The organism is Parasphingomonas halimpatiens (genome assembly GCF_036663795.1).
Classification (GTDB): Bacteria; Pseudomonadota; Alphaproteobacteria; order Sphingomonadales; family Sphingomonadaceae; genus Sphingomonas.
Genome location: NZ_JAXOJP010000021.1, coordinates 1 through 81227 on the forward strand (window position 1 = coordinate 1; position 81227 = coordinate 81227).

General features: G+C 65.9%; 79 protein-coding genes and 2 tRNA genes. 41 read left to right on the forward strand and 40 right to left on the reverse strand.

All coding sequences use genetic code 11. From position 1 onward, the window contains the following. From U1839_RS18120 to U1839_RS18140, 5 genes are all read left to right on the forward strand, one after another. Window positions 1-328: 4Fe-4S dicluster domain-containing protein (locus U1839_RS18120; RefSeq protein ID WP_332804987.1), on the forward strand; the 328-nt coding region annotated here is incomplete at its 5' end. Between the two features lie 21 nt (window positions 329-349). Continuing rightward, on the forward strand, window positions 350-751 hold the full coding sequence (sdhC, locus tag U1839_RS18125; RefSeq protein ID WP_332804988.1) for a succinate dehydrogenase, cytochrome b556 subunit: 402 nt from the start codon (window positions 350-352) through the stop codon (window positions 749-751). Between the two features lie 19 nt (window positions 752-770). Next, entirely contained in the window at window positions 771-1142 is a 372-nt protein-coding gene (gene sdhD / locus U1839_RS18130; RefSeq protein ID WP_332804989.1) for a succinate dehydrogenase, hydrophobic membrane anchor protein, read from the forward strand. A 93-nt stretch (window positions 1143-1235) separates the two neighbouring features. Beyond that, on the forward strand, window positions 1236-1703 hold the full coding sequence (locus U1839_RS18135; RefSeq protein WP_332804990.1) for a CBS domain-containing protein: 468 nt from the start codon (window positions 1236-1238) through the stop codon (window positions 1701-1703). 348 nt (window positions 1704-2051) lie between these two features. Beyond that, entirely contained in the window at window positions 2052-2567 is a 516-nt protein-coding gene (locus U1839_RS18140) for a hypothetical protein (RefSeq protein WP_332804991.1), read from the forward strand. A gap of 283 nt (window positions 2568-2850) precedes the next feature. On the opposite strand, the gene U1839_RS18145 is transcribed toward U1839_RS18140, so the two are convergent. The 6 genes from U1839_RS18145 to U1839_RS18170 all read right to left on the reverse strand — a co-directional run bounded on the left by U1839_RS18145 (window position 2851) and on the right by U1839_RS18170 (window position 8025). Then, entirely contained in the window at window positions 2851-4080 is a 1230-nt protein-coding gene (locus U1839_RS18145; RefSeq protein WP_332804992.1) for a tyrosine-type recombinase/integrase, read from the reverse strand. Window positions 4081-4243: 163 nt separating this feature from the next. Beyond that, a tRNA-Glu gene (locus U1839_RS18150) sits at window positions 4244-4318 on the reverse strand. A 78-nt stretch (window positions 4319-4396) separates the two neighbouring features. Continuing rightward, window positions 4397-5770 carry a class II 3-deoxy-7-phosphoheptulonate synthase gene (locus U1839_RS18155; RefSeq protein WP_332805057.1) on the reverse strand — a complete coding sequence of 458 codons (1374 nt, stop codon included), beginning with the start codon at window positions 5768-5770 and terminating at the stop codon, window positions 4397-4399. 94 nt (window positions 5771-5864) lie between these two features. Then, window positions 5865-6047, reverse strand: coding sequence for a hypothetical protein (locus tag U1839_RS18160; protein ID WP_332804993.1), 183 nt, complete (start codon window positions 6045-6047; stop codon window positions 5865-5867). A 49-nt stretch (window positions 6048-6096) separates the two neighbouring features. Further along, complete coding sequence (locus tag U1839_RS18165; protein WP_332804994.1) at window positions 6097-6435, reverse strand: hypothetical protein; 339 nt, start codon at window positions 6433-6435, stop codon at window positions 6097-6099. Window positions 6436-6597: 162 nt separating this feature from the next. Further along, complete coding sequence (locus tag U1839_RS18170; protein WP_332804995.1) at window positions 6598-8025, reverse strand: 8'-apo-carotenoid 13,14-cleaving dioxygenase; 1428 nt, start codon at window positions 8023-8025, stop codon at window positions 6598-6600. A gap of 45 nt (window positions 8026-8070) precedes the next feature. On the opposite strand from U1839_RS18170, the gene U1839_RS18175 reads away from it, so the two are divergent. Then, entirely contained in the window at window positions 8071-8661 is a 591-nt protein-coding gene (locus U1839_RS18175; RefSeq protein WP_332804996.1) for a TetR/AcrR family transcriptional regulator, read from the forward strand. Between the two features lie 326 nt (window positions 8662-8987). On the opposite strand, the gene U1839_RS18180 is transcribed toward U1839_RS18175, so the two are convergent. After that, entirely contained in the window at window positions 8988-9722 is a 735-nt protein-coding gene (locus tag U1839_RS18180) for an imm11 family protein (RefSeq protein WP_332804997.1), read from the reverse strand. Between the two features lie 335 nt (window positions 9723-10057). Then, the gene (locus U1839_RS18185; protein WP_332804998.1) at window positions 10058-11074 is read right to left on the reverse strand and encodes a HEAT repeat domain-containing protein; all 1017 of its coding nucleotides are present in this window, start codon (window positions 11072-11074) and stop codon (window positions 10058-10060) included. A 224-nt stretch (window positions 11075-11298) separates the two neighbouring features. Between U1839_RS18185 and U1839_RS18190 the strand changes: the two genes are divergently transcribed. Then, window positions 11299-12633 carry an amidohydrolase gene (locus tag U1839_RS18190; protein ID WP_332804999.1) on the forward strand — a complete coding sequence of 445 codons (1335 nt, stop codon included), beginning with the start codon at window positions 11299-11301 and terminating at the stop codon, window positions 12631-12633. Window positions 12634-12795: 162 nt separating this feature from the next. Here the strand turns inward: U1839_RS18190 and U1839_RS18195 are convergent, their stop codons facing one another. The 6 genes from U1839_RS18195 to U1839_RS18220 all read right to left on the reverse strand — a co-directional run bounded on the left by U1839_RS18195 (window position 12796) and on the right by U1839_RS18220 (window position 19126). Then, entirely contained in the window at window positions 12796-13734 is a 939-nt protein-coding gene (locus tag U1839_RS18195; protein ID WP_332805000.1) for a D-2-hydroxyacid dehydrogenase, read from the reverse strand. A 37-nt stretch (window positions 13735-13771) separates the two neighbouring features. After that, entirely contained in the window at window positions 13772-14218 is a 447-nt protein-coding gene (locus U1839_RS18200) for a TM2 domain-containing protein (protein ID WP_332805001.1), read from the reverse strand. Window positions 14219-14606: 388 nt separating this feature from the next. Then, window positions 14607-16037 (reverse strand): cysteine--tRNA ligase, encoded by a 1431-nt coding sequence (gene cysS / locus U1839_RS18205; protein WP_332805002.1) that lies wholly within the window; start codon window positions 16035-16037, stop codon window positions 14607-14609. Between the two features lie 93 nt (window positions 16038-16130). After that, window positions 16131-17033, reverse strand: a complete 903-nt coding sequence (locus U1839_RS18210; protein ID WP_332805003.1) for a dioxygenase family protein — start codon at window positions 17031-17033, stop codon at window positions 16131-16133. 78 nt (window positions 17034-17111) lie between these two features. Continuing rightward, a complete protein-coding gene (locus U1839_RS18215; RefSeq protein ID WP_332805004.1) occupies window positions 17112-18410 on the reverse strand; it encodes a sensor histidine kinase in 1299 nt (432 codons plus the stop codon). Further along, window positions 18410-19126: a response regulator gene (locus U1839_RS18220; RefSeq protein ID WP_332805005.1), complete on the reverse strand. Its 717-nt coding sequence runs from the start codon at window positions 19124-19126 to the stop codon at window positions 18410-18412. Before U1839_RS18220 ends, U1839_RS18215 begins: the two co-directional genes overlap by 1 nt. A gap of 222 nt (window positions 19127-19348) precedes the next feature. Here U1839_RS18220 and rpsU point away from each other — a divergent pair, with 222 nt between their 5' ends. The 10 genes from rpsU to rfbB all read left to right on the forward strand — a co-directional run bounded on the left by rpsU (window position 19349) and on the right by rfbB (window position 26811). After that, the gene (rpsU, locus tag U1839_RS18225; RefSeq protein WP_010162663.1) at window positions 19349-19555 is read left to right on the forward strand and encodes a 30S ribosomal protein S21; all 207 of its coding nucleotides are present in this window, start codon (window positions 19349-19351) and stop codon (window positions 19553-19555) included. Between the two features lie 68 nt (window positions 19556-19623). Continuing rightward, the gene (locus tag U1839_RS18230) at window positions 19624-20220 is read left to right on the forward strand and encodes an FKBP-type peptidyl-prolyl cis-trans isomerase (RefSeq protein WP_332805006.1); all 597 of its coding nucleotides are present in this window, start codon (window positions 19624-19626) and stop codon (window positions 20218-20220) included. Further along, window positions 20220-20846, forward strand: a complete 627-nt coding sequence (locus tag U1839_RS18235; RefSeq protein WP_332805007.1) for an FKBP-type peptidyl-prolyl cis-trans isomerase — start codon at window positions 20220-20222, stop codon at window positions 20844-20846. Before U1839_RS18230 ends, U1839_RS18235 begins: the two co-directional genes overlap by 1 nt. After that, entirely contained in the window at window positions 20843-21373 is a 531-nt protein-coding gene (locus U1839_RS18240) for an FKBP-type peptidyl-prolyl cis-trans isomerase (RefSeq protein ID WP_443030637.1), read from the forward strand. The genes U1839_RS18235 and U1839_RS18240 overlap by 4 nt, the downstream gene beginning before the upstream one ends. A 68-nt stretch (window positions 21374-21441) precedes the next feature. Next, complete coding sequence (locus tag U1839_RS18245) at window positions 21442-22833, forward strand: cytochrome ubiquinol oxidase subunit I (protein ID WP_332805008.1); 1392 nt, start codon at window positions 21442-21444, stop codon at window positions 22831-22833. Continuing rightward, a complete protein-coding gene (cydB, locus tag U1839_RS18250) occupies window positions 22830-23837 on the forward strand; it encodes a cytochrome d ubiquinol oxidase subunit II (protein WP_332805009.1) in 1008 nt (335 codons plus the stop codon). Before U1839_RS18245 ends, cydB begins: the two co-directional genes overlap by 4 nt. After that, complete coding sequence (locus U1839_RS18255) at window positions 23837-23956, forward strand: DUF2474 domain-containing protein (protein WP_281128557.1); 120 nt, start codon at window positions 23837-23839, stop codon at window positions 23954-23956. The genes cydB and U1839_RS18255 overlap by 1 nt, the downstream gene beginning before the upstream one ends. Before the next feature lie 40 nt (window positions 23957-23996). Then, window positions 23997-24866, forward strand: a complete 870-nt coding sequence (gene galU / locus U1839_RS18260) for a UTP--glucose-1-phosphate uridylyltransferase GalU (RefSeq protein ID WP_332805010.1) — start codon at window positions 23997-23999, stop codon at window positions 24864-24866. A gap of 47 nt (window positions 24867-24913) precedes the next feature. Then, the gene (rfbA, locus tag U1839_RS18265; protein ID WP_332805011.1) at window positions 24914-25789 is read left to right on the forward strand and encodes a glucose-1-phosphate thymidylyltransferase RfbA; all 876 of its coding nucleotides are present in this window, start codon (window positions 24914-24916) and stop codon (window positions 25787-25789) included. Continuing rightward, on the forward strand, window positions 25786-26811 hold the full coding sequence (gene rfbB, locus U1839_RS18270; RefSeq protein ID WP_332805012.1) for a dTDP-glucose 4,6-dehydratase: 1026 nt from the start codon (window positions 25786-25788) through the stop codon (window positions 26809-26811). Before rfbA ends, rfbB begins: the two co-directional genes overlap by 4 nt. A 94-nt stretch (window positions 26812-26905) precedes the next feature. Here the strand turns inward: rfbB and U1839_RS18275 are convergent, their stop codons facing one another. Both U1839_RS18275 and U1839_RS18280 read right to left on the reverse strand, forming a co-directional pair. Beyond that, complete coding sequence (locus U1839_RS18275; RefSeq protein ID WP_281128561.1) at window positions 26906-27346, reverse strand: FecR family protein; 441 nt, start codon at window positions 27344-27346, stop codon at window positions 26906-26908. A 147-nt stretch (window positions 27347-27493) separates the two neighbouring features. Further along, window positions 27494-28261: a metallophosphoesterase family protein gene (locus U1839_RS18280; RefSeq protein WP_332805013.1), complete on the reverse strand. Its 768-nt coding sequence runs from the start codon at window positions 28259-28261 to the stop codon at window positions 27494-27496. Window positions 28262-28444: 183 nt separating this feature from the next. Between U1839_RS18280 and U1839_RS18285 the strand changes: the two genes are divergently transcribed. Further along, window positions 28445-29455: a Gfo/Idh/MocA family protein gene (locus U1839_RS18285; protein WP_332805014.1), complete on the forward strand. Its 1011-nt coding sequence runs from the start codon at window positions 28445-28447 to the stop codon at window positions 29453-29455. Continuing rightward, window positions 29452-30642: an NAD-dependent epimerase/dehydratase family protein gene (locus U1839_RS18290; RefSeq protein ID WP_332805015.1), complete on the forward strand. Its 1191-nt coding sequence runs from the start codon at window positions 29452-29454 to the stop codon at window positions 30640-30642. Before U1839_RS18285 ends, U1839_RS18290 begins: the two co-directional genes overlap by 4 nt. Before the next feature lie 3 nt (window positions 30643-30645). On the opposite strand, the gene U1839_RS18295 is transcribed toward U1839_RS18290, so the two are convergent. Further along, window positions 30646-32133, reverse strand: a complete 1488-nt coding sequence (locus U1839_RS18295; RefSeq protein WP_332805016.1) for a lipopolysaccharide biosynthesis protein — start codon at window positions 32131-32133, stop codon at window positions 30646-30648. 215 nt (window positions 32134-32348) lie between these two features. Then, window positions 32349-33377, reverse strand: coding sequence for a glycosyltransferase family 4 protein (locus U1839_RS18300; RefSeq protein ID WP_332805017.1), 1029 nt, complete (start codon window positions 33375-33377; stop codon window positions 32349-32351). A 206-nt stretch (window positions 33378-33583) separates the two neighbouring features. Here U1839_RS18300 and U1839_RS18305 point away from each other — a divergent pair, with 206 nt between their 5' ends. The 14 genes from U1839_RS18305 to U1839_RS18370 all read left to right on the forward strand — a co-directional run bounded on the left by U1839_RS18305 (window position 33584) and on the right by U1839_RS18370 (window position 50325). After that, window positions 33584-34300, forward strand: coding sequence for a polysaccharide biosynthesis/export family protein (locus U1839_RS18305; RefSeq protein WP_332805018.1), 717 nt, complete (start codon window positions 33584-33586; stop codon window positions 34298-34300). A gap of 20 nt (window positions 34301-34320) precedes the next feature. Then, complete coding sequence (locus U1839_RS18310) at window positions 34321-36600, forward strand: GumC family protein (protein ID WP_332805019.1); 2280 nt, start codon at window positions 34321-34323, stop codon at window positions 36598-36600. A gap of 23 nt (window positions 36601-36623) precedes the next feature. Continuing rightward, window positions 36624-37811: a hypothetical protein gene (locus tag U1839_RS18315; protein ID WP_332805020.1), complete on the forward strand. Its 1188-nt coding sequence runs from the start codon at window positions 36624-36626 to the stop codon at window positions 37809-37811. A gap of 62 nt (window positions 37812-37873) precedes the next feature. After that, entirely contained in the window at window positions 37874-39253 is a 1380-nt protein-coding gene (locus tag U1839_RS18320) for an O-antigen ligase family protein (RefSeq protein WP_332805021.1), read from the forward strand. A gap of 92 nt (window positions 39254-39345) precedes the next feature. After that, a complete protein-coding gene (gene gmd / locus U1839_RS18325; RefSeq protein WP_332805022.1) occupies window positions 39346-40404 on the forward strand; it encodes a GDP-mannose 4,6-dehydratase in 1059 nt (352 codons plus the stop codon). After that, complete coding sequence (gene fcl / locus U1839_RS18330) at window positions 40401-41366, forward strand: GDP-L-fucose synthase (RefSeq protein WP_332805023.1); 966 nt, start codon at window positions 40401-40403, stop codon at window positions 41364-41366. Before gmd ends, fcl begins: the two co-directional genes overlap by 4 nt. A gap of 11 nt (window positions 41367-41377) precedes the next feature. After that, window positions 41378-42346, forward strand: coding sequence for a UDP-glucuronic acid decarboxylase family protein (locus U1839_RS18335; protein WP_332805024.1), 969 nt, complete (start codon window positions 41378-41380; stop codon window positions 42344-42346). A gap of 3 nt (window positions 42347-42349) precedes the next feature. Continuing rightward, window positions 42350-43315: a glycosyltransferase family 2 protein gene (locus U1839_RS18340; RefSeq protein ID WP_332805025.1), complete on the forward strand. Its 966-nt coding sequence runs from the start codon at window positions 42350-42352 to the stop codon at window positions 43313-43315. A gap of 83 nt (window positions 43316-43398) precedes the next feature. Further along, a complete protein-coding gene (locus U1839_RS18345; protein WP_332805026.1) occupies window positions 43399-44646 on the forward strand; it encodes a methyltransferase domain-containing protein in 1248 nt (415 codons plus the stop codon). An 8-nt stretch (window positions 44647-44654) separates the two neighbouring features. Continuing rightward, complete coding sequence (locus U1839_RS18350; protein WP_332805027.1) at window positions 44655-45602, forward strand: NAD-dependent epimerase/dehydratase family protein; 948 nt, start codon at window positions 44655-44657, stop codon at window positions 45600-45602. Next, window positions 45599-46717: an FkbM family methyltransferase gene (locus tag U1839_RS18355; RefSeq protein WP_332805028.1), complete on the forward strand. Its 1119-nt coding sequence runs from the start codon at window positions 45599-45601 to the stop codon at window positions 46715-46717. Before U1839_RS18350 ends, U1839_RS18355 begins: the two co-directional genes overlap by 4 nt. A 4-nt stretch (window positions 46718-46721) precedes the next feature. Next, a complete protein-coding gene (locus tag U1839_RS18360; protein WP_332805029.1) occupies window positions 46722-47948 on the forward strand; it encodes a glycosyltransferase in 1227 nt (408 codons plus the stop codon). Further along, on the forward strand, window positions 47948-49171 hold the full coding sequence (locus tag U1839_RS18365; RefSeq protein ID WP_332805030.1) for a glycosyltransferase family 4 protein: 1224 nt from the start codon (window positions 47948-47950) through the stop codon (window positions 49169-49171). Before U1839_RS18360 ends, U1839_RS18365 begins: the two co-directional genes overlap by 1 nt. Continuing rightward, window positions 49168-50325 carry a glycosyltransferase family 4 protein gene (locus tag U1839_RS18370; protein WP_332805031.1) on the forward strand — a complete coding sequence of 386 codons (1158 nt, stop codon included), beginning with the start codon at window positions 49168-49170 and terminating at the stop codon, window positions 50323-50325. The genes U1839_RS18365 and U1839_RS18370 overlap by 4 nt, the downstream gene beginning before the upstream one ends. Window positions 50326-50387: 62 nt before the next feature. Here U1839_RS18370 and U1839_RS18375 read toward each other — a convergent pair whose 3' ends face one another. The 4 genes from U1839_RS18375 to U1839_RS18390 all read right to left on the reverse strand — a co-directional run bounded on the left by U1839_RS18375 (window position 50388) and on the right by U1839_RS18390 (window position 52303). Next, on the reverse strand, window positions 50388-50855 hold the full coding sequence (locus U1839_RS18375; RefSeq protein WP_332805032.1) for a MarR family transcriptional regulator: 468 nt from the start codon (window positions 50853-50855) through the stop codon (window positions 50388-50390). Next, window positions 50843-51283, reverse strand: a complete 441-nt coding sequence (locus U1839_RS18380; protein ID WP_281127396.1) for a hypothetical protein — start codon at window positions 51281-51283, stop codon at window positions 50843-50845. The genes U1839_RS18375 and U1839_RS18380 overlap by 13 nt, the downstream gene beginning before the upstream one ends. 78 nt (window positions 51284-51361) lie before the next feature. Then, entirely contained in the window at window positions 51362-51754 is a 393-nt protein-coding gene (locus tag U1839_RS18385) for a hypothetical protein (protein WP_332805033.1), read from the reverse strand. Window positions 51755-51790: 36 nt separating this feature from the next. Then, complete coding sequence (locus U1839_RS18390) at window positions 51791-52303, reverse strand: helix-turn-helix domain-containing protein (RefSeq protein WP_332805034.1); 513 nt, start codon at window positions 52301-52303, stop codon at window positions 51791-51793. A gap of 217 nt (window positions 52304-52520) precedes the next feature. Between U1839_RS18390 and U1839_RS18395 the strand changes: the two genes are divergently transcribed. Both U1839_RS18395 and U1839_RS18400 read left to right on the forward strand, forming a co-directional pair. Continuing rightward, complete coding sequence (locus tag U1839_RS18395; RefSeq protein WP_332805035.1) at window positions 52521-52919, forward strand: hypothetical protein; 399 nt, start codon at window positions 52521-52523, stop codon at window positions 52917-52919. Window positions 52920-53019: 100 nt separating this feature from the next. Next, window positions 53020-53280: a DUF3297 family protein gene (locus U1839_RS18400; protein ID WP_332805059.1), complete on the forward strand. Its 261-nt coding sequence runs from the start codon at window positions 53020-53022 to the stop codon at window positions 53278-53280. Here the strand turns inward: U1839_RS18400 and U1839_RS18405 are convergent. The 6 genes from U1839_RS18405 to U1839_RS18430 form a co-directional block, all read right to left on the reverse strand. Next, entirely contained in the window at window positions 53216-54064 is an 849-nt protein-coding gene (locus U1839_RS18405; RefSeq protein WP_332805036.1) for an isocitrate lyase/PEP mutase family protein, read from the reverse strand. The genes U1839_RS18400 and U1839_RS18405 overlap by 65 nt on opposite strands. 120 nt (window positions 54065-54184) lie before the next feature. Continuing rightward, window positions 54185-54985, reverse strand: a complete 801-nt coding sequence (locus U1839_RS18410; RefSeq protein WP_281127391.1) for a LytR/AlgR family response regulator transcription factor — start codon at window positions 54983-54985, stop codon at window positions 54185-54187. Further along, window positions 54982-56088, reverse strand: coding sequence for a sensor histidine kinase (locus tag U1839_RS18415; RefSeq protein WP_332805037.1), 1107 nt, complete (start codon window positions 56086-56088; stop codon window positions 54982-54984). Before U1839_RS18415 ends, U1839_RS18410 begins: the two co-directional genes overlap by 4 nt. Window positions 56089-56223: 135 nt before the next feature. Continuing rightward, entirely contained in the window at window positions 56224-58974 is a 2751-nt protein-coding gene (locus U1839_RS18420; RefSeq protein WP_332805038.1) for a TonB-dependent receptor, read from the reverse strand. Window positions 58975-59144: 170 nt separating this feature from the next. Next, a complete protein-coding gene (gene ligA, locus U1839_RS18425; RefSeq protein ID WP_443030638.1) occupies window positions 59145-61208 on the reverse strand; it encodes an NAD-dependent DNA ligase LigA in 2064 nt (687 codons plus the stop codon). Window positions 61209-61257: 49 nt separating this feature from the next. After that, window positions 61258-61857: a hypothetical protein gene (locus U1839_RS18430; protein ID WP_332805040.1), complete on the reverse strand. Its 600-nt coding sequence runs from the start codon at window positions 61855-61857 to the stop codon at window positions 61258-61260. 162 nt (window positions 61858-62019) lie between these two features. On the opposite strand from U1839_RS18430, the gene U1839_RS18435 reads away from it, so the two are divergent. Then, the gene (locus U1839_RS18435) at window positions 62020-62352 is read left to right on the forward strand and encodes a hypothetical protein (protein ID WP_332805041.1); all 333 of its coding nucleotides are present in this window, start codon (window positions 62020-62022) and stop codon (window positions 62350-62352) included. Between the two features lie 234 nt (window positions 62353-62586). Here the strand turns inward: U1839_RS18435 and U1839_RS18440 are convergent, their stop codons facing one another. From U1839_RS18440 to U1839_RS18450, 3 genes are read right to left on the reverse strand one after another with little or no spacing between them, the layout of a single operon-like run. Continuing rightward, entirely contained in the window at window positions 62587-62736 is a 150-nt protein-coding gene (locus U1839_RS18440; protein ID WP_332805042.1) for a hypothetical protein, read from the reverse strand. A gap of 34 nt (window positions 62737-62770) precedes the next feature. After that, window positions 62771-64435: a DNA repair protein RecN gene (gene recN, locus U1839_RS18445; protein WP_332805043.1), complete on the reverse strand. Its 1665-nt coding sequence runs from the start codon at window positions 64433-64435 to the stop codon at window positions 62771-62773. Between the two features lie 57 nt (window positions 64436-64492). Further along, complete coding sequence (locus U1839_RS18450) at window positions 64493-65389, reverse strand: outer membrane protein assembly factor BamD (RefSeq protein WP_332805044.1); 897 nt, start codon at window positions 65387-65389, stop codon at window positions 64493-64495. A 384-nt stretch (window positions 65390-65773) separates the two neighbouring features. Between U1839_RS18450 and U1839_RS18455 the strand changes: the two genes are divergently transcribed. Both U1839_RS18455 and U1839_RS18460 read left to right on the forward strand, forming a co-directional pair. Continuing rightward, window positions 65774-66598, forward strand: a complete 825-nt coding sequence (locus tag U1839_RS18455; protein WP_332805045.1) for a class I mannose-6-phosphate isomerase — start codon at window positions 65774-65776, stop codon at window positions 66596-66598. Between the two features lie 76 nt (window positions 66599-66674). Further along, window positions 66675-67844, forward strand: coding sequence for a glycosyltransferase (locus U1839_RS18460; RefSeq protein WP_332805046.1), 1170 nt, complete (start codon window positions 66675-66677; stop codon window positions 67842-67844). Window positions 67845-67905: 61 nt separating this feature from the next. Here the strand turns inward: U1839_RS18460 and U1839_RS18465 are convergent, their stop codons facing one another. The 5 genes from U1839_RS18465 to U1839_RS18485 form a co-directional block, all read right to left on the reverse strand. After that, a complete protein-coding gene (locus U1839_RS18465; protein WP_332805047.1) occupies window positions 67906-71163 on the reverse strand; it encodes a S41 family peptidase in 3258 nt (1085 codons plus the stop codon). 93 nt (window positions 71164-71256) lie between these two features. Further along, complete coding sequence (locus U1839_RS18470) at window positions 71257-71679, reverse strand: hypothetical protein (RefSeq protein ID WP_332805048.1); 423 nt, start codon at window positions 71677-71679, stop codon at window positions 71257-71259. A 99-nt stretch (window positions 71680-71778) separates the two neighbouring features. After that, window positions 71779-71855 (reverse strand) — tRNA-His (locus tag U1839_RS18475). Window positions 71856-71985: 130 nt separating this feature from the next. Further along, window positions 71986-72822: a PhzF family phenazine biosynthesis protein gene (locus U1839_RS18480; protein ID WP_332805049.1), complete on the reverse strand. Its 837-nt coding sequence runs from the start codon at window positions 72820-72822 to the stop codon at window positions 71986-71988. Between the two features lie 34 nt (window positions 72823-72856). Further along, window positions 72857-73201: a UrcA family protein gene (locus U1839_RS18485; RefSeq protein ID WP_332805050.1), complete on the reverse strand. Its 345-nt coding sequence runs from the start codon at window positions 73199-73201 to the stop codon at window positions 72857-72859. A 100-nt stretch (window positions 73202-73301) separates the two neighbouring features. On the opposite strand from U1839_RS18485, the gene U1839_RS18490 reads away from it, so the two are divergent. After that, complete coding sequence (locus U1839_RS18490; protein WP_332805051.1) at window positions 73302-74696, forward strand: aminotransferase-like domain-containing protein; 1395 nt, start codon at window positions 73302-73304, stop codon at window positions 74694-74696. Between the two features lie 142 nt (window positions 74697-74838). Here U1839_RS18490 and U1839_RS18495 read toward each other — a convergent pair whose 3' ends face one another. Further along, the gene (locus U1839_RS18495; RefSeq protein WP_332805052.1) at window positions 74839-75093 is read right to left on the reverse strand and encodes a hypothetical protein; all 255 of its coding nucleotides are present in this window, start codon (window positions 75091-75093) and stop codon (window positions 74839-74841) included. Between the two features lie 122 nt (window positions 75094-75215). Between U1839_RS18495 and U1839_RS18500 the strand changes: the two genes are divergently transcribed. Further along, window positions 75216-76181: an oxidoreductase gene (locus tag U1839_RS18500; RefSeq protein ID WP_332805053.1), complete on the forward strand. Its 966-nt coding sequence runs from the start codon at window positions 75216-75218 to the stop codon at window positions 76179-76181. A 285-nt stretch (window positions 76182-76466) separates the two neighbouring features. Here the strand turns inward: U1839_RS18500 and U1839_RS18505 are convergent, their stop codons facing one another. Then, window positions 76467-77714 carry an MFS transporter gene (locus U1839_RS18505; RefSeq protein WP_332805054.1) on the reverse strand — a complete coding sequence of 416 codons (1248 nt, stop codon included), beginning with the start codon at window positions 77712-77714 and terminating at the stop codon, window positions 76467-76469. 267 nt (window positions 77715-77981) lie between these two features. On the opposite strand from U1839_RS18505, the gene U1839_RS18510 reads away from it, so the two are divergent. Then, window positions 77982-78767: a sulfite exporter TauE/SafE family protein gene (locus U1839_RS18510; protein ID WP_332805055.1), complete on the forward strand. Its 786-nt coding sequence runs from the start codon at window positions 77982-77984 to the stop codon at window positions 78765-78767. Between the two features lie 218 nt (window positions 78768-78985). Here U1839_RS18510 and U1839_RS18515 read toward each other — a convergent pair whose 3' ends face one another. Beyond that, on the reverse strand, window positions 78986-80353 hold the full coding sequence (locus U1839_RS18515) for an aminotransferase-like domain-containing protein (protein ID WP_332805056.1): 1368 nt from the start codon (window positions 80351-80353) through the stop codon (window positions 78986-78988). Then, window positions 80346-80786: a DUF983 domain-containing protein gene (locus U1839_RS18520; protein ID WP_332805060.1), complete on the reverse strand. Its 441-nt coding sequence runs from the start codon at window positions 80784-80786 to the stop codon at window positions 80346-80348. The genes U1839_RS18515 and U1839_RS18520 overlap by 8 nt, the downstream gene beginning before the upstream one ends. Between the last annotated feature and the right edge of the window lie 441 nt (window positions 80787-81227).

Here is an 81227-nt window from a genome sequence, read left to right on the forward strand (position 1 = left end):
AAAGGAACGACTGCAATCGCCGGAGGAACGGAGCAAGGTCGATGGCTATTATGAGTGCATCCTCTGTTTCTGCTGCACGTCAGGTTGCCCGAGCCATTGGTGGAACGGCGATCGTTTCCTGGGCCCCGCAGTGCTACTGCAGGCCTGGCGCTGGCTCGCCGACAGTCGCGACGAGGCGACCGGCGAACGACTGGACGCGCTGGAAGATCCATTCCGGCTCTATCGCTGCCATACCATCCTCAATTGCACCCGGACCTGTCCGAAGGGACTCAATCCGGGCAAAGCGATTGCGGAAACCAAGAAGCTCCTGATCGAACGCCGAAGCTGATTGCGAAGGAAGAAACCGACCATGTCCGGCCCCCTGGCAAAACGACCGAGACCGCTGTCTCCGAACGTGCAGATCTATCGGCCGCAGCTCACCTCAGTCCTTTCGGTCCTTAACCGGATCACGGGTATCATCTTGAGCCTCGGCGCGGTTGCGTTGGTGGTCTGGTTGCTGGCGGCGGCGGCGGGACCGCAGGCCTTCTCGGTTGTCCAGAGCGCTATCACATCCTGGGCCGGCAAGATCGTGCTGTTCGGCGTCACCTTCGCCTTTTTCCTGCACTTCTGCGGCGGCATTCGGCACTTGGTCTGGGATACCGTCCACGGGTTCGAGCTGCGATCGGTCTACATATCGGGATGGGTGGCCGTGGCCTCCAGCGTCGTCCTCACGCTGGCAGCCTGGGTTATCAGCCTGTTGATGGCGGGATAGAGTCATGAATTGTCACGATATGCGCTCGCCGCTGGCGCGTGCGATTGGCCTCGGCTCGGCCAAGGATGGCGTCAGTGCTTGGTGGGCCGAGCGTGTCTCAGCCGTCGCCCTAATACCTCTGACATTGTGGTTCGTTGTGTCGATTATCGTGCATACCGGCAGCGATCACGCCGTTTTTGTCAGCTGGCTGAGGACTCCGCTCGCCTCCATCCCGATGGTCCTGCTGCTGATCGCTCTCTTTTATCACGTCGCGCTTGGCCTTCAGGTCGTGATCGAGGACTATGTCCACTCCGGAATCAAGTTCACAGCGGTGATCACGATGCGTCTCGTATGCTTCGCCATGGCTACCGCGGGCATCATGGCTACCCTGCGAATTGTTTTCAGCGGTTGAGAGCGACGATGCGCTCTCAACCGAAATTGTCGAGAATCAGTGCAGCGAACCCGGCCCGATCGAAGGAAGCGGCTGCCAAGTAAGGGACGTAGCATGACGAATTGGCCAGCGAATAAGACCCTCGTCGTCGAAGGGCTGCTTCCCAAGGCACGCGAAAGGCTCGTGATTATCGCAGATAATGTGACATTGATTGAGGCAGCGGCGCTTCTGCGGCCGGGGATCGAGCTCGTGATCGTGTGCAATGCGGCGGGTCTTCTGGTCGGCGTCATCACGAAAACGGACATCGTCAATCAGATCAGCCGTTGTCAGGGGGCGAGTTGCGTAGCAGCCGCCGCTGTTGTGATGACCAGTAAAGTTCTGCTCTGCCAACCCGCGGACTCCCTCAGCGACGTTTGGGCGCGGATGAAAGAGCGGGGCCTCAAGAATGTTCCTGTCGTGGATGACGAGTCTAGGCCCCTTGGTTTGCTCCATGCGCGCGACATTCTCCAGATCCTGTTGACTGACGCAGAAGACACCGAAGCGTTGCTGCAGGATTACGTGATGGGCGTGGGCTATCGTTGAGCCTGAAGACGCAACGCCTATCCGTGCCGCAGCGGCGCTTTTAAATAAGGCAGCTAATTATTATAATACTGACTGGCCTGGGACATCGCCAGACATGGCTAGGGGTGAGACATTTGCTGAAAGTTTTGCGGCATATTACCATGACTTTTTGACTAACAGGGTCGGTACAGCGGACGCGTCAGGGCATTGGGTGACAAATGGCGACCCGACCCCTCGATTTCATAGCGCTACCGCAGGGAGTGCCGCCAGGTTCGATCTTGACTGGGCGATCCTCGCTGTCCAACTATTGGAAAAACTGGTCACCACCCGCCCCGCCCCATTCGGATTGGGCTAGCGGTAGGAAAACTGATGAGATCACAGTTATTTTTCGTATTTTTGACGCTTGGTGGATGTGTAGCACAATGCCACGCGAGCGTATTAATACAAACGGATGATCCGACGAGCGGCTATATTCAGATGAATGCAGATCGCCAAGTTTTTGTTTATGATGATACCACGCCCAGTGTGTCTACTGTCTATTTACGAAGTGATTCGAATTATTCTCTAATTGTAGAGCAAGCCGGAGGGCTGGAGCCAGGCGAGAGAAAGCGCCTACGGTCTTCCTTCGGAGTATACGAGATGGATAATGATGGATCGTATCATATTCCTATAGTTATTTTGTCTTCAAACGGTGCATCTGAGTCATCTACGCTCACCGTCAGCAGAAATAACTTAGAATATAAATGTTACAATAGGATGCTTTTTTATAAGGGCTTTGGCCATCACATTCTTCTTTTGAAAAAAAACACCAGATTGGTAAATGTATTGGTTTATGAATATTCTATTTTTTTGTTAGTTTATATTGAGCTACCGCCGTATCGGTGATTAGCGTAATTGTGGTAGACATTCTTTTGCTTAGATGCGGATTGTCTTTCTGTTCGGAACCCCTGTTCTGCTGATGATTAAGCCGGGTGGGATTACCTATTGTGTGGAAACGAAAATATAGTCGCATCGGCGCCGAACAACGCGCCCCAAAAAGAGATTCGCCCCTGTTGTCGCGCCGGATCAGGCGGCGATTACCCGTACAGCGAGAAAGCAACCGTTGAACTGCTGCACGTTTCGTGAGCACAAGGCTCGGTTATATCTAGAGGAGTGGATTTGCCGGCGCTCATCGCTTTCTGCTTTCCCCGAACGTGCCTTTGATGACAGTGGCGCCATCCCGCAGTAATTCAAGGTGGTCCGACCAGTACTCCATCATGCGCACGCGCTCGTCCCAATATTCGCCACGGGTATAGGCGCGGCGAACGACATTATTGTCGCAGTGCGCAAGCTGGCGTTCGATGGCGTCGGGATGCCACAGTCCCATCTCATTGAGCAGCGTCGCTGCCATGGCGCGAAAGCCGTGTCCGGTCATCTCGTCCTGAGCGTAGCCCATGCGGCGCAACGCCGCGTTGATGGTGTTTTCCGACATCGGCCGGTCGACCGACCGAAGCGACGGGAACAGGAAAGAGCTATAGGCCGCATCATGCTCGATCGAGGCGATGATATCGAGTGCCTGACGGGTGAGGGGGATTGCATGGGGGCGCCGCATCTTGGTCTTGTGCGGCGGGATCGTCCAGATCGCCTTGTCGAGGTCGAAATCCGCCCATTCAGCAAAGCGCAACTCACCCGGCCGCACGAACACATGCGGCAGCAGCCGGAGTGCCGCACGGGTGTTCGGATAGCCCTCGAAGCATTCGAGGGCGCGAAGCAGCGCACCGGCTTCCTTGGGTGTTATGATCGCGGCGCGGTGGACAGGTTTGGGTACGATCAACGCTCCGCGTAGATCAGCTGCGACATCGCGCTCCGCCCGTGCGGTGGCGATGGCATAGCGGAAGATCTGCGAACAGGTACTGCGTAGCCGCTTGGCCGTCTCGTAGCGGCCCTTGCTCTCCATCTTGCGCAGCATCACCAGCAGTTCCTGTGCCGAGATGGAAGCGACAGGGCGCTTGCCGATGGATGCGTTGATGAAGCCCAGCAGCCAGCGCAGCTTCTTCATCGTGACCGGTGACCGGCCTTCCTTCTCCAGCTTGGCCAACCACTCATCGGCGACAGCCTTGAAGCTGTTGGAGGCGGCTACGGTAGCGGCAATCCGATCGAGCTTGATCCGCTCGGCCGGGTCATCGCCGCGCGCCAGGACCTTGCGTGCCGCATCCCGCTCGGCGCGGGCTTCGGCGAGCCCTGTATCGGGCCAGACACCGAAAGACAGCGTCTTCTGTTTGCCCAAATGGCGATAGTTCATGCGCCAGTAGCGAGCGCCGGATGGCGTCACCAGCAGGTAGAGGCCGTCGTTATCGCTCAGTTTATAGGGCTTCTCGCGATTCTTGGCCGCTTTGATCGCAACGACGGACAATGCCATGATGGTATCTCCAACCGGGCGACCGGCGCGCTGCCATCAGAAATACCATCAGATCGTTGGTATGTGGTGGTATCGCGCCAGTCCGATTGAGACGAGCATACCACAAAAAACCCCAGAAAACAGCCATTTGCGGCACATTCTGGCACCCCTTGGGAGGGTGAATTGGTGACCCCTACGAGAATCGAACTCGTGTTTTCGCCGTGAGAGGGCGACGTCCTAACCGCTAGACGAAGGGGCCATGCGAAGGCGCGAAAAGGGCCTTTAGGTGGCGGGGGTGGGGGCGTCAAGAACGAACGCTACCACCCGCGGCCGCGCCTTACGCCGCGACCTTCTTGCGCTCCGCCATCTCGACATTGAGCATCTCGGCCAGCAGGAACGCCAGTTCGAGGCTCTGGCCTGCATTGAGCCGCGGGTCGCAATGCGTGTGGTAGCGGTCTGCGAGCGATTGCTCGGTTACGTCGACCGCGCCGCCGGTGCACTCGGTGACATTCTGCCCGGTCATCTCGGCATGGATGCCGCCAGCGTGCGTGCCTTCGGCGCGGTGCACCGCGAAGAAGCCGCGCACCTCGGCCAGGATGCGGTCGAACGGCCGCGTCTTGTAGCCATTGGCCGCCTTGATGACGTTGCCGTGCATCGGGTCGCAGCTCCACACCACATTATGACCCTCGCGCTGCACGGCGCGGACCAGCTTGGGCAGACCGGCCTCGATCTTGTCATGGCCATAACGCGTGATCAGCGTCATGCGCCCCGCCACGCGCCCCGGGTTGAGCGTGTCGAGCAGCCGCAACAGATCGTCGGGCTCGAGGCTCGGTCCGCACTTCACGCCGATCGGGTTGCCGATGCCGCGCAGATATTCGACATGCGCGCTGCCGGCGAAGCGCGTGCGGTCGCCGATCCACAGGAAATGCGCGCTGGTATCGTACCAGTCGCCGGTCAGGCTGTCCTGCCGCGTCAGCGCCTGCTCGTACGGCAGCAGCAGAGCCTCATGGCTGGTGTAGAACTGCGTCTGGCTCAGCTGCGGCACGGTGTCGGGGCTGATGCCGCACGCCGCCATGAACTCGAGCGCCTCGCCGATCCGGTCGGCGGTCTCGGCATATTTTTTCGCCCACGGGCTGCGGCCCATATAATCGTGCGTCCAGCGATGCACCTGGGTCAGATTGGCATAGCCGCCATTGGCGAAGGCGCGCAGCAGGTTGAGCGTTGCGGCGGATTGCAGATAGCCCTGCAGCATGCGCTGCGGGTCGGGCGCGCGGCCTTCGGCGGTGAAGGCGATGTCGTTGACATTGTCGCCGCGATAGCTCGGCAGCTCGACGCCATCGATTACCTCGGTATCGGCCGAGCGCGGCTTGGCGAACTGCCCCGCCATCCGCCCGACCTTCACCACCGGCAGCTTGGAGGCATAGGTCAGCACCACCGCCATCTGCAGGATGACGCGGAAGGTATCGCGGATATTATTGGGGTGGAACTCGGCGAAGCTCTCGGCGCAGTCGCCGCCCTGCAACAGAAAACCCTCGCCGGCCGCAACCTTGGCAAGGTCGGCGGTCAGGTGACGCGCCTCGCCGGCAAAGACCAGCGGCGGATAGGTGCCGAGCAGATCGGTCGCCGCCTTAAGCGCGGTCTTGTCGGGATAGGTCGGCAGCTGGCGGGCCTCGGCCTTCGTCCAGCTATCGGGGGCCCAATTGGCGGCCATCATGTCTTCCATTCGTTACGGGGCAATGCGCGCGCCCCAATGCGCCGAATCGGCCGGAGTCGCAACGAAGGAAAAATTGGGCGAGGGGCGGGGTTCAGCGCATCGCGTCGCCGCGCGGCAGGCGCTTCCCCTTGGTCCGGCTGGTCAGGTGAAACTGCCGACAACGGTCGCAGCGATAGGGCAGGAGCATCAGGCCGGTACGCTGGCCCGCCGCGGTCGCTTCCTCTTCGGAGGCGAACCGCAGCTTCCGGATGCAGACACTCAGCCGGGTACGCATCGGTGTGCCTCCGCCGGCGGCCGTTCCCGGCCATGGCGCGACGCCGCACTCACATCCCGTTGCCGGTCGCCCCGTCCGCAGCCTTGCCCGGCGCCGCCGTCTTGAGCACCTGGATCACGCCGTCATCGAACAGCACCAGGATCCAGTGCCGCCCGTCGCCACAGCGCGCTTCCCACGCCGGGTGGCCCTGCACCGGGTCCTGCGTCACCGACGCGGCGACGTTGTCGCAGGTGAAGCCGGCATCCTCGATCGCGCGGTAGAAGGTCGCGTTGCGCTGCTGCTCGGTCAGCTTGTTGATCGCCGCCAGATAGTCGGTCTTCGCCGCGGTCGCGCTGGGTTTCGGCTGCGGCGGCGATGCGTTGCAACCCGCCAGCAGGAGGGTGGTCAAGCTCAGCGTGAGGGGGAGACTTTTCCGCATCGCGAATCCCTTGCAGCAAGAGCAGCAGGTCCTGCTCAAGTCGGTGCAGTCTCGGCCACAAACGGGGTTGTAGGCAATGCGTGATTTCCGTGGTCGGGCCGCTACGCGGCGGCGCGACCACGGCGTCGGGGCCTAATTCCCCACCCAGTTCCCATGAAACCCCGGCGGCACGCGGTGCGGGATGCGGATGCTCGCCTGTGGCTCCCCGGCAAAATCGCGCGCGTTGAGGATGACGAGGTCGGTCGTCTCGGTCGGCAGGTCCACCACCAGCCCGATCAGCCAGCCCTCGTCCTCGCCGGCATCGTCATGCGCCGGCACGAAGACGAACTCGCCGGGGTGGCGGCCGGGGCCGAAATCATGCGTCTCGCGCGTGCCCGCTTCGAGGTCGTGCTTGTACAGCCGCGTGTCGGCAATGGCGAAACTGTCCGCCGGCAGCGCCATCGTATAGGCATAGCGATAGGGCAGGCCGAAAAGGCGCTCGTCGGGGCGGGGAAATTCCTGCTTGTCGCCATCGATCACGCGCCGCGCCACGCTTTTGGCCACCGGGTCGATCGTCCAGCGCTCGAACTGGCCCGACGCATCCGGGCCCTGCCGGCTCTCCGCGAACATGGTGGCATAGGCGACGACGTCCATCACCACCGTGCCGTCGGGCGCGTCAAAGGCATTGGCGACGTGGAACACGTAAGCCGGGTCGACCTCGCACCAGATCACATCGTCATTGCCGCCGTCGCGCGGCAACAGGCCGACGCGCGCCTGGTGCTGCGGGTTCCAGCTGTAGGGGAAGCGGTGCCCGGCGATCATCGCCTTCATCGAGAATGTCACCGGCAGGTCGAGGATCACGGCGTAACGCGCAGTAATCGCGCAATCATGGATCGAGGGGCCATGCGACACCGCGATCGGCACCTCGCGCACGACATGCCCCTCGGGCGACAGCACGACATGGCGGATCTCGTTAGGGTTGGTCGCCTCATAGGCGATGGCATGATGCTCGCCGGTCAGCGGGTCGCGGTGCGGATGCGCGGTGAAGCTGCCGGCCAGCGTGTCGTCGAACGGGTTGAAGGTCTGCTCGTCGAGCGTCTCGCTCAGCTCGACCGGATAACTCCCCGCCTCGACCAGCGCGAAGGTGCGACCGGCGATGCCCAGTACATTGGTGTTGACCGTATCGAACCCGCCATGGCGCGGCCCCGGCGCCGGCGGCACATCCAGCGCGGCGGCCACCGATCGCGACTTGATCCAGCGATTGCGATACCACAGCGCCTCGCCATGCTTCAGCGCGACGCCGTGCACCATGCCGTCGCCGGTGAACCAGTGATAGCTCGCCGGGTCGGCGGCGATCGGGTTGGGCCCGATGCGCAGATAACGGCCGTCGAGTTCGGTCGGGATCGTGCCGGTGACGTCAAGACGTTCGATCGTCTTCTCCTCGGTCATCGGGCGGTGGATGCCGGTCAAAAACGGGTGCGGCGTCGTTGGTTCGGGCAGGCGCTTGCGATTGAAATCGGCCAGCGCGCTCACGCCCAGCCCAACCGTCTTGCGGATGATGGTTTCGACGCTGCTTGCCACGACGACTCTCCGATGCCAGATGTTTACGGCATCAACATAGCATCAATGGTAACAGTGTCAACATCACCGAAGCGTTCCTATCATCATGGCGATCTGCACGCTGCGGCGATCGCCGCCGGGCTCGAGCTGCTCAAGAGTCGCACCGCCGACGATCTCGGCCTGCGCGAGGTCGCGCGCGCCGTCGGCGTCAGCGCCACCGCGCTTTATCGCCATTTCCCCGACAAGGGCGCGCTGCTCGTCGCGCTGGCGCGTGAGGGCATCCGCCTGCTCGGCGTGGCGCAGCGCGCGGCGAGCGAGGCGGCGGGCGGCGGAGCGCCCGGCTTCAACGCGACCGGCTCCGCCTATGTCCGCTTCGCGCTCGCCAATCCCGCGCTGTTCCGCCTGATCTTCGCCAATCCGATGCCGATCGATCTGCAAGCGCCGGGGCCAGCCGATCCGGCCCCCGACGACGCGATGGCGATGCTCCAGGCCAACGCCGCCGCGCTCGCCCCGCCGGGCATCGATCCGCGCATCTTCGCGCTGCAATCCTGGTCGATCGCCCACGGCCTGGCGATGTTGATCCTCGACCGCCAGGTCACGCTCGACGACGCGACGATCGATGCGGTGATCGACAGCCATATGGCTGGGGCAGGGTGAAGGTGCTCGTTGCCAGGCTGGCGAAGGCTGGCGTCCCGTTGGGATAGTCGTTGTAACGAAGCGGGATGGCCATTTCTGCAATGGGTCCACGACTGCTGCGACAAGCCGTTCCCCACAGCGGCTCAAGACGATCACCTCGCTTCGCGGCGCTTCGGGATCCGGCGAGACGGCAAGAACTCGTTCACGCGAAGGCGCGAAATTTGCGCCGCTCGCCCTTCAGGCGGCTTGAGTCGATCGGCCGGCCTGGAAATCGAAACGTGATTGATCGCAAAATCAATAGTTTAGGATTGAACCGGCTCCGGAGAAAGCCTTCTGTCGACAGTCTGCTAGACTTCGATCATCGGGTAATGCCTCGGTATGCGCAGACCCGCGTCCGCTATCTCTGCCTGCAACCTGTCAGAAAAGCAGAGGAGGAAGCTCCCAATTCGCCGCTCCTGCCACAGGTGCGCGTTGGACATGTCGGCTTTGCGGAAGGCGAGTCCGCGCACATGCGCCGGCCTATCCGAATGCCAAAATTGATCACTGCTCTTCCTGAATGAAGCCTTGTCGCTTCGCTCCTCCGAGAAGCTGTCGAGGCGTTGCTCGACTACGAGCAGATGTCGTGGATCCGGGAGGTGGGCGCCCCGGGATCTTCGAACCTCGATCGGGAAGAATTGGTGCACACCGGGTTCGAGCCACTCGATGAAAGATCTCATCGGTTCATCCACCGTCAGAACGGGGCCCGAAAATGTCGCGAGGGAGGCAAGATTCCCGCAGTTGCCCGTGGCCCGAAAGTATCGTGGTATTTCGTGGCTTTGGATGGGATCCGCGGATGGGTCCTTGATGCCGGCGAAGAATTCGCGGCGCAGCGAGAACTTGTTGACGGCGTGGCACGCATACCAGTGCGCGCCATTGCCCCTTTCATCTTCGAAGATCGCCTGCTGGGTCGGCGACATCTCATCGACGAAGTGACGCGCGAGGCGTTTGCGCCAGCCGTCGGAGGCGATGTCGGCCTGGCCCTCGAAATCACCTTCGAGATAGAAGCCATTACTTCCTGGCGGATGGACCATTCCCCAGACCATTTCGGCTTGCCTCGACTTGAATTTTCACCCGTCGCGCAGTGATGCGCTGCTCGCCCAGTATCGGGAACTCCCTAAATTTGGCTTGCTGCATGCCGAAACGGGCCGACGGCATTCCGCGGTGCGAAGCACGTGCGAGTAGAAATCAAACCAAAACCCTTGGACCAGCAAATCCTGGATCGCGCCGCAATGACGAACGGGATAACTGCCTTTGGGGCGGCTCCCGCCGGGCAACTTCCCGTCCCCATGCCTTGCGGCCGGCTTTCACGTGGAGCGCATCGATCGATGCTGCCGGAACGGGGAAAATTGGAGGGCTCCAGACAGTCCGGGTTTAGACCTCACAGTATCGTCCATAACCAACGGGCCGCGAAATAGATCAGCCACGATGCGGCAATGGCAGCCATAGTCACCAGAAACTGGATCTCCGCGGAAACCGGTTTATCGGGCGCACGGTCACGGGCGGCAAGCCGGCCACGATACTTGTCGCTGAAACCGCAGCGCACGTCGTAGGGGATGGCATAGTTTAGAGACAAACGTTCGCGCACTCTCTTCGAGGAATCCTTGCGGAGGATGTTCATCGATGTTGCATCGATCCCAATGTTCGACGCCAGTTCACACCGGACCTCGACGTCGCCATCCCTTGCGAGCGAAGCCATCGTGACCGGATCGAGCTTGCGATGTCCTGCGATCAACCGCCTCGCCCTCGCATCGTCGTGCGCCGCGTACAGGCGCGTCACCTCGGGCGAAATGTCGCTGGATTGAAAAAGACCAGCGAAGCGGCTGGCGCCGTGCTTCTCGATGGTCATCACGAGAACGTGCACGCTCGTCTCGTCTTCGGCTTCGCAGGCGCGTTCGATCAGCGACAGGATTTCGCCCTCCATCTGCTCGTAGAACATTCCCCGTTGCCGCCGCTCCAACATCTTTGCGAGAATGGGATCCTCGGCACCGGAGATCCCGGCAACAACCGATTCCGGCGTCTGGAGATTTCGCGCCACCGCGCGGCGAACTTCGACGGTGCGGTCACTGGCCAGCGCCATCAAGGTGGAGACCGGGGTTCTCGGCGACTTCGCGACGGCGGCTCGGATGCGCCAGTCCGCGTCCTTGGCCATGTCCTCCAGGATGGCCGGCAAGGCGCGTCCATGCCTGACGAGGCCGAACCTGGTCTCGTGGTCCGGATCTTTGGCAAGCCGGTTCAGGCCTTGCAAACTCAAGTGCGAATTGCGGACTATCGCCCTGCGAACCCGCGGATGCGGATGATCGAGCAACGCGTCCAATATCGCCATGCTGTCCGTCGTCTGCGCGAGAAGAACGGATTGCTTTAGGCTCAGGCCGTTGAAATCCCGCGATCGCGACATGGCGATCCCTTGGCATAAAGAATTTAACGAACGCAGAACTTGATTGTTTTCGGTGGTTAATCCCGATCCTCGGTCGTCAGACCACGCGCGACGATTCCACCCGCCAGCCAGTTGCACCCCACGCCGCCAAGCGCCTAGGCTCGCGCGCATGAAGATGGGGAGCACGGCGCAATCATGATCGAGGCAAGATTTTTCCCGCATGCCGTCATGCCGGCGCGCGCCGCATGAAGACGCTGTCGCTGTCGGTCGCCACGGCGCTGCTATGCGGTGCATCCTCGGCCTATGCCGCCGCCCCGGCCGCGCCCGCTACGCCCGCCGCTGCCGCGATCGAGGCGGCGATCCGCCATGACTGGCCGGCGCTCGATGCGCTGTACAAGGATCTGCACGCCAATCCTGAGCTCGGCTTCCAGGAACGCCGCACCGCCGCGCTGCTCGCCGCGAAGATGCGCGCGCTCGGCTTTACCGTCACCGAGGGTGTCGGTGGCACCGGCATCGTCGCGCTCTACCGCAACGGCGCCGGCCCCGTGGTCATGGTCCGCACAGAACTCGATGCCTTGCCGATGCAGGAAAAGACCGGGCTTCCTTATGCCAGCCAGGTGCAGGCAACGGGCGCGGACGGCAGCAAGAGCTTCGTCGCGCATAGCTGCGGGCATGACAATCACATGGCCTGGTGGCTCGGCACCGCCGAGGCGCTGCTGGCGATGAAGGATCGCTGGCACGGTACGCTGATGTTCATCGGCCAGCCCTCGGAAGAGACCGTCCAGGGCGCCAAGGCGATGATCGCCGACGGCCTGTTCACCCGCTTCCCCAAACCCGACTTCGCCTTTGCCGCACATGTCGGCAGCGCGCCGGTCGGCATCGTCTCAGTCAAGGACGGTGTGGTCAGCTCCAACTCGGATGCCGCCGAGGTGATCTTCCACGGCCGCGGCGCGCACGGCTCGATGCCTTCGGCGTCGATTGACCCGGTCGTGATGGGCGCACATTTCGTCAGCGATGTGCAGAGCGTGATCAGCCGGCAGAAGGAAGCCGGCACCTTCGGCGTGGTGACCGTCGGCAGTTTCCACGCCGGCACCGTCGGCAACATCATCCCGGACACCGCCATCCTCAAGCTCTCGCTGCGCTCCTTTTCGCCCGAGATCCGCGCGCTGCTGCGCGACGGCGTCACGCGCACCGCCAATGCCGTGGCGGCGATGGCGGCGGCGCCGGCGCCCGAGGTAAAATGGGGCGGGGGCACCAGCGCCGTGGTGAATGATCATGCGCTGGTCGAGAAAGTCGGTGCGGCATTACGCGCCGGCGATACCGCCGACAGCATCGAGCTGGTCCCGACGACGGTACCCGGCTGGTCGGCAAGCGAGGATTTCTCCGCCTTTGTCGAAGCCGGCGTGCCGGGGGTCTATTTCTCGATCGGTGGCTATGATCCCGCCGTCATCAAGGCATATGAGGCAAAGGGTGAGCCGGTACCCACCAACCACTCCCCCTATTTCGCGCCCGACCACGACAAGGCCATCCCGACCGGAATCAGGACGCTGACGCTCGCGGTGCTCGCCGTGGCGGGGTAGGGCGGGCTACCGACAACAGTTTTCCTTCCCCGGCGAAGGCCGGGGCCCAGTTGGATGGCGGATATTGTGAGCGGCAACGCCCGTCGCGGCGTCCCCCAACTGGGCCCCGGCCTTCGCCGGGGAAGCCAGTAAGGCAGGGCGGCTACGAATTAGCGAATCGCCCTAATACCCTGCGTCGAGGTCCACGACGTTGGTCAGCGGCGCCCCCGCCATGAATGCCGCGAGATTCTTCAGGAACAGCACCCCCGCGCGCTGGAACATCCTGGTCTGGCTGCGCCCCGACAGATGCATGGTGATCAGCGCATTGGGCGCCGACCATAACGGATGGTCGGCCGGCAACGGCTCGGGGTCGGTCGGGTCGAGAAAGGCGCCGGCGATCCGCCGCGCCTTCAGCGTCTCGATCAGCGCGTCCTGGTCGATCATGTCGCCGCGCGCGATGTTGATCAGCCACGCGCTCGGTTTCATCGCGCCGAGTTCGGCCGCGCCGAACATCGCCTTGGTCTCGCCGGTCGAGGGCGCGGCGAGGATCACCCAGTCGAAATCGCCCAGCCGGTCGCGCCACTGGTCGGGCGTCAGCGTGCCGTCGCGGCCCGACCGCGTCACCCCCGTAACGCGCACGCCGAAAGCGCGCAGCCGCTCGGCGATCAGCGTGCCGATCGCGCCCATTCCGATGACGATCGCGCTCGTCTCGAACAGTTCGACCTGCCCCGGCGCCGCCATCGTCCATTCGTGCCGATCGGCGAGGCGGACGACCTCGTCGTAACGCTTGGCCGCGACCAGCACGCCCATCACGGCATATTCGGCAACCGCGATCGCATTGATGCCGACGCCGTTGGTCAGCACCGCGCCGCGCGCCTTGATCAGGTCGAGCGGCATCGCGTCGAGCCCGGCATAGATGGTCGAGACCCATTTCAACTTCGGCCCCGCCGCACGGATCGCCGCCGCCGTCAGCTCCGTCGGCTGCATGTCGACCCAGGCGATATCGGCATCGGCAATCATCGCCTCGGCATCGCCGGGACTCGCAAACCACGCCACATCGAGCCCGGCGGGTAGATGCGGTTCGAGTAGCGGACGGGCGAGCGCGGGGAGAACGGCTTTCATGCGGTTCCCGTGCAGCACAATGCGCCGCGCGTCACGCTTAGAACCATGCGCGCTTCTCCTCGACATAGCTCCGTTCGAATTCGTCCTCCGGCGTCGCGATGTAGATGATGAACTCGATCAGCGCGACGGTCCAGGCGATGATCCCGGGCACGACCAGCAGCCACCCGATCGTCCCGCACAACAGCATGACGACGCCCGGCCCGATCTGGCCGAGATAGAATTTGTGCACCCCGAAGCCGCCGAGGAAAAAGGCCAGCAGCGCCGCGACGAGCTTGTTCTTGTCGCCCACCACCAGCCCGCCCCCGCCCAGGCTGTAGACGTCGACCGCACGGTCGCCGGCCACGGCGAAATCGACCGCCTGGCCCGGCCGTGGCGGCACGCGCTGCCGCCAGTCGCCCGCGCCGAACGCGTAGCGCTGCCCGTCATCGCCGGAGATCTGCCCCTCGCCGACCCGCGTATCGAACCCCAGAAGTTTGCCGCGCACGCTGTGCCCCCCAATTCGCCCCGTTCGGTGCAGCTTAGCCTTGTCGTCAGGCAAGGGAAGGGACCAAAAATCCTCCCCGGAACGGGGAGGGGGACCGCGCTTGCGCGGTGGAGGGGCTTGGAGCGCGGTGCGCGGGCCTCGCGCTCCAAGCCCCTCCACCACTTCGTGGTCCCCCTCCCCGTGCCGGGGAGGATTTTGGTCGGCTCCGCCGGCGCTGATTCAACTTTCCCGGCAAACGGCGCTTGGGAAACTCATGACCCCCACAACCCCCGCCCGAAAATCCCACAGCGCCCGCCGCCGCAATTCCCTGCCGGCGCGCCCGAAAAATACTAAAATTCCCTGCCAGACCGCCCCCGGCAGGGAATTCCCATCGACCCGCGTCGTCCGTTCAGACGGTCGGCTTCCAGTCCCAGCCGAGCGAATCGCCGTCCATCACCTCGACCCCGGCGGCGACCAGCGCATCGCGCAGGGCGTCGGAGCGGCCGAAATCCTTCGCCGCCCGCGCCGCACGGCGCTCGGCGAGCTGCGCCTCGATCTCCTCGACCGTGGCGGTCGCCGTCGCCGGCCGGACACGCAGCGTGGCGCGGCTCAGCGTCGCGAGGTCGAGCCCGAGCACGTCGTCGAAATCGGTCAGCGCTTTCAGCCGCATCGCCGGCGACAACCTCTTGTCGGCGAGCATATCGTCGAGCACCGGCAGCGCCCTGGGCGTGTTGAGATCGTCCGACACCGCTTCGTCGAGCGCGGTCAGGTAACGCGTCGGGTCGCCGCTCTCCGTGCCGTCGGCGCGGGCGCGCAGGCCATGGACCGCCATCACCAGCCGCTTCAGCCGCGTGAACGCCGCACCCAGGCTCTCCCACGAAAATTCCAGCTCGCCGCGATACTGCGCCTGCAGGCACATCAACCGATAGGCCAGCGGGTGATAGCCGGCATCGACCAAAGTCTGCAGCCGCGTGAAGGCGCCGCTCGACTTGCTCATCTTGCCGTCGCGTTCGACCAGGAAGTTGTTGTGCATCCAGAAGGTCGCGCCGGTGTCGGCGCAGCCGCAATGCGCCTGGTTCTGCGCGATCTCATTGGGGTGGTGGATCTCGCGATGGTCGATCCCGCCGGTATGGATGTCGAACGATGCGCCGAGATATTTCTGGCTCATCACCGAGCATTCGAGATGCCAGCCCGGCGCGCCGGGACCCCAGGGCGAATCCCACTCCATCTGCCGGTTCTCGCCCGGTGCGGATTTGCGCCAGATCGCAAAGTCCTGCGGATGGCGCTTGCCGGCGACCGGATCGATCCGGCCCTCGCGCTCGTCGTCGCTGACCCGCGCGAGCCGGCCGTAATCGGGCACCGTCGCCACGTCGAAATACAGCCCCGATTCGAGCTCGTAGCAATGCTTCGGCGCGATCGCCTGCGCAAAGGCGATCATCTCGGCGATGTGGTCGGTGGCGAGCGGAAAGCCGCTCGGTTCGCGGATGTTAAGGTCCTTCAGATTCTGCTTGAAGGTCGCGGTGTAATGTGTCGCGATGTCCCAGATGCTGGTCGATGCGGCGCGCGCCGCCGCCTCCATCTTGTCGTCGCCGGCATCGGCGTCGGAGGTCAGGTGCCCGACATCGGTGATGTTGATGATGTGGGTTAGTTTATAGCCCTTCCATGTCAGCACGCGGCTCAGCGTGTCGGTGAAGACATAGGCGCGCAGATTGCCGATATGGGCATAGTTGTAGACCGTCGGTCCGCACGAATAGACCCGGACATTGGCGGGATCGAGCGGGACGAACGGCTCCAGCGCGCGCGTCAGGCTGTTATAGAGTGTGAGGGTGGCAGCGGTCATGCCCGGTGCCATAGCGGGCCGCGCTGCGGAAACAAACGCCCCGAACGCGACCCGCCCCTTTCCGCGCCCCCCGGCGCGGCAGGCTCGTCGGCGTCAGAGCGCCAGGCCGACCACCGCGGTCGCGGTGTAGCCGGCCGTCGCGCTGCCGTTCATCGTGGGTGTCTGCTGGGCGATCTGCGCGGTCGTGTTGTCGCCGAAGACATTGTCACTCGCCAGGCTGATCGCGGCGAAATTGCTCTTGCTCGACGGGTAGGTAGTGGTGTCGGCATAGATCGTGCTGCTCACCGCCGCCGGCAGCGCGAGTTGCGAGACCAGCACGGCGTAGCGCCCGCTGGTCGCCGCGCTCAGGCTGGAAAAGACCTCGAAATGGATGTGCGGCCAGCGCCCCGAATAACAGCCCGGGAAGATCGTCGAGAAGGTCACCTGCCCGGCGGCGTTGGTCACCTGCACGCCGCGCAGATAACTCTCGGCCGGCGCGGTATAGAGCGAGTAATTGCCGCTGCGGTCGCAATGCCACAGATACACGGCATAGCCGAGCAGCGGGGCGCACGCCGCGTTGACGTTGACCAGCGTCAGCGTGATCGACACCTGGACGCCGCCTGCGACGGTCGTAGAACTGATGAAGCTGCCGCGAATGTCGGAGCGGACGATCCCGCTGCTGGCCAGCGCGTTGGAGGTCGTGCCGCTCGACGTGTTGGTGCCGTCGGCGGGGTAGGGGCCGCTGGTCTCGGTCGGGTCGACGATGCAGCTTGCCGCGGTCGTCGCGGTCGGGGTCGGCGTCGGGCTGGGCGTCGGGCTGGGCGTCGCGGTCGCTCCCGTCACGACGGTGCTGTCAGTGCTGCTCGCCCCGCAGCCCGAGCAGCCCGCGATGATCGCGGCGGTCCCGGCACCAGCGAACCATTTCAGCGCCCGGCGTCGTTCGAGCATCGCCGCCATCTGCCGCAAATCGTGCGTCAGGCCGAGATCGTGATCGTCGTGGCGATGGTCGTGCGGCATGCTGAACTCCCGGATGTTGTCGGGAAGCAACTAGGCACCGAACGACGCCGCGATATTTCGGCGACGTTGCGCAATGTTTCAGCCGTGATCGAGTGGCAATATCACGCAAACCCGGCCGCCGCCCGGGTGATTGTCGAGCGCGACGCTGCCACGATGCGCCTCGGCAATCGAACGGACGATGGCGAGGCCGAGTCCGGTGCCGCCGGTCTCGCGATTGCGCGACGGGTCGCCGCGCACGAACGGCTCGAACAGGCGGTCGTCGGCGCGCGGGTCGAATCCCGGCCCCTGGTCGTCGATCGTCACCACGACCTTGTCATCGACCACCTGCCAGGCGACCACCGCCGACTGGCCGTAGCGGATCGCATTCTCGACCAGGTTGGCGAACAGCCGGCGCAACGCCTGCGGATCGCCGCGCACGATCGCGCGGACGCCCGGCGTGATGGCCACCGGGGCGCCGGCGATGTGCATGTCCTCGCTCAGGCTGTCGAGCAGGCTGCCCAGCTCGATCCGCGCATCGGCCTCGGGCTTCGATTCGTCGCGCGCGAAGCGCAGCACCGCGCCGAGCATGCCGCGCATTTCGTCGAGATCGGCATTGGCGCGCAGCCGCGACTCCTCGGGCAGCTGTTCGACCCAGAAGGCGAGTCGCGACAGCGGCGTGCCGAGATCGTGCGCGATCGCGGCGAGCATCGTCGTGCGCCCCTCGGCATGGCGCGACAGCCGGTCGTGCATCCGCGAGATCGCGCGCGACAGGATGCGGACCTCGCCGACGCCGTTCAGCGGCATCGGGCCGAGCGGCACGCCGGCGCGCGCCTCGCCGGCGCTTTCGGCGATCCGTCGGATCGGCCGCGCGATCGCCCGCGACAGCGCCCATGCCGGCCAGGCCAAAGCGAGGATCGTCGCCAGCAGCGCCAGCAGCGTCACCCAGTACCAGCGCTTGATCAATGGGCTCGGCGCGTTGGAGACGACGCGCCACGACGTGCCGTGCTGCCAGGCCACCACGAAATCACCGAAGATGAACTCACCGGCAAAGGGGTCGTCGATGCCGATCGGCAGTTGGGTCGACCAGACGAGCACCTGGCTTGGCGGGACACCAAGCAATTGCGCGACCCGCAACGCACGGCCAGGCTGCGCGACCATCGCAGCGGACGGGGCGGGGCGGTTCGGCTTTTCCGCGATACGCAGGCCGGGGCCGAAATGGTGTCGCGGCTTCTCGCCGCGCATCGCCGCGACGATCGCCGTGACCAATTGCGGGGGATCGCCCGGTGGCGGACCGCGAAACGAGATCGCGACGAACACCGCCGTCGCGGTCAGCACCGAACCGAGCACCAACGCGAAGATCGACTTGGTGATCGACCCGATACGGGCGCGCGGCGCCATCACTTGGTGACGACCTCGGCGCTGAACATATATCCTTCGTTGCGCACCGTGCGGATCAGCTCCTCGCCATGATCGCGCTCCAGCTTCTTGCGCAGCCGGCTGATCTGTACGTCGATCGCGCGGTCGAAATGCTCGCTATTGGGGCCGCGCGACAGGTCGAGCAGCTGGTCGCGCGTCAGCACGCGGCGCGGATGGTCGACCATCGCGAGCAGCAGGCGAAACTCGCCGTCCGACAGGTTGATCAGCACATCGTCGGGGTCGATCAGCTCGCGCCCGACCGGATCGAGCCGCCAGCCAGCGAAACGCCGCCAGGTCCGCGTCGGCGCGGCCAGCGCCGCGCTGGGCGCGCTGTTGCGGCGCAGGACCGAGCGAATGCGCGCCAGCAGCTCGCGCGGATTGGCCGGCTTGGCGAGATAGTCGTCGGCGCCCATCTCGAGCCCGACGATGCGGTCGACCTCCTGACCGATCACCGACAGGATGATCACCGCCGGGCTGGTCGCGCGGTCGAGCGAGCGCAGGATGGTCAGCCCGTCCTCGCCCGGCATCATCACGTCGAGCACTATGAGCGCATAGGATTGCTGCGCCATCGCGGCGCGGATCTCTGCGCCGTTGCCGGCGGTATCGACGACATAGCCATGCTGGCCGAGGAATCCGGCGGTCAGTTCACGGATACCGGGATCGTCGTCGACGATCAGGAGGCGGGTTTCGAGGTCCATCGATGGCGCGCGCTGAAGCATCCGACGGGAATGGCCGTCCAGCGTATCCGCCGCATTGCAACGCTGCAACGAATCTCGCTTGGCCGCGCATGTGTTGCATCGCCGCCACAGTGCTGGGCGCGTGCTTGTCTTTTGCGGGACTCGCTGTTAGTGGCACGCCCATTCGGCGCGAGCAGGTGCTTGCGACGACCATATCCTATTGATTCGGAGTTGACGGGTTTTATGCAAATCATCGTGCGCGATAACAATGTCGATCAGGCGCTCCGGGCTCTCAAGAAGAAGCTTCAGCGCGAAGGCGTCTATCGCGAAATGAAGCTGCGCCGTCACTATGAGAAGCCCAGCGAGAAGCGCGCTCGTGAGCGTGCCGCCGCCGTGCGCCGCGCCCGCAAGCTCGAGCGCAAGCGGATGGAGCGCGACGGCGCCCGGTAAATCCGGGCTCCTACGCTTTCCTTCGTCTTCCCGGCGCTATTGCCGCTTCTCCCGCGTGGAGTGCTCCCATGTCGACCGTCACCGCCGTCCCGCTGCAACCCGTCCGGCGGAGCGTGCTGGTGTATCTGTGGCTGGGCATCGCGCTGGCGGTGATCGCGGCCGTGGCGCTGGCATGGCAGGCACCGCAGGACGAGGTCGCGGTCGCGCTGGCCAAGGTGCGCCGCGGCGACGCGACTGTCCAGACGACCGCCAGCGGCCTGCTCTACAAGGTGATCAAGCCTGGTGCCGGTGATGCGCACCCGACCGATGCGGATGTTACGCTGGTCAACTACGAGGGCAAGCTGATCAACGGCACCACCTTCGATGCGTCGCAGCAGCCGACGCCGATGCCCGTCAAGGGCATCGTCCCCGGCGTCGCCGAAGCGCTCAAACTGATGACCAAGGGCGCCAAGTACCGCTTCTGGGTCAAGCCTAGCCTTGCCTATGGCGACAAGGCAGCCGGGCCGATCCCGGCGCATTCGGTGCTGGTGTTCGATTTCGAGCTGCTCGACTGGAAGTCAGAGGCCGAAATTCGCCAGATTCAGGCGATGCAGCAGATGATGCAGCAGCAGGGCGGCGCTCCCGCCGGCGGTCCTCCTGGCGCCGCGCCGCAGGGCGACCGCTGATGGCCACGACCCCGCCGCCCGTCGCACGGCGCCCCGCCGACACCACGACCGGGCGTTATCAGCCGCTGCTCTACATCCTCCTCGGCATCGTGCTGGGTGTGCTCGGCACATTCGGCGCGACCTATGGCGCGAAGGCGTGGAAGGCCTACAACGATCCCGCCGCGGTATTCCTGCGCCACAATCGCGGCGCCGACAGCAGCATCGTCGAGACGGCTTCGGGCTTGCAGTACAAGGTGCTCAAGCCGGGTGCCGGCGCAGCGAAACCGACCGACGCCGATGTCGTGCTGGTCAACTATGAAGGCAAGCTGGAGAACGGCACGACCTTCGACGCCTCGCAGCAGCCGACGCCGATGTCGCTCAAGCGCGTCATCCCAGGCTTCTCCGAAGCGATCAAGCTGATGCCTAAGGGCGCCAAGTACCGCGTCTGGATGCCACCGGTGCTGGGCTATGGCGACAAGGTGACGGGCCCGATCCCGGCTAATTCGGTGCTGGTGTTCGATCTCGAGTTGCTCGACTGGAAGTCAGAGGCCGAGATCCGCCAGATGCAAATGTTGCAGCAGATGCAGGCGCAGGGCGCTGGTGCTGCTGGTGCTGCACCGCCCCCCGGAGCCGTGAAGAAGCCGTGATCCGTGCGCGTTCGTTGATGGTGCTCGCGATGGCGGTGGTATTGCCGTCGGCGCTCGCGGCGCAATCCGCGCCCGTCGCCGCCGATCCGGCCGCGCTGTTTATGGCGCAGAACCGGAGCGCCGATCATACGGTGGTCGAAACCCCTTCCGGCCTGCAGTACAAGGTCCTGACTCCAGGCAGCGAAGCGGTGCGCCCGACCACCGACGATGTCGTGCTGATCATGTACAAGGGCAGCCTGACCAACGGCACGGTGTTCGACCAGAGCGAGCGGCCGACGCCCATGGCGATTTCCGACGTCGTGCCGGGCTTTTCCGAAGCGCTGACGCTGATGGCGCGCGGCGCGAAGTATCGCGTGTGGATCAAGCCGAGCCTCGGTTATGGTGATCAGGCGAGCGGGCCGATCCCGGCCAACTCGGTGCTGGTGTTCGACATCGAGCTGATCGACTGGAAGACCCGCGCCGAGCTCATGCGGATGCAGCAACAAGCGCAACAGCCGGCGCCCGCCACGGCACCACCAGCGAAGTAGCGATTGCCGCAAGCGCGTATGCGCTGCGCGCACTTGCGCGGTTAATGTCGCGGGCGCAGAGCGCCGCCATGTTCGACTCGTTCGACCCGGTAAGCTTGGCGCGCGCGCAGTTCGCGTTCACGGTCAGTTTCCATTTCATCTTCCCGTCTTTCTCGATCGGGCTGGCGAGTTATCTCGCGGTGCTCGAAGGCTTGTGGTTGAAGACCGGCAAGCAGCGCTTCCTCGACATCTACCATTTCTGGCTCAAGATCTTCGCCGTTGCCTTCGCGATGGGCGTCGTGTCGGGCATCGTCATGTCCTATCAGTTCGGCACCAACTGGGCGGTGTTCTCGGACAAGACCGGGCCGATCCTCGGGCCGCTGATGGCCTATGAGGTGCTCACCGCCTTCTTCCTCGAAGCGGGTTTCCTCGGCGTGATGCTGTTCGGGATGAAGAAGGTCGGCCGCAAGCTGCACTTCGCCGCGACCTGCGTGGTCGCGGTCGGCACCTTCATCTCGGCCTTCTGGATCCTCTCGGCCAACAGCTGGATGCAGACGCCGACCGGCTATGCGATCAACGCGCAGGGCCAGTTCGTCATGGCGGGATCGTGGCTCAAGGTGATCTTCAACCCGAGCTTTCCCTATCGCCTCGTCCATACCGTCATCGGCGCTTACCTCACGACCTCGCTGGTCGTCGGCGCGACCGGGGCGTGGCATCTGCTCAAGAATCCGGCCGACCGGCACGCGCGGACGATCTTCTCGATGGCGATGTGGATGGCGGCGCTCGTCGCGCCGATCCAGATCGCGGCGGGCGACATGCAGGGCCTCAATACGCTCGAGCACCAGCCGGCCAAGGTGCTGGCAATGGAAGGCGATTACGACGCCAGCCCGAGCGGTGCGCCGCTGGTGCTGTTCGGGCTGCCGAGCGACGCCGAAGGGCGCGTGCGCTACAAGGTCGAGGTGCCGCATGTCGGCTCGCTGATCCTCAAGCATGATCCCAACGCGCCGCTCCCGGGACTCAAGGATTTCCCGCGCGACCAATGGGCGCCGGTGGCGATCGTGTTCTGGTCGTTTCGCATCATGGTCGGGCTCGGCCTGGCGATCTTCGGTCTGGGCCTGTGGAGCCTCGTGGCGCGCGCTCGCGGCAAGCTCTACGACTGGCGCTGGCTGCACCGTGCCGCGCTGGTGATGGGGCCGGCCGGCTTCGTCGCGGTGATCGCGGGCTGGGTGACGACCGAATCGGGGCGTCAGCCCTGGACGGTCTATGGCTTGCTGCGCACACAGGCGAGCGTGTCGCCGCTCGCCGCGCCCGCCGTCGGCGCCTCCTTGATCGCGTTCGTCTGCGTCTATTTCGCGGTGTTCGGCTTCGGCACCTGGTACATCCTCAAGCTGATCAACAAGGGCGTCGAGACCGGCGAGTCCGCGCTCGACGACTCGCCGATCCGCACCGCGGGCATCACCCCGGCGGGGCAGCAACTATGAGCGTCGACATGGATCTCGCCACGGTCTGGGCGTTCATCATCGCCTTTGCGGTGTTCGCCTATGTCGTGCTCGACGGTTTCGACCTCGGCATCGGCATCATTTTCCCGCACTTCGCGGTGGGCGACGAGCGCGACCAGGCAATGAACGCGATCGCGCCGGTATGGGACGGCAACGAGACCTGGCTGGTGCTCGGCGGCGGCGGGCTGATGGCGGCGTTTCCGCTGGCCTTCGCCATCGTCATGCCGGCGCTCTACCCGCCCATCATCGCGATGCTGCTCGGCCTCGTCTTTCGCGGCGTCGCGTTCGAGTTCCGCTGGCGCGACCCGCGCCATCGCAGCTTTTGGGATTTCGCCTTCACCGCCGGCTCGGTCGTCGCCGCGCTGGCGCAGGGCATCACGCTCGGCGCGCTGCTGCAGGGTATCAAGGTCGCCGGGCGCGGCTATGGCGGCGGCTGGCTCGACTGGCTGACCCCGTTCAGCCTGCTCACCGGCGGCAGCGTGGTCGCCGGCTATGCGCTGCTCGGCAGCTGCTGGCTGATCGCCAAGGCGGAAGGGGAGGCGCAGCGCCACGCTTACCGCATCGCGCGCCGCTTTGGCGCGGTGACGCTGGCAGCGATCGTTGCCGTCAGCGCGGCGACGCCGTTCCTGACGCACGATTATTATTCACGCTGGCTCGCCATGCCGGGCGTATTGTTGACCGCGCCGGTGCCCTTGCTGGTCGGCGTGCTGGGCCTGCTGTTCTGGCGCGCGCTGGGGCGCAAGGCGGAATATGCGCCGTTCCTGCTGGTCCTCGCGCTGTTCGCGCTGTGCTTTGTCGGGCTCGGAATCAGCATGTATCCGTACATCGTGCCCAATCAGGTGACGATCTGGGCGGCGGCGTCGCCGGCGAGTTCGCAGCTGTTCATGCTGGTCGGCGCCGGCATCATGATCCCGATCATCCTCGCCTATAGCGGATGGTCCTATTGGGTGTTCCGGGGCAAGGCCGGCGCGACGGGTTACCATTGATGGAGGCCGATGCCGCTCCGCTGTGGAAGCGTCTGGGCTGGATGGCGGCGATCTGGGCGATGAGCGTCGTCGCGCTCGGCGTGGTCGCCTGGGGCTTGCGCTTGTGGCTGCACGCCTGAGCGGCTAATCGCGGCGGACTTTCCGGAGGACTATTCCCGCATGACGATCAAGCCGCTGCGCAAAGCCGTGTTCCCGGTCGGTGGGCTCGGAACCCGCTTCCTGCCCGCGACCAAGGCGCTGCCCAAGGAAATGCTCCCGGTGGTCGATCGCCCGCTGATCCAGTACGCCGTGGATGAGGCGCTGGAAGCCGGGATCGAGCAGATGATCTTCGTCACCGGGCGCGGCAAGTCGGCGATCGAGGACCATTTCGACATCGCCTATGAGCTCGAGACGACGATGGCGCATCGCGGCAAGTCGATGGAGCTGCTCCACCAGACCCGCCTCAAGCCTGGCGCGGTGGCCTATGTCCGCCAGCAGGAGCCGATGGGGCTGGGGCATGCCGTGTGGTGCGCCCGCGACATTGTCGGCGACGAGCCCTTTGCCGTGCTGCTCGCCGACGATTTCATGGTCGGCAATCCGGGCTGTCTCAAGCAGATGGTCGACGCCTATATGCAGGTCGGCGGCAACATGATCTGCGCGCAGATCGTCGCCGACGACCAGACCGACAAGTACGGCGTCATCACGCCCGGCACGCGCAACGGTGCGCTGACCGAGGTGAAGGGTCTGGTCGAGAAGCCCAAGGCGGGAACGGCGCCGTCGAACCTCGCGGTGATCGGTCGTTACATTCTCCAGCCCGAGGTGATGCGCGTGCTCGAAACGCAGGAACTTGGTGCGGGCAACGAGATCCAGTTGACCGATGCGATGGCGCGGATGATCGGCGACCAACCCTTTCACGGCCTGACCTTCGATGGGCAGCGCTACGATTGCGGCGACAAGGCCGGCTATGTGCAGGCCAATCTCGCCGTGGCGGTGGGGCGCGACGACATCGGCCCCGCCGTGCGCGCCTTTGCGGTCGATCTGCTTCGTTAACCATTCGACGCTAGCCCGGACTCCGGGATAGCGACGGGCCGGGACACATGAAGGGTATCATTCTCGCGGGGGGCAGCGGCACGCGGCTCTATCCGGCGACGCTGGCGATCTCGAAGCAGCTGCTGCCGGTGTTCGACAAGCCGATGATCTACTATCCGTTGTCGGTATTGATGCTCGCTGGCATTCGCGACATCCTGGTCATCTCGACCCCGCGCGACCTGCCGATGTTCCGACTGCTGCTCGGCGACGGATCGGCCTTCGGCATCAACCTGTCCTACGCGGAACAGCCCGCGCCGGGCGGCTTGCCGCAGGCCTTTCTGGTCGGCGAGCAATTTCTCGATGGCGACGCCTGCGCGATGATCCTGGGCGACAACATCTTTCACGGCGATGGCCTGGCGCGCAAATGCCGCGCGGCGATGGCGCGGGCCGAAGCGGGGCGCGCCACGGCATTCGCCTATCGGATCGACGATCCCGAGCGCTACGGCGTCGTGACGTTCGACGATGACGGGCGCGCCCGGTCGATCGAGGAGAAGCCGGTAGCCCCGACATCCTCCTGGGCGGTGACCGGACTCTATTTCTGCGATTCGCGCGTCGTCGAGATCGCGCGTCGCCTTGGCCCGTCGCCTCGAGGGGAACTCGAGATCGTCGATTTGCTCGACGCCTATCTGGCGACCGATTCGCTTGACATCGACAAGCTCGGGCGCGGTTATGCGTGGCTCGACACCGGCACGCACGACAGCCTGCACGACGCCTCGTCGTTCGTGCGCGCGATCGAGCGGCGCCAGGGCATCAAGATCGCCTGCCCGGAGGAGATCGCGTTGGACCATGGCTATCTCGACCGCGCCGCCGTGCTCGCCCGCGCCGCAGCGATGGGGCGTACCGACTATGCCGCCTATCTCAACCGGTGCGCGGCTGCGGCGTGAACGCGAGGCCGGTCGAACGCACGGTCTTGGTAACCGGCGGTGCCGGCTTCATCGGCTCGGCGGTCTGTCGCCTGCTGGTGGCGGATGGCAGCACGCGCGTCGTCAATCTCGACAAGCTGACCTATGCCGCCTCGCCGACGGCACTGGTCGGCGTTGCCGCAGCGCCCAACTATCGTTTCGTTCAGGGTGATATTGACGATCGGCCGCTGGTGGCGAGCCTGCTGGCGGAGGAGCGAATCGATGCGGTGATGCACCTTGCCGCAGAGAGCCATGTCGATCGCTCGCTCGCCGATGCGGGCCAGTTCATCGCCACCAACATCACCGGGACCTACCATCTTCTCGAAGCGGTGCTCGATCATTGGCGTGGCCTGGACGGAGTGGGGCAGGAGCGTTTCCGGTTTCTGCATGTGTCGACCGACGAGGTGTTCGGCGACCTCCCTTATGATTCGGGTTCTTTCGACGAGGATTCGCCTTATCGGCCGTCCTCCCCTTATGCCGCGTCCAAGGCGGCGGCGGACCATCTCGTGCGCGCCTGGGCGCGAAGCTACGACCTGCCGGTCTTGCTGACCAACTGTTCGAACAATTACGGGCCGTTCCAGCATCCCGAAAAGCTCATTCCGCTGACGATCACACGGGCACTGCGCGGCGAGCCAGTGCCGGTTTATGGCGATGGTGAGAATGTGCGCGACTGGATGCATGTCGAGGATCATGCACGCGCGCTCGACCTCGTGCTGCGGCAAGGCGAGCCAGGGCGGACCTATGCGATCGGCGCGCGCGAGGAGCAGCGCAATATCGCCGTGGTGACGATGATCTGCGACCTGCTCGATGCGCGGGTGCCGCGTCCCGGGATGAGGCGGCGAGATTTGATTCGCTTCGTTGCCGACCGGCGCGGCCATGACCGGCGCTACGCGATCGATCCAGCGCGTATCGAGGCCGAACTGGAATGGCGCCCGGCGCGATCGTTCGAAGAAGGGCTGGCCGCGACCGTCGGCTGGTACGTCGCGCAGGAAGGCGCGGCGTAGCGACACGCGTGCGTCACTGTCCCATTGCGGGACGGCACATAAAAAAAGGGCCGAGCTTTCGCCCGGCCCCCTCTATCCGATAAACCGAAGAGCCTTACGGGCTGGCCGGCTTCGAGCTGCTGTTGCTGGTCGCAGCGATCACGCCGCCGGCAACGGCCAGCAGCGCAAGGCCGCCGATCACGTAACCCGAACCGCCCGAACCGCCTTCGCCAGCGCCGCTGCTGTCGTCATCGCCACCAGCCGCGAACGACTTGGCCGACGAGCCGCAACCAGCGACCGAAAGCATCGAGGTCGGCGCAACGGTGTAGCTGCAGCCCTGCGACTGAACCCGAGCGCTTGCCTTGCCGCGCGTCACGATACGATCGCCGACGAACAGCTGCTGACCGGCGAATGCCGGAACCAGCTTGCCGTCACGAGCGACGAACGTGCCCTGATCGGCCGAGGTCAGCTTGCCAATGGCCTGATCGGCACCTGCGAATGCCGGTGCAGAAAGGCTCGCCACTATAAGGGCGGCGGTTACCCGCGAAAATTTCATTATCAGTCTCCTCCTGAACCGCGTCGAAGTAGGCTCACAGGAGGGGAAATAGCTTGCCCCCTCCGCCTTGTCCACCCGAAAACGCTCGCGCTTGCACAACGGTTTCGCATGAGTGGCCTAAACACCACAAAGGGTAAAAAGTTTCTTTCAGACCTGCGCCTGAAGGTAATTTCGTGTCGTGCCTTCGATGCGGATCGCGGTCAAGACGCCGGAGGCATAGGCGCCGGTATCGATCCCGATTCGGTTGGGCTGTTCGTCGGGTGCGGATGTGATGGTGTGACCGTGCACCACGACGAACGGGTGCGCGACGGTGCTGTCGAGAAAGTCCTCGCGAATCCAGCGCAGGTCGCGGGTCGACTGAGCGTCGAGCGGTACGCCCGGGCGGATGCCCGCGTGAACGAAGACATAATCCCCAAAGCGGAAGCTGTCGGCAAAGCTGGCGATGAATGCGCGATGTTCCGACGGGATGGCCGCATTGACCAACGCCGCTGCATGCTCGACGTCCATCGCCGCCAGTCGGCCGACCTCGACGCCGTAACTCTGCGCGCACTCATAACCACCATAAGTGAGCCAGTCGCGAAACTTCTCGTCGGGCTTGTCGAGGACGCGCAGCATCATCTCTTCGTGATTGCCCATCAGGAACACCGGATGGGGCAGATATTTTTTGCTGCGAAGCAGCAAATCGATCACGCCGTGCGAATCGGGGCCGCGGTCGATCAGATCGCCGACGAAGACGATATATTCGCGTTCACAGGGGTTCGCCCGGCTGTCGGCCTCGATCTGTTCGAGCAGGTTGCGCAACAGGTCGAGCCGGCCATGAACGTCGCCGATCGCATAAGCGCGCGCGTCCGCCGGTCCGCTGGGTGCGGTGATGATGGCTGGCGCGACCGCCTTGCGGCGAAACTTCTCAAACACTTCGATCTCAATCTCTTGTCGAACCGAACTTCTGTCGCACCGACAAAATATCTGTGGCGGTCAAAGGACGGCAAACCCTCTGGCAAATTATCGGCGGCCCGTTAAGGGGCTTCGCGTGGAAAAACCTGTTTCCGCGCGCTGGTCGCGCGTCCCGACACTGTGGAACCCGATCGGAGCTGGTGCATGAGCCGCGTCCGGATGGCGATGGTCGGTTGCGGCGCGATTGCCGAGCTGGGCCATTTGCCCGGTGCTCGCCTGGCCGACAAGGTCGAGTTCACCGTCCTGATCGATCGCGACGAGGCGCGCGCGCGCGCGCTCGCGGCGCGTTTCGGCATCGCCCATGTCGCGACCGACATTGCGGCGGCTTCCGATCACGCCGACGCGGCCTGTGTTGCGCTGCCGCATCACATCCACCGCCAGGCGACCGAGCTCCTGCTCGAACGCGGTCTTCATATCCTGATCGAAAAGCCGCTCGCCACGACGCTGGCGGATTGCGACGCCATGCTGGCGACGGCGGCCAGGGTCGGCCGCAAGGTCGGCGTGGCGATGGTACGACGCTATGCGCCGTCCTCGCGCTATCTCAAGCAGCTGGTCGATTCGGGCATGCTCGGGCGAATCGAGCGCATTCACATCGTCAGCGGGGTCGGCGACGCCTGGGCGGGTCAGTCACTCTACATGTTGAGCGCGCGCGAGAGTGGCGGCGGCGTGCTGATGTGCAATGGCTGCCACGATCTCGACGCGCTGACCTGGCTGCTGGGGCCGGTCGATGCGCTGCAATGCCAGATCGATTCGGCTTTCGGTCTGGAGGGCAATTGCCGGATCGACTGCACGATGGCGTCGGGCGCGACCGGGATCATCGAACTGAGCCGAACAGTTACGATGAACAACATGATTCGCATCGAGGGCACCAACGGCACGGTGGTCGCGCCGCTGATCGGTGCCGGGCTTTCGGTCGGCCCGCGCGGCGGACCCCTTTCGCTGACCGGCGACGTCGATGGCGCGACATTCGATTTTCCGCAGTTGATGGCTGATCAGCTCGACGACTTCGCCGGCGCGATCCAGGACGACCGCGCGCCGCTGGCCGATGGCGCGGCAGGCCGCGACATCGTCGCGCTGATCGAGCGTTGCTATGCGGGGGCTACGCCCATGTCATTTCCCTGGGCGCGCCCCATCGCCATGCCGGTGGCGGCATGACCGACGCAATGCAGGGGCGGACCGCGCTGGTCACGGGCGGCACCGGCTTCATCGGCGGGCGGTTGATCGAGATCCTCGTCGGCCAGTACGGCATGAAGGTGCGGACCTTGGTGCGCGGCACCTCGACCGGCAGCGGCGCCTATCGCGCCGCGGCGGCCGGTGCGTCGTTCGTCACCGGCGCGCTGACCGATCAGGCAGCGATGCGCGCGGCGCTCGAGGGCGTCGACTATGTGTTCCACTGCGCGTTCGGCTCGCATGGCGACCTTGCCGAGCAACGTCGCGTCACGGTCGAGGGCACGCGCACGCTGGCCGCGGCCGCGGGTGAAGCCGGAGTGCGACATTTCGTCAATCTCGGGACGATCGTCTCGTTCGGCGCGGATACACCGGCCGAAGTCGATGAGAATTATGCCGTCCGGCGGATGTGGAAATGGCCCTATGCGATCGACAAGCGCGACGCCGAACAAGCTATCGCCGAGGAGCATGGCCGTTCCGGGCTGGCCGCGACGACGTTGCGGCTCGGGGTGATCTACGGACCCTATGGGCCGGCGTTTACGCTCTACCCGCTGGCCCTGCTCAAGACATCGCGGCTCGCGCTGATCGATGGCGGGCGCGGGGTTTGCGCGGCAGCCTATGTCGATGACGTGATCCAGGCGATCCTCCTCGCCGCGCAGCGCCCGGCAGGGCCGCCGGAAACCTTCATCATCAAGGGGCCGGACCGGGTCACCTGGCGGCAATTCTACGAATCCTATGAAGCGATGCTCGGCGTCGAGCGGCTCGTCGAGATGAGCCGTGCGGAGATGCGCGGCGCCAAGGGCAAGTTGATGCGCGCGGCGATGCGTGCCGTGGTCGGCGAAGGTCTCGCAGCGTTGAAGGCGAGCCCGGGCTTCAAGCGCGCGGCCGGCGCGCTGCCGCTCGTGCGCCCCGCCTATGGCATGATCAGCAAGCGACGCGCGGGAAGCGCGACCGATGCCGCGCCGGCAAGCGCGGCCGAAGCGCGTGCGCCGGATCTGCCGGTCGAGCTTATTCCGCCGATGATGATCGACTATTATGCCAGCACGACCGAATATCGCATCGACCGCGCGCGCACCGTGCTTGGCTATGCGCCGGTCTACGACCTGGCGTCGGGCATGGCGCTGACGGCGCAATGGGCGCGCTGGGCGAATCTCGTCCCGCCCGAAGGGGCATGAGCGTCAGGCGCCGCCGGCCTTGATGGTGCGCGTCGAGACGAAGGCGCGCACCATGGCCTGCTCGTCGCGGTCGAGAAGGAAATAGGCCGCGACGCAATAGCCGATCGCGAGGCTGAAGCCGGCGATGGCGAGCCCCAGCATGTCGTGAAACACGAAAAGCTTGCCGATCGCGATCGCGCCGACGCAGGAAATGCCGAACAACGCGGCGGCGACCAGCATCGGCGGATAGAAGGTCGCGCGCGGTTGCTCGATATTGCTCGCGGCATAGGGGATGAGGAAGACCAGTTCCTTGATCGCCAGGCTGAGGCCGACCGCGCCGGCCACGCCGAGAATGCCGAGCGCGCTGTGTGCGCCGATGAGCAGCGCGATGGCCACGCCGATCGCGCCGGTGACCAACTGGATCAGCCCCGACAGCATCACCCGGTCCGCCGCGAGCGAAATGGTATAGAGCGGCACCACCGTGGAGGTGATCGCGATCGGCGCGATCTGCACCACCATCAACGGCCAGTAGCTGACGAAATCGGGTCCGAGCCAGACATGCAGGATCTGATCCGACAGGCCGCACAGATAACCCGCCGGGAGCGCGACGCAGATCGCCATGAACTTCATCGCGGTACGGGTATAGCTGACCAGTTCGCGCGGTTGCGACCGCGCATAGAGCGTCAGGATGGTCGGCACGCACAGCACGGCGACCGATGTCGCGCCGTTGCGCAGGAACAGGGACCATTGGCTGACTGCGGCGTAATGACCGGCGAGATGCGCGCCGAACAGCTTGTTGGCGAGCACCAGTTCCGAGCTGCCGACGAGGATGGTACCGATCTGCATGATCAGCACCTTGGAGGCGATGCCCGAGATCGAGCGGAACTCCTTTGCCTCATAAGCGAAGGTAAAGAAGGCGAGATGCGGCGCTGCGCGCCGTGCGAACACCATGCTCAGCACGATGCCGATGACCGCGCTGGCGAGGATCGCGGTCGCGGCGTTGACGACGGTGGCGGTGAAGGCGACGAACAGGGCGATCGTCAGCGCAACGCGCGTGATCGTCTGGATGGCGGCCGAGATGTTGCTGAGATCGAGCCGGTTGCGGCTGAAGATGATGCCCTGGAACGGCGTCGAGAGGACCGACAGCACGAACGCCGCGGCGACGAAGGCGAACAACAGCCGCGTCGCCGTTTCCGCGCCGGGCGGTACGTCGAACAGGCTGGTCGAGAACCACGCCACGCCGGCGAGCGGGACGGCGAGGAGGAAGGCGAGGGCGCCGGCACCGGCCAGGGCCGAGCCGAAGGCGACGCTGGCACGTTCGGGATCGTTATGTTCGAGCGCGAAGGTCAGATTGCGGTTGAGCGAGGCACTCAACGTCTGGGTGATGATGCTGAAATAGGAGACGATCGTCGTCGCCAGCGGGATCAGGCCATAGGCGGCCGGGCCCAGCTGGTGGACGAGGAAGGGCGTGAACCAGATCCCGATCCCGATCGACAGGACGAAGCCGATCACGGTGGTGGCAAAATTACGCCGCGTTTGCCCGACAGACGTCATGGCAGCCTTTCTGGTTGATCACTGGGGCCCGATTTCATCGCTCTTCTGGCGGCTGGCTGTCCGGGGCGGACCCGACACGGTCCATGAAGATGTCGCCCGTATCCGTTGCGCGGAGGCGCGCCAACCCAGAAAGGCGTTTCGCCGCGAAGAGATCGCCATGGCAGGATTGGTGGCTAACGCGCGGCGAATTTGGCGATGGTCGCGCGCAACTGTGCGGCGATCGCCTCTGCGGTATGGCGGGCAAGATGTGCGACGCGATCGGGCTGCGCCGGGTCGACCGGGTCGGCGCGCGCCGCCGCGATGGCGGCGGCGGCGCTGGCCGGGTCGTTCGGCGTAAAGGTACGGCCGCACGCGCCGATCGCCTGCGGCAGCCCGCCGATATCCGAGACGACCATCGCGCAACCGCTCGCCAGCCCCTCCAGCGCGACGATGCCGAACGGCTCGGCCCAGACCGACGGGACGATCATCACGCGATGCGCGTTGAGCGTGCGACGCAGCGTTTCGCCCGTCTGCGCGCCGAGAAACTCGACCCGGTCGGCGATCCCAAGCGTCATGGCGAGCGCTTCAGACTGCCCGCGCGCCGGGCCGTCGCCCACCACCGACAGCCGCGCCGTGCCAAGCGGGCCGCCGGGTAACGCCATGGCGCGCAGCACGACATCGCAGCCCTTTTCGGGAACGAGCCGGCCGACCACGACGAGATCGCGATCGCGCGCCACCGTCGTGTCGATATGGAACAGGCTGGCGTCATAGGGATTGGGCAGGGTGAGCCGGGGTCGCCGGTCGGGCAGCCGATCGGTAATGAAATCGCTGCAGCCCAGATTGGCGCGCACGCGATATTCGATCAGCAGCCGCTTCACCTGTTGCGACGGTGTCAGCTTGCGCAGCGGCATGGCCGGGTCGCGATACTCATGCTGATGCCATACGAACAGCGGCGTACCGGCGGCGAGCACCGCCGGTGCGAGTTTCAGCCCGATATTGGGCATGATCGCGGCATCGGCGCCGCGACAGATCGCGAAGGCAGCCGCGAAGCTCGGCCGCCGGATCAGGCGATAGGCGCGATCGGGCATCGGCCCGCCGGGTTGCAGCGTCAGCACCGTCACGTCGTCACCGCCGCGGCCAAGCGCATCGGCGGTCATTTCCGACAGATTTTCGATGCCGCCAATATTGGGCACGAACGGTGTCGTGCAAATGGCGATCCGCATAGCTTCCCCGTATTGACCTTGCGGCCGACGAACCAAAGGCAACCCCCGATGCCCGCCGGTGCTATGCCGAGTTTGTCGAACGATAGGAAGGGGGCAGGGCCGGATCAGCGCCGACATTCGGTCGGCGATGCCGATAAAGGGGATCATCGCTTGATTCATGCGGTGCGGTCGTTAGGAGATGGCCGAGATGTTGGAGCTAGGGTGATATGCGTACCAGCGGGACGAATCAGGTGTGGCGGCGGTTGTCGGCATGGGTCGTGATGGCCGGTGTGGCGATGGCGCTGTCGGGCTGCGCGACGCGTGGCGGGCCGGTCGCCTATGCGACGGATCCGCTGGCGAAACCCGATATCCCGACCGATATCGCGCCGACCAACGACTACCACCTCGGCCCGGCGGACGTTCTCAACGTCTCGGTCTATGGCGTATCGGAGTTCAGCGGCGACTATACCGTCGACAGCGTCGGGCGGATCAAGTTGCCGCTGGTCGGTGACGTCGCGGTCCAGGGCCAGACCAGCGATCAGGTCGCGACGGTGCTGACCCAGAAGCTCCAGGCGACCTATCTGCGCGACCCGAAGGTCCAGGTCGTGCTCAAAACGGCACAGAGCCAGCGAATCACGGTCGATGGATCGGTCGCGCAGCCCGGCCTCTACGCCATCGGCGCGGACACCACGCTGATCCAGGCGATCGCGACCGCCAAGGGCGTGACCGACGACGGCAACCCGCGCCGCGTGGTCATTTTCCGCAAGATCGCCGGCGTGCGCCAAGCGGCCGCGTTCGACCTCACCGATATCCGGCGCGGCAAGGCGCCCGACCCGCAAGTCTACAGCAACGACATCATCGTCGTTGACGGCAATGGCGCGAGCAAGGCGTTCAAGAACGTTGTTCAGGCGTTGCCGATCGCCGCGCTGTTCCGGCCCTTCTAGAAAATCAGGTCTCAACTTCGATGAACGATTATAGCGGGACCGTACCCGATATCGCCGAGCGTGGCCGAGGCGGCGCGATTGCGCCGATCGGACAGAATCTCCAGCCGGCGCTCGGGCCGACGATGTTCGACGTCGATGCGCTCGAGGGTGATTCCGGCGGTTTCAACCTGCGCGATGTGTGGCGTGTCCTGTTCCGCTGGCGCTGGCTGATTCTCGCGGTGACGCTCGTTTCGGTGCTGGCGGCGTTCGGTCTCAGCCTGATGACGACGCCACTGTACCGCGCCAATTCCTCGCTCGAAATCACCCAGCCGCAGTCCGAGCTGATCCAGCGCGCCAACACCGAGCCCGTCGTGCAGCGCGACCCGGCGTTCCTCGCGACGCAATATGGTCTGCTCAAGAGCCGCTCGCTGACCGAGCGCGTCGTGCGACAGCTCAACCTCGCCAACGACCCGACGATCGCGCCGGCGCGCATGAGCCTCGAGCAGCGCGAGCGGGCAGCGACCGGCTTCGTCTCGGCCAATTATTCGGTCAACCCGGTGGTCGGCAGCCGTCTGATCAACCTGTCCTATGTCGATCGCGACCCGACACGCGCGGCGCGCATCGTCAATGCGTTTGGCGACGCGTTCATCGCCTCGCAGCTCGAACGCAAGTTCGGCCAGACCGCCTATGCGCGGCAGTTCCTCCAGAGCCGCCTCGAAGCGACCAAGAAGACGCTCGAGACGTCCGAAGCGGCGGTGGTGAACTATGCCCAGAGCCAGGGCATCGTGATGGTCGGGCAATCCGGCTCGGGCGGTGCGGGCGAAGGGGCCGGCGGCAATGGCGGCGGCGGCGGCACATCGCTCGAGGGCAGTTCGATGGTGTCGATCAACTCCGCCCTGTCGGCGGCGACGAGCGACCGGATCGCTGCGGCGGCCCGCTGCCATCAGGGCCAGTCGGGTAGCGAGATCCAGCGCGATTCGGCGATGCAGGCGATGCGCACCAAGCGGTCCGAGCTGCAGGCCGATTACGACCAGAAGTTGACGCTGTATAAGCCGGAGTTCCCGGCAATGGTGCAGTTGCGCGCGCAGATCGCGGCGATCGACACGCAGCTGCGACAGCAGGGCGGCGGCATCGCGAGCGGCGTATGTTCGGACTATACGGCCGCGCTGGCGCGCGAGAGCGCGCTCAAGGCGCGGGTCGGCCAGTTGAAGGGCGCCGTGCTCGACACGCAGGAGCGCAGCATCAAGCTCAACATCCTGCAGCGCGAAGTCGACACCAACCGGACGGTGTATGATGCGCTGCTGCAGAAACTGAAAGACATCAGCGTGGCCAGCGGGGTCGGCGCGACGACGGTGTCGGTTGTTGATCGTGCCGACGTGCCGGGTTTCCCGTTTCAGCCCAACCTGTTCAAGAACGTTTTTCTGGCGGTGTTCCTTGGCCTCGGCATCGGCATCGCACTCGCCTATCTGATCGAGTTCATCGACGACACGGTCAAGGCACCGGAAGACGTCAAGCAGAAGCTGAAGGTGCCCGTGCTCGGCGTGGTTCCGGTCGTCGCCAAGGGCGAGACGATCGCGGAGCAACTCGCCGATCCGCAATCGCCGGTGTCGGAAGCCTATTTCTCGATCAGCGCGGCGATCCAGTTCTCGACCAGCGGCGGTTCGCCCAAGTCGCTGCTCGTCAGCTCGTCGCAGCCGGCCGAGGGCAAGTCGAGCACCTGCTATGCGATCGCGCAGAACTTCGCGCGGCTCGACCGCACGGTGCTGCTGATCGACGCCGACATGCGCAAACCGAGCTTCTTCATCGAGGATAGCGAAAAGGCCAAGACCGTCGGCCTGTCGGCGTTGCTGACCAGCGATTCGAGTCTCGTCTCGCATGTCAGCGCGACGCGCAGCGCGAACCTGTTCCTGCTGTCGTCTGGGCGCGTGCCGCCCAACCCGGCCGAGCTGCTCGCCAGCCACCGCATGCGCGCGATCCTCGACGAAGCGATGTCGCGCTTCGACATGGTGATCATCGACGCCCCGCCGGTGCTCGGCCTGGCCGACGCGCCGCTGCTCGCGTCGATGTGTCAGGGCACGCTGCTCGTCGTTCAGTCGGGCGCGATTCGTCGCCCGGCGGTGAGCAACACGATCAACCGTCTGCGTTCGACCGGCGGGCATATCATCGGTGCGGTGCTGACCAAGTTCGATCCCAAGACCAGCGCCTATGGTTACGGCTATGGCTATGGCTATGGCTATGGTTACGGCTATGGTCGCGACGCTTATAAATATGGCCTGACCGCGGGCGACGATGGCGGTGCGCGTCGCATTCAGCTGTCCTGACGACATTGCCAGGACCCCGGGACATGGCAATGGTTGGTCGGACGACACGATTGATTGTTACGGGGGCGATATCGCTTGCCATTGCGGCGATGGCGCTGTCGTCGGCGATCCACGCCTTTCAAAAGGCTGCGCGGATCGAGACGGAGAAGCGCTATCTCGGCGCGATGACCGCCGCGATGCTCGATCCGCAACAGGCGCGTCCGACCGCGCCGACGTCGCTCGGCGCTCCGGCCGCGCGGTTGGCGCAACGCCCGCTCGATCGCAACGCGCTGTCGCAGAAGGCGCTCGAAGACACGCTGACCGGGCGCCGCGACGCGGCCCGACCGATCATGCAGGAAGTCGTCCGGCGTGATCCGCGCGCGACTTCGGCGCGTGTCTGGCTGATGGCGGACGCGCTGGGGCGCACCGATCTGGCGACCGCGGTCGGCCAGATCGAGCGGCTGATGTCGGTCGATGTCGGGCAACGCAACGCCTATTTTCCGGTGCTGGCGGAAATTGCGCGGCAGCCGCGCGCCGAGCAGCCGCTGGCCGCGGCGCTGGCGAGCGGCGTGTCGTGGCGGACCGAATTTCTCGGTTATCTGACGACCCGTGGCGTCGATCCCGCGCGGATCTTTCGTTTGAGCACGGGAACCGCCGGCAAGGTCGGCGCCGGTGCCGACAGCGCGCAGGGCGGGTTGATCCTGCAACTGATCGGGCGCGGCGATTATGACGGTGCGTATCTCGCCTGGATCAACTTCCTGCCGCAGGACGCCCTGACCAAGGTCGCGTCGGTCTATGACGGCACCTTCGTCGGCCTGCCCGGTCCGCAGCCCTTCAACTGGACGTTCAACGATGGCGATGTCGCCTCGGTCGGGATCGATCGCGGCAATGGCCTGCGCCTCGATTATCCCGGCGCGAAAAGCGCCAGGCTCGCGTCCCAGACGGTCTTGCTCAAGCCCGGCACCTATACGCTCGACTATGTCGCGAAAGGCTCGGGCGAAGTGGCCGATGGCGGAGCGCTGGGATGGCGACTGCTTTGCCTGCCCGCCAACAAGCCGATTCTCGACCTGCCGATCGCGGGGCTCAGCGACCGCGCAAGCGGACACGCGGTCCATTTCACCGTGCCGGAAGGTTGCAACGCCCAGCTATTGTCGATCGAAGCGACCCTTGGAACCTTTCCCCAGTCGCGATCGGTGACGATCGCGCGCGTTGCGATCAGGAAGGGCTCGTAATGGCAACATCAACGCGATCGCGCCGCTCGCATCGGTCAGGCCGGTCGCGCCGCGCTGCGCTGGTGCCGTCCTTCGAGCCGCGCGCGCTCATGCTGCCCGGGTTTCTCGTCGCGGCGATCATCCTGGGTGGCGCGACCGCCGCGGGGGTGATCCCCAATCTCCTGCTGCAACTTGGCGGCGCGGGACTGCTGTTCTTTGCGGCCATGCGGCCGCTGCAGCGCGCTTCGACCTTCGCCGAACGCATGCTCATCTGGCTTGGCGTGGCCTTCGTGCTCGTCGCGCTGGCACAAATGGTCCCGCTGCCGGCAGGCTTGTGGTCCAGCTTGCCCGGCCATGCGCCGCTGGTGCGCGGCTTTACCCTGATCGGCGCGCCGGTGCCGCCGCTGCCGCTGTCGATCGACCCGGCCGCAACGATGGCAAGCCTGCTGAGCGTGAGTGTCGCAGCCGGCATGTTCGTGCTTGTCGTGCGCGCCGACGATCGCAGCCTTGCCGGCTTCGCCCTTGCGCTGCCGGTGATGGCCGCGCTGTCGGTGCTGATCGGCCTGATCCAGCTCGTCAACGGCGACTCGTCGCCGCTCTATCTCTATACGAGCACCAATCGCGGTCAGCCGGTCGGCTTTTTCGCCAACAGCAACCACCTTGCGACCCTGGTGCTGACCGCAGTGCCGTTTCTTGCGGCGCTTGTCGCGACGGTGCGCGCGCGCGACGGCCGGGTCGAGGGTTGGGCGGCAGACACGGTCATACTCGGCGCGCTGGGCGTGCTGCTGTTGCTCGGCGCGATCGTCGATGGCTCGATCGCGGGGCTGGGGCTACTCGTGCCGACGTTGCTCGGTTCCTACTTTCTGGCGCGGCGCGGGCGTGACAGTCGAGTCCTGCTGATCGGCGCGCTGATCGCGCTGGTGCTGGTCGGCGTGTTCGTCGCGCTTTCGTTCAACAGTCCGATCCTGGCCGGCTATGCCAAGACCTCGCTCGATGCGGGGCCGACGTCACGGCTGGGCTTCTATCGGCACACGCTCGCCGCGATCGGCAGCTTCTTCCCGTTCGGCAGCGGTCTTGGCAGCTTCATCACGGTGTTCCCGGCGTTCGAGGATCCACACGCCGTCGATGCGATTTTCGTCAACCACGCCCATAACGATTATCTCGAATTCGTGCTCGAGCTCGGCCTTCCCGGGGCGATTCTGATCGTCACATTTCTCGGCTGGTGGGCGTGGCGGACGGTGGCGATCTGGCGCGATGGCGACAGTGGCTTGCTGCCACGCGCGGCGACGATCAGCTCGGCGGTGATTCTGGCGCACAGCCTGGTCGATTATCCGGCGCGGACCGCCGCGATCCTCGCGGTGATGGTGGCGTGCTGCGCGATCATGGCGCGGCCGGGAAGGATACCGCCACCACCGCCTTTGGCCGAGGAAGACGCGGCGCCCGCCCGGCATCTCGCGGCGTGACGCGCACCATCTGAATATTGTATCGCAATGCAGCATGCGCCGCTATGCAGCGGCCGCTCCCAGCGGTGCTGGCACATCTTTAAGGGGTTTCTGTGACCAAGACGGCGCTCATTACCGGCATTACGGGTCAGGACGGTGCCTATCTCGCCGAGTTGCTGCTCGCCAAAGGCTATATGGTGCACGGCATCAAGCGCCGCTCGTCGTCGTTCAACACCGGCCGAATCGATCATCTCTATGAGGATCCGCACGAAAAGGGCGTGAAGCTCAAGCTGCACCATGGCGACATGACGGATTCGACCAATTTGATCCGCATCGTCCAGGAGACGCAGCCCGACGAGATCTACAATCTCGCGGCGATGAGCCATGTCCAGGTCAGCTTCGACACGCCGGAATATACTGCCAATGCCGACGGTATCGGCACGCTGCGCCTGCTCGAGGCGATCCGCCTGCTCAACATGACCGACAAGGTGCGCTTCTATCAGGCGTCGACGTCGGAGCTTTACGGCTGGGTGCGCGAGATACCGCAGAGCGAGACGACACCCTTCTATCCGCGCTCGCCTTATGCCGCCGCCAAGCTCTACGCCTATTGGATCACGGTGAACTACCGTGAGGGTTATGGCATGCACGCCTCGAACGGCATCCTCTTCAACCATGAAAGCCCGCTGCGCGGCGAAACCTTCGTTACACGCAAGATCACGCGCGCCGTCGCCGCGATCACGCTCGGGCTGCAGGACACGCTTTATCTCGGTAACATGGACGCCAAGCGCGACTGGGGCCATGCGCGCGACTATGTCGAGGGCATGTGGCGCATCCTGCAACAGGACACGCCCGACGATTATGTGCTGGCGACGGGCGAGACCCGCACCGTGCGCGAATTCGTCGAGCTGGCGTTCCGCGAGGTCGCTATCGAGATTGCCTGGAGCGGCGAGGGTGTCGACGAGGTCGGTCGCGACGCTGCGACGGGCCGCGAACTGGTCAAGGTCGACCCGCGCTACTTCCGTCCGACCGAGGTCGACATCCTGATCGGCAACCCGGCCAAGGCGAAGGAAAAGCTCGGCTGGACGGCAACGGTAAAGCTGCCGGAACTGGTTGCGGAGATGGTCCGTTCCGATGTCGAGACGATGAAGCGCGAAGGAAAGACCGGCTCTTGAGCGACGCGATGTTCGATCTGCAGGGGAAGCGCGTCTTCGTCGCCGGCCATCGCGGGATGGTCGGTAGCGCGCTGGTGCGCCGGCTGGCGAGCGAAGGCTGTACGCTGGTCAGCGCCGGGCGCGCCGAGATGGACCTGCGCCGCCAGGACCAGGTCGAGGCGTGGTTCGCGGCCAACAAGCCCGATGTCGTGTTCCTCGCCGCGGCGCGGGTCGGTGGCATCTGGGCGAACAGCCATTTCCCCGGCGAGTTCATCTACGAAAACATGATGATCGAGGCCAATGTCATTGAGGCGGCGCGGCGCAATGAAACGCGCAAGCTGCTGTTCCTCGGTTCGGCCTGCATCTATCCGCGCGACGCCCCGCAGCCGATTCCGGAAAGCGCATTGCTGTCGGGGCCGCTCGAGCCGACCAACGAATGGTATGCCGTCGCCAAGATCGCCGGGATCAAGCTCGCCCAGGGGTATCGCGCGCAATATGGCTGCGACTTCATCTCCGCGCAGCCGACCAACCTCTACGGTACGGGCGACAATTTCGACCTGCAGCAGAGCCATGTCATCCCGGCGCTGATCCGCAAGGCGCATACCGCCAAGCTGGCGGGCGACGCCACCATGCCGATCTGGGGTTCAGGGCGGCCGCAACGCGAATTTCTTCATGTCGACGATCTGGCGGATGCGCTGGTGTTTCTGGTGAAGCATTATTCCGACCCGGAGATCGTCAATGTCGGCAGCGGCGAGGAGGTAACGATCCGCCAGCTCGCCGAGACGGTCAATCGCGTCGTCGGCTTCGACGGCGACCTGGTATTCGACGCGAGCAAGCCCGATGGGGTGATGCGCAAGCTCGTCGACGTGAGCAAGATCAATGCGTTGGGCTGGCGCCATCGTTATGGCCTCGAAGAGGGGCTGGCAGGAACCTATCGCTGGTTCCTCGACCATCATGACGACGCGCGCGGTCTCGGCAGCTGAAGGGAAAAATCATGGCGCGGACTTATAGCAGCCGGAAGCGTATTCTGGTGACCGGCGGGGCAGGCTTTCTCGGCTCGCATCTGTGCGACCGGTTGCTCGATGCCGGGCACGAGGTGCTTTGCCTCGACAACATGTATACCGGCACCAAGCGCAACATCGACCATCTCCACGCCAATCCGCGCTTCGAATTCATGCGCCACGACGTGTGCTTCCCGGTCTATGTCGAGGTTGACGAGATCTACAATCTCGCCTGTCCGGCGTCGCCGGTGCACTATCAGCACGACCCCGTGCAGACGACCAAGACCTGCGTGCACGGCGCGATCAACATGCTGGGTCTCGCCAAGCGGTTGCGCTGCCGCATCCTGCAGGCATCGACCAGCGAGGTTTATGGCGACCCGAACGTCCATCCGCAGACCGAGGATTATTGGGGCCACGTCAACCCGATCGGGATCCGCTCCTGCTATGACGAGGGCAAACGCTGCGCCGAGACGCTGTTCTTCGACTATCACCGCCAGCACGATCTCGAGATCAAGGTTGCGCGGATCTTCAATACCTATGGCCCGCGCATGCACCCGGCAGACGGGCGCGTCGTTTCGAACTTCGTCGTCCAGGCGCTGAAGGGCGAGCCGATCACGATCTTCGGTGATGGCCAGCAGACACGCAGCTTCTGCTATGTCGAGGATCTGGTCGACGGGCTGATCCGGCTGATGGAAAGCCCGCCCGAGATCACCGGGCCGGTCAATATCGGTAACCCCAACGAATTCTCGATGCGCGAACTTGCCGAAGCGGTGCTGGCGCAGGTCGATACGGCTTCGCAGCTGACCACCCTGCCGCTGCCGGCGGACGATCCCAAGCAACGTCAGCCCAACATCACCATCGCGCGGGAAAAGCTTGGTTGGGAGCCCAAGGTTCAATTGCGCGAAGGGCTGACCAAGACGATCGCCTATTTCCGCGAACTGGTCGAACAGGGCGCCGCCTGAACGATGACGGCGCCGCGCGTTTCGGTGATCATCCCCAATTACAATCGTGCGGGAATGATCGGCGAGACCATCGCCAATATGGAACGGCAGACGCTGACCCCGCACGAGATCATCGTCGTCGATGATGGGTCGAGCGATGGTTCGGTCGATTTTTTGCGCTCGCTCGGCGATCGCATAAGGCTGATCGAGCAGGACAATGCCGGCCCGGGCGCGGCGCGCAACGCCGGCCTGGCGATCGCCACCGGCGACTATATCCAGTTCTTCGACAGTGACGACCTATGCACCCCTGACAAAATGGAATGCCAGGTGCGTGCGCTCGAGGCGAGCGGCGGGGATATTGCCTACGGCCCGTGGATCCAGGCGTGGCTCGGCAAGGGTGAGGCGCGTTACGATGGCCTGGTCTACCAGCAAGGGCCGGTGTCTGACGCGCCGATCGACGCGTTCCTGCGCGGCTGGTTGCTGTTCGTGCCGTGCTGCGTAATCCGGCGGTCGCTGCTCGACCGCCTCGGCGGCTATCCGACGGCCACGCGCACTGCAGAAGATCTCGAACTGATCGCGCGGGCGATGCTCGGCGGCGCGCGCCTGGTGCATGCGGCCGGGGGCATGGTGCTGGTGCGCCAGCATCCCGACAATCAGATCAGCGCGTCGAACGATAATGCCGCCGAGCGCCGGCAGGACCGCGCACGGCTGTACGACACCGTCGATGGGTTGCTCGCCGCGCACCCGCGGGTGGCGTCGCTCGCCGCGCGGCGCTGGTGGCGTCTTTCGGGCTGGGCAATCCGTTATCAGGCGGGGCTGGTGCCCAATCATCTTGTAAGGCGCCTGCTTATCCGACTACGGGAAGCGCGCGCCGGTTTGCGGTTGCGCCTTACCGGCACGCGTCTCGCGCCCAGCTTTGCGGCCGGGCCGATGTCGGCGGCACAGGCCGAGGGCGTTAGAATGATCGGTTACGAGCCGATCGGTCGGTAAGCGGGGAGAGACGTGGGGGTTGCGATCCGCTATCGCGCCCCTGCGACCGGGATTCGGATCGAATTGCTTTTGCGAGGATGAGCATGAAGCGTGTGAAGTGCATGAATTGTGGCGAAGCGCGGCTTCACGAGTTCATCGACCTGGGTGATCAGCCCAACGGCAACAGTTTCCTCTACGCCGACGAGCTCGACAAGGAGGTCAGCTTCTCGCTGGCGATGATGGTCTGCGACAATTGCTGGCAGGTGCAGATCAGCGAATTTCCGTCGCAGGAGGTGCTCTTCAACGACCATGCCTATATCACCGGGCGCAACGCGCCGGTGGTGTCGCACTTCAAGAAGCTTGCGCCGCACATCGTCGAGAAGATCGGTCTCAAGGAGAATGATCTCGTCATCGATGTCGGCTGCAACGACGGGACGTTCCTCAAGGCTTTCGCCAGCCAGGGCATGCGCGTGCTCGGGGTCGACCCGTCCGAACGCACCGGCCTGCTGGCGCGCGATCAGGGTGTCACCGTCTTCCGCCAGTTCTGGTGCCATGAGACCGGCAAGTCGCTCAAGCAGCTCGGCGTAAAGCCCAATGCGATTACCGCGACCGCGGTGTTCTACCACGTCCCCGATCTGCACGATTTCGTCGCCGGTCTGGAAGAGGTGATGGGCCCCGACACGGTGTTCGTGGTGCAGGGCGTCAATTGCCTCGACCTGATCGAGCACAATGAATTCGACCATTTCTACCACGAGCATAGCTGCATCCATGCGGTCGGCCCGCTGCGGCGGCTGTTCGCGGCGCATGGCCTGGCGATCCGCGATGTCGAGTTCTCGCCGATCCATGGCGGCAGTTTCATCCTCTATGTCTACCGCGAAGAGAATCCGATCGCGGAGAGCCCGTCGGTCGCCGCGGCGGTCGCCGCCGAGGAAGCCGCCGGCCTGTTCAAGCTGCAGACCTATGAGGACTTCGCCGCGCGCGTCCGCCACAACATGGCCGAGCTGCGCACGCTGCTCGAAAAGCTCAAGGCGGAGGGCAAGACGGTTTACGGGCTGGGCGCGCCGGTCAAGGGTTCGACCGTGCTCAACTATGCCGATATCGGCCCCGACCTCGTCCAGGCGGTTACCGAGGTCAACGAGTTCAAGATCGGTCGCGTCACGCCGGGCACGCATATCCCCGTCATCGACGAGAATGCGGTCGCGCAGCAGCCCGATTATTATCTGGTGTTGGCCTGGAACTTCCTCGATTTCCTGCTGAAGAAGAACGAGGCCTATCTGCAGGCGGGCGGTCGCTTCATCACGCCGGTGCCCGAAGTGCAGATCCTCGGCCCGGGTGGCGTGCGCGAAGCGTGAGTGAGGCGATGAAGAACGTCATCGTTACCGGGGCGACGGGGTTCGTCGGGCAGACGCTGGTGCGCGAGATCGCCCGGCGCTTTCCCGAGGCGAACATCGTCGCGCTGGGCAGCAAGGCGGTCAATCTGGCCGACAAGGATGCGCTGTGGTCGTATCTCGAGAACCTGCAATGGACCTTCGAGTGCGATCACATCATCCACCTCGCTGCGCTCTACAAGGCAGGGGACTGGCCGGTGCATCACCCGGCGACGCAGTTCCACGTCAACATGGCGATCAACATCAATATCCTGGAGGGCTGGCGGCGCTTCTTCCCCAAGGCGAAGATGACGTCGATCGTCTCCTATTGCCTCTATCCCTCGACCGAGCATCCGCACCCCGAGAGCGAACTTTGGGGGCATGAGCCCGAGGACTATCTGTTCGCCTATGCCTTTACCAAGAAGGCGCTGCTGATCGGCCAGCGCGCCTACAAGCAGGAACACGGCCTGACCTCGACCAGCGTCGTGCTGCCGACGGTCTATGGCGGTGGCGACAGCTTTGCCGAGAACAGCCATGTCGTCGGCGCGCTGGTCGGCAAGTTCGTCCGCGCGGCGCGGGCGGGAACACCCACCGTCGAGGTGTGGGGGACGGGTGAGCAGCAACGCGAATTCCTGCTCGTTGAGGATGCCGCCGACGGGATCATCAAGGCGGCGCTGCATTCGACCGAGCCGGCGCTCAACCTCGGCATGGGCGACGCCTATGCGATTTCCGACATTGCGCACTGGATCAAGGAAGCGGCGGGCTTCAAGGGCGAGATCGTCTACAACAACAACAAGTTCGTCGGCGTGCGCAAGCGCATGCTCGACGTCACCAAGGTGCGTGACGTGCTCGGCTGGACCGCCGAGACCTCGATCCGCGACGGCCTGAAAAAGACCGTCGACTGGTACAATGCCGACCTGGATCGCGCAGGCGCGGCGTGAAGGCGGCGGTCAAATCGGCATTTTACGGCTTCTTCGAGGCGCTTCTACCCTCGGGGCAGGTGCGGCTGAGTGATGGCCTTCGCGAGCGGCTCGTTGCCAACCCGCTGACGATCGTCGATGTCGGCGCGGTGTTCGGTCCCGATCCGCGCTGGCTCCAGCTGGGCGAACGGACCTGCCGTTTCCTGACATTCGAGCCCGACGAGCGCTCGATCGAGACCCATAGCGACGACGGCCCGTTCGAAATGCTCGCGCTGTCCACCGCGCTGGCCAACGAGCAGGGCCGCAAGACGCTGCATTTGACGGTCGGGCCGTTCGCTTCATCGCTCTACCCGCCCAACAAGGCGGTGCTGGGCACCTTCGGTCCCTGGCCGTGGCATGAGAGCGCGGGTACTGACGAGGTGTCGGTCGACCGGCTCGACACCTGCCTTGCCGGTCGCCCGGAGTGGACACCCGATTTCATCAAGACCGATGTCGAGGGCGCCGATCTCGATGTTCTCAAGGGCGCCGAGCGCGCGCTGGACAGTGCGATCGGTCTGCAGGTCGAGGCGGCGTTCGTCGAGCGCAACATCGGCGCGCCGCTGTTCGCCGACATCGATATCTTCCTGCGCGGGCATGGTTTCACGCTGTTCCAGCTGATCCGCGAGCATTGGGTGCGCACCAACAAGGTGCTCGGCCCGCGCTCGCGCCCGCAGCTGATCTGGGCCGACGTGATCTATTTCCGCGACGCTGCCGCCTTGCAGGCGCGCATCGCGGCGCACGGGGAGGGCGCGCTGGTCAAGATCGTCGCGCTGCTGCTGGTCCATGGCTATCATGATTTCGCTGCGCAGGTCGTTGCCGAGGCGGTGGCTGCGCGCCAGTGCTCGCCGGCATTGAAGGCCGAGTGCGATGCATCGATCGCCGCTTCGGTCGCCCATCCGCGCGCCTTTCTGCTGCGCGCCTGGACCGCTACCCTGCTCGCCGGGCTGTTGCGCGTGATCGCGTTGCCCTTTGGCGGTGCTGCACGGCGGCGGATGCGCGAGCTTTACGCGAAGCAGGCGGCGCCGCTCTACCATTATCTCTATCGCGAAAGCATGCGCGGAGGACTGGACGGGTCCTGCGTCGCCGATCTGGGCTGATTCGATGACGCAACGTCCCGGCCGCCGCCTGCTCGTCGTCGAGGAGGCGCTGAAGAACCAGGCGGCGCATTTCTACGAATATGTGAAATCGGTCGCCGAGCTGAATGCGCGCGCGGGCGGCGAGACGCTGGTCGTCTGCCATGCCGACACCGACCCCGCGATCGTTGCCGAACTGGGTGCTTATCCACTGTTCGCGCGCAGCAACTGGGATGGGGTTTACAACCACCCGCAGGCGTGGCGGCGCTATCTCGGGATCGTACAGCACAATTGGTACGTCTACCGCGTGATGAGCCGCTTCGTGAAGGAGCATGGCCCCTTCGATCTGCTGTTCGCGCCGACGGTGGTGATCCACCATGTCATCGGCTGGCGGCTGCTGATGCTGCGCCATGGCGGGCGTGGCGTGAAGCGCATCGCGCTGCTGTTCCGCAACAATGCCGGGTCGTACGCGCCGGGCAGCACGACACCCGTGTTCAAGCGTTCGACCGCGATCCTCAAATATGCGCTGCGCAGCTATGCCGGGTTGATTGCGCGCGGCCGTGCCTTGTTTGTCACCGACAGCGCGCGCCTTGCGACCGAATATCGCCTGCTCTGCGGCATCACGCCCGACATATGGCCGAGTCCGCGCGTCGCCGCCTATGACGATCTCGCCGCTGATGATCGTGCGACCGGCGCGCCCGTGACCTTCAGTTGCCTCGGACCGGCACGGTTCGAAAAGGGCATCGATGTAATGCAGGAGGCGATCAAGGCGTATCGAGCCGCGCATCCCGACGGCACGGCGCGCTTCGTCATCCAGTGGAACGCGCCGATCCATGATGCCGACGGTGCGCTTTACGCGCCCGATCCGGCGTTGCGCGCAGACCCGCATGTCACGCTGATCGAGCAGTCCATGTCCTCCGAGGACTATGACGCGGCAGTGGCGTCGGCCGATGTGATGTTGCTGCCCTATCGCCGCGCCTCCTATTTTGCGCGCATCTCCGGGGTGGCGGTCGAGGCGGTGACGGCGGGCGTGCCGGTGATCTACACGCGCGATACGTGGTGCGAGGATCTCGTCCGCGAAGTCGGCGCCGGCGCCGGGGTGGATGATGGCGACGTGGCGGGGCTGTGCGCGGCGATCACCGAGATGGCCGACGACTATCCGCGCTATCGCGCCGCCGCGCGGGCGCGTGCCGAGCTGGCACGGGCGAGCCATTCGGGCGCGGCGTTTCTCGACAAGCTGTGGGGCGCGGCGTGATGGCGCGAAGCGATGCCTGGCTGTTCTGCCAGCTCGGCGCACGCGAGCATTATATCCTGCCCCGCGCCTTTCATCGCCGCGGCTTGCTGCGCGCGCTGGTCACCGAGGCATGGGCGCCTCCGGGTGGCGTCGCGGCGCGCGCTCCCGGGCCGTTGGGGCGCAAGTTCGCCGATCGCTTTTCACCCGATCTTGCCGCTGCGCCGGTCGAGCATTTCACCGCCTCGGCCATCGCGTTCGAGCTCGCCGGTCGGTTGCAGCGGCGAGCTCCGGCGGGCTGGCCGGCGATCATGCTGCGCAACGCCTGGTTCGAGAAGCATGTCGTCGCCCGGATGCGCGACAAGCGGCTGTTGGCGGACCGGCCGACGGTTTTTGCCTATAGCTATGCTGCGCTCGAGATTCTGCGGGCGGCGCGCGACGCGGGCTGCCGGACGGTACTGGGCCAGATCGACCCGGCGATCACGGAAGAGAATATCGTCGCCGATGCGGTTGAACGACAGGCCCGACTTCGGCCTGACTGGGAGTGCGCGCCCGCTGCTTACTGGTCGCGCTGGCGTGAGGAATGCGCGCTTGCCGATCATGTCGTGGTGAATTCGCCCTGGGCGCGCGACGGGCTGGCGGCGGCGGGCATCGAGCCCGCCAAGCTCGCGGTGGTGCCGCTCGCCTATGATGCGCAGCGCAATGTTGCGACGAGGCACTATCCCGCGAAGTTCGACGCGGCGCGGCCGCTGCGAGTGCTGTTCCTAGGCTCGCTGGTGGTTCGCAAGGGCATTGGCGCGTTGCTCGACGCCGCCGAGTTGCTGGCCGCCGCCCCCGTCGAGTTCCACCTCGTCGGCGGCGCGGGGATCGACTTCCCGCCCGAAATTCTCGCCAACCCGAAGGTCGTACGGCATGGCGCGGTCTCGCGCAGTGCCGCGGCGACGCATTATGCGGCGGCCGACCTGTTCATTCTGCCGAGCCTGTCGGACGGTTTCGGCCTGACCCAGCTCGAAGCATCATCGCACGGCCTTCCGGTGATCGCGTCGCGGCACTGCGGCGAGGTGGTGCGCGACGATGTCGATGGGCTGTTGCTGCCGGAGGTCACCGGGCCGGCGATCGCGGCCGCGATCGGGCGATATCTTGCCTCGCCCGCGATGGTTGCGCGCCATGCCGAAGCGACGAACGGCGCGGTGCAGCGTTTTGCGCCCGATATCGTGGCCGGCCAGTTGATCGAGGCCATGACATGAAGCTGACCATCTGGTGCGAACTCGCCGCCGGCGGCATTGCCGATTACGCGCATGATCAGGCAACAGCGCTTGTCGAGCGAGGCATCGACGTCGAGCTGCTGTGCCCGCCTTCCTATCTCGATGGCCGCACGCCGACCTATGTCGTGAAGCCTGTCCTCTATGATGCCAGGCCGCGCCGCTTCTCGCGCTGGAAAGTGGTGCGCGCGATTCAGATCGCCACCGGGTTGCTGGCCAATGCGCGGATCGTGGCGCGGCACGTCGCCGAACGACGCTCTGACGCCGTGTTGACGCATTTCAGCGAATATCTCGCGCCGCTCTGGGCATGGCGCATGCGCCGCTTGCGACGTGCGGGCGTACGCTTCTTCAGCGTGCTGCATGATCCGGTACGCGATTATGCCGTCGGACCGGCCTGGTGGCACCGCTGGTCGGTCGATGTCGCGTTCAACATGCTCGATGCCGTGTTCGTCCACACTTTCGATCCGGTCCCGGTCCCGGCCGCGGTCGATGTCGTCTGGCTGCCCTACGGCATTCATCATTTCCCCGATCCGACCCAGACGACCGCCGAAGTGCGCCGCTCGCTCGGTATTCCGGACGGCGCGGTGATGCTGACCTCGTTCGGTTACGTCCGCGACAACAAGAATATCGACCTGGTCATTCGGGCGATCGCCGATCTGCCCAATATCTATCTCATCGTTGCCGGCTCGGAACAGGCGGGCGGCAACCGGCCCTTGTCCTTCTATCAGGATCTTGCCGCCGAACTGGGATGCGCGGACCGCTGCCGCTGGATCAACCGCTTTGTCAGCGTCGAGGATACGGCCAATCTGATGGCGGCGAGCGATCTTTCGCTGCTGGTCTATGCCCGCCGCTTCGTCTCATCGAGCGCGGCACTCGGCGTGACGGTCAATTATCGCAAGCCGTGCCTGATCTCGAGCGGCTCCGCGACCACTGAGACCGTGATAAAGCAATATCGCCTGGGAATATGGGTCGAGCCCGACGATGTTGCTTCGATTCGCGCAGGGCTCTGCGACTGGCTGGAAAACGGCATTGTCCCGGATTGGGACGGTTATCTCGAGGATTATGGCTGGGCGCGAAATGCGAGGGTCATCGAGCAGACGATCCTCGATCACGCCGCCGCCAGAGCGGCCGCAGCCTAGACCGAGCGGATATCGTCGCGCGATCTCGCTGCGACCGGCCGGGCCGCAATTGCCAGGCTTTGCTAACACTCCGCCAGCCAGTCGGCCATGCGATCGCGCATGTCGCGGTTCAGCGCGACGAAGCGGCGGCGTTTGTCGAATGGGTCGCGCTCGAACGCGACCAGCCCCTTTCGCTCCATCGCCTTGAGACAGCGCAGTGCGGTGCTGTGCGGTGCGCAGGACGCGACGCACGCGCTTGAGACCGAGACCACTTCCTGCTGCTCACCTCGGACGAAAAGGTCGAGCATGATATCCCATGCCGGGTCGTGGAACAGCGGGCCAGCGTTACCGAGCATGGTGTCGCGCCGCCGTCGTGCTTCGTAGATCGCGCGGGCGCGCTCGCCCGGTGCAGCGCCGGCCGCCGCATCGCCGCGCGTTGCAACATCGGCGAAAACCATGCTGCCGTCGGGCAGTGGCGCGGTGGTGGCGCGCAGGTGCAGCTTCGCGGTGTCGCGTCGCTGCAGCATGTCGGGTATGATCATGCCGCCCATGGCAGATCCACGCCGTAGCGGCGCACGCGCGCGTCATGGCGGAACGTGCCGACGAACAGCGCGAGCAGGATCGGATAGCCGCCGATCTTGAGCAGGAAATGATATGCCCAGGGCGACATGCCCAGATCGACCGCCTTGGAGATGTGCACCAGAGTCGAGGCGAATTGCAATGCGGTTACGAACATCGGCCAAATCCTGTTGGAGCGCAGCGCCAGCAGCCACAGGGCGGTGGTCAGCGTCAGATCGACGACCAGCACACCGGCCTCGACCGAGCGGAAGCGCACTTCGAATGAGGTGTAGGAAAAATAGGTCGCTGCCGCGGCGAGGGCGAGCAATGTGCCCGCCCAGCGCTCCGGCGCGCCACCCCGCCACAGGGCATATCCCGACACCAATGCCTGCAAGATGTTGAAATCAAGCGGACCGTTCATGATATCGGGACGCGCCGGAGGCAGCGGCGGGCGACACGACGCAGCAGGTCGAAGTGCCGGATCACCCGTCTTGCTCCTTTAAATCGCAATGCGCAGCGTCGGTGCGGCTGCCGTGTTCGACGCGCTCTCCGCCTGTCCCGCGGCGAGGCCGGTAAAGCCATCCGGCTTATGCGATTCGTCGCCATAGGCTCGCGCCGGGAGCCCGAGATCAGCGCGCAGCCCATCGAGCGTGCGATGCAGCGCGACGGTACGGGCGCGACCGGCGAACAGCCCCGCAGCGGCCTCGCCCAGCGCATCAAAGGCGTCGGCGCCATAGACCGCCGACAGCTTGGCGCGCTTGCGCCCCATCGACATCGCGATCATCAGTTCGCCGGCATGGCCGATGGCGACGTCGAGGCTCGCCTCGAGCGCGTGTAGCGGCGAGGCGATGGCGCGACCGGCGTCGAGACGTTCGTTGTGCAGATGCTTCATGTTCCACTCCCCCTGCCGCGCGGCCCAGGCCGGCGGCTACCGATGCAAGGTCGGGTGGTTGGCAACCCAGCTGTTGCGCAATGCCGCGATACCTTCACCGCCCGCGACAAGCAGCAGCACCGAGACGATGGTGCCGATGGTGAGGGCGATGATGATGACGTTGCGCTGCCAGCTCGATAGGGTGACCTGCCTCCCGATGATCGCCGTCGCACCGAAAGCCGGTGCGGCGGACGAGGGACTGGGTGCGGTGCCGGGGCCGGTTGCTTCAACCCGCGAATCCTGCCCGGGTAGATTTAACGGGGGTGCTTCCCCCGAGGTTGCGCGGGGAACTGCCAGGCGCTGTGCCTGTTCCCAATCGGCAAAGGCCCGCGCTGCCGCCAGCGATCCACTCGCCTCGAGCCGCTCGACGGCTTCGGCGATATAGCCCTCGACCGTGCGTACCGACAGGCCGAGCGCGAGTGCGATCTCCTTCGGCCGCATCGGCCGGGCAAGCAACCGCAGGCACTCGGCCTGGCGCGGGGTCAATCGGTTGAATCGTTCGGCATTCATCACGCGCCAACGTAGCGCATTTTCGCTTCCGAAAAAGGCGAAGTGGCTCGATCGTGGCGAAAATCACCCGGCAGCGCGAGCGCGCGCCTAAACCACGGCTGAACGGCGCATTCCGTGACGGTTCAGCGCGAATCGCCTAACAGGTGCAACAAGCTGGTCCACCCGGCGTTGGTCAGGGCGCGGAACATGGGCTTTGCTGGAACGAAGGAGCTTCATCATGAACGGCATTGTAAAGAAGATCGGCCTCGGCGCGGTGCTTGCAGCAACGGCGCTGGGTGCAGCGGTACCGGCGGACGCACAGCATTGGCGTGGCGGCTATCGCCACCATGGTGACGGCGACGCCGCCGGCGCGGCGTTGATCGGCGGCATCGCCGGTCTGGCGATCGGTGCTGCCATCGCTTCGGGCAACAACCGTGACCGTGAGGTCTATTACCGCGATCGCGGTTATCGCCCGGACTATGACGGCTATTATTACCGCAGCCACGGCTATTATCCGAACGATGGCTATTACGCCGATAACTACCGCCGCAACGGCTATTACGACCGGCGCTGCTGGATCGAGAATCGCTACGATCGTTATTATGATCGTTACATGCGGGTGCGCGTCTGCGACTGATCGTCGCCGCGGACGATAGCGAACGGCGCGGATCGCTTCCGCGCCGTTTTCGCGTGGAAATGGGCGCCTTTTTGCGCCATGAGGCGCCATCATGAGCGATATCACCGACACCCCGCCCGACCGGCTGTGCATCAACCCGCGCAGCGCCTTTTTCGATCAGTCCGCGCTGTCACGCGGCATCGGCATCCGCTTCAAGGGGCTGCAACGCCACGACGTCGAGGAATATTCGCTGTCGGAAGGCTGGATTCGCGTTGCGCTGGGCAAGAAGGTCGACCGGCACGGTCAGCCGCTGACGCTCAAACTGTCGGGACCGGTCGAGGCCTGGTTCGAGCGACCCGCCGCGGACGCAGCGGCGGACTAGGCCTGCCTGGCGTCGCCGGGGCGGGTGCCGCATCCCAGTCGAACGCCGCCTGGGCCGCTTCCTCGACGGCCTTCAGCATGATGCGATAAGGCCGCGGACCATAGCTGACCCGCGCCACGCCCGCGTCGGCGAGCGCCCGGATATCGGGGCCGCCCGGCAGCGGGATGACGTTGACCGGCAGCGTTACCGCCGCGCACAGCTTCCTGAGCAGGGCAAGATCGCCAAGACCGGCCGCGAAGAAGCCGCTGGCGCCGGCCGCGGCATAAGCATGCGCCCGCGCGATCGCTTCATCGACCATTGCGTCATCATGGCTGTCGAACGGCGCCTGCAGGAAGATATCGGTGCGCGCGTTGATGAAGAAGGTGGCACCCGCCCCACGCCGGGCGGCGGCGATGCGCCGCGCCTGGAGATCGATCGGGTGGAGGCCACTACCGCCGACCACCTGATCCTCGAAATTGCACCCGATCACGCCGGTGCGCGCCAGCCGCGCCATGTTGGCCGCGACATCGTCCGGCGCGACGGCATAACCGCCTTCGAAATCGATCGTCACTGGCTGGCTGACGGCATCGGCGATCCGCGTGGCGTTGGTCAGCACCAGGTCGAGCGGCACCTGCTCGCCATCGTCATAACCCCATGCCGCGGCGACCGACCAGCTGCCGGTGGCAACCGCCTTCGCGCCCGCGCGCACGACCGCCCTGGCGCTGCCCGCGTCCCATGCATTGTACAATATTACCGGATCGCCGGGCTGATGCAGCCGTGCGAAGATACCAGCCTTGTCGCTCATCGGTCCCGCTCCGCCCCCGCAGAAAGCGGCGCGACGATTAACCCAGATTGACGCTTTCCCCAAGGACTTTGAGGCGCCGCGCGAGGAAAGCGCTTCCCGCGCGGGGGAAGCACGTCTTTATCAGTGCACGAACCGCGCGACGACGTCGCGATAGCTGCGCGAGACTTTCACCTGCGCGTTCGACGCCAGCACCAGGAAGCATTCGCCATTGGTGTGCGGCTTCACCTCCTTGACGAGGTCGAGATTGACGATCGTCGAGCGGTGCACGCGCTGGAAACGCCGCGGGTCGAGCCGCTTTTCGAGATCCTTCATCGTCTCGCGCAGGATCAGCGTATTGTCGCCGGTATAGATGCACATATAATCGCCGGCCGCATCGATCCGCTCGATCGTGTCGACATCGACGCGGAAGATCTGTCCGCGATCCTTGATGTTGATCAGCTTCTCGAAGCGGTTGGCCTGCACCTGGTCGGTGCCGTCGGCAATGTCGGCCGCCGCCTCGGGGGCGACATCGGCCAGCACCTCGCGCAGCTTCTCGACTTCCTCGACGCCGCGCTTCTCGGCTAGGCGCTGGCGCACGCGGTCGAGCGTGTCGGCGAGCCGCGATTCCTCGACCGGCTTCATCAGATAGTCGACCGCCTGCGCCTCGAACGCCTTGAGCGCATGGTCGGAATAAGCGGTGACGAAGACGAACAGCGGCGGCTCGACCTCCATCAGGCCCTGCACGACGGAGAAGCCGTCGAAACCCGGCATCTGAATGTCGAGAAACACCAGATCGGGCTTGTGGGTCTTGATCGCGCGGATTGCCTCGCGGCCATTCTGGCATTTCTCGACGATTTCGACATCGTCGAAAGCCTGCAGGCGAAGTTCGAGGCCCTGGATTGCCAGGGGCTCGTCATCCACCAAAATCGTTCGAATCGTCATGCGACCTCTCTTGTCGGTTCCTCGAGCTGGAACGGAATTTCAATTTCCACTCCGAACCCGCCGCCCGGGATGGACCGCGTCTCGAAGCGATGGTCGGGGCCATAAGCCTGCACCAGTCGCTCCCTTATATTGGCAAGGCCGACCCCGGTTGAAAGGGATGAACGTGCTTTCATTTCGTGCAACCCCGGTCCGGTGTCCGATACGGCGATCTGCACCCTGTCTCCGGCGAGCCGCGCGACGACCGCGATTTCGGCGCCATCTTCCTGCGGCGTCACGGCATATTTGATGGCGTTTTCGACCAGCGGCTGGAGCAGCAGCGACGGCAGGCGCGCCTTCGCAACGCGTACGTCGATGTCGAAACTCGGGCGCAGCCGGTGCTCGAAACGCATCTTCTCGATTTCGAGATAGAGTTTCAGCGTCTCGACCTCCTGCGCCAGCGTGACATGCGCCGTCGGCTCGTTGGCGAGCGTATAGCGCAGGAACGACGACAGCCGGCTGAGCATCGCATTGGCGCGCTCGGTCTGCTTGAGCAGCACCAGCGTCGAGATCGAATTGAGCGTGTTGAACAGGAAATGCGGGTTGAGCTGATAGCGCAGCATCGCCAGCTGCGCGGTGCTCGATTGCACCTCGAGCAGCTGCATCTGGTCGGCCTGCGCCTCGACGATCAGGTAGAAGTTAATCCCGAAATAGAGCGCGGACCAGCCTGCCAGCACGGTGAAGTTGAGGAACAGCGCCGCCAGCACCGCCTTGATGTTGAGCCCCGGCGCGACCGGCTTCATCATCGAGAAGCTGAACGCGTCGAGAATCGCGTAGAGCAACGTCGCTGCTGCCAGTGTCAGCACCGTCAGGATGATCGCGGCGATGCGCGGCCGGGAGCGGTAATAGCCGTACAGCGCCGACAGCAGCAGCGTGATGCAATAGCCGACGATCGATTCGATCAGCACCGGCACGATCGCGTCCAGCTTCAGCCCGCCCGACAGCGCCGAGACGCTGCGCAGAACCAGATAGCCGCTCCACCCGGCGGCCTGGAGGCGCCAGAAGGCGCGGCCCTTGTCCTCGAAGAACGGCCGTTTGAAGATCGTGGGCGTGGAGAGAAGTGGCATCGCATCGGCCTTACCCCGGCAGCGCGCCAAGCGCAAAACCGCGCGATCGCGCTGTGGCGAAGCCCGATCTGCGCCGGACAAGAAAAAGGCCGCCGTCCCGGGGGACGGCGGCCGATTTCTACCCTGCTCGAACGATCAGAACTGAACGTTGAGCGATGCGATGAAGGCGCGCGGGCTGCCGATCTGAACGAACGGCACAGTGTACTGGGTCGTCTGGCCGCCGCTGAAGCCGCCGACATAATATTCGTTGAACAGATTCTGCACGTTAAGCTGGATATAGGTCGTGTCGTTAAGACCCGCCCAGCCCATCTTGATCCGCGCATCGATGTCGACCTGGGTGTACGCTGGCGTCTTGGCACCAAAGACCTGGTACGAAACCGAGGTGGTCGGGCAGGCCGAGTTCACCACGCTGCCAGTGCACTGCAGGTTGGGCAGGTTCTGGTCGTTCACGTAACGCGGGCCGGTACGCTTGGCCTGCACGGCCAGGTCGATCGGACCGAGCGAACCAGCAATGCGGCCACCGAAGGTGTAGGTCGGGGAACCCGACTCACGCTTGCCGGCGGTCAGTGCATAGATCGGAGCGCCGAGCGTGGTGCAGTTGGCGGTGGTGGTCGTGCTGCACGTGCCGAGCAGCACGTTGTTCTTGATCTCCGACTTCAGATACGAACCGAAGACATACAGCGTGAGTTCGCGGATCGGGCGATAGGAAATGCTCGCATCGATGCCGTATTTGTCCACGCGACCCAGGTTGCGATAGATGGTGGTCTGGGTGTCCTGGTCGAACGCGCCGGCCAGGCGGTTGGTGAACTTGGTGTACCACGGGCCAATTTCAGCCTGCACGGTTGGCGACGAATAGCGGATGCCGGCGTCGAAATTGTCCGTGGTTTCCGGCGTCGGATTGGCCTGCGCGCTGCTCGTCGGGAAATACATGTCCTGATACAGATTGTCCGTACCCGGGACCTGGATGCCCTTCGAATAGTTCGCGAACACCATGAAGCCGCCCTCGAACTTATAGCTCAGGCCGATGTTCGGCAGCACGCGGTTATACTTGTAGGTCCGCGAGTTCGGTGCCTGGAAGCCCGTCACGAGATTGGTCGTCGCGTTGAAGCTGTACGGGTTGGCGGCGGCGAAAGCAGCGACCTGGGTCTGGTCGATACAGTCGACATTGCCGTTCGCCGCGACGGTGAAGCAACGCTGGTTGAGCTGACGCTTGAACCACGGTGCGCGAATGCCGAGGTTGACGGTCAGGCCGCCGAAGTTGCCGCGATATTCGCCCGATACCTGCGTCAGGGTCGCATAGGACAGGCGGTCACGCTTCTGCATAACGTTGCCGAGCGCATCCCTGATCGGGTTGTTCTCGGGGAACACGTCCATCGGCACGCCGTTCGCCAGAAGGTAGCCGAGCTCGCCGGTCTGCTTGTGCTTGCCACGGTCGTAAGCGAACGCAACGCGGATCGTGTTGTCCTCGTTGATCTCGTAGCGGAGCGAGGCGTTCATGCCGTAGCGATGCGTCTTGGTCTCGCTCGGTGCCAACAGGGTAACGGTGTCCAACTTGTCGCCGTCGCCGTTAAGGTCGATGCCGGTAAAGTAGCTGAAAGCTCCCGGCGACGGGGTGTTGCCGGTGTTCTGGCCGACGTTGACCGAGCCGAGGTAACCCGTGAGGACACTGCCGGTGGGGCGCAGCGTCGCAGGCGGGTTGGTCAGCGTGCCGGTGAGTTCGCTGCCCGTCACCGTGCCGCCGCCATTGGCCTTGGTATACTGATAGCTGGCATCGACCGTCAGCACGAGGCTCGGTGCGAGCGTGAACTTCGAGCCGAAGCGGACGCTGCCGGTGTTCGAGGGGTTGTAACGCTCGTCGAAGCTGCTGCCGCATGCGGAGCCGTTGTTGGATGCGGTTACGTCGGCAACGTTGAGGGGAGAATCAGCGAGGCCCGTCCGCCCGACAGCCATCTGACAGCGCGCGACGTGATACGGCAATTCGTCGCGGCTGGCGGGGAAGCGGTTGCCGGAGCCGGTGCCGGGCGTCCGGGCAGCGCCGGCGACCAGTGTCGGCACGCCACCGACGATCGAGGACGTGTAGACGTTCGTGTCCTGGCGGAGCGGCGCCGAGCCGAAGAAGTTGTTGCGGTTGACGTTGTAGTTGCCCGACAGCGACAGGAAGTCGCCATTGCTGCCCAGTGGCTGATAGATGCGCGCGTTGAACTGCGACTTGTTGATCTTGCCGAAATCGTTGAACACGACGTGGTTGTTGGCCGAGCTGGCCGAGAACCATGCCTTGGTGCCGAGCGAGGTGAATTCGCCGGTGTTGATCAGGCCGAAAACGCGGAAGAAGTTATAGTCGCCGACCGAACCGAGGAAGCGTGCGCCGAACTTGTCGGTCGGCACGATCGTGCGATAGTTGACGGTCGAACCCGAAGCGGCGGCCGAGGGGCTGTCGACGTCGGTCGAACCGTAATTGACGTTGACCTGCTCGATCAGCTCGGGGTCGAGCTGCTGGTTCGAGTAGACGGCATAGTTGCCGGTGTCGTTGAGCGGGATACCGTCGAAGGTCAGGCCGATGCGGCTCGAATCGAAGCCGCGGATGGTCAGCGTGCCGCCGGCCGAACCGAACGGATCGTTGTTCTGGAAGCTGACGCCCGGCAGCATGTTGATCGTGTCGAGGATCGAGTTGCCCGGGGTCTGCTTGGCAATGAATTCCTGCGTCAGCACGCCCTTGGCCTTGGTGCCTTCGGGAATCTGCACACCGGCAATGCCCTTGGTCGGGCGCGCGGCGGTGACGACGACGTCACCCTGGTCCATGTCCGTCGAACCGGTCGACTGCGCAAAAGCGGCGCCCGGAATCATCATGGCGGCGAACGCCACCCCGGTAAATAGCTTGGTCTTCATGTCTGTCTTTCCCCCTGGAGGAGCGTCTGGAACGACAATTCGTTCTGCCCGCGGCGCTCGTGTCACCGCATCACGAGCGCGCCTTTGCTCCGTAAATATGTCCGGTAGATGACAGTCAACTGCGCGGCACCGTCACACTTTAAGGAATTATATTGCGTTGCAAAAAAGCATCACCGGGCGGCGGCGACGATCGTGGCCCATCCCGCTTCGTCGATTACGCGAATCCCCAGTTCTGCGGCCTTTTTCAGCTTCGAGCCGGCACCTGGACCGGCGATGACGAGGTCGGTCTTGGCCGACACCGAGCCCGCCACCCGCGCCCCGAGCATCTCGGCCTGCGCCTTGGCCTCGTCGCGACTCAGCGTCTCCATGCTGCCGGTGAACACCAGGGTCTGCCCACTGACCGCCGATTCGCGCCGCTCGTCGACGAACGCCAACGGGTGCACCTGCGACAACAAATCGGCCCAGGCGACGCGGTTATGCTCCTCGGCGAAGAAATCGATCAGCGCCTCGGCGACGACCGGGCCGATGCCGTCGATCGCCTCCAGCTCGGCGCGCGCCTCGGGCTCGTCATGGGCGCGCGTCGCCACCGCGGCGATCTGCTCGACCGTCCCGAACGCCTTGACGAGATCGCGCGCCGTCACCGCGCCGACATGGCGGATGCCGAGCCCGAACAGGAAGCGCGCCGGGTCGGGGCTGCGCTTGGCCTCGATCGCGGCAAGCAGGTTCGCCGACCACACCCGGCCGTCCTTCTTGCGTGGCAGCAACTGCTCCTCGGTCAGCCGGAAGATGTCGGCCGGGCTGTGGATCAGCCCGTCATGGAAGAAGTCCTCGATCTGCTTGAGCCCCAGCCCCTCGATGTCGAGCGCGCCGCGGCTGACGAAGTGGCGCAGCCGCTCGATGCGTTGTGCCGGGCAGATCAGCCCGCCGGTGCAGCGGATGTCGACCTCGCCCTCCTCGCGCACCGCGTCGGAATCGCATTCCGGGCAGCGGGTGGGGAAGGTCCACGGGTCGCGCGGCTCGTCGCGCGTCAAATTCTCGACGATCTGCGGGATGACGTCGCCGGCACGTTGCAGCACGACGCGGTCGCCCGGGCGCACGCCGAGCCGCGCGATCTCGTCGGCATTGTGCAGCGTGGCGTTGGTCACGACGACGCCGCCGACGGTGACCGGGGTCAGCCGCGCGACGGGGGTGAGCTTGCCGGTGCGCCCGACCTGGATGTCGATCCGCTCGAGCAATGTCTGCGCGCGCTCAGCGGGGAATTTGTGCGCCAGCGCCCAGCGCGGCGCGCGCGCCACCGCGCCCAGCCGTTCCTGCCAGTCGAGCCGGTCGACCTTGTAGACCACGCCGTCGATGTCGAACGGCAGGTCGGCGCGCCCGGCCTCGATCCGCGCATAATGCGCCAGCGCCGCATCGCCGTCGGCGGCGCGGATCAGCAGGTCGCTGACCGGCAGGCCCCAGCCGGCGATCGCGTGCATCACGTCGAACTGCGTCTCGCCGGGCACGGCCGAGGCCTCGCCCCAGCCATGCGCGAGAAAGCGCAGCGGGCGGCTGGCGGTGATCCGCGCATCCTTCTGGCGCAGCGAGCCGGCGGCGGCGTTGCGCGGGTTGGCGAATTGCCGCGCCTTGTCCGCATCGCCCGCTGCTTCGGCTTCGCTCAGCAGCCGGGCATTGAGCGCGGCGAAATCGGCCTTCGCCATATATACCTCGCCGCGCACCTCGAACACCGCCGGCGCGGGGCCGGTCAGTCGCTCGGGAATGTCGCCGATGGTGCGAACATTGGCGGTCACGTCCTCGCCCACCGCGCCATCGCCGCGCGTCAGTGCCTGGACCAGCCGGCCCTGCTCATAGCGCAGCGAGCAGGACAGGCCGTCGATCTTGGGTTCCGCGGTCAGCGTGACTGGCGCGTCCTCGGCGAGACTCAGGAAGCGTCGTACCCGCGCGACGAACTCGGTCACCTCCTCGGCCGAAAAGGCATTCTCCAGGCTCATCATCGCCCGGGCATGCGCAACCTTGGCAAGGTGCCCGGCCGGCGCCGCGCCGACCACCCGCGAGGGCGAATCTGCACGGACCAGCTGCGGCCAGGCGGCTTCGAGTGCGGCGTTGCGCCGCATCAGCGCGTCATAATCGGCGTCGGAAATCTCCGGCGCGTCCTCGGTGTGGTACAGCCGGTTGTGCCGCGCGATTTCGGCGGCAAGCCGCTCGAGTTCGGCGGCGGCGTCGGCTTCGTCGGGCAGGTCGGTGGCGGCGGTCATGCCCGATCGCTACGGCGCGCCGGGCCTGTGATCAAGCGGAAGGATTGCCGCTGGCGGCCTGCCATTTCCGAACCGCGACATAAAGGAAAATCAGGACCATGAGAGCACCGAGCAAGAGCCACAGCCGACCCCAGCCGTGCATCATGTCGACGTCGCGGGTAAGGCTGGCCAGCGCGATAAGCCCGCCAAGCGCGGGTGCGAAAATGTGCGACCAGCGCAGTTTGACGAAATGAACTTCATACGCCTCGTCGCGACTGCGGGCGTTGCCGACCGACGGGCGGCCGGCGAGGGCGCGGACGGGCGTCATGCGTAACCGGTGGTCGTAGAGCAAGGCCCCGGCCAGCAGGGTGACCATCCATACGCCGAGCGGGACGTAGATGAAGATCCCGGACGCATCGTCCAGCGCCAACACGACACCGATACTGATTGCTGATATTACCAGCGTGCCGATCACCAGAAGCCAGGTGATGTGGCGCCAGCCGCGTCGGTAATCCTCGACGAAGCGGTCGCGCTCCGCCGCGCCGACCCGGACCGCCGGACCAACGCCGTTGCGGCGGAAGAAAAAACCGCCCTTGCCGTCATCTTCGAACTGGTTTGCGAACACATCGAGGACGCGGCCGCTGCCGATCATCTTCGCTTCCCCCGGTCGATCGTTGCGTCCGCCATGCTTGCCCCCGGCGCGATTACGATGGGCGATGACTATCGTCGAATATCCCGCGCCGTCAATGCGATGAAGACTGTTGCGCGAGGCGTTGCCCTGTATCAGTCTCGCGTCACCGGGAGGCTTCTGTCCATGATCGCCGCATTGCTCGTCCTTGCCCAGTCCATCGCCGGTCCCGCCAACCCACCGCCCGTCAGCGGTCCCGTTGCGACGGTTCATCGCGACGCGATCTCGGCCTGCGCCGCCAAGCCCGTCGAGGATGGCGATGTCGTCGTGTGCGGCCGGATCGATCATGGTGAGCGCTATCGCCTCGTGCCGTTGACGCATCGCTACGATCCGGTCCCCGGCCCGGGCCTAGGCGCGAAGGTCGGGCAGGGGCAGGCCAACGCCTATGTCGCGACCCAGCAGAGCCCGGATGGCAAACCCGACAAGCGTATCATGGTGACGCTGAAACTGCCGTTCTAGGCGCGTTATGGCAAATCGCCGGCTTGGCTAAGCGCGCCACCGACGTCGCGGCATTGGAGCAGTGTGCGCTGATTCAACCCTCGTCCCGACGGTGCTTTAAGATCGCGCCGCGACGGTGCCCGCACCGGCGCGGTGGCTCATTCTCATGGTTGGTGTTGGATGTCAGGCCGGCTGTTCCAGGCGCTGTTCCCGGCTGTTTGCTGCGCTGTTGTCCCCGCTGTTCCGCCGCTGTTCTCACGGCTGTTCCGGCGCTGTTCCTGCAAGCCCATTTTGTCTGACAAGTAATTGATTTTGCGTGATTAATTCACGATAATGCGGATGGTCGCCGTCCGCCCAAAAAAGTGTTCTTGCAGGATCAGCGCTGAAATGTTGGGCGATGCGCACGCCATTCCGTCGTGCGATCAGTCCATCGTCACGGTCACGCCGTCTCCAGCAAGCGCTCCGCCTGCGCGCGCGCCTCGTCGGTGATCGTCGCGCCCGACAGCATGCGAGCGATCTCCTCGCGGCGCTGTGCCTCGTCGAGCGCGGTCACGCCGGTGCGCGTGACGATACCGTCATGGCGCTTGGCGATCAGCAGATGGTGGCGCCCGCGCGCCGCGACCTGCGGGCTGTGCGTCACCACCAGCAACTGCGTGCCGCCGGCCAGCCGCGCCAGCCGCTCGCCGATCGCCGAGGCGACCGCGCCGCCGACGCCGCGATCGATCTCGTCGAAGATCATCGTCGCGGCGCCGCCTTGTTCGGCCAGCGCGACCTTGAGCGCGAGGATGAAGCGCGACAATTCGCCGCCCGACGCGATCTTGACCAGCGGCGCGAACGGCGCGCCCGGATTGGTCGAAATCTCGAATTCGACGCGGTCCTTGCCCGCCGCCGACCAGCTCTCCGTCGGCAGCGGCGCCACCACCGTCGCGAAGCGCGCCGTGTCGAGCTTGAGCGGCGCGAGCTCGCCCTTCACTGCGGCATCGAGCCGGGTCGCTGCCGCCAGCCGCGCTTCGCTCAGCGCGCGCGCCGCCGTCTCATAGGCCGCCGCAGCTGCGACCTCGGCGCGTTCGAGTGCGGCGATCCCGGCGCTGCCGCTCTCGATTCGCGCCAGCTTCCCCGCCAGTGCGTCGCGGAGTTCGGCAAGTGCGTCGGGCTGGACGCGGTGCTTGCGGGCGAGCGCGCGCAGGTCGAACAGCCGCGTCTCGTCGGCCTCGAGTTGCGCCGGGTCGAACGCCAGCGCCTCGGCCGCGGCATCGACCTTGTCCTGCGCCAGCGCGCCGTCGTTGATCGCGCGGTCGATCGCCGCCAGTGCCTCGCCCAGCGCGTCATGGTCGCCAGCGACACGCTCGAGCGCGCGCGCCGCCTGGCGCAACCGCGCCAGCCCGCCCTCCGAGCCGTCGAGCAGGTCGGCGATGGTCTGCAGGTCGCCGGCGATTTTTTCGCCGCGCTGCATGCCGGCGCGCCGCGTCGCGAGGATCTCTTCCTCGCCCGGCTCGGGGGCAAAGGTGGTCAGTTCGGCGACGGCATGTTCGAGCCATTCGCGGTCGCGGTCGGCGCTGTCCTGTTCGGCGCGCGCGGTGGCCAGCGCGTCGCTCGCCGCGCGCCAGGCGCGATAGGCCTGGGCGGTGGCGGCGGTGTCGATGCGGCCGAACGAGTCGAGCAAAGCGCGGTGGCCGCGCGCATTGAGCAGGCCGCGATCGTCATGCTGGCCGTGAATCTCGACGAGGTGCGTCGCCAGCTCGCGCAACAACGCCGCCGAGGCCGGCTGGTCGTTGACGAAGCCGCGGCTGCCGCCATCGGCCTTGACGATGCGCCGGATGATCAGCGGCTCGCCCGGTTCGACGTCGAGCCCGTTGTCGGCGAGCAGCGCCGCGATCGGCCCGTCGACATGCGGTTCGTCGAAACTCGCGGTGACCACCGCCTGGCTCGCACCCTGCCGCACCAGCGACGCCTCGCCGCGCGCGCCGAGCGCGAGGCCGAGCGCGTCGAGCAGGATCGACTTGCCCGCGCCGGTTTCGCCGGTGAGCACGCCGAGTCCCGCGCCGAACTCGAGGTCCAGCGCCTCGATCAGCACCACGTCGCGAATGGCCAGCGCGGTCAGCATGATGGCAAATCTAGCTGAAAATGCGCCGGCGGCACATTTTGCGGCATCGGCCCGACCTCAATGATCGGTGGCGGCTTCCGGCGGCTTCGGCGCGGCCTTGGCCGGGTCGCTGCCGGGTGTGCCAGGAGCGCCCGGTGCCACGGCCTGTGTGCCGGTCGGCACCTCGGCCATCGCCGTGCCGGGATGGTCCTTCATCAGCTTGTAGGCGTGGCTGTACCAGTCGCTGCCGGGATAGTTGGCGCCGAGCACCGCCGCGGACTTCTCCGCCTCGGCCGGGACGCCGAGCGCGAGATAGGTCTCGGTCAGTCGCATCAGCGCCTCGGGGACGTGCGTCGTGGTCTGGTAATCGTCGACCACCTTGCGAAAGCGCAGCGTCGCGGCGAGCCACTGGCCGCGCGTCTCGTAGAAGCGGCCGACTTCCATTTCCTTGCCGGCGAGATGGTCACGCACCAGATCGATCTTGAGCCGCGCATCGGCGGCATATTTGGAATTGGGGTAACGCCGCGTCAGTTCGCCCAGCGCGTCGAGCGCCTGCTGCGTGATCTTCTGGTCGCGCGTGACATCGTTGATCTGCTCATAATAGCCCAGCGCGACGAGATAATAGGCATATTGCGCGTCGCGGTTGCCGGGATGGACCGAAATGAAGCGCTGCGCCGACTGGATCGAGTTGGTGTAATCATGCGCCAGATAATAGCTGAACGCGCTCATGATCTGCGCGCGGCGCGCCCAGACCGAATAGGGATGCTGGCGCTCGACCTCGTCGAACAGCGCGGCGGCAAGCTTGTAGTCGCCCCGGTCGAGGAACCTCCGCGCCGCCGTGTACAGCGTGCCGACGTCGCGCGCGACATAGGGCAGGTCCGATTTCCCCTTGCTGCGCGAGGCACAGCCGGCGATCGGAAGGATGGAGGCGGCGACAAGCGCCAGCGCGATCGGGCGTGACATGGGGATACGCATCGCCGGCACCCTTAGCGCAGGGTCGCGTTGCCGAACAATGGTTATTCTGCGCCTTCCTAAATACCTCCCCGGCACGGGGAGGGGGACCGCGCGCAGCGCGGTGGAGGGGCTGGTCGAACGCGGCCGTGCCGTGATCGGCAAATGTTCGGCTGCCAGAACGAGGCGCCGCCCCGATCGAGGCGCCAGCCCGCCCAGCCAGCCCCTCCACTATCCTGCGGATGTGTTCGAGCGAGATCGTGTTCCCCGAACACGATCTTGGCTTGCCGGGGGCAAGCCAAAGCTCGAACACCCTCCCCGTGCCGGGGAGGTACGGGTGGCGGGGATACTTGGCGTGCGCCGCACGTTCGGGCTACGGTTACCTCAGCCACACGGAGTTCGCTCTCGATGACCGCCACCCTGCTCGCCACCAAGCGCGTCGAAAAGCCCTGGGGCCGCAGCCACCTGTGGCCCGGCTTCCCCGACCCCGCGCCCGGCGCCGCGCCTGTTGGCGAGGTGTGGTTCCAGACGCCGCATGCCGCCGAGCCCGAGCTGCTGATCAAATATCTCTTCACCAGCGAGAAATTGTCGGTCCAGGTGCACCCCGACGATGCCGCCGCGCGGGCGGCCGGCTACCGCCGAGGCAAGGACGAGGCGTGGGTGATTCTCGCCGCCGAGCCGCACGCGACGATCGCGCTCGGCACGAAAGCGCCGATGACCAGGGACGCGCTGCGCGCCGCCGCGCTGGACGGCTCGATCGAGCATCTGCTCGACTGGAAGCCGGTCAAGGCCGGCGACTTCATCTATTCGCCCGCCGGCGTGATCCACGCCATCGGCCCGGGCCTGACGCTGGTCGAGGTGCAGCAGAATGTCGACCTGACCTATCGCCTCTATGATTATGGCAGCGACCGCGAGCTTCATCTCGATGCCGGCGTCGCGGTGTCAGACCCGGTACCGTTCGTCGCGTTGCCGACGCCCGCGCCCGCCGACGACGACCGCACGATTCTCGCCGAGGGGCCGAAATTCGTCCTCGAGCGCTGGCCCGCCGGGCACCGCGTGGTGGAACTGCCGGCCGGTATGACCGGCTGGCTGATCCCGCTGGCCGGCGCGGGGGTCGCTGATGGCGTGGCGTGGCGCGCCGGCGAATGCCTCACGGTCGAAGGTCGCTGCGAGATCGCCGCCGATACCGGCAGCGACCTGCTGTTCGCCTATCCGGGCGACCGGCGGGTCTGATCGCTATGGTGAGGGATAAGGGGCGCTGCGACCGGCAGCGCGCCCTTAACCTTCCCGCGCTACACCAGCCCCCGCAATGCTGCGTGTCCTGACCCTTTCGACGCTGTTCCCCGACGCGACGCGCCCCAATTTCGGGGTGTTCGTCGAGCGCCAGACTTTGGGCCTCGCTGCCCATCCTGATGTCGAACTCAGGGTCGTCGCGCCGCGCGGCCTGCCGCCCTGGCCGCTGAGCCGCGCCGCGCGCTTCGCGCCGCTCGCCGGCCTGCCGCACCATGAACTGTGGAAGGGCGTCGAAACCTCGCGCCCGCGCTTCACCACGCTGCCCGGCACCGGCGGGCGCTTCCACGTCGCCGCGCTCGTCCGTGCGTTGCAGCCGTTGCTCGCCGATATTCGCCGCACCTTCGCCTTCGACGTGATCGATGCCGAATTCTTCTTCCCCGACGGCCCCGCCGCGATCGCGCTGGGCGCGCATTTCGGCGTCCCCGTCTCGATCAAGGCTCGCGGCGCCGACATTCACCATTGGGGGCATTCCCCTGCAACGGCGACACAGGTCCGGTCCGCCGGACAGGCCGCGAACGGGCTGCTCGCGGTCAGCGAGGCGATGAAGGCCGATATGGTCGCGATCGGCCTGCCCGTCGAGCGCATCCGCGTCCACCATACCGGGGTCGATCTCGCCCGTTTCGTCCCCACGGATCGTGCGGCGGCCAAGGCGGCGCGCGGCATCGCCGGCCCGCTGGTCGTGTCGCTCGGCGCGCTGATCCCGCGTAAGGGCCACCATATCGTCATCGATGCCGTCGCCGCCATTCCGGGCGCGACGCTCCTGATTGCCGGCGAGGGGCCGGAGCGTAGCGCGCTGGCCGCGCGGATCGCCGCGCACGGCGTCGGCGATCGCGTCCAGCTGCTCGGCGCGATCCCGCATGCCGATCTCCCCGCCTTGCTCGCCGCCGCCGATGTCATGGCGCTCGCCTCCTCGTCGGAAGGACTCGCCAACGCCTGGGTCGAGGCGCTCGCCTGCGGCACGCCGATCGTCATCACCGCTGCCGGCGGGGCAGGGGAGGTGGTGACCGATCCCGCTTATGGCCGCATCGTGCCGCGCGAGGTACCGGCCTTCGCCGCCGCGATCCGCGACCTGCTCGCCGCGCCGCCCGCGACGGCGGCCGTTCGTCGTGGCGCCGAAGGCTTCACCTGGGACGCCAACACCGCTGCACTGTTCGCGCATCTGTCGGGGCTGGCTGGCTGCACGTAGCGACGCGCGCTGCTTCGCCGAATGGTCGGGATCGTCTAAGCGCCCCGATCGTGACGCGAGCTCACTCCGGCTTGCTCGCCCCCAGTCCCGGCGTCGCGAGCAGCGCCTTCACCGCCGTGCTCAACTGCGCGTCGCTGCCCGCATCGGTCTCGCCCAGCGGCCGGTCGACCGCGATGTCGACCGGGCGCGGGTGCATTTCCATGTCCTGGCCGCGCCCGTCGCGTATCCGCGTACTCGGCACGCGCACGGCGGAGCCGTCGATCAGCGGTTCGCCGCCGGTGAAGATGATCCACCCCGCCGTCGGCTGCCCGACCACCTGGCCAAGGCCGAGCGCGCGATACCCCTCGGTGAAATCCTCGGCGTCGGAAAGCGAGGATTCGTTGGTCACCAGCACTGTCGGCAGGCCGAGCGCACGCTGCCCCAGCGCCTGCCGCCCGGGGACCGGGAACAGGTCGCGCGGCGTCATCGTCAGGAAGTTGCGCCGCGCGAACACGTCGAGCGCATAGCCGTGGACGAACCCGCCATTATTGTTGCGGATGTCGATCACCACGCCGTCGCGCGACTGGTTCTCTGCATCGAGATCGAGATAGAGCTGGCGCAGCGATTCCGACGACATGTCGGCGATATGGACATAACCGAGCCGCCCGCCCGACAGATTGGCGACCAGCGCGCGGCGATCGTCGACCCATTGGCGATATCGCAGCCCCGCCGCGACCGACACCGACACCGGCCGCACCACCACGCTGCGCGGCCCCGCCGGCCCGGCGAGGCCGAGCGTGACGCGCCGGTCGACGCTGTTCTCGAGCAGTCCGTCGAGATTGTCGTGCGGCCCGATCGGCGCGCCGTTGATGCTGGTCAACCGATCCCCGACCCGCACCTTCTCGATCGCCGCCGGCCCGAGCGGCACGACCTCGCGCACGACCAGCCCCTGTCCCGCCTCATAGGCATCGCGGTCGAAACGCAGCCCGAGATCGCCGACCCGGTCGCTCGGCAGCGATCCCGGCCCGCGCCCCGGGCGGTTGATGCCCGAATGCGAGGCGTTCAACTCGCCGATCATCAGGTTGATCAGCCGCCGCATTTCGTCAGGGGTACGTGCCCCCATGATGTACGGCTGGTAATGTGCGCGCAACGCGGTCCAGTCGTGTCCGTTGAACCCGCCATCGAAGAATTTGTGCGCCAGCACGTTCCACGCCTGGTCGAACACGATCTGCTTCTCGGCGGCGAAGTCGATGTCCATGTCGGCGGCGATCGCCACCGGCTTGGGCTTGAGTGCTTCGAGCGGCGTCGAGATCACCTTGCCGCCATCGATATAGAACAGCGTCTTGCCGTCGGGCGACAGCGCGAAGTCGCCCTTGGGCTTGTCGCTCTGGCTGATCTGCTGCGGTACCGGCGGTTCGGCGGCGAGTTCGTCGAGATTGTAGCTGTAGAGATTCTGCTGGTCGCGGTCGCTGGCGGTGAACACCAACGTCTTGCCGTCGGCGCTGATCACCGGCGTGTCGGCGCTCAGCCCGAGCGGCAGGATCGTCGCGCGCTGGCGCAGCCCTTCCCACACGATCGTCACCGGCTCGACCCTGGGTTTGGCGGGTGCCGCGCCCGGCTTGCCCTTGCCCGCCGCCGGCAACGGCTTTTGCGGGGCAGGGGTCGGCGCGCTGTCGCCGGGCGTGGCGGGCGTGCCCGGCTGGGTGCCGGGCTTGAACAGGTCGCGGAACGCATCCTCGCGATATTTCGGCACGTGCGGCAACAGGTCGATGCGCACGATACGCGAATCCTCGCTGCGCTGCGCGGTGTCGAACAGGATGTACTTGCCGTCGGGCGACCAGGCGATGCCGCCCATCTGGCCATTGGCGAGGAAACTCACCGGCCGCGCCGCGCCACCCGCGGCGGGCACCACGCTGACATTGGTGAAGGCGCGCCGGTCGGTCACGGGAAAGGCGACATATTGCCCGTCGGGCGACCAGACCGGACGCGGGCCGGAGCGCTCGTCGGTGGCGATCGCGCCGCTGAACAGCACGCGGTCGCTCGCCGGCTTGCCCGCCGCGGCGAAGGTCACCAGGTGCAGATCCTTGTCGTCGAGCACATAGACCGCCGACGTGCCGTCGGGCGCATAGGCCGGAACCGAGGCGATGCCGCGTTCGGTCAGCAGCGTCTCGCGCCCGCTCGGCGCGTCATATTCGGCCAGCCGGTGGTCGAGCCCGCGCTCGGTGACGTAGAGCATGCGTCGCGAATCCGGCGACCAGACCAGCTCGCGTTCGGCACCGATGCTGGTGGTGATGCGCTGCGCCACGCCACCGTCCTTGGCCGGCACGGCGAAGATCTCGCCATGCCCGATCACCGCGATCTTCTGCCCGTCGGGCGACAACGCCATGCGCGTGAAGCTGGCGACATTCTCGTGCCGCCGCGGCGTCTCGGCCGATGTGCCGCGCAGCGTGATCGGCACCGGCGCCGCCACGCCCGATCGCGGATCATATTTCCACACCGCCATGTCGCGCTCGAACACGATCGCCGATCCGTTCGCCGCCATCGACGGATAGAGCAGGCGGCCCTCGCCGAATTTGGTCAGCTGTGCCGCCGCGCCGCCGGCAACGGGCATGCGCCACAGATTCTCCGACCCGCTCTTGGTGCTCATGAAGGTGATCGCGCTGCTATCGGCGCTCCACATCGGCCAGGCATGTTTCTGGTCGTCGGCGAGCAGCAGGCGATAGGGCGCGCCGCTCGCCACCGGTTTCACCCACAATTCGGTATTGTCGATATGGGCATGGCCGTTGCGCCACCACTGGCCGTTGCTGATTCCCCGCGCCATCAGCGCGATCGATCCGCCATCGGGCGAGGGCGCGGCCTGGAATTCGGCGAGATAGCGCTCGCGGCTCACCTCGACCGGCGTGCCTCCGGCGGAGGAAACGCGGAAGATGTCCGGCACGCGGCCGACATCGTTGGCGCCCGAGGCGAAATACAGCCATTTGCCGTCGGGCGACCAGGCGTCGAGTTCCTCGTTCGCCTCGGCATAGGTGATGCGCGTGACGGCACCGGTCGCGAAGGTCAGCACATAGACGTTGGTGCTCCCGCCGCGCGTCGAGGTGAAGGCGAGCCGCTGTCCATCGGGTGAATAGAGTGGCCGCCCCTCGGTTGCCGCATCGGTGACCAGCGGGTGCGCGATCCCGCCGCCCGCCGGCACTTCCCAGATGTCACCGCCCGAGGCGAAGGCGATCAGCGTGCCGTCGGCCGAGATCGACGGCTCGGCAAGGGCGGGTAGCGACTGCGCAGCCGCACCCTGCGCCGCGACCAGACACGACGCGGCCAGCGCCACCCACCGTAACTTCATGAGATGCCCCTTTTCGTTGGGCGTCATTGAAGCGGAAAAGCCCGACGGCGACAAGCCGGCGCGGCCGCGGGGACCGCACGGTCGCCTTCGCCATCACGGTGCCGGCGGCTCCCTGAATGGACCGGCCGTGCAGGTCGCGGTCGCATGGCGGGCCACGACGATCGGCCCCATGACCATGCGCTGGTCGTCGGTCAGCCGCGCTGTGCCGCGATCGAGCAGCATGTGCCGTTGCTGTCCCGGCGCGTCTATATCGGCGAGCTTGACCGGCGACGCTGCGGCATCGGCGATCGCATAGCTCTGCCCGCTGCTGCACGTCGCATAGCAATAGCGCCGCGCGACAAGGTCGATGCTCAGCGCGATCGTGTAGACCGCCCGCTGTGGCGGCTGCGCGCCGAACTTGACGGTTTCGATGCCGCTACAAACCTGTCCGAAGCGCGTGGCCGTGTCGGGTGCGGTCATTCCCAGCAAGGCCGGGCTGGCCGCCAATACCACGAGGACGCTCAATCGCGCGCGCATCCGCTTGCCTCTTGTTCTCGACGCGTCGATCGCATCACTGCAACCCAATGCGGGCAAGTGACAAATGCGTCATCCGGCAAAACGTAGAAAGTCAGTTCGTGGGGTGGTCGGACGGATTCGAACCGACATATCCCGCTTCACAGGCGGACAACATTGACCGTTATGCTTACGACCACCATGAAACACCCCGCCGCAAAAGCTGCCGGGCTGAAGTTCAGATGGTTTGATGTCGCAACGTCATAACGGAATCCGTTTAGCCGCGCGACGAGTTCCGGTCAATCGGGCGCGACTTCAGCGTGCCCTCGCTCACCCCATCACACCCCGGAACAGCGTCTGCGTCGCGCCGCCGATCCATACCGTGTTGCCATCCTGTTCGACATGGACGCGCCCGGTGCGGCCGAGCCGCGTGCCCTGCGCCGCGGCATAACCGCCCCGCGCCCGGCCCGAGGCGAACAGCCATTGCGCCACCGAGGCGTTGAGACTGCCGGTCACCGGATCCTCGATCAGCGTGCCATGCTGGTCGCTGAAAAAGGCGCGGATCTCGAACGCGGTGTCGCTGCCCGCCGGATGCGGCCCGACCACGCCGATCTCGACACGCTCCGCCCGGGCGAGCCGCGGCTGGAGCGCCAGCACGGCTTCGGCCGAGGACAGCATCACCGCGATCCAGCCCGGCCCATTGTCCGCCCAGACAGCATCGACCACCGCGTCACGCGCGATCCCCAGCACCTCAATGACGTGCTTCAGCTCGACCTCGTCGACCGGCCCCGAGCGGAGCAGGGGCGGCGCGGCAAAGGCCAGCCGTTCGTCGGCGCGGCGGATCGGGATCAGCCCCGCGCCGCATTGCTGGACGATTATGTCGTCGCCGCGCGCCACGCCGCCACCCGCCAGCCAGGCATGGCAACTTCCGAGAGTCGGATGGCCGGCAAAGGGCAGCTCGCGTTCGAGCGTGAAGATGCGCACGCGGTAATCGGCGCCGGGCTCGGTCGGCGGCAGCAGGAAGCTCGTCTCGGACAGGTTGAGCCAGCGCGTGATCGCCATCATCGCGTCGGCGTCGAGATCATCGCCGCCGCTGATCACCGCCAGCGGATTGCCCGAAAAGCGCCCCTGGCCAAAGACATCGACGAGCTGGAAATCGGGCATCATATATTCCTTGCGAGCAGGTTGCGGGTTTAGCCGATCACCACCGGCGATGGCGAGCGAAGGCGGCGGTCAACAACGGATCGTTGATCCGCCGCACCGTGTCGGCGACGCTATTGTGCCAGCACGGCGAGGTGCGCACCGCCCGCTTCATGTCGGCGAGGCTCGTCGCCGACGCACCGCACACCAGCATGGCGGCATCGCCGATGCGCTGGAGCAGGCGCGTCGCGGCTTGCGGCGATGCCGGGTTGCGGGTCACGCCGCGCAGCATCATCGATTCGGTGACCTCGCCGGGCCGGTCGGCCGCGCTGGCAGGGACTGCCGCGCCAAGCAGTAGCGCGCCCACCAGGGCCGCGCCGCACAGGGTCCGTGGAAAATGGGTCATCAGGCACCTCGCTGGCTACGTTTCACGCGGCGCCATGCTGCGAAGTGACTCGCCTCGACAGGGACGGTGCAGTACAATTGCGCGAAACTGTCATGACAAGGTGAGCAGTACGGTGGGCAATGCAGTGGCGGGGCTGACCCGTACCGAGGATGTCATGCGGCAGGTCCGCCAGCGGATCGACCGGCGCGTGCTGACGCCCGGCGCACGACTCCCCTCGGTGCGATCGATGGCGCAGACCTCGGGCTTTTCCAAGTCGACCGTGGTCGAGGCCTATGACAGGCTCGCCGCCGAGGGCGTGATCCGATCGCGCCCCGGCGCGGGCTTCTTCGTCGCCGCGCCGCTCGCACCGCTCACGCTGGCGGAGGCCGGCCCACCGCGCGATCCGCAGGTCGATCCCTTGTGGATGCTGCGGCAATCGCTCGCCGCATCGCCGGCGGCGCTCAAGCCCGGCTGTGGCTGGCTGCCCGACCACTGGATGCCCGACCAGGTGATCCGCAAGGCACTGCGGCAGATCGCGCGCGGCGCTGTCGACGGGCTTACCGACTATGGCCCGCCGCAAGGCCATGAGGCGCTGCGGCGCCTGCTCGCACGGCGGCTGATCGACCAGGGCGTGGAGGCCGGCCCGGACCAGATCCTGCTCACCGACTCCGCCACGCATGCGATCGACCTGGTGCTGCGTTTCCTGATCGAGCCGGGCGACACGGTGCTGGTCGACGACCCGTGCTATTTCAATTTCCACGCGCTGCTCCGCGCGCACCGCGCGAAGGTGGTCGGCGTGCCTTATGGCGCGACCGGGCCGGACCTGGCCGCCTTTGCCGATGCGCTCGCGACGCATCGCCCGCGGCTCTATCTGACCAATTCGGGCGTCCACAACCCGACCGGCGCGACGCTCTCGGCGCCGACCGCGCACCGCATCCTCAAGCTCGCCGAGCTGCATGACATGGTGGTGGTCGAGGACGACATCTATGCCGATTTCGAGCACGCGCCGGCGCCGCGCCTCGCGGCGTTCGACGGGCTCGACCGTGTGATCCGCGTCGGCAGCTTTTCCAAATCGCTGTCGGGCGCCGTGCGTTGCGGGCACATCGCCGCGCGGCGCGACTGGGTCGCCGCACTGACCGACCTGCGCATCGCGACCGGCATGTCGGGCAGCGCGCTGTCCGCCGAGCTGGTCCATGCCGTGCTGGTCGATGGCGACTATCGCCGGCATCTCGAGCGGCTGCGCGTCCGGCTCGGCGCGGCGCGCGCGCGCACCATCGCCCGGCTCGCGGCGATCGGCATCGTGCCGGTGATAAAGCCCGACGCCGGGCTGTTCCTGTGGTGCCGCCTGCCCGATGGCCCCGACGGGCTCGACCTCACAAGGCGCGGCGCGGCGGAAAATATCGTCTTCGCGCCCGGCAATCTCTTCAGCGCGGCGCAAAACGCCGCCAGCCATATGCGTTTCAACGTTGCGATGATGGAGGATGAGCGGATCTATCGCTGCCTCGCGGCGGGGTAAGATAGGCGCTCGCCGCTTGCCACATCCGGCATATGGCAGGGTCGGCGCACTTCACCGGGGAAGCCAACACGGCAGCGCCGTTCGCGCAACTGTCGTCCTCGCCTTCCCGCTGACCCGACCGGTCAGCGAGCCTCACGGGGATTCAGCGCTCCAGCTTGCTGCGGCTGATCACCCAGTTGACCATCGCCCAAGTGCCAAGCCCAAGCAGCGCGGCCACCGCCAGCACCACCGCGAGCGATATCCAGTCGGCGCCTCTCCGGCATGCCGTCCCGGCAGCGCAATCGCCCAGCGCGTCGATCAGCATCGTCATCGCAATCAGCGGCACGCCGACGATCACCGCCACCGCGCAGCCGCATTTGCCCCCGGTCGAGGGAGTCACCTTGTCGCCACGCGCCATGCCGCAAGCCTAGCGCCGCGCGCCGCGCGCGCAATCCATCGTGCGCGCGCCATCGCCTTTTGATGCAGCGCGCGCCATATTCGCGGCACGGCAAGAATTGGCGTTTAGGGGAGGAACACAACATGGCGGCACAGGATCAGCATCCGATCGGTTCGGGCTATGGCGGCAAGACGACCGCGCGCGAGATCGTCGGCGGCATGGACCTCACCGGGCGCAATTACATCGTCACAGGCGGCTATTCGGGTATCGGGCTCGAGACCGTCCGGGCGCTCGCCGGCGCCGGCGGGCACGTCACCGTCCCGGCGCGTTCGCGCGGCAAGGCGCAGGATGCGCTCGCGGGCGTCACCGGTCAGGTCGTCATCGCTGATATGGACCTGGCTGATATCGCCAGCGTCCGCCGCTTCGCCGCCGATTATGCCGCGGCGGGCAAGCCGCTCCACGGCCTGGTCAACAATGCCGGCGTCATGGCCTGCCCGCTGACCCGCGTCGGCAAGGACTGGGAATATCAGTTCGCGGTCTGTCATCTCGGCCATTTCGCGCTGACCGTCGGGCTGGAGGCCAGCCTCAAGGCGGCGGGCGGCGCGCGCGTCGTCGCGCTGTCGTCGATCGGCCATGCCCGCAGCGACGTGCATTGGGACGATCCGCACTTCCACCACCACGCCTATGAGAAATGGACCGCCTATGGTCAGGCCAAGACCGCCGACGCGCTGTTTGCGCGCGGCCTGGACGCGCGCTGGCAGGGTGATGGGGTGCGCGCTTTTTCGGTCCATCCCGGCGGCATCTTCACGCCGTTGCAGCGCCACCTCGCCGACGAGGAAATGGTCGCGCTCGGCTGGAAGGCGCCCGACGGCTCGATCCCGCCCGCCGTCGCCGCGATGTTCAAATCGCCCGAGGCCGGCGCCGCGACCAGCCTGTGGTGCCTGCTCAGCCCGCAACTCGACGGGCACGGCGGCGTCTATTGCGAGGATTGCGACATTGCCGAACTGGCCACCGACGCCAGCCCGCGCTGGGCGCATGTCCGCCCCTGGGCGTGCAGTGACGAGGGCGCGGCGCGGCTGTGGGACATGACGGTGGCGATGCTGGGGTGAGCGGGGGCGCCGTTGCCGCGCTGCTCCCCGGCCTGTGGAGCAAGAAGAAAGAGGATTTGCTCGCGCGGAGGCGCGGAGAATAGCCGTTCGCGGTGAGTAATCGCGCGACAGCGCGGCTTCGCTCTTCCTCGCCACGGCAGCGGCATCTGCCCCTCACGCGCGCCGTTAGCCGCGCGCGCAACATCTCCGCGCCTCCGCGCCTCCGCGCGAAAAAATCCTCTTCTGATCTTCGCGCCTTGGCGCGAACGACGCAATCTTCCTTCCGGAAGCGGCAACCGCCGCGCCTTACACCTCCGCCCACCGCACCGGCTCGATCCGCCGCACCACGAACAGCCAGCTCGCAATCCCGACCAGCGCAATCGCCGCCGCCACGACGAAGGTCAGCCGGAAACTCCCCGTCGCATCGATGATGAAGCCGGTGATCATCGGCCCGACGATCCCCGAGATCCCGCCCAGCGCATTCTGCACGCCGATCCACTTGCCCGCCGCGCGCGGGCCGGCAAGCGTCTGGCCGATCGCGAAGACGTTGCTGCTGCCCAGCCCGTTGCTGACCGAGAACAGCAGCAGCCCGGCGATTGCCAGCTTCGGTCCGCCCAGCGTGCAGGCCGTCATGCAGCAGAAACTGATCACGCCGCCGGTGACGATCATCGTCTTGCGCACCCGGTTGACGCTCGCGCCGCGCGCGATCCAGCGGTCGGCGATCGCCCCGCCGATCAGTCCGCACCCCGCCGACAGCGCATAGACCACGCCCCCCAGCACCGCCATTTGCGACAGCGAATAGCCTTGCGCCTTGACGAGGTAGAGCGGCAGCCAGGCGAGCAGCAGGAAATAGGGATAATTGGCCGCGAAATGCCCCAGCGACGCGCCCCATAATTCGCGCCGCGCGAAGATCTCGCCGAAGCACGGTTCGCGGCCCGTCATCGGCGTCGCCGCCTCGACCGCCGCCTGGCCGCGCGTCACCACTAGCCACGGCACCAGCCACAATAGCGATACCGCGCCGAACACGAAAAACAGTGCGCGCCAGCCGAGCTGCGCGATCAGCAGCCCGCCCGCCAGCGTGCCGACGCCGTTGCCGAGCATCAGCCCCGCCGCGACCAGCGCATTGGCATAGCCCAGCCGGTGCGCCGGCACATGCTGCGCGAGCAGTTTCGAGCTTGCCGGAAAGCCGGCGCACTCGCCCAGCCCGATGAACAGCCGCAGCACGAACAGCGTGACGAATCCGCCCGCGAAGCCGGTCAGGAAGGTCGCCGCCGACCACACCAGCAGCCCGATCGCCAGCGTGCGATAGGCATTGAGCCGCGCGATCACCCAGCCGGCGAGCAGCTGCCCGGGGACATAGACCCAGAAATAGGATGATTGCAGCACGCCGAACGCGCTGTTCGAAATCTGCAACTGGTCGCGGATCAACGGCCCGGCGGGGCCGAGATTGCCGCGGTCGAGCGAGTGGATGAAGATCGCCAGCGCCAGCAGCAACACCAGCCAGCGCGCGAACCTGTCCGCCCGTGCTCCCGCCGCGCTCGTCGTCATACTCATCGAAATGCCCCCGCATCCGCCGTTGCACGCCAGCGTGCCACATCGCCAGGCGCTTGTCGCCGTCGCGTGCGCCGCCCTTTCCATCCGGCGCGCGATCGCGTCCCTTGGGCGCAGCTGTTCACATCGCCTCGCTGGTTTCGCCGACAGTTGTGCCATGCTCGCAACGAGATTTTCTACCTCGCGCGGCCGGCGCGGTCGCGGGATGGAGCAGATCGGCGCACGTCCGGCGATTCGGCCGGGACGGGCGGCGGCAGGGAATGGTCCGTGATGAGCGACTTGGTCTTCAACCCGCTCTATTCGCTCGCCGGCATGGCCGTGGGCGTGCTCGTCGGCATGACCGGCGTCGGCGGCGGCTCGCTGATGACGCCGCTGCTCGTGCTGCTGTTCGGCTTCCACCCCGTCACCGCGGTCGGCACCGACCTGCTTTATGCCTCGGCGACCAAGAGCGTCGGCACCGTCGTCCACGGCATGGGCCGGACGGTCGACTGGAAGGTGGTGCGGCGCATGGCGCTGGGCAGCGTGCCCGCGACCCTGCTCACCTTGTGGGGCCTGCGCGTCTTCGGCAGCCATTATGACGGCACCGACCGGCTGATCACCGTCACGCTCGGCGTCGCGCTGATCGCGACCGCCGCGGCGATGTTCTTCCGCACGCACATCATCGCTTATTGGGGCCATGCGCTCGACCGCGTGCCCGATCGTTCGATCGCGTTGTTTACCGTCGTGCTCGGCGCGGTGCTCGGCGTGCTGGTCTCGCTGTCGTCGGTCGGCGCGGGCGCGCTCGGCATGACCGCGCTGTTGATTCTCTACCCCAAGCTGCCGACCAACCGCCTCGTCGGCTCCGACATCGCGCACGCCGTGCCGCTGACGCTGATCGCCGGCGCCGGACACTGGGCGATGGGCTCGGTCGACGTCTCCCTGCTGCTCTCGCTGCTCGCCGGCTCGATCCCCGGCATCATCCTCGGCAGCCTGATCTCGACCCGCGTCTCCGAGCGCGTGCTGCGCCCGATCCTCGCCGGCACGCTCGCCATCGTCGGCGGCAAGCTGATCTTCTAGCGCGTCCTGCGAAAATCTGACCTGGCGTCGCATCTCTCCCACTTCCCCGGCGAAGGCCGGGGCCCAGTTGGGATAGCGGATTTGGTAAGCGGCAACGCCCGTCGCAGCGTTCCCCAACTGGGCCCCGGCCTTCGCCGGGGAAGCCAGAAAGATAGCGGCCCCGCGCTATAAGGCGACCGGATGCCGGCCGGATCGAAACTCTGGCCAACTCCCCGCGCTCACACCATCGGCGCGGGGCGCTCGGCGGGTGAGGTGATGTGGCCGTTCAGCAGCCGCAGCGCGCGGCCCAGCCGCTCGCGGTCGATCGGGCCGCCCAGCGGGACCCTGACCGCATTCCCGCTGTCCCGCTCGTCTACCGCAAAGCTTTGCGACGGCACGATCGACAGCCCCGAGGGCGACATCCGGCTCGCCAAATGCGCCGCCGCGATATGCGCCGGCAGCGGCAACCACAGATGATAACCCTGCGGATGCGCAGAATAGGCCGCCGCACCCAGCGCTGCACGCGCGATCGCCTGTCGCGCCTCGGCCTCGGCGCGCATCGCGTTCAGCAGGCGCGGGAAGGTGCCATCCGACAGCCACGCGCCGACGATCGCGGCATTGAGCGGTGGCGCCATGATCGCGGTCTCATGCACGTCCGCCGCCAGGCGAAGCGCATGGCGCACGCCGGGCGCGCGGACGAAGGCGACGCGCAGCGCCGGCGACAGGATCTTCGACATGCTGGCGATATGCCAGGTCGTTTCGGGCGCAAGCGCGGCGAAGGTCGCCACCGGGTTCCGCGCCAAGGCGCCATAGGCGTCATCCTCGATGATGATGACGCCGTGGCGCGCCGCGACCTCGGCCAGTGCCTTTCGTTCGTCGCCCGACACGGTCAGCGTGGTCGGGTTGTCGTTGGTCGGCACGACATAGAGCGCGCGAACCCGGTGCTCGCTGCACGCTATCGTGAGATGCGCGGCATCGAACGCCGGCAGCGGCACCAGCCTGAGGCCAAGGCGCCGCGCCAGCGCCGTGAAGCCGGGATAGACATGACGGCCGCACGCGACGACATCGCCGGGGCTCAGCGTCGCGCTGACAATGGCGTGAAGCGCGTTCTGCCCGCCCGCCGTGACGATCACCTGCTCGTCGTCGGTGGGCATCCCCAGCCCGGTGAGCAGCGCGGCACCGGCGGTCCGGGCCTGCGGGGCGCCGCCCGACAGTTGATAATGCAGCGCGGGCGTCGCCGGCGCGCCGAGCAACGCGGTCGTTGCCGCGATCATCGCCTGCCCGAGCAATCCGCCGTCGATCTCGGGCGGCATGTTCATCGCCGTGTCGATCGCCGGCGCCTCGCTGGACGACGCGATCTCGCGGGCGAGCACGAAGCTGCCCGCGCGGCCACGCGCCGCGATGTGCCCGCGCGTCCGTGCCATGTCATAGGCCTTGGTCACCGTCGTCAGATCGACGCCCAGTTGCGCCGCGACATCGCGCTGCGCCGGCAGGCGATCGCCATGATGCAGCGTGCCGCCATCGATCGCGCCCGCGATCGCGTCGGCGATCGCGCGGTATTTCGGGCCAGTCGCCTGGCGAAGATCGGGAAGCCAGCGCTCAGTCATCGAATGCGGTCTTGCCCTTTTCCACTGTCCGGCCGTTCAACAGCCCCCACAGCTGCGCCGTGCCGGCCTCATGCGCCTTGTTCACATATTGCGACGCGACCAGCCACCCCTTGATCGGGTGGAGCGGCAGGACACAGCCGATCGCCATCAGCGGCGCCGAGGTCACGAGGTGAACCCACAAAGGCGGGTTGTATGCTACCTGAAGCCATACAATGAAGAAGGTCAGCGGAAAGGCGACGATGCACAGCGAGAAGAACGCCGGGCCATCATCGGGCGCGGCGAAACCATAGTCGAGCCCGCAAACCTCGCACTTGTCGGAAACCTTCAGCCAGGCCTTGAACATATGGCCCTTCCCGCAACGCGGGCAGAGTCCTTTCCAGCCCGCCTCCAAAATCCATCCTAGCTTCGTGCGATGTTGGGGCTCGCTGACCATCTCGACCTCGACTGGCAATTTGTTACCGTACATAAAGCCATACATAATGTGCGGGCGAGGTATTGCAATGTCGCGCTGGCTGGCGAGGTGTCGCGGTCGGCACCCGATGCTGCGCGCCGACCTCGGCAACGCTCATACGACGGCCGGCGCGGAGGTGCGCAAACGTTATGGTGCCTCGCGTCGCGCGCTGAAGCCAAGCGGCGTCTGATGAACCGGCCAGTTCGCTTCCGCCCCATAGCCGACATCGATCGCATCCATTAGTCTAACGCGATGGCGACCCGTCTCTTCACGTTCGTATGCGAGTTTCGGAGCACGACATACGTGTCTCAGAGCCCGAGCGGAAAGTGGTTGAGCGATATCAGTAGGTTGTGATTCACCGTCGTTGTCGAGACGATAGGAGAAGCAGATGGCCTGGACTGATACCGCCCGCCGGCAACATAG

What these genes read in the sequence shown, in the direction of transcription:
- sdhC (WP_332804988.1), top strand. Translation starts at nt 350, where the DNA reads ATGTCCGGCCCCCTGGCAAAACGACCGAGACCGCTGTCTCCGAACGTG.
- sdhD (WP_332804989.1), top strand. Translation starts at nt 771, where the DNA reads ATGCGCTCGCCGCTGGCGCGTGCGATTGGCCTCGGCTCGGCCAAGGAT.
- U1839_RS18135 (WP_332804990.1), top strand. Translation starts at nt 1,236, where the DNA reads ATGACGAATTGGCCAGCGAATAAGACCCTCGTCGTCGAAGGGCTGCTT.
- U1839_RS18140 (WP_332804991.1), top strand. Translation starts at nt 2,052, where the DNA reads ATGAGATCACAGTTATTTTTCGTATTTTTGACGCTTGGTGGATGTGTA.
- U1839_RS18145 (WP_332804992.1), bottom strand. Translation starts at nt 4,080, where the DNA reads ATGGCATTGTCCGTCGTTGCGATCAAAGCGGCCAAGAATCGCGAGAAG.
- U1839_RS18155 (WP_332805057.1), bottom strand. Translation starts at nt 5,770, where the DNA reads ATGGCCGCCAATTGGGCCCCCGATAGCTGGACGAAGGCCGAGGCCCGC.
- U1839_RS18160 (WP_332804993.1), bottom strand. Translation starts at nt 6,047, where the DNA reads ATGCGTACCCGGCTGAGTGTCTGCATCCGGAAGCTGCGGTTCGCCTCC.
- U1839_RS18175 (WP_332804996.1), top strand. Translation starts at nt 8,071, where the DNA reads ATGGTAACAGTGTCAACATCACCGAAGCGTTCCTATCATCATGGCGAT.
- U1839_RS18180 (WP_332804997.1), bottom strand. Translation starts at nt 9,722, where the DNA reads ATGGTCTGGGGAATGGTCCATCCGCCAGGAAGTAATGGCTTCTATCTC.
- U1839_RS18185 (WP_332804998.1), bottom strand. Translation starts at nt 11,074, where the DNA reads ATGTCGCGATCGCGGGATTTCAACGGCCTGAGCCTAAAGCAATCCGTT.
- U1839_RS18190 (WP_332804999.1), top strand. Translation starts at nt 11,299, where the DNA reads ATGAAGACGCTGTCGCTGTCGGTCGCCACGGCGCTGCTATGCGGTGCA.
- U1839_RS18195 (WP_332805000.1), bottom strand. Translation starts at nt 13,734, where the DNA reads ATGAAAGCCGTTCTCCCCGCGCTCGCCCGTCCGCTACTCGAACCGCAT.
- cysS (WP_332805002.1), bottom strand. Translation starts at nt 16,037, where the DNA reads ATGACCGCTGCCACCCTCACACTCTATAACAGCCTGACGCGCGCGCTG.
- U1839_RS18210 (WP_332805003.1), bottom strand. Translation starts at nt 17,033, where the DNA reads ATGCCGCACGACCATCGCCACGACGATCACGATCTCGGCCTGACGCAC.
- U1839_RS18215 (WP_332805004.1), bottom strand. Translation starts at nt 18,410, where the DNA reads ATGGCGCCGCGCGCCCGTATCGGGTCGATCACCAAGTCGATCTTCGCG.
- U1839_RS18220 (WP_332805005.1), bottom strand. Translation starts at nt 19,126, where the DNA reads ATGGACCTCGAAACCCGCCTCCTGATCGTCGACGACGATCCCGGTATC.
- rpsU (WP_010162663.1), top strand. Translation starts at nt 19,349, where the DNA reads ATGCAAATCATCGTGCGCGATAACAATGTCGATCAGGCGCTCCGGGCT.
- U1839_RS18230 (WP_332805006.1), top strand. Translation starts at nt 19,624, where the DNA reads ATGTCGACCGTCACCGCCGTCCCGCTGCAACCCGTCCGGCGGAGCGTG.
- U1839_RS18235 (WP_332805007.1), top strand. Translation starts at nt 20,220, where the DNA reads ATGGCCACGACCCCGCCGCCCGTCGCACGGCGCCCCGCCGACACCACG.
- U1839_RS18245 (WP_332805008.1), top strand. Translation starts at nt 21,442, where the DNA reads ATGTTCGACTCGTTCGACCCGGTAAGCTTGGCGCGCGCGCAGTTCGCG.
- cydB (WP_332805009.1), top strand. Translation starts at nt 22,830, where the DNA reads ATGAGCGTCGACATGGATCTCGCCACGGTCTGGGCGTTCATCATCGCC.
- U1839_RS18255 (WP_281128557.1), top strand. Translation starts at nt 23,837, where the DNA reads ATGGAGGCCGATGCCGCTCCGCTGTGGAAGCGTCTGGGCTGGATGGCG.
- galU (WP_332805010.1), top strand. Translation starts at nt 23,997, where the DNA reads ATGACGATCAAGCCGCTGCGCAAAGCCGTGTTCCCGGTCGGTGGGCTC.
- rfbA (WP_332805011.1), top strand. Translation starts at nt 24,914, where the DNA reads ATGAAGGGTATCATTCTCGCGGGGGGCAGCGGCACGCGGCTCTATCCG.
- U1839_RS18275 (WP_281128561.1), bottom strand. Translation starts at nt 27,346, where the DNA reads ATGAAATTTTCGCGGGTAACCGCCGCCCTTATAGTGGCGAGCCTTTCT.
- U1839_RS18285 (WP_332805014.1), top strand. Translation starts at nt 28,445, where the DNA reads ATGAGCCGCGTCCGGATGGCGATGGTCGGTTGCGGCGCGATTGCCGAG.
- U1839_RS18290 (WP_332805015.1), top strand. Translation starts at nt 29,452, where the DNA reads ATGACCGACGCAATGCAGGGGCGGACCGCGCTGGTCACGGGCGGCACC.
- U1839_RS18300 (WP_332805017.1), bottom strand. Translation starts at nt 33,377, where the DNA reads ATGCGGATCGCCATTTGCACGACACCGTTCGTGCCCAATATTGGCGGC.
- U1839_RS18305 (WP_332805018.1), top strand. Translation starts at nt 33,584, where the DNA reads ATGCGTACCAGCGGGACGAATCAGGTGTGGCGGCGGTTGTCGGCATGG.
- U1839_RS18310 (WP_332805019.1), top strand. Translation starts at nt 34,321, where the DNA reads ATGAACGATTATAGCGGGACCGTACCCGATATCGCCGAGCGTGGCCGA.
- U1839_RS18315 (WP_332805020.1), top strand. Translation starts at nt 36,624, where the DNA reads ATGGCAATGGTTGGTCGGACGACACGATTGATTGTTACGGGGGCGATA.
- U1839_RS18335 (WP_332805024.1), top strand. Translation starts at nt 41,378, where the DNA reads ATGGCGCGGACTTATAGCAGCCGGAAGCGTATTCTGGTGACCGGCGGG.
- U1839_RS18340 (WP_332805025.1), top strand. Translation starts at nt 42,350, where the DNA reads ATGACGGCGCCGCGCGTTTCGGTGATCATCCCCAATTACAATCGTGCG.
- U1839_RS18345 (WP_332805026.1), top strand. Translation starts at nt 43,399, where the DNA reads ATGAAGCGTGTGAAGTGCATGAATTGTGGCGAAGCGCGGCTTCACGAG.
- U1839_RS18350 (WP_332805027.1), top strand. Translation starts at nt 44,655, where the DNA reads ATGAAGAACGTCATCGTTACCGGGGCGACGGGGTTCGTCGGGCAGACG.
- U1839_RS18360 (WP_332805029.1), top strand. Translation starts at nt 46,722, where the DNA reads ATGACGCAACGTCCCGGCCGCCGCCTGCTCGTCGTCGAGGAGGCGCTG.
- U1839_RS18365 (WP_332805030.1), top strand. Translation starts at nt 47,948, where the DNA reads ATGGCGCGAAGCGATGCCTGGCTGTTCTGCCAGCTCGGCGCACGCGAG.
- U1839_RS18370 (WP_332805031.1), top strand. Translation starts at nt 49,168, where the DNA reads ATGAAGCTGACCATCTGGTGCGAACTCGCCGCCGGCGGCATTGCCGAT.
- U1839_RS18375 (WP_332805032.1), bottom strand. Translation starts at nt 50,855, where the DNA reads ATGGGCGGCATGATCATACCCGACATGCTGCAGCGACGCGACACCGCG.
- U1839_RS18380 (WP_281127396.1), bottom strand. Translation starts at nt 51,283, where the DNA reads ATGAACGGTCCGCTTGATTTCAACATCTTGCAGGCATTGGTGTCGGGA.
- U1839_RS18385 (WP_332805033.1), bottom strand. Translation starts at nt 51,754, where the DNA reads ATGAAGCATCTGCACAACGAACGTCTCGACGCCGGTCGCGCCATCGCC.
- U1839_RS18390 (WP_332805034.1), bottom strand. Translation starts at nt 52,303, where the DNA reads ATGAATGCCGAACGATTCAACCGATTGACCCCGCGCCAGGCCGAGTGC.
- U1839_RS18395 (WP_332805035.1), top strand. Translation starts at nt 52,521, where the DNA reads ATGAACGGCATTGTAAAGAAGATCGGCCTCGGCGCGGTGCTTGCAGCA.
- U1839_RS18405 (WP_332805036.1), bottom strand. Translation starts at nt 54,064, where the DNA reads ATGAGCGACAAGGCTGGTATCTTCGCACGGCTGCATCAGCCCGGCGAT.
- U1839_RS18410 (WP_281127391.1), bottom strand. Translation starts at nt 54,985, where the DNA reads ATGACGATTCGAACGATTTTGGTGGATGACGAGCCCCTGGCAATCCAG.
- U1839_RS18415 (WP_332805037.1), bottom strand. Translation starts at nt 56,088, where the DNA reads ATGCCACTTCTCTCCACGCCCACGATCTTCAAACGGCCGTTCTTCGAG.
- U1839_RS18420 (WP_332805038.1), bottom strand. Translation starts at nt 58,974, where the DNA reads ATGAAGACCAAGCTATTTACCGGGGTGGCGTTCGCCGCCATGATGATT.
- U1839_RS18430 (WP_332805040.1), bottom strand. Translation starts at nt 61,857, where the DNA reads ATGATCGGCAGCGGCCGCGTCCTCGATGTGTTCGCAAACCAGTTCGAA.
- U1839_RS18435 (WP_332805041.1), top strand. Translation starts at nt 62,020, where the DNA reads ATGATCGCCGCATTGCTCGTCCTTGCCCAGTCCATCGCCGGTCCCGCC.
- recN (WP_332805043.1), bottom strand. Translation starts at nt 64,435, where the DNA reads ATGCTGACCGCGCTGGCCATTCGCGACGTGGTGCTGATCGAGGCGCTG.
- U1839_RS18450 (WP_332805044.1), bottom strand. Translation starts at nt 65,389, where the DNA reads ATGCGTATCCCCATGTCACGCCCGATCGCGCTGGCGCTTGTCGCCGCC.
- U1839_RS18455 (WP_332805045.1), top strand. Translation starts at nt 65,774, where the DNA reads ATGACCGCCACCCTGCTCGCCACCAAGCGCGTCGAAAAGCCCTGGGGC.
- U1839_RS18460 (WP_332805046.1), top strand. Translation starts at nt 66,675, where the DNA reads ATGCTGCGTGTCCTGACCCTTTCGACGCTGTTCCCCGACGCGACGCGC.
- U1839_RS18465 (WP_332805047.1), bottom strand. Translation starts at nt 71,163, where the DNA reads ATGAAGTTACGGTGGGTGGCGCTGGCCGCGTCGTGTCTGGTCGCGGCG.
- U1839_RS18470 (WP_332805048.1), bottom strand. Translation starts at nt 71,679, where the DNA reads ATGCGCGCGCGATTGAGCGTCCTCGTGGTATTGGCGGCCAGCCCGGCC.
- U1839_RS18480 (WP_332805049.1), bottom strand. Translation starts at nt 72,822, where the DNA reads ATGATGCCCGATTTCCAGCTCGTCGATGTCTTTGGCCAGGGGCGCTTT.
- U1839_RS18485 (WP_332805050.1), bottom strand. Translation starts at nt 73,201, where the DNA reads ATGACCCATTTTCCACGGACCCTGTGCGGCGCGGCCCTGGTGGGCGCG.
- U1839_RS18495 (WP_332805052.1), bottom strand. Translation starts at nt 75,093, where the DNA reads ATGGCGCGTGGCGACAAGGTGACTCCCTCGACCGGGGGCAAATGCGGC.
- U1839_RS18500 (WP_332805053.1), top strand. Translation starts at nt 75,216, where the DNA reads ATGGCGGCACAGGATCAGCATCCGATCGGTTCGGGCTATGGCGGCAAG.
- U1839_RS18505 (WP_332805054.1), bottom strand. Translation starts at nt 77,714, where the DNA reads ATGAGTATGACGACGAGCGCGGCGGGAGCACGGGCGGACAGGTTCGCG.
- U1839_RS18510 (WP_332805055.1), top strand. Translation starts at nt 77,982, where the DNA reads ATGAGCGACTTGGTCTTCAACCCGCTCTATTCGCTCGCCGGCATGGCC.
- U1839_RS18515 (WP_332805056.1), bottom strand. Translation starts at nt 80,353, where the DNA reads ATGACTGAGCGCTGGCTTCCCGATCTTCGCCAGGCGACTGGCCCGAAA.
- U1839_RS18520 (WP_332805060.1), bottom strand. Translation starts at nt 80,786, where the DNA reads ATGGTCAGCGAGCCCCAACATCGCACGAAGCTAGGATGGATTTTGGAG.